This window comes from Actinoplanes xinjiangensis, from assembly GCF_003148685.1.
Lineage (GTDB): Bacteria > Actinomycetota > Actinomycetes > Mycobacteriales > Micromonosporaceae > Actinoplanes > Actinoplanes xinjiangensis.
Genome location: NZ_QGGR01000021.1, coordinates 57,672 through 165,418, shown reverse-complemented (window position 1 = coordinate 165,418; position 107,747 = coordinate 57,672). Strand labels below are relative to the sequence as shown.

The following is a 107,747-nucleotide window of genomic DNA, read 5'->3' as shown; positions in this document are numbered from 1 at the left end:
GCCTGCGCACCCCGCGTGAGACCCGTGTCTGCTACCGTCCAGCCATCGCCCTCGCGGCATAAAACCCTGGTGTCCGATCCCGGGGTGGAACCTCAGGGAGTATCACCGCGGCCGATGTCGAAGCGGAACGCCTGCTGGGCTATCAGCCGGGTGAGCTGGTCGGCGAGCCCGTCGGTGTACTGGTCGCCGACGATACCGGGTTGTCCGGCCCGGTCGATGTCCAAGCCGTCTGCACCGCGTTCCGGGCCGGGACCGGCGTGCGTTGCCGACGCAAGGACGGCACCCGGTTCATGGCCACCGCCACGATCTCCACGCTAACGGCCGCGGACGGCGGCGGAATCCGCATGACGATCCACCCCCTGATTGACAAGGACTGGGACCGGGACCATCAGCTGCTCGAGGCATTGTTCGACTCCGCGGACGAGGCGATCGCCGTGGCCGACCGGGATGGCACGATCCTGCTGTGGAACCGGGCGACCGAACGCATGCTCGGCCACCACGCCGCCCAGGTGGTGGGCTTCGACCGGTCTTCGGCCGCCACCGACCTGGATTGCAGGCTGGCCGACGAGTTGTTCGAGCGGGTGTTGAGCGGCGAACATCTGACCCTGGATGCCCACCGCTGGCGTGCAGCGGACGGCCGCATCGTCAGTTACGACACCCGTGTCTGGCCGTTGCGCAGCAGCACCGGCGAGATCACTGGCGTGGTCTGGTTCCGGCGTGACATCAGTGATGGGCACCGCACGGCGGCGATCATCAAGGCGATGGTCCAGGGAATGAGTATCCCGGTGCTCGCGGTCGACGAGGCCGGCACCATCCAGGTACTCAATCCGGCAGCAGAACGCCTGTTCGGTTACGCTGCCGCTGAACTGCTCGGCCGGCCCGTGGAGGTCCTGGTCCCGGTGGCGCTGCGGGCGACACATGAGGGTCACGTGCGGGGTTTCATGCGACAGCCACATCCTCGTGACATGGGCGAGGGCCGGTCGCTGCGCGGGCTCCGTAAAGACGGAACCTCGTTCCCCGTGGACATCTCGTTGTCGCCTTTCACCACCGATGACGGCCTGCTGGTCACCGCCGCGGTCGCCGACATCACCGAACGGCTCCGCATGGAGGAACACCGAACCCGGTGGACCCACGAGATGCAGGTGACGCGCCGGATGGAAAGCCTGGGCCAACTGGCCGGCGGCGTCGCGCACAACTTCAACAACCTGCTCGGTGTCATCATCGGCAACATCTGCTTCCTTGAAGAGGAACTCACCGCCCTCAACGAGAGGGACGCCAGCCGGCCGCTGGCAGGCCCGCTGCTCGACGTCCAGCAGATCAAGAACGCCGCCGAACGGGCCGCCCGCCAGACTCAGCAATTGCTCGCCTTCGGGCGCCGCGACACCGTCCAACCACGTCCGGTCGATCTCAACGATGTCGTCACCGCCATGCACGCCCTGCTGGACGCCACCCTCGGCCCACAAATCCGGATGATCACCGTGCGGGGTCAAGATCTGCGTCAGGTCATGGCCGACCCCGGGGAGCTCGAACAGGTGCTGATGAACCTGGCCATCAATGCCCGTGACGCCATGTCCGGCGACGGAACCCTGCGGCTGGAGACGGACAATCTCACCGTCGACGAGTTGTACGCCGACAGCCGCGGCATCTCCACAGGGCAGTACGTGCGCCTACGGGTCAGCGACACCGGCGTGGGCATGACGCCCGACGTCGCCGAACGCGCCTTCGAGCCGTTCTACACCACGCGGAGCCTCAGCGAGGCACAGGGCCTTGGGCTGACCACTGTCTATGCCATCGTCACCAACGCCGGCGGTCATGTCGCCATCCACAGCGAACCCGGTCACGGAACCACCGTCACCGTCCTGTTGCCCGCCCTCGACAAGACTCAGGCGCCCGCTGCCACCGAAGCGGCGCCACCGATCGATCCGGCCGGCTCGACCCTGCTGGTCGTCGATGACGAAGCCGCCATCCGCGACATCGCCGCCCGCATGCTGACCCAGGCCGGCTACACCGTCCTGCTCGCCGAACACGGCCCCGCCGCCCTCGCCCTCGCAGCCGGACATCCCACACCCATCGACCTTCTGCTGACCGACGTCGTCATGCCGGACATGAACGGCAAGGAAGTCGCTCAACAACTGCAACACGTACGCCCGGAAACGGCCGTCGTCTTCATGTCGGGGTACCCCCAACCCATCCTCACCGCCTCGGGCGACCTCGACACCGACGCCGTCGTTCTGCAGAAACCGTTCACCAAGAACGGCATCCTCACCGCCGTTGCCAACGCCCTCACCCGCGCCCGTGGCCAGTAGACACAACAGCCTGGATGTCGGGCCAACGCGGTGCACCCCGGCGGGCTCCACATCGACGGAGGTGCCGTACCCGGACCGGTCGATGGGGTTCGGGCCCAACCGGTCGGGTACGGCGTCCATCGTCACGAGCGGTGCTCACCTACCGGCCTCGGACCAACGGTGCCTTAGCCATGACCGCCGCCATCCTCAACTCTGCGCGGGCGTCTGGTGGACGACGGCGATGGGACAGGCGGAGTAACGCAGTAGGTGCTGGCTTACCGAGCCGAGCAGCATGCCGCGGATTGCGCCGCGTCCCCGGCTGCCGACCACCAGCAGTTGCGCCGTGGCGCTGGCCAGCGCCAGTTCGGCCGCTGGATGCCCGACCGTCGCCTCTGCCTCGATCAAGAGTTCAGGGAACGTGGCGCGGATCTCGGTGACCAGAGTGTCGAAGGGTTCCTGCTCCTCGGTTGTCACCGTGCCGGAGGCCATGGGCGTCTCCGCCCACAGGCCGGTCACCGGCGCCCAGGCCCGGATCACTCGCAACGCTACGTTGCGGGCCGTCGCCTGCTGGGCAGCGAAGCCCAGTACACCAAACTCGCTGCCGGCTCCCAGATCGGCCACTGGTCCGCGTAGACGATCTCCGCCGGCGCGAGTGTCCGGGCTGCCTCGTCTAGGGCCCAGGTCAGGGCGGTGCGGGCGTCGGGTGATCCGTCGTATCCGATGATGATGGTGTTGTTCACGGTGCGGCGCTCCCTTCCGATCCGTGCGGCGCACGGGAGGTACGTCGCGCGGGCCGACCGCTCTCCCCTCCATTCGATCGCAATCGATGTCTAGGTGGACAGGGCATCCGGGCCCGGTGGGACGGGTCGGACGGACCTGGTCGTGTGGCGTCGGTCGGCGAGGCGCAGTGCAAGGCCCGGGATGACTGCGATGCCACAGCACACCAGGATGGTGGCGGCGGTGAGCGGCTCGGTACCCAGTAGATCCTGCAACGGTCCGGCCAGCACGCCGGCCAGCTGCAGGATCACACACACCACGACCGCGCCGATCAGCGACCAGTTGCGGCTCGTTTCAGCGGTGGGCCTCGCACGGACGGCGAGGGCGACGCCGAGCTGGGCCAAGCCGAGGACCAGGAACATCACCGACTGCCACGGCAGTTCCATGGCATCGGCGGTGACTCCGGCGATGAGAGTGACGGCGGCCACGACGGTTCCGCCGACGAGGATGTCGCGCAGCAGTCCGGCGCCGAGCACCGACTCCTGCGGCGAACGCGGCGGCCGGCGTAGCACGTCGGCGTCGGCCGGTTCGGCGCCGAGTGCGACACCGGGCACACCGTGGGTGAGCAGGTTGATCCACAACAGTTGGGCGGGCAGTAGTGCCAGCGGCATACCGAGCAGCGGCCCGGCCAGCATGACGATGAGCTCGGCGACGCCACCGGACATGGCATAGCGCAGGAATCGACGGATGTTGTCGTAGATCCGGCGGCCCTCGCCGATCGCCTTTGCGACGGTGGCCAGATTGTCGTCGAGCAGCACCAGCTCGGCGGCCTGCCGGGCGACTTCGGTGCCGCTGCCCATGGCGACGCCGATGTCGGCGCGGCGCAGTGCCGGAGCGTCATTGACGCCGTCGCCGGTCATCGCCACGACCTCGCCGCGTGCCTGGAGGGCGGCGATGATGTCGAGTTTCTGTTCCGGTTGGGTGCGGGCGTACACCCGGGCGTCTGCGATCTGCTCGCCGGTCAGCGGGCCGGTGTCGCCCCGCGCAACAGCGTCGCCCGGGCCGAGAAGGCCGAGTTGGGTGCCGATGGCGGCCGCGGTTCCCGGGTGGTCACCGGTGATCAGCAGCAGGCGAACGCCGGAACGTGCGAACTCCTCCGCGGTCTCGCGTGCCGTGGCGCGCAGCGGGTCGCCGATACCGACCAGACCGGCCGCATACAGCGCGGGAGGGTCCTCCGGATCGGGAGGGTCTGCGCTGACCGCAGTGGCGATGGCGAGCACCCGCAACCCGTCGGCCGCCAGGTCCCCGGCAGCGGTGAGCAGACCCGTGTCCGTTCCGGCGTCGAGCACGGACTCCGGGGCGCCCTTGACGACGGTCAGGAAACCACCGGAGGCGAGGTGGTGGACCGTGGTCATCCGGCGGCGCGTCTGGTCGAAGGGGTGTTCCGCTACGCGCGGGGCGGCGGCAGGGTCGGCGGCCTGGTCCAGGCCGCACCGGCCGGCGAAGGCGAGCAGGGCAGCCTCCATCGGGTCGCCCACCGCGGTCCACCGCGTACGCTCACCGACCGGCGGCAGCAGGCCGGCGTCGTTGCACAGCAGCCCACCACGGGCCAGGTCCCGCAAATCCGCGGGTACGATCGCCACGACACCGTCCGGCCCCGTGATCTCGCCGGTGGGGTCGTAGCCGATCCCGGCGACGGTGTAACGGCTGCCGTCGGCCGTGACAGCCTGCTGTACGGTCATCCGGTTCTCGGTGAGCGTTCCGGTCTTGTCGGAGGCGATCACGGTGACCGAGCCCAGGGTTTCCACCGCGTGCAGCCGGCGCGGGATGGCGCGGGTGCCGGCCATCCGCCGGGCGCCCAGGGCCAGGGCCAGGGTCACCACGGCCGGCAGGCTCTCCGGCACTGCCGCGACGACCAGGCTCACCGCGGTGATCGCCATCCGCACCAGCGGCTGACCGGCCAGCAGTCCGAGGGCGAACACCACCCCCGACACCGCGACAGCCGTCAGGCCGAGAATCCGGCCGAGCGCGGCGATACGCCGCTGCAACGGCGTCGGACCCGGCCGGGTCCGTGCCACCAGCTCGGCGACTCGGCCGAGTGCGCTCGCCGCCCCGGTCCGCACCACCGTCCCAGCAGCGCGGCCACTGGTCAGGACGACGCCCGCACCGGCCGTCTCGGCCACGCCTCGATGAACCGGGACCGACTCCCCGGTCAGCGAGGACTCGTCGAACGTGGCACGCTGCGCCTCGGTGAGTTCCAGATCGGCGGGGACGACATCACCGGCTTCCAAGCGCACATGGTCGCCGCGAACCAGGTCGGCGGCCGGCACGATCTGATCGTGCCCGTCGCGGACCACCCGTGTGTTCGGTGCGGCGAGCTGGTCCAGTGCGGCGATCGCGGCGTCCGCCCGTACCTCCTGGAAGACACCGATGACGGTGTTCACCGTGACCACCAGAACGATGATGACGGTGTCCGGAAGATCCCGTAGGAACGCGGTCACGGCCCCGGCGATCAGCAGCAGAGCGACGAGCGGGTCGGCCAGTTGCCGCGCGACCCGGGCAAGGACGCCCCGGCGTGGGGGAGCGGCGACGATGTTGGGCCCGTCCGCGGCGAGGCGCTCGGCGGCCTCACCGTTGGACAGGCCGGGCGCGGTGTGAACGACCACTCGGGTCCGGCTCGTCATCGTCAACCTTCCCGCTGCGGCAGCCGGGGTGTCGGCCGCCGCACCTTCAGCTTGTGCGGGTGGTGTCCGGGTCGAGTAGGGCCAACGGCCCTGAATACGACCGCGATAACAATCACGCTGACGGGCGCGAGGGATGGCAGGGCCGCTCATGCGGATGGGTGCGGCGTTCACCTGACCGATGCCGTGCCCGGCGCCGGCCGGTGCCCGTTTTGACCATGGGGGTCTGGTGGCTCGACGGCCACGCTGTCATCTCGCCCGGCCGAAGTGGGAATCGGGTTCGGCCTGGTGGATGCCTGAGGACAAGCCTGGTGCGACTTCGCACCCCTGAACAGGGTCACAAGTCCTGACCGCTTCACAAGATCAGTGCCGCGGGGCCAACGGACTGCCGGGTACGGCCTGTCGGCAGTGATGTGGTGGACCCGGGGCGGTTTAGCGTTCGACTATGAACAGCATCGTGCCGGTTCAGGAGAAGCTGCCCGTGGTGGTGGGCGTCGACGGCACGTCCGCCGCACTGCAAGCCGTCGATCTTGCCGCCGCCGAAGCCGCGCACCGCTGTGTGCCGCTGGTGGTCGCGCACGCCTGGCCGGGCCGGCACTTCGAGGCCCCGAAGTCTCGGGTGACCGTACCGGACCTGGCCGAGAGCGTTCGCCTTCTCGACCTCGCCACCCGCCGGGCACGGCAGACGGAACCGAACCTGACGGTCGTGCCCGCGCTGATGGACGAGGGCGCGGCTGAAGCGCTGCTGAGATGGTCCGCTCGTGCATGCCTGCTGGTGGTCGGACACCGCGACGATACGTCGGTCCACCACGGATGGGGGTCCACCGCTGCCTATCTGGCGCACCACAGCGTCTGCCCCCTGCTCGTCAGCCGGGGGCGGGTTCCCTCCCGGGGACCCGTGATCGTCGCTGTGTCCGGTGGACCCGTCACAACCCTGGTACAGGCCTATCAAGCGGCGGCGTATGCGGGTGGAACGCTGACTGCGGTTCACGTATGGACCCCGGGGCGTGGTGCCGCCAGCCGCGACGTCGACCGGGCCGCGGCCGAAAGCCGACTGGACGCGGCGCTGAACGCGTGCGGCTCCGCACGGCCGCGTGTCCCGGTCACTCGACTGCTCATCAGTGAGGCCGAGATCGCCTACACCGTGGAGCAGGCAGCCTGGCGTGGCCGCCTGCTCGTGGCCGGAATGGGGCACAAAGGCTGGGCGGTCGAGGCCATTTACCGGTCCAGTGGCGTCGTGTCCACCGGCCGTCGGCTCTGCCCGGTCCTTCTCGTCCCGGCCGTTCCGCGATCCCGGACGCTGCCCCGCGAACGCAGCGACCCGCTTTGCAGCGCTCCGTTGCCGGCGGCCCGGGGCGGTGATCCTGAGATGGCGCCTTGAACACCGGCTGTTGCCGGCTGAGCGAGGCCTTTCGCGCCCAGCGCCCACACTGCGTCGAACTGGACCTGCGTGATGTCGGCTTCTGCGATCCCGCGGGTCTTCGGGACTACTCGTACTACGGCGCCGAACTGAACAGTAGGACCCCGAGGCGGTGATGGCGGTAAGCGACGCGATTCGGCGCGTGGCGCATCTGCTCGGGGAGTCTCCAGAACGGCGATGGCCGTCGCCGAGGACTGTGCCGCAACGCCCAGCCCACCGGCCGGCGGGAGAGAACCGGGACCGCGCATGCATCGAGGCGTACGCGCGGATCGGTGTTGACGACACCGAGACTGTTCGGGCCGACCAGCCGGATGCCGTGGGATCGGGCCAGTCGTGGCACGGCGGCGAGCCGCTGCCGGCCGGCGGCGCCTGCTTCGCCGAGGCCCGAGCTCAGCAGGATCGCCGCCCAGGCCCAGGCCCCGGCGGCCGCGCCGTCGGCGAGCACGTCGGCGACCTGGTCAGAGGGTATGGCGATGACCAGTAGATCCACCGGTTCCGGTAGATCGCGCAGGCTACGAGAGGTGCCCTGGCCATCGAGGGGGGCGCCCGCCCGGCTGATCGGATAGAGGCGACCGGTGAACCCGCACGTTAGCAGTGCGTGCAAGGCCTGACGGCCGGGGCTGTGGTCGGCGCCGACGACGAGCTCGGTGATTCCCAGGCGGTGCGCCCGGGCGGTGAGGTGTTCCAGCAGCAGGGTGCCAATGCCGCGCCCGTGGTCGCGGTCGGCGATGAAGACGGCGAACTCCGCGCGCGGCAGGTCACCGAGCCTTTCGCAGGACGCGACCCCGACCAGGCGGTCGTCCTCGTAGGCCAGCAGTGCCAGGAACCCGTCCGACTCCGGGCGGCACAGCCGATCGCTCTCGGCGGCCAGGGTGGCGGAGCCGGGGAGGGCTAAGAACCGTAAGCGCAGGTTCTCCGGTGACGCATCGGCATACAGCCTGGTGATGGCCCGGCGGTCGCGCGAGGTGATCGGACGGATCGAGACGATCCCACCGTCCACGGTCAGAGCGTCCACGGTCGCGGGAACCGCCGGGGGATCCTGGAAGGTCACCGATGTTCCTTGCGCGGACGGTCCACGTAGACGGGGCAGTCAGCGTGGTGCAGTAGTTGCAGCCCGGTCGAGCCGAGCATGGAACCGACGATCACGCCGTGGCCGCGGCTGCCGACCACGACCAACTGCGTGCCGTGCGAGATGCCGACCAGCACACCGGCCGCACTGTCGTGCGACACCACAGTTTCGACAGAGACGTCCGGGTACTTGACCCGCCACGGGGCGAGCTGCTCCTCCAGGCGGGCGCGTTCGGCGGTGTCCTGCTCCGGGGTGGCGATCGTGGCTGCTGGAACGGCATAGCCGTAGTACAGCGGCACGGCCGGTAGATAGGTGCGGACCGCGACCAGGCCGGTGCCGCGGCCTGCCGCGGCGGCGAACGCTGTGGAGAGTACGTGTTCGGTGATGTCGGAGTCGTCGACGCCGACGGCTATCGGTCCTTCGGTGGCGTCGGCGCGTCCTCGCACGACGATCACCGGGCATGGGGCGTGGGTGGCGAGCCGCTGACTGACCCCGCCGAGTAGCAGCCCGGCGAAGCCGCCGTGTCCTCGGCTGCCGAAAACGAGCAACTCCGCCGTTTCGGCCGCGTCGAGCAGCCGTGCGGCCGGATTGCCGATCAGGGTCACCTCCGTGACCTCGACCAGCGGCGCCACCGCACGGGCGATCGCTGCTGCCGCCGCCGTCACCTTTTCGGCGAGGCTGCGGGCCATCTCGAAGCTGCCGCCGTCGAACTCATAGCGGGCGGTGTTCCAGTCCCAGTCCAGGACATGCACGACACGAAGATTCATGTCCAGGCGTGCGGCCTCGCGGGCCGCCCACCGTACTGTTGCCGCACCTGTTGCGGCGCCGTCGGTGGCGACGACGATGGTGGGAGTTCGCATGGCTCCTCCTTCTCCATCTCTCCCTTCATCGTGGTTTGTATCGATATCAATCGGCAGAGCAACAGGTCATGCCCGGTGATGCCGAAGGTCCTGGTCCAAGCCGGTGTACCTCAGGCTCGACGTCCCCATCCCAGATACAGCACCGGTCCGAGCGGCTGTACGAACAGGGCGGGCCACCACACTGCTTTCGGGCCGCGGATCTGCCCGGCCGGGCGGCGTGACAGGTCGACCGCGGCGACGACGGTCAAGGCCACCTCCACCGGCGCCAGCACCAGCGTCGTCACTCGTTGCCAGCGCGGCAGGCCTCGCCAGGTTGTATGCGTCATGTTTCCTGTCTCCTTCACTGATGCGGGTTGTCCAGGGTCATGCCGCCCTGGTGGGGATCGACGCCGGAAACCGGCCCATCACAACGGGCCAGTCTGGTGCTGCTGCTCCGGAACGACGGCGACCGGGCACGACGCCTCAATCGCCACCGCCAGCGGTACGTCTCCGGTACGGGCACGGCCGATCACGCCGCGGCGTTTGTCGCCGACCACAAGAAGCCGGGCGCCCACGCCGGCCCGGGTAAGGGCTTCGACGACCGGACCGTGCATAACGGCGCGCCTGATCGGTATCGCCGGGCATTTCACAGCCCACGGCTCTGTCGCGTCGGCCAGTAGTTCCAGAGCGGCCGGCTCGGTGGTGAAGTGCGTGGACAGCGTGACGTCGTCGTAGAAGTAGTCTTCAGAGCTCGCCGCGGAGACGTGGACGGCGGCCAACGGCAGGCGATGTTCGGCGGCGTACCGGACCGCGAACTCCATCGCGGTCTGGCTCGCCGAGCTGCCGTCCACTCCGATCACCACGTGTCCGCCGAACAGGGCCCTGGGCGCCGGCGGCGGTGCGGCACGGGCCACCACTACCGGACAGTGCGCTTGCCGGAGCACCCGCCGTACCGTCCGGCCGCCTGCACCGGCGCCTATCACCAGGAGCCGGACGCCCGCTGACGCATCGACCAGCCGGTCCGACGGATCGCCGCCGAAGATCCGCAGGGAGACACGTCGCCCACCGACACGTGCTCGGGTCTTCGCGTACGCGCGGGCGAGAGGTGGATCGATGAGTTCCAACTCCGCCGGTGCGGGTACGCCGGTGAGGTGCTCCAGCGGCGAGCCGGGCGTACAAACATGCACGAGCACGAGAGGCGTATTGGTCCACTCGGCCTGTTCGACGGCCCACGCCAACGCCGGCGACCCACCGGACCCGCCGATGCCGACGCCGATCGAGTAGCCCATGACGGATCACCTGCCCCCTTGACAGTGACGGCGCGGCCGCATCCTGGCAGCCGTCTATGTCATCAGGCCTGCGCCGATGGCATCACGACAGGTGCCGGGCCTGCCGCCCCTGGTCCATCGTGCGGGCCGGTGCCGCCGGCCTGGCAGGGCCGGAAGTCCTCTTCTATCCGCCGGTGGGAACCCGCCAGGTCAGCCGGGTGCCAGTGCCTTGTCGGCGATGAGGCCGACGGGGATCCGGCGACCGCTGGGGTACGGGAAGGCGTGGTGACCCTCACTGGCCGGGTCGGCCACCGATCGACAGCCGACCGATCGGTGCGATTCGTCCGCCAGGTCCCCGGCGTGGTGGGGGTCGTCGACTCGCTCCGGTTCGACAACGACGATCGCGAGATCCTCAGCGCCGGCACCATCTTCGGCGTCGCCTGACCCCGCAATGGAACCCGGAACCGTACAGAAGGCGACTCTGAGGAATGATCACATGACGTCTATGAGTGTCTTCGACCAGCTCGCCATGCACGTTTTCATCGCCGACTTCCCGGCCGTATGGCTGCGGCGGATGGCAATGGCGGGACGGCCGGTCCACCTACCGGCCGGGCGGCGGCTGTTCCGCGAGGATGCCGCCGCCGACCGGTTCTGGTTGCTGTGCGGCGGCGTGGTGGCGGTCGACCTTCACGTTCCCGGGCGCGGCGACATCGTCGTCGAACGGATCGGTCCCGAGACGGTTCTCGGCTGGTCCTGGTCGCGGCCGCCGTATCGCTGGCGGTTCGGCGCCGTCGTGGCCGAGGATGCCCGCGCTGTGGAGTTCGACGCCACACGGGTGCGCGCTCTGATGGCCGACGATGCGGTACTCGGCCGCGAGCTCGACGCCCGGCTCCTGGATGTCGCGGCCGAACGCCTGCAAGCAGCCCGCCACCGGCTGGTCGAGTTCTACGCCTTCCCGGCGTGACGTCGTGAGAGCCGGTGCACGCTTCCGGGGCTGAATGTATGCCGGCGGCCGACTCAACCGCCTGGCTCGCCTTCTCAATCGCCACTCCGCCGTGCAGTTCGCATCCGGTCGCCTGGGCCCGAGCACGTGGGTCACCCTGGAGGCCATCAGCCGCGCAGTGGACAACCCGTCACGCGCCCGCTGTTCGTCACCGTCCACCAGGGTGAGCGATATCTGGTGGCGATCTCGGCAGGCAGGCGAAGCGGGTCGCCAATGTCCGCGCCGCCCACGGAGCCGCCGTGTTGACGCACGGCACCCGCGAACTGGTTCACCTGACCGAGGTCGAGGTGGTTGAGCGCTCGCCGATCCTGCGGCGGTTCGTGGCGGCTGCCCGGGGTGCCCGGGCCCCATGTCCCGGTCGCCCCGCACACGCCGTTGGTGGATTTCGAGGCGATCGCCGCCGACTATCCGGTGTTCCAGATCAGCCGCCGGTCCGGCGCCTCTTGAAGTCCAAGTCCGTGCGGCCCGCGCCGGTCAGGAGGTGGGTCGCTGTGCGCGGACCAGCACCACGGCGGCGGCCGCCACGGTCCAGGCAGCGATGACGCCCAGGTGGGGCCACACCGTCGCCAAGGCTGCGGTGTCCGGTTCGGTGGCGGCCAGCACGACCGTCAGCAGATGCCGCAGCGGGAAGACGTCGGCGATCGCCGCGAGCCAGGACGGCATGGTCGCCTGACCGGCGACGAAGACTTCGGAGACGAAGCACAGCGGCAGCAGCGTCCCGAGCGTGACGGCGACGACGGACCGGGCCAAGGGCAGGACCGCGACCAGGGCCAGGCCGAGCGCCGCGAAACAGCAACCTCCGGCTACCACCGCGACCGCCAGCATCAGCACCGAGGGCGGGCGGAGCCGTACTCCGAACATCGCGGCCGCCAGGACACTCAACAGCAGGGTTGATGCCACTGCGGTGATCAGAGCGGAGAGCACTCGCCCGGCGACGTGGTAGGCGTAGGGAAGCGGGGTCCCGCGCAGCCGTTTCAGAATCCCGGCGGCCCGGGCGCCCGCCATGCTCTCCGGCAAATTGACCCAACCGGCGACGGCGACCGCGTACGTGATCATCCCGGCCAGCAGGTAGCGGCCGACCGGAACGCCGTGCACCGAGGTATCACCGAACACCGACGGGAAGAGAACGAGCAGAACGGCGGGAAACACCACGGTGAAGAACACCGACAGCAGGTCACGGCGCAGGCCGAGCAGCGCGTAGTGAACCTGCCCGGCGAGCAGCGCAAGGCCGCTGACCGGGCCGGTCAGCCGCGGCTCCGAAAGGGTTGCCACCGGCGCCGGCGCGATTGTCCCGGTTGAGGAGGGCGGCCCGGTGGTCCCGCGTGGGCTCCAGCCGAACCACCGGACGGCGACCACCGTTCCCACGACCGTCCACACCGCCAGGACGGCGAGATGGCCGAAGGAGAAACCTGCACCGGGACCGGGCTGGAACGTTTCGGCCGCGGCCCGGGCGAAGTGTTTGAGCGGTAGCAGTGAACCGGTCACGGCGAGCGGATCGGGCAGCCGGGCGCCGACGATGAAAACCTCGGAGATGAAGGCGAGCGGGATCAGGATGCCCTGGGCCAGGGTTTGTGCACCGAGCACGGTACGGGTCAGCGACGTCAACGCCAATCCGAGAGCCGCCAGACAGGCGATCCCGAGAATCAGGGTGGCCACCAGCGCGGGCACCTTGTGCCAGACGATGTCGACGCCGTAGAAAGCGGTCCCGGCGGCGGTCAGCAGTAGTACCGCGGCCAGCGAGGCGACCGCCGCCGCGGTGATGCGGGCGGCGATCACCGTCGATGCGGAGACGGGCGTGCCGCGCAGCCGCATCAACACACCGCTCTCGCGCAGGGCCGCCGTGTCCACGGCCAGCATGGTGAAACTCGCCTGGGCCACGCCGAAGACCGCGAACGGCGCGATGAGCATCTGGGCGACCGGTGCGCCGGTCTCCGTCCGTTGGTCGCCGACCAGCGCCGCGACGATGACCAGAAACGTCAGCGGAAAGACGAGAGTGAAGAAGGCCGCCATCGGGTTACGGAGAAAAGCCGCAATGGCGTGCCCGGACAGGGCTGACCAGTGACGCGACCGGGTCCAGGCCGGCGGTGTGATGGTGTGTTCGTCAACGGTCATGTCCGGCCTCCCCGGTGAGTTCCAGATAGGCCTCTTCCAGGGTCGGCGGCGACACGGTGAGGTCATCGAGGCCGTGCCCGGCCTCGACTGCCCAGCTGGTCAGTGCCTGCAGATCCACAACGCCTGCGTGGGTGCGTACCCGGGCGGTGTGACCTCCGGTGTGGATCTCCCCGGACAGTGACGGCAGGTCGCCGGGGTCGACGCCGACCGGCAGGGTGAAGCTGATCGTGGCCGGCGCACCACCATCGCCGCGCAGCTCGTCGGGGCTGCCGATCGCGACGAGTCGGCCGGACCGCAGCACGGCCACCCGGTCCGCCAGTTCCTGCGCCTCCTCCAGATAGTGGGTGGTGAGCAGAACCGTCGTACCGAGATCACGCAGCCGGCCGATCAGCGCCCAGGCGCGGTGACGGGCGGCGGGGTCAAAGCCGGTGGTGGGTTCATCCAGAAACAGCAGCTCCGGCGCGCCGACCAGGCCCAGGGCCAGGTCGAGGCGGCGCCGTTGTCCTCCGGAGAGCGCTTTGACGCGGGTGTTGCGTTTGTCGACCAGTTCCACCAGGCCGATGAGTTCGTCGGGATCGTGCCGGCGTGGATAGAGGGTGGCCTGCAGACGCAACAGCTCGCGAACGGTGAACTCTTCCTCGAAACCCGCCGACTGCAGGACGATACCGATCCGCTCGCGGAAGCCGCGGCCACCGGTCACCGGGTCCTGGCCGAGCACACGGACTTCACCGGAATCCCGGGTACGGAAGCCCTCGAGAATTTCGACGGTCGTCGTCTTCCCTGCCCCGTTCGGGCCCAGCAGAGCGAATATCTCGCCGTGGCCGACAGTGAAGCTGACGCCGTCGACGGCTCGGACCGTCCCGTAGCTACGGACAAGATTGGTGACTGTGATGGCGTCCATCGCTGACCCTCCCAGCGGCATGCAAAGCCACTGTCGAGTGTCCGCTCGTCACCCGGCGCGGGTCAGTGCCCAACGGCCCCTTGACCACCGGGGAGAAGTCGGGCTGAGGGGCCGTTGGGCCCTGGCCGGTGTCAGTCCGTCGGGGCGAGGCTGACGGTGACGAAAGGCTGGAGGAAACGATGACTTACCGTGTTGCCATCAACGGGTTCGGCCGGATCGGCCGGAACTTCCTGCGCCGCCTGGTGTCCGAGGATCCGGCCGGCCAGCAACTTCAGGTGGTCGCGATCAACGACCTGTACGACACCGCGACTCTTGCTCACCTGCTGGAATACGACTCCACGTTCGGCCGCCTCGACGCCGAGGTCGGCCACAACGACGATGTGCTGGCCGTCGGCCGGCACAGCATCCCGGTCTACTCCCGCCGGACACCGGAAAGCCTTCCGTGGGGAGACCTCGGCGTCGACCTGGTGATCGAGGCGACCGGCAAACTCCGGACCCGTGACGACGCCGCATTGCACCTGAAGGCAGGCGCCTCCCGCGTGCTGATCTCCGCGCCAGGCAAGGGCGTCGATGCGACCCTGGTTCCGGGGGTCAACGCCGACACCTACGACCCGGTCCGGCATCAGATCGTGTCCGCGGCCTCCTGCACTACCAACTGTGTGGCGCCGCTGCTCGCCGTCCTGCATCGTGCGTTCGGTGTCGAGCAGGGTTACCTGACCACCGTGCATGCCTACACCAATGACCAGAACATCCTGGATGCTCCGCACAAGGACCCGCGCCGTGCCCGCGCCGCCGCGGTCAACATCATTCCGACCAGCACCGGCGCGGCCAAAGCGGTCGGTCTGGTGCTTCCCGAACTGGCCGGGCGGCTCGACGGTGTCGCCTTGCGGGTTCCCGTCGTCGACGGCTCGATCAGCGACCTGACTCTGGTGTTCGCCACCGACACGACCACGGAACAGATCAACGATGCCGTCGCGGACGCGTCGGCTCCGGGCCGGGCGATGCACGGCATCATCCGCTACACCGAGGCGCCGATCGTGTCGGCCGACATCATCGGCGATCCGGCCTCCTGCGTCTTCGATTCACGTCTCACTCAGGCACAGGGCCGGCTGGCGAAGGTGTTCGGCTGGTACGACAACGAGTGGGGTTACACGAGCCGGCTCGTCGACCTGACCCGTCAGTTCGCCAGCCACAACTGACCGGGACGACTCCCGCAACCGATCGGCCCCTACCCGCCCTTGCGGGACAGGGGCCGATGCCGTTGGCCGAGACGGAGGAATTGCTCAACCCCGTACCGGATCGGCGATCCCGGGCAGGAGCGGCGACGCCGAGCTGAGCTGTCGGACGTATGCGGCGAAGTCCTGCAGGAACTGCGGACCCACCTGCAGCCCGTGCGATACGGCCGGCCGGCCGGGGCGGGCGGCCGGCCGGAGGTCCACCGCCGACAAGGCCACCGCGACACGCCGGGCATCCCGGCCGATCGCGCCCAAGGCATTGTCGTCGAGTTGACGATCACGCATCAGCCTGCACGACAGCGCGGCGATGGGATCATGGGAGCCTTCCGGTCCGCCGTTCACCAACTGCAACAGCTGCGGTACGTGCACGCGGGCCAGGTGCGCGGCGTGGCGGGCGGCCACCAGCACCGCCTCGACGTCCCCACCGTCCACGGTTATTCCGGCGACGTCCTGAACCTCGGGCACCGTGGAACCTTGCAGGCGAGAGAAGAGCGCCGACAGACTCTGACCCGTGTCCTGGGTGGCCCGATCGTCCAGCCATATGGTCAGCGGTGCGGCCCGGGAGTCCGTCCTAGGACCGGAGAGTCGCCATGCTGGCGGTCCCGCTGATACCGCCAACGTGTCGAGCGGACCGAGCGCTGCGACGATGCCGACGACAGCGGCTTCGGTGTCGCGTTCCACGATCGACGGCAGACGGCAGTCACCAAGCCGGGCAGCCCTTCGACATTCCCCGGTGAGCTCCCGGATGATCATCATGCGATGAAGCAACGACGTCCGCACGACCACGGACAGCCCACTGGCCGTGGTCACCGCTCGGCGACCAGGCGGTGTGCCCGCAGGGCGTGCGCCCACCACGGCCGTGGCTGCGACCGCCCCGCCCGCAATGGTGGGCAGGAGCCGCGTTTGACGCTGACCCACCCACCGGGGCCCATGGTGACAGCGCCGACGGCCGGTTGCCGGCGCACGGCGACCGCGACGGCCACTGCCGTCGCGGTCAGAGTGGCGGTCGCCAACGTGGCGAGCACGATGGCGGTGACATCGACGGCAGGCACGAATGTGGTCCGGTCGGTGCCGACGGCGTACACCCCGATCTCCCGCCGCCCGGCGCGCACGGTGACCAGATCGGATCGCCGGTCGAGGATGGTGGTCATGGGGGTTTCCTATCTGCTGTCCGAGGCGGCGGCCGCGGTGGTGGCGGCCCGTCCGGCTTCGAGGCGGGCGATCGGGACGCGGAACGGGGAGCATGAGACGTAGTCGAGGCCGGCGTGATGGAAGAAGTGGATCGAGGCGGGGTCGCCGCCGTGTTCTCCGCAGACGCCGGTGATCAGGCCCGGGTGGGCGGCCCGGCCGCGTTCCACGGCGGTGCGGACGAGTTCGCCGACGCCGCCGGTGTCGAGGGTCTCGAACGGTGAGGTGGCGAAGATGCCGAGTTCCAGATAGCGGCCGAAGAACGCGCCTTCGACGTCGTCGCGGGAGAATCCCCACGTCATCTGGGTGAGGTCGTTGGTGCCGAAGGAGAAGAAGTCGGCGTGTTCGGCGATCTCGCCGGCGGTCAGGGCAGCGCGCGGGACCTCGATCATGGTGCCGATCCGGATCGGCGGCGTACCGGTCACCGTGGCCAGCACGGACTCGGCTTCCGCCCGTACCGTCTCGAGTTCCTGAACCGCACCGACCAGCGGGATCATGATCTCCGGGCGCGGGTCGCCGCCGGCGGCGACCCGCGCCGCGGCGGCCTCCGCGATGGCGCGGACCTGCATGGCGAAGAGGCCGGGGACGACCAGGCCGAGACGTACGCCGCGCAGTCCGAGCATCGGGTTGGCCTCGTGCATGCGGCGGACGGCCGTCAGCAGGGCGCTGTCGCGGCCAGGGTCCTCACCGAGGGCCTCGGCGCGGGCGACGCGGGCGGTCAGTTCCTCCAGCGGGGGCAGGAACTCGTGCAACGGCGGGTCGATCAGCCTGATCGTCACCGGCAGGCCGTCCATCGCGGTGAACAGTTCAACGAAGTCGGCCCGCTGCAACGGCAGCAGCGCCGCCAGGGCGGCATCGCGCTCGGCGTCGTCGGTGGCGAGGATCAGCCGTTCGACAAGTACGCGGCGGTCGCCGAGGAACATGTGCTCGGTACGGCAGAGGCCCACCCCGGTCGCGCCGAACCGGCGTGCCCGTTCGGCGTCGAGCCCGGTGTCGGCGTTGGCGTGCACGCCGAGACGCGCGGTGTGATCGGCGTGGGCCATGAGCCGCTGAACGGCGGAGAGTAGCGGGTCGCCCATGGGGGACAGCTCGCCCTCGAAGTACCGCACGACGGGGGAGGGCCGCACCGGCACGGACCCGGCGAAGATGTGGCCGGTGGTGCCGTCGACGGAGATGACGTCGCCGGCATGGATCACCTGCCCGCGTACGGTGAAGGAGTCCGCACCTATCTCGAGGCCCTCGGCGCCGCAGACGCAGGTCCTGCCCATGCCGCGGGCGACCACCGCGGCATGGGAGGTCTTCCCGCCGCGGCTGGTCAGGATGCCCTGCGCGGCGATCATGCCGGGCAGGTCGTCGGGGTTGGTCTCGCGGCGCACCAGGATGACCGGCCCGGTCGCGGCGGCCGCCGCAGCGGAGTCGAAGACGACCGCGCCCACCGCCGCACCCGGTGAAGCCGGAACTCCCGTGGCCAGCGGCGCCGGCGCGGCCGCAGTGTCGAAGCTCGGGAACATCAGGTGGGCGAGCTGCTCACCGGTGACCCGTTGCAGCGCCTCGTCGAGCGTGATGGTTCCCTCGTCGACGAGTTGCCCGGCGATCACGAATGCGGCGGCCGGGGTCCGTTTGCCGACCCGGGTCTGCAGCATCCACAGCTTCCCGTTCTCGATCGTGAACTCGATGTCACACAGGTCGCGATAGCGTTCCTCCAGCTTTGCCATGATCGACAACAGGTGGCGGTGGGCTTCCGGGTCGATCGTGGCCAGGTCGTCCAGGCTCATCGTGTTGCGGATCCCGGCCACGACATCCTCACCCTGCGCGTTGCGCAGGTAATCGCCGTAGACGCCACGCCTCCCGGTCGCCGGGTCACGGGTGAACGCCACCCCGGTCCCGGAATCCTCACCGCGATTGCCGAACACCATCGCCATCACGTTCACCGCCGTGCCCAGATCCTGCGGAATCCGCTCCTGCCGCCGGTAGAGCACGGCCCGCTCGGCGTTCCAGGATTCGAAGACCGATGCGATGGCCAGGATCAACTGCTCGTGCGCCGCCTGCGGAAACTCGCGGCCGGTGTGGGCGTGGAAGACCTTCTTGTACGCGCCGACCACGTCCTGCAACTGTGCGGCGGTCAGGTCGGCGTCCGACCGCACACCCGCGGCTTCGCGAGCCGCCGCCAATTCCGTCTCGAACTCGTCGCCGGGAACGTCGAAGACGGTCTTGCCGAACATCTGGATCAGCCGCCGGTACGAGTCCCACGCGAACCGCTCGTCGCCACTGTGCCGGGCGAGCGCGGCGACATTCGCGTCCCGCAGCCCGATGTCGAGGATCGTCTCCATCATGCCGGGCATGGAGAACTTCCCACCGGAGCGCACCGACAAGAGCAGCGGATCGTGCGTGTCCCCGAGTGGCTTTCCCATCTTCTCCTCGACCATCCGCAGATGCTGCGTGACCTCGTCGAGCAGGCCCGCCGGCATCGAGCCGGTGCGCAGATACTCACGGCACGCCTTGGTGCTGATGGTGAAGCCGGGCGGAACCGGCAGACCCATCCGGGTCATCTCGGCCAGGTTGGCGCCCTTCCCGCCGAGCAGATCCTTGAGGTCCTTGTTGCCCTCGATGAAGTCGTACACATACCTGGACATCCGATCCTCGCCCTCGTTGGCTCGTGGTCAGTCCTCTCTCTCGTTGGTAGACCTGCGACCGGCTCGTCCAGTAGGGCCGAACGCCCCTGCTGGAGCGGTGGCGGCCGGAACAGTGTGGAACCGGAGTCGACTACGGCGGGAGGAACGCCATGAAAGGACAGGACCGACCCGGCGACACCGCCGTGCGGGTCGCAGCCGGCCGGATCGGGCTCGTCACAGTCGTCACCGCACAGCTCCACTCGGCACACACCGTCGTGCTCGGCGTCGATGTGATCTCGAAAGAGTTCGGCGCGCCGCAAACCCGCGGACCGTGCCCCACGCTTGTGCCCGCCGGCGGGCACCTGGCCGACATCGGAGCGCTGAAGGTGGTGCTGTCGTTATGAGATTCCCGTGGATCATCGCCGCCTGCGTGGCCGTCGCGGCGTACTCGCCGCCCGCCCGCCGGTGGTATCTCACCTGGGGCGCCACGCTCGAAGAAGCGGCCGCCCCTCTACCCGGCGACGAACTACTCACCGAACCGGACCTGCAGTCCACCCGCGCCGTAATTATCGACGCCCCGCCGGCAGCGGTGTGGCCGTGGTTGGTGCAGATGGGCAGTGGCCGTGGCGGTGCTTATACCTACGATTGGATCGAGAACCTCTTCGGTCTCGGTATGCATAGCGCCGACGAGATCCTCCCACAGTTCCAGCACTTGGCAGTCGGCGAAGTACTGCCATTGGGGCCGGACGGGCCCGGCATGCGCGTCGAGATCTTCGAACCCGAACAGACCCTCAGCTTCTGCTCCGAGGACGGCAACTGGGTCTGGACTTTTCACCTTCGCCCGGATAGCCCAGGAAAGACACGCCTTCTCAGCCGCAACCGCATCGCGGCTCCCGCGGCCTCGTGGGCCAGCCGACTGGTCACTCGGTTCGTGATGGAACCGGGGAGCCTGATCATGGAGCGGCGGATGCTTCTCGGGATCAAAGAACGTACCGAACGCACCACGTCACGCATCAGGCCCCGCGTCCCGCCAGGTCCAGATACTCCCGGCAGCGGATTGTCGACGCAGCCGTCGTCGTCGTTCCAAGCCGGGACGCCCGCTCATCATGGTGGCGGCTGAACAATCAGCTGATTCGACAGGTCGGCAACACCGGGTGTCTTCCAGACGATTTGGCCGGCCAGGTGAAAGAACTGTGCCGAGGGAGCCTCGCCTCGCAAGATTACAATCCGGTTCTGCACCTCCACCACAATGCGGCGGCCTCGGTTCGGCAACTGGTTTTCCAGTTGCTCTGCCACCCGCACAGCGAGCCGAATATCGTCCGGCGAAGAAACGGCATCAGGGAATTCGATATAGTAGATGGCCATCGCATATTCCTCAGCGCGTCACGGGGCGTTTCACGCAGCGAACGGGCGTGGCTGGCGGTTCTGCCCGGGTGCTCGTCTCAGGCAGCGGGGCCGAGGGCGGCCTGACCGGTTGACGTCGAGACCAGATGTTTCACCGTGACAGTGGGAAAGGCGGTCAGCGGCTTGCCGATACGCAGACGGCGCATTGCCTGGTTGGTCGGCCGGGCAGTGGTGAAGGAGCGAAACAGGCATGACGAACTCTCGGGTAGGCGCGGCTGTGGAACCGCCGACCAGACTTCCCGGCACACCTACCGCTCAGGGTAAGGCAACGGCGAGGAACTGCACGGTAGAACGCCGCTGAAGCAGAGGTGCAGCAAGATGGTGCGCGATCAGACCGATGAAGGCGTTGTTCCACTGCCGGAGGATCTGTTGTGCTTCACCGCGAGCCGGCGGTGGATCCCGCGGCCGGTCGGCAGCGGTCGTTCATCCGTGCGATCGTTCTCGGTTGGAAGTCGTGTCAAGGAAGGCTGCCAAGTCATCGGTGACGGCGAGGACGTTGCTTGCTGCGGTCGTCAGGTTGCGGGTGATCTCCTGATTGGTGGCGGTCTGTTCCTCCACCGCGGCGGCGACCGAGCTCTGATTCGCCCGGACCGCGTCCACAATCGCAGCGATCTTGGCGATCTCGTTACCGGCGACGCCGCTCAGCGTTTGTGCGTTGACGATGAGATGGCCGATGCGTTCGGTTGCCGCCTGTGTGGCACTGGACAGGTCTTTGACCTCACCTGCGACGACCGCGAACCCTTTACCGGCGATGCCGGCCCGGGCGGCTTCGATCGTCGCGTTCAGTGCCAGGAGGTTCGTTTGCCGTGCGATCTGGGAAATGGTGCTGACCACCTCGTCGATTCTTCCCGACGCGTCGGTAAGCCGTGTCATCGTGCTGGTCGCGGCATCGATGGCGGTGACCGCTTCGGCTACCACCTCGGACGCCCGGCTCTCGCTGCGGGCGATCTCGGAAACCGTCGATGACAATTGTTCCATGGCGCTTGCCACCGAGTGCAGCGACGTGCTGGCGTCCCCGATCGTCGTCAGGGTCTGCCCGAGCTGCCCGGTTAACGCCCGGGTGCGTTCTTCGGCTTCTCTGAGGGCGGTCACGTCCTCCCATGCCACCACGTAGCCGACCACCGTGCCTTGCTCGTCCTTCACCTGGTTGATGTGCGTGTCGAGGGTGATGGACCCGAACGTGAAGGCCGCGTCACGGGGTTCGAAGGCCGGGTCGGTGAGAATCCGGTCGATGCGGCCGGGGTCCTTGTGAAAGCGGTGGATGCTGCCGTGCAGAACATCAGATATCCGTACTCCGAAGACCCTTTCGATCTCGGGGCCGATTAGTTCCAGGGTCCGCATCGCTTTGGGGTTGGCATAGATGATGGCGAGGGAGAGGTCTGCGACGAAGATGTTCGCCTGGACGGAGTCGAGGATGTGGCGGGCACCGGTGGTGGTGATGCTCTCCTTCGCGATCTTCTCCAGCAGTGATGCGGCGTATCCATCTTTGCGGCCTTGTTTCGGATTATTGAAATGCGATGTGAAGAACATCTGCAACCCCCTCGTTCTCGTGGCGAAAAGGTGAGGCGTCATGCGCTAGGTCCGACGAGAGAACGGATCAATGATTTATGTCATCAGTCGCCTATACCCTAGGAATTTATTACCAAAGGGTCATATCGGGTAGGGTCGAAGGTCCCGTGAGGCGGAGGCGAGGGGCTGGGTTCGCGAATCGTCGGTGCGGTGGCGGCCGTAACGGCCTCGGCTTCGGCGGCACGCCCCCACGCCACCGTGGCGCAGCAACGGTGGGAGCGGGCAGACAGGTATGGCCAAGGCTTTGCGGCAGCTGCTGTCGGACGGTATGAACAACCCATGATTCGCGTGTATCTGCTTGACGACCACGAGGTGGTCCGTCGCGGCCTGGTGGACCTGTTGCAGGCCGGCGGCGACATCGAAGTGGTCGGCGAGTCCGGATCGGCCCAGGAGGCGACCCGCCGCATCCCCGCCCTGCGGCCCGATGTCGCCGTCCTGGACGGCCGGTTGCCCGACGGCAGTGGCATCGACGTGTGCCGCGACGTTCGAGCGGTCGACGCATCGATCAAAGGCCTGATCCTGACCTCCTACGAAGACGACGAAGCGCTCTTCGCCGCGATCATGGCCGGGGCATCCGGCTACGTCCTCAAGCAGATCCGAGGCAACGACCTGGTCGACGCGGTCCGCCGGGTCGCCGCGGGGCAGTCACTGCTGGACCCGGCGGTCACTCAGCGCGTGCTCGAACGCATTCGTAACGGTGTCGAGCAACCTCGCGAGCTGGCCGGGCTGACCGATCAGGAACGCAAGATCCTCGAACTGGTCGCGGAAGGCCTCACCAACCGGGAGATCGCCGCCCGGATGTTCCTGGCCGAGAAGACGATCAAGAACTACGTCTCCAGCCTCCTGGCGAAGTTGGGCCTCGAACGCCGTACCCAGGCGGCCGTGCTCGCCACCCGCCTGCTGGGCGAGCACCCGCACTGACCGCCGAAGCGGTTCCACGGCGCCGGCGATCAGTCCTCGATGAAGATCACGTCCGCGGGTGAACGACGGGGTGTCGGCGGAACCTCCTCGGGTGCCTCGACGTAGCCGAGCCGCACGATCAGATAGGGCTCGCCGATCCCCGAGAGCAGTCGGCTCAGTAAACGCCGGGGCCACGCCACTTCGACGGCCTCACTGATCGGCGCCGTGGCCAGGCCCTCAAGGGTTGCTCGCAACAGCAGTGCCGACATGGCTTCGCCGCCGCGCAGCAGATCGACCGGATGGTCGCTGGTGCCGAAGATGATGACGAAGGCGGCTCCCTCATCATGATCGGCGCCAGGAAGCAGACCGGACGAACCGTCGGGCAGGAAGTTCCGGACGGGCACACGCCGCAGGCCCGGCTGGACCGTGGTAGCGGGCGGCACACCGTCGCCGGTCCAAGCCGGCCGGTGCGTCCAGTGGCTGAGCTCCCCGCGGTGGGCGGGGTCGAAGTAGTTGGCATCGGCCGCCTCATCGACGGAGATCGCCAGTTCCGGCACCCGCTCATCGGGCACGACGTGCAGATAGGCCCCCCGCGCCTCGACGAGCCGACGCAGGTGGGTGAGGGTCTCTTCGGACACCCGGCGGTCGCCGAACGGACGACGGTCCGTGCGGCGTCGGCTGATGGCAGCGGCCAGTTGTTCAGCCTCGACATCCGGTTCGGTAGGCCCGGTCACCCGCACCCGGGCGAGCAGATCCGGGCGCTCTGGATCCGGGAGTCGCTGTACGTCGACGAGCCAGCCGCCGGCTGCCAGCGACACCTGTGCATGATGCAGCGCGCCACCACAGCTGAGCAGAAGCAGACGCCCCTCAGCGTCGGTCACTCCCAGCCGGCGAGCCGGGTCGGACGACAGCTCCAGCACATCGCCGGCGAGACGCCACCGCCAAGGCTGAGTGTTGAAAACCGACGGAGCGCGCAGCGATGCCCGAGCGGCCGCCTCCAGTGCGGTACGCGCCCCGGCGCCGGTCACATAGTCGTCTGACATGGTCATGGCAGAACCTCCGGACTCGTGGCGTCACCACGGTGCACACCGTGGCCGTGATCCCGCCCGAACGCTTCATCGCAGCGTGTAGGCGGTCTTCTCCGTCTCGTGGCATCGGCGGCACCGGTGGATCTGCGGCGCCCCGAATTCCGTGTTCGCATACCGCCATGGACCCCATGCATGCCAGGTCCGGGACTGCGTCGTCGCGCACCGCTCGCAGCGGCGAACCTGTCCACAGCGGCCCGCATCGACGTAGACGAACCCACCCCAGGTGTGGCGGACAATCTTGTCCGTCTTCCCGCATGCGGTGCAGACTCGCACGCTTTCGCATCGGCCGTCGGAAAGCAACCACGGCCCTGAATGCAGACCGGCCACGCACAGCAACCTTCTGAAGACGATCATCTCGGCTCCCGGGTGACTAGAACGGCCATGGCCCCAAAGCTGACGCTATGTCGACGACCAGAACGCCGTCAGGGCCTAACGGCCCGAAACGGCAGGGCTTACCGAAGCCGGGCCTGCACCCCCCTTCGCCCCCTCATCCCCGGTAGGACACCGGACAGATCGCCGGCTGCCCGAGGCGACGGGACCATGGACCCTGCTGGGACCGTGATCTCTGGACGATGCTCACGGCATGGAGATCGAAAGGCCCGGGACAATGCGGCCTACCATGACCGACGCCCGCGCCGCCGCAGTGGAGTTCGGCATGACCACCGTGTTCATGGCCACCGTTTTCACCCTCGTCCACTGGGGGATCGGCAGCACGCCGCCGGACGCTTCAGCGAACGAGATGCGTCTCAGAGTCGCCGCTGTGTCGATTCTTGTCGGCCTGATCATCGTCGGGTTCGCCACCTCCCCGCCGGGACGCTTCAGCGGTGCGCACATGAATCCGGCGATCACCCTGGGTATGTTCGCGGCCGGCCACCTATCGGCCCGGCGGGTCCTGCCCTACCTCGTTGCCCAGGCAGCGGGTTCGATCGCCGCGGCGGCCCTCCTCAGAGTCGCCTGGGGTCCCTCGGTGTCCGAGGGGCCAGCCCGGTGGGCGGTGGTGCAGCCGGGCCAGGGTTGGACCGGCGCGTACGTTGCAGCCGTCGAAGCGATGACCCTGCTGGTCATAGTGGGGCTGATGTGCTGGATGACGGCCTCCCGACCGCGGTGGCGGGCGGCCTGGGTCGTCGGGGGTCTGTTCGGGCTTCAAGGAGCGTTGTTAGGCACAGCCACCGGGGGCTCCGCCAACCCGGTACGGCAGTTGGGGCCGGCCTTGTTCTCCGGCGAACTCCGTCTGCTTGCCGTCTACCTGGTCGCACCGGTAGCCGGCGGCATGCTCGCCGGCTGGGCCGCTCATCGGCTCCGGCACGCCCGCAACGTGCGACCCCCGGCGCCGAGGATCGTTACCCCACGGCCTCGGATCGACGTGATCTACGACCGAGGCCGTGGGACGGCGATACGCCGGGAAGCGGATGACCGCGACACGCCACTGAGGCATCGCCCGTACGATGATGAATTGATTGAGTTCGTCTCCGAGGGCGTCTGATTCACGTTATTTGCGGGCTATGCCGTTTAAGGTGCCTCGCCAGGTTGGGGTGGTTTCGGCAGTGAGGCGTCCGCCTGATCAGTCCGCTGCGGTGGTCAACAGGTCACGGAGTTGAGCCGCGGTAGGGATTCGCCCGGCGAGTACGACGCGGTCGTCGACGACGAGGGCCGGTGTGGTCATGACGCCGTAGGCGACGATGGTGGGATAGTCGGTCACGCTGCTGATCTCGGCTGTCAGGTGCAGGTCGGCGAGCGCGTCGCGGGTGAGTTGCTCGAGGGTGTGGCAGTTGACGCAGCCAGGCCCGAGAATCTTGATGAACATCATGGTCTGCCTTTCAGAGGATGGCGTTGAACAGGTAACCGGTGGCCACGATGCCGGTGGCGACCACGCCGACGAAGGCAGCCAGCAGCGGTGGTTTGAGGACGCGGCGGAGCAGGATCAGCTCTGGCAGCGAGAGCGCGACGACGCTCATCATGAACGCCAGGACGGTGCCGATCGCCATACCTTTGGCGTACAGGACCTCCACCAGGGGCAGGATGCCAGCGGCATTGGAGTACAGCGGCACCCCGATCGCCACGGCGACCAACGGGCCGAAGGGGTTGTCCGGGCCGGCGACCGCGGTGAAGAAGTCCGCCGGAGCCCAGCCGTGGATCACCGCGCCCAGCCCGATTCCCACGATCAGATACGGCCACACCTTCCGCAGGATCGTGGCCACTTCCTCACGGCCCATGATGACGCGGTCAGACCAGGTCAGCTGTTGCCCAGGCATAACGGCTGCGCCACGTAGCGTGGTCCGGTAGACGAAGTCCTCCACCCAACGCGACGGGCTGACCCGGCCGAGGATGTATCCGGCGACGGTGGCGATCACCAGTCCGGAGGCCACATAGAGGACGGCGATGCGGGCGCCGAACATGCCGTAGAGCAGCACCACGGCGACCTCGTTGATGAGCGGACTGGCGATCAGGAACGACAGGGTGACGCCGAGGGGGACACCGGCGGCGACGAAGCCGATGAACGCCGGCACCGCCGAGCAGGAACAGAACGGGGTGGCCACGCCCAATCCCGCGGCGGCCAGATTCGCCACTCCTTCACGGCGCCCGCCCAGCAGGGAACGGGTGCGTTCCAGGCTCAGGTACGAGCGGGCGATCGTGACCACGAAGATGATGCCGGTGAGGAGCAGGAGAATCTTGACGCTGTCGTAGAGGAAGAAGTGCACGCCCGAGCCGAGTCGCGAGCCTTCGTCCAGCCCCAGCCAGTCGTAGACGACCAGGTCCCACCACGGCCGGTTCAACTGATAGGCGAACAGCCACAACCAGGCCACGGCCGTCAGCGTGAAACCCTGTGTCACAGGACGACGCCAACCGCCCACGGCCGCCGAGGGTATCGATCTGCTGGTCATCGCGGCCTCCCTGGGAAGGTGGGAAGTGCGGCCGCAAGCCGGTCGGCCGCATTGTCGGCGATGGCGTAGTCAATCCACCGGCCCCGCCGGCGGGCGCTCACCAGTCCTGCTTCACGTAGCACCTTGAGGTGGTACGACAGCAGATTCGGCGCCACCGCCGCGACCGGCTGCAGATCACAGACGCATCGAGTCCGGCCGTCGGCCAGGTGGGTGACCAACCGCCACCGCACCGGGTCGGCGACCACAGCCAGCAGCCCCGCCGATTCCACCGCGGTTGCTGCAATCGCCGTTGAAGTGTTCACCACCTCAGCGTCCAGTGGACTCGCATAGCCCGCACAGGGCCGGTCGACGTGTGGGAAGGGACCGATGGACCGGCAGCCGCTGTTCACGGGGCCGCGCCCGAGGGCTGGACGACTGCGCATCATGTAGCCCTCGTCGCGAGCTTGATCTGATCCTTCAAGAGCCGCCGTGTCCACGCCACGAGCCCGGCGGCTGTCGGATCGGACAGACGTTCCGTGTCGGCGGCGTTCTGCTGAGCGGGACCAACGGCTCTGGTTCGGCAGTCCTCGTTCGGGGTCTGGTGGTACGAACAACGGCCACACTCGGCCGGTGACCGGAGGGAGCCGTGATGAGCGTGTCGTTCGTCCCGCCGTCGCGGGCGATCCTGACCGACTGTGTGCGCTCGGCCATTACCGCGCCGTCGCTGCACAACAGCCAGCCATGGAGGTTCCGCATCGAGCCGCCGGCGATACGGGTGTATGCCGATCCTGACCGGCGTCTGCCGGTGATCGACCCCGATTGCCGGGAACAATTGGTCAGCGTGGGTGCCGCGATATTCACGTTGCGCCTCGCGGTGCGGCACACCGGATACGAAGTGGGATGCGAGCTTCTACCGGATTCCGGCGATCCTTCGCTGGCCGCCATCGTGACCGCGGGTCGTCCGCTCATTGCCGACGAGACCATCGAGGCGCTCGCTGCGGCGGTCCCGTATCGGCACACCAATCGCTGGCCGTTCGCGCGGGTCGCTGTTCCGGCCGACGTCATCGACGGGCTGCGGGCCGCCGCCCGTCACGAAGGCGCTGACTTGACGGTCGCGGATCCCATCGCCCGGGACGCCGTTCTCGGCCTGGCCCGGGCAGCTGATCGCTGGCTCCGGGAACGTCCTCACTATGCGGAGGAGATCAGCCGCTGGAGTGGGCAGGATCTACGCCATCAAGGAGTCCCGGTGTGGGCGGCGGGTCCGTGGGATGCCCTCGATGTGATGCCGGTCCGGGACTTCGCCGGCCTGACGCCTCTGCTCCGACCGCGTGAGCAGTTCGAGCAGCATTCCACGGTGATGATTCTGACCACCGACGGCGACGCCCGAAGTGATTGGCTGACGGCCGGGCAGGCACTGCAACGTGTTCTGCTGGCAGCGACCTGGCTTGGTCTGGCCACCACGCCGATCAGCCAGCCGGTTGAAGCTCCAGAGATCCGCAAACGGCTCACCCGCCGACCGGCGCAGATGGTGCTGCGAGTCGGCTACGGCAAGACGACCCGGCGAACGCCGCGACGGCCGCTCAACGAAGTGCTACTCCCCTCCGACGGCCGTCGGAGGACGGACAACGGCGGTCGTGCGGCTGACCAGGGTTTTCGCTGAGCTGAGCAGGAACCGCTGCTTCACTTACCGAACCGTCCGTCCTCACCATCGGTGATACGGCCGATACAGCTCCGGGCGGGTAGGTGAGCCCACCCCGGCGGGATGTTCGACCCTGACGGGCCGATCAAGGTCATCACTAGCTTTGAGGTGGAGGTAATGCGATGAAGACATGGCATGTCAACGACGTCATGACCCCTGATGTCGTCTCCGCCGGGCCGGACACCCCCTACCGGGACGTGGTCGACCTGCTCATCGGTCGGCGCATCAACGCCGTACCCATCATCGACGAAGATCGCCGCGTCATCGGGATGGTGTCCGAGTCGGACCTGCTCCGCAAGATCGAGTTCGTGGGTGAGGATGAACCCCGCTGGTTCGAACGCCGCCGCCGCCGCGAACGCCACCACAAGGCCGCCGCGCGAACCGCGGGCGAATTGATGACGGCTCCAGCGGTCACCATCACACCGAGGGCAGCCCTCCGGACGGCCGCCCGTGTCCTCGACGAATCCGGCGTCAAGCAGCTGCCGGTGGTCGATTTCCACGGTGGCCTGGTCGGCATCGTCACCCGCAGCGACCTTCTCAAAGGGCACCTGCGTCCGGACGCCGACATCAACGCCGACGTGCGTTCGGCCATCCACGAGACCGTGACGACCGAGAACTCCGCGTCCATGCGGACCACGGTGCGACGGGGCGTCGTCACCCTGTACGGCCAGGTCGACCGCTGGTCGACGAAAGTTCTGCTTGCCCGCACAGTCGCACTGATTCCCGGCGTGGTCGAGGTCGTCGACGATGTCAACTTCGCTTTCGACGACCACAAGCTGGTCGAGCCCCGCCCCGCGATCTCCGGCGCCTGAACAACGGCGTGACCGACGCGCCTGGAGGGGCATGGGACATGGGGAAAGGCTCTCCCTGCCGTCGCCAACTCCTGCCGGAGGGTCCATCAACTTCACGGTGACGTGTACGCCGCCGCACGCCATCGACCCGGTACGCATCCGGCTCCGGCAGGACATGGACAGCGTCGAGGAGTTCGTCAGGCGGTCGGAGCGGCCGCCCTCGGCCGGCTACACCGGCCGGATCCGATCCGGCGCTCGTGATTGCGGGCAGGCTGTTCCCGCTGATGGCCGAGCAATCGCCGCCGCATTTCCACGCGACCCGAACGTTCCTTGATCAGCGAATGACTGAGCGGGCCCTTGGACTCTGACGCCGGGCGGCCGCCGGGAGGCATCGTGGTGGCAAGCCAGAATCCGGGAGGTGAATGATGGCACGGTTTCGAGGAAGGAAACCCCTCCGGCGTACGTGTCGGTGACATCGTGGTCGGTGTTGACGGGTCTCCGTCGGCCAAGGCCGCACTGCAATGGGCGGTGCGGCAGGCCAGGCTCACCGGGGGGCGTCTGCACGCGGTGACTGCCTGGGAGATGCCGTCCTACTACGGCTGGGCACCCATGCTGCCGTACGAGGAGGATCTGGCCGCGACCGCCGGGAAGGTTCTCACCGCCGCAGTACACAGCGTGCTCGGCGACGATCAATCGGATCTCGACCTCGTCGAGAGGGTTGTCCCGGGGCATCCCGCCCAGGTGCTGATCGACCTGTCGGCCCACGGTGGGCTGCTGGTGATCGGAAGCCGAGGTCATGGGGCCTTCACCGGGACGCTGCTCGGCTCAGTCGGTCAGCAGTGCGTCCAGCACGCGCGCTGCCCGGTAGTGGTGGTGCGCGGCGCCTGAGTAGGCAGCTGGCCCGCGCACCTGACCGGTGGGGGTGAGTACCGAAGGAGCAAGGTGGGCCGCCGGTTGGCCGGCATCCCACCTTGTCCCTTCAGAGCTGATCGATGGGGTCGTGAACCACGGCGACGGGGCAGGAGGCGTGACGCAGCATTTTCTGGCTGATCGAGCCCAGGAACAGTCCGCGGAAGGCGCCAAGGCCGCGAGTGCCGACCACCAGGAGTTGTGCCTTGGCGCTGGCGGCGATCAGCGCAGCGGCCGGACGGTCAACCAGGGCATCGGCTTCGATCTGCAGGTCTGGGTAAGCATCCCGGACCAGGGAGACCATGTCGTCGAATGGCTGCCGCTTTGATCCGGTCACCACACCCGTGACGGTGGGTGTTCCTTCCCGCAGCCCGGCCATTGGGGCCCAGGCGTGGATGATCCGGAGGGGGGCCTTGAGCACCGTGGCTCGCTGCGCCGCGAAAGCGAGGACGCCTGGGGCGGCGGCCGAATCGTCCACGCCGGCGACCACGACAGCATCCGCGGGACGATACGCGCTTTCATGATGATCCTTCCGTGTTCTCGGTTGCGTACGACCTGAACCGGGCAGTGCACCCGATGAAGGACGTGCATAGCGTCCGACCGGCACGTCGGGGACTTGCGCCCGCCACGGCGTGAGCCGGGCCGTCAGGAACTCACCTCCGGCGGTGGCCCGCTGTGGCTCCATGACACCGCTGGCCGGTACCTCGATGGTCGTAGCGGCTTACCGACCAGTCCGAGCCGATCCGGGATGGCAATCGCCGGAGACTCGGTCTCGGTGCCATCGGCGACGGCCGGCGTCTGCATGGTCCCTCCCCTCGCGTGGTCTCAGCGGGAGATCCGGGCAGCGCGTTTCCGCACTCACTCCTACTCTCATGACCGGGGGAGTTGAGTGACAGGGCCGTTGAGCCCTCCTGCGGGGTTGTGTCGGTGTGGGCGAGCGTGCCGCCGCTGACCATGCAGCTCAGCCCGCCTGACGAGACTTGCGGTGGACGCCCAGTCGATCGGCCCCATCATCGCGGTCGGAGTCACCGCCGCGAGCGTCACCGCCAACACGATCGGGCACCAGACTTCTGGACGGAGTCGCCGCACACACTCTCATGAACGGGTCTTCGACACCATGAATCGAGCAGGCGCCCCTGACCCGTCGCCGGACGGGGGCTGTCCGGCAGGCCACGTGGCACCTCGATGTGGGACCTTGGTCCCTGCCGCACCGTCGCCCACCGGACCGACGATGCGAAGGACGGAGGTGGTGAAAGTGCTCGCGCTGATCATCATTACTCTGCTTCTGCTCGTGGCGGCCACCGCGGTTCTCTTGCCCATGCCTGACGCCGCCGCGGAGGACGAGGTGGGCGCCGAGGACGACGCCGTGGGGCGGGATTCTGCGCCGACCACATTGGAGGGAGCATTGACGGCACAACTACTCCGCGGTGAGATCAACCAGCGGCAGTATGGCCGGGCACTGGGCCGCCTCGCGGCTCGTGACGACGAGCGCAACCCGATGGCGGTGCCCGGCACCGACCGCCCTGACGCCACCGCGTGACGGGGGCTTGCGCCGTTCGACCACCTTCTGCGTATCGGCGGAGCCGGCGCATACCGAACCGTTGGTCCCCATCGCCAGCGATCGACTCACGAGGTCCCGGTGATGCGGGCTCCCGATCGCGGCGAAGGACCCGCAGAGCCGGGATGTTCGGCACTGACGGTGCGGGACCGGCCCCGTCTAGCGTGGGGAACGGAGGTAAAAGCGATGAAGACATGGCATGTCAGCGACGTCATGACCCCTGATGTCGTCTCCGCCGGGCCGGACACCCCCTACCGGGACGTGGTCGACCTGCTCATCGGTCGGCGCATCAACGCCGTACCCATCATCGACCAGGATCGCCGCGTCATCGGGATGGTGTCCGAGTCGGACCTGCTCCGCAAGATCGAATTTGCGGGTGAGGACGAACCCCGCTGGTTCGAGCGGCGCCGCCGCGATCAACACCACAAGGCCGTTGCACGTACGGCCGGCGAGCTGATGACCTCGCCGGCGATCACCCTGACATCGGGAGCCGGCGTGCGGACCGCGGCGCGCATCCTGGACGAGTCCGGTGTCAAGCAACTACCGATCGTGGACACGTCCGGCCGGTTGGCCGGTATCGTGACCCGTAGCGACCTCCTCAAGGAGCACCTGCGCACCGACGACGCGGTCCACGCCGACGTGCGGGCCGCCGTCCACGAGGTCGTGATCACTGAGAACTTCTCGGCTGTGCGGACCGCGGTCGAACGCGGTGTCGTCACCCTGGCCGGTCAGGTCGACCGCTGGTCGACGAAGGTACTTCTCGCCCGTCTCGTGGCCCTGGTACCAGGCGTGGTGGAGGTCGTCGACGAGGTCCACTTCGACTTCGACGACCAGAAACTCGTCGAACCCGGCCCGTCGATCTTCGTCGCCTGAGCGGTGAGGGCGACCATTCGTCCTCCCCGGCGGCGATTGGTCAGCAGATGCCACGGCCCTGCCGTTCTCCTGGGGCGGCCTCTGCCGCAGCGCGCAGGTTCTATCCTCACCGGAGGACGTTCCGGCGCCGCAGGCCGTCTGTTGTGGACCGGCGATGTCACCATGGATGCTTCCTCAGCCGGACGTCCATGAGGTGCATCTTGATCGATCACCACCCCTCAGGACGTCCCTCGGCCGGGACCTCCGCCGGGGCGGAATCGGGGACCGGTCGGTCCTGATCGGGTCGGCGCCGAACGCCTGACGTGCAAGCAGGGGGAAGCAGTGTTGCGATGGCCACGGCGACCATCCGGCCTACCGCCACCGCCTATCCGACGGTCTCCACGAGAACGGGGTCCTACGGCTTCTGCTTGTCGTGAGGCGCAGGTGGAGTCTGAGGCGGCGGCGCCGGGGTGGCGTGCAGGGCGTGGAGGAGGTCGGCCTGTTCGGTGAGGACGCCGGACAGGATGAGCCGTGCTACGGCCAGCAGGTCGGCGACGTGTGGGCTGCTGAGGGTGTAGTAGACGGTGGAGCCTTCTCTGCGGGTGGTGACGAGGTTCGCGCGTCGTAGCACCGCGAGTTGTTGAGACAGGTGGGCTGGCTCTATACCGACCTCGGGGAGCATCTCGGTGACGGAGTGCTCGCGTTCACTGAGCAGTTCCAGAACCCGGATGCGGGCCGGGTGGCCGAGCGTTTTGAAGAATTCTGCCTTCAACTGGTAGATCGGTTTGCTCACCAGTGCCCCCTTGCTCATCGGTCCTCCTGTCTGTCAGCGGTGGGGTGATGCGCTACTCCGCGTCCTGAGGGCTCCACCGCGGCGACGGCTGCGGCCACCGTTTCCTCGACCCACGGGTCGAGGATGTCGGCAGCATTCGGTGCGCGCCGAGAAGATTGTCCCCGACGAGGCCGGTGAGCACGTCGGCGGCGGCAAGGCGCATAGCGGTGGTGACGTGGGGTGTGCAGGAGGTAAGCGCTCCGTGGTCCAGCCCGTCTGGGTCCCGGTGGGTGAGTCGCCTATCAGGGCGAGGGTTCCGGCTGTCCATGGCCGGATACCTCCTGCTCTTGCGGCGCTGGCCAGGCCGTCACCGTCCACGGTCGGACGACACCGACGACCGACGCGAATTACGACTTGCCAATCTTAGCAATTAAAAACTAGCTTATTTGCGTTGGCGGTGGGCTCCCTGCGGCGACGTTGCCCACCCGCCCGTCCCCGCGGCCCGAAGGGGCAGTTGTGGATTCGGTCCAGCCGCATGAACTTTCTGCCGACCCGGACCTACGGCAGCCATCCCTGCGGGCGCAGGTGTCCCGCCGTGATCCGATCCGAGGGAGCGCGTCATGTGGTGCAGGCAGTTGCCGTCACGGATCCGTGAAGTCCGTGCTGTACTGGTCGATTTCTGCGGCACACTGAGTGTGTCGTCGTGGCGTGATCCCGGCTGCGAGCGGCCGGGCGTGGCGGGCCCTGTGATCGCCGCGGGTCGCGAAACGACACCCGCCGGGGGGCGGCTGCGCCAGGACGCGGTCACCATCCTAACCGCGTTACGGTATCGGGGATTCGCCACCGGGGTGATCGCCGGCTGGGACCCGGATCTGGCCGCGGTGTTCGAGGCGCCGCCGATCGCCGCGCCCGTAGACGTCGTCGTGTTCGCCGAACCGGCGACGAGCCCCCTGGACGCGGCGTATCTGGCCGGGTGCCGGGCGCTGGAGCTGCGGCCGGAGCACTGCCTCTGGGTCAGGTGCGGCGATGGCGGCGTGTCGGCGTGGGCCGGGCTCGGCCAGGATCCGGTTGCCGTCCACGACCTCGTCGACGTCCTGGCACTCCTGCCGCCTTCGCCAGGCCCCGTCCGGATCCGCGGCGAGAACACCAGCGGCCGCCACGTGCCCTACCGCAATGACGTCCCGGCGGCGCGATGGCTGACCGCCACCTGATCGCTGCGTCAGGGCGTCAACCGGCGCTGAGGCCGCCGCCATTCTGACGCGCTGAGTCCGCCTGCTTCGGCGTTTCTCGGCGCGGGCAGCCCCTGATGCACCGCGTGACTCATGTCGCCATTCACACCGTCCGTCAAACTTGTTAGTTGCTAATATTTGCAAGTAACATACTCGGCAACGGATGGAATGCTGAGGGAGGCGAACGGTGTGTCGTTGCCGGTGCATCAGGTGAAGGCCGAGCTGTTTCGCACGCTGGGCCATCCGGTGCGGATCCGGGTACTCGAACTGCTGCAGGACGGCCCCAAACCGGTCCGTGACCTGCTCGCCATGATCGAGGTGGAGCCGTCCAGCCTGTCGCAGCAGTTGGCGGTGCTGCGCCGCGCGGGCCTGGTGGCCTCCACCAGGGAAGGCTCAATGGTGGTCTACTCGCTGAGTACGCCGGATGTCGCGGATCTACTCGGTGCCGCCCGCCGGATCCTCGGTACGGTGCTGTCCGACCGCGACGGGTTGCTCGCGCAGTTGCGTACCGGCCAGCGGTCGTGACGACGGCACAAGCGATACGGTCACCCGGTTCCCGATTCACCGGCCTACTGCCGCAGCGTTCGGACTGGACGGCGGTACGGCGCTCGCCGCGGCGTGACCTGCTGGCCGGACTCACCGTGGCGGTGGTTGCCCTGCCGCTGGCGTTGGCGTTCGGGGTCACCTCCGGCCTCGGCGCACAGGCCGGCCTGGTCACCGCGGTCATCGCCGGCGCTGTCGCCGCGACCTTCGGCGGATCGAACCTGCAGGTGTCCGGGCCCACCGGTGCGATGACCGTAGTACTGGTCCCGGTCGTGCAGCGTTTCGGTGCCCGGGGCGTACTCATGGTCGGCGCCATGGCCGGTGTGGTCCTGATCGCCCTAGCCGTAGCCCGGCTCGGCCGGTACGTCCGTTACCTGCCCACCCCGGTGATCGAGGGATTCACCGCCGGCATCGCGGTGGTCATCGCCCTACAGCAGCTTCCGGCCGCGCTCGGCATCACCGACGCGCACGGCGACAAGGTCTGGGCCGTGGCCGCCGACGCGCTCGCCGGCTTCGCCCGTATTCCGCATCCCGCATCCCTCGCGGTCGCCCTCGGCGTCGCCGCCCTGATGCTCTTCGGTGCCCGCCGGCGCCCCGGACTGCCGTTCTCGCTGTTCGGGGTGGCCATCGCCACGATCTTGGCCGAAGCCACACCGATGGGACTGACCCGCATCGGCACCCTGCCCGCAGGCATCCCGGCTCCGTCGCTGAGTTTCCTCGACTTCGGCGCCGTGCAGGCGCTGCTCCCGGCGGCGTTGGCCGTCGCCGCGCTGGCCGCGCTCGAGAGCCTGCTGTGCGCGACCGTCGCCGACGCGATGAGCGTCAACGAGCGCCACGACCCCGACCGGGAACTGTTCGGCCAAGGGCTGGCCAACCTCGCCGTTCCCGTGTTCGGCGGGATCCCCGCGACCGCCGCGATCGCGCGAACCGCCGTCAACGTCCGCGCCGGCGCCACCTCGAAACTGGCATCGCTGGCCCATGCCGTGGCGCTGGCCGTCATCGTGCTCGCCGCCGCACCACTGGTCGGCCGCATCCCCCTGGCGGCACTGGCCGGAGTCCTGCTGGCCACCACCGTGCGCATGGTCGAGGCCGCCTCCCTGATCGCCCTGGCCCGATCCACCCGCGGCGACGCCGTCGTGCTGATCCTCACCTTCACCGTGACCGTCGTGTTCGACCTGGTCACCGCCGTCGCCGTCGGGATCGGCGTCGCGATCGTGCTGGCCCTGCGCGCGGTCGCCCGCACCGCCCGACTGCAGCAGGTCCCACTGGAGCCCGGCGACCACAGCGCCGAAGAACACGCCCTGCTCGCCGAACACATCGTCGCGTACCGCCTCGACGGCCCCCTGTTCTTCGCCGCCGCCCACACCTTCCTGCTACAGCTGTCCGAGATCACCGACGTACGGGTCGTCATCCTGCGCATGTCACGGGTCACCACCATCGACGCCACCGGCGCACACGTCCTCGCCGACGCGATCAACCGGCTGCAACGCCGCGGCATCGTCGTCCTGCTCTCCGGCATCACTCCCGACCACGAACAGATCCTGGCCACTCTCGGGCTCGCCGGGCAACTTCGCGGTGACGGTCACGTGTTCCCCGACACCCCGGCCGCCATCACGCACGCCCGCGCTCACGTCCTGCACCACGACGCCGCCGACCTGGCACCAGCACCCGCCGCGGCCGACACTGAATTCACCGGCAACGGAGGCGGTCGCAACCGCCAGGACGGCGCCGCATCCACCCTGCACCAGCCGCAGACCGCCCCCTTCGAACCCGTACTCCCCGGAGCGTCTCCATGCGACTACTGCTGATCGGGCCGCCCGGCTCCGGCAAGGGAACCCAGGCCGTGCACCTCGCCCAGCATTACGGCATCACCCACATCTCGAGCGGCGACCTGCTGCGCCGACACATCACCGAGAACACCACCATCGGCCGCTCCGTCGCCGCGTACATCCACCGCGGCGACCTCGTTCCCGACAGCATCGTCATGGACATGCTCCGCGAGCCGGTCGAAGCAGCCACCCGGCGCGGTGGTTACATCCTCGACGGGTTCCCCCGCACCGTCGACCAGGCCGAAACCGCCGACCGGGTCGCCGAACCGCTCGGGACCGAAGTCCGCATCGCCGTGCACCTCACCGCCGAACGACCCGAACTGATCCGCCGACTACTCGCCCGCGGTGCGCAGACCGGCCGCACCGACGACACCGCATCTGTCATCGCCCACCGCCTCGACGTCTTCGACGACGCCGCCAACCCACTGCTCGACTACTACCGCCGGCGCCGAACCCTGATCACCGTCAACGGCGACCGGCCGGTATCCGAAGTCACCCGGACTGCGATCGCCTACCTTGACCAGGCCCGCCACGACCTCAGCCTGCCCGAACACTGCCACACCCCGCTACCAGCCGCAGATCACGACACCAAACTGACAGCGGTCCTCGCGACACCCCGTCACCGGACCCCACATCCCGGCCGGGGCCGGTGCTGTACCGGCCCCGGCCGCAAGTAACCGCCCATTCCGGCCAGATTGCGGCCGATCCTGATCGACCACGACCACCTCGATCCCGGGGTGGGCCGACAACGCCGTCGAAAGCACCGCCGGGCCTATCGTCCGGGCCTCGTTGAATTCCCAGCACGATGATCGACTCAGGATCGGTCGCTGGTGGTCTCCAGCACCAGCGCGACGGCCGCGCCCGCCACCGACAACAGCAACACGGTACGAGCAGGGTGAGCAGGGTGACGATCAGCAGTCCGCGCTGGAGCGTCCGCCGGCGGCGCAGCGCCGGGTTCTGTCCGGTGATCGGTGTCGGAGCGGTCGTCCGTTGCCGGTGGTAGACGGTCATGTCGGGTCTCGTCCCGCCATCGGTCCTGACAGTCCGACGGACGGGCCGAGGCCGAGCTCGCTGAGCCTGAAGCCGAGCAGCAGCAGGGACCAGCAGCAGACCGAGTGCATGAGACCAGCGGCGCAATCGGCGGGGACGGCCCGGCGGTGGTGTCGGAGAAGACCGTTCTGGCGGCCTGACGGAGCGGCGCTACCCCGGTCGGGGCCCGTTCGAGCGGCCTGAGGGCCCGGTCGCGACGCGTCCTACCGCGGGGCGCCGCTCGCCGTCGAGCCATGAATCGGAGCTATGCGGTTCGCCGCGCCCAACATGTGCCCAAGGTCCTGAATCGTCGGACAGGGCGGGACCAACGGCCCTGGCTATCAGTGTCCATCGATATGGATGGTGAACGGAAGCGACCGAAGGAGACGGACATGTGCGAGCGGAGAGCTGAAGCGGCCACACCGGCGTGGTGTGACGCCGAAAATCGTGGCCCGCCGGCCCCTCCAGTTGGTCGGGCTACGGGCCACTGTCGGGCTGGCCGAGCTGCGCAGATTTCCCGAAAGAGCGCTGCCGGTCGTCCGGCAAGCCGTGCACCGTGCCGGTGTGCGAGCTGTGGGCCCGGCTATGTCGTTACTGCGGTCGAACGGCGGACGGTTCGAGGTCACGGTGGCCGTCCCGGTCGCCGGTCGAGTCCGGCCCAAATCACCGCTCATCGTGGCCAAACTCTCCGGCGGGCTCGTCGCACAGGTAATGCACCAGGGCCCGTGGGACACGCTCCTGACCGCCTACGACCGACTCAGTGAGTGGCTCACCGCGCGCCGTGTAGCAATCGTGCCGTTGATGTGGGAGGAGTACCTGATCGGTCCGGATCAAGCCGAGGATCCGAGCCGCTGGCGTACCCGCATCACGGTTCCGTTGCCCTTGAGCACCCCGGTCCGGAGCGGCCGCTGACCGAATTCGGCCGAATCAGGGCTTGCAGGTCCGAGGGGGCTGGCTGTCTGTCTTACCGTTGAGTTTCAGGATCAGCGGTACCTCGCCGGCATGGTCCCAGTAGAACTTCTCAGCCAGTCCGGCCTGGATGGCGATGCCGTTGAAGCCCTCTTCGAGGGCCGGCTTGATGGTGTATTGCGGATCGGCCGCGACGGGGTCCGGGAAGGAATCTCGTGGGCCGTGCTCCAGATCCCGGTCGTAGGGCAGGAACAGCCGCCGTGCCGTTGCCCAGTCCGTGCTGGTAGAGGCTGCGATGCAGCCGAGCACGTTTGCCGGCGCTCAGCCCGCACCGCGACAGCGGCGGTCGGGTCGTCATTGCTGTTCTCCCGCCGCGTCTTCGTACGATGGGTCCGTTGCGCGGCCGGTCAGGCGACGACCGGCCGCGCAACGGGGATAGCTCACGATCCGGTGGCGACCGGCGGTTTGATGCGCGGCGGCGGATCGACCGGGGGATCTGCGGGCGTCGGCCCACTGTGACGGCGGCCGAGTCCGGTGCCGCCCGCGACGATCAGGCCGACGGCGAGCAGGCCGATCAGGATGCCGGCGGCCAACAGTCCACTTCCCAGGCCGGTAAGGTCAGGCACCCGGGCGGCCCCGCGGACGTCGACCGAGACCCCGGAAGCGCCGGTGACGTTCGCGACGACCACGGCGTATTCGCCGTCCGTCGCTGTCCACTGCAGGGTCGTCGAGTCCGAGCCGCTGGCCTGGGCGATCCAGAACGGCTGAGAGGCCGGCGTGGAGGCCGGCCGGATCCGCGCACCGGCCCGGTCGTACCGGGCAGCGCCGGAGCCGAACCCGGTCACTTCGTCGTGTGCGGTCCCGGCGAGCCAAGTGTCCACGGCCGACTGCGGCGCGACACCGACGAAGATCGGCTGGCCGGCCGTTGTGGTCACATCGAGCCGCAGGTCACCGAGGTCGGTGGTCTCACGAGTCCACACCCCGGCGCCAGAGACCGTCACGTGCTCGGCGGTGATCGCCGCCGTCGACGTCTCCAGCTGTTGGACCGGGCTGGTCACGTAACCGGCGCTGTCACGAGCGGCGTCCACCGCCAGCAGCACTGCGCCGCCGGTGCTGAGGCCGACGGCAGGCAGGAGCAGAAGCACGCCGGCGACCAGGGCGACCACCGACCCGGTGACCGACGGCTGTGGGGCAGGCCGGGGCGCAGGCATCGCGACCGGGCCGGCTGGCGCCGGGTCGGGCTCGAATCCGCCCTGGTCCAGCCGGAACGGTGGGTAACTCGGCACGAGCAGCACGATGTAGGCGGTCACGCGCAAGGTCCAGCGGGCCACCCCCACGAGCAGATCATGCAGGCCACCCGGGTACCGGCCGGTGAACAGCAACGCGAACGCGGCGATGAGCAGCAGGAGGGCGGTGACCCCGAGCGGGGTGGGCGGCTCGGTGCTGCGACTGCCGGTGGCGTGCAGCGCGCCGAGCAGGGTCAGATGCGGGATCGCGAACAACCAGGCGACCAGCGGCAGCCACCGGCGCGGCGGATCATGCGGCTCCAAGTGCAGTCGGGCCGGATACTGCGGGTCGTCGGCCAGCGTGAACGGCGGATAGGCGTCGGTTCCCAGCGCCTGGTAGCCGTAGTAGCCGACGCGCCAGGTCCACCGCAGCACGCCCACGTTGTACGCACGGATCGGCTCGGGGTATCGGCCGGTGAAGAGCACCGCCAGGTACGCGACCACGGTGAGCACGACCAGGCCGGTCCAGAGCACCGCCAGCGCCAGATAGTGCGGGAGCAGCAACAGCCATTTGACGAGCCAGAGCCAGCGGCTCAGTGATTCGTTGCAGCGTGCCTCCATCCGTAGCGGATAGAGGTCCATGACACCTCCCTGAATCATCTTCAGGACAGCGTCTGCGGGCCGAACATGGCGGGGCCTTAGGTCATGGATCGCGGCGGCTCGGTGGTGGACGTGCCTGCGGCGAGGTTCTCGACCGCGGCGGTCACGCTGTCGCGGTCCAGGGCGACGGCGGCCTCGGCGAATCCTTCCCGGATCGACGTTCGGTCGCGTGGACCGACCAGATCGAGCAGTGCGGTCACCGGCCGGTTGTCGGCGAGATAGTAGGCACTGAACGCGTGGATCCCGCGGTCAAGCGCGGCTTCGGCGAGTACCTCGACCAGCGCCGTGGCCAGACTCGCACGCCGCCATGCCGGTGTCACCGCGACCGCCACCTCGGCAGTGCCCTTTCCGGTCGCCTCGTACCGGGCGACTGCTATTCCGTCACCGGTTGCCGGGTCGAGGGCCACCAGGGCAAACCGGTGCCGGTAGTCGACCGTGCAGAGATGGGTAAGTAGCTGCGGGGTGATCCGTGGCGGCGATCCGAGGAAACGGCGGTACACGGTCTCCGGATCAGCAGTGCGGATCGCGTGGGCCAGCGGCCAGCGGCCCGCGGTCGGCGGGGATGATCGGGCGCACGAACACCAGACGGCCATCACGCAGGCGCAGGTCACGCTCGTACCCCGCCGGGTAGCCCGGGGGAGCGGCGGTCGGTCGCCTGATCAGGGCCGGCTTCACGGATCAATGATTGACGATGATTCCCGTTGGAGAGATCGGACGATCGGCCGACCCGGCGACCAGGTCCGTCAGCGCCGCGGCGTGCGTCTCCAGTACCCGACCGTCTCTGGCAAGGTCATGGCATGCTGCTGGGTCGGTCCGTTGTGATCCATCAGGATGCTGTGGACGCGGTGGCCGGTGGTAGCACGATGGCGAGTGGACAGGCGGTCCGGCCGATCAGCGAGGCCACCGTGTCGCCCAGCAGACGGGAATCGGTCACATCCGTTGCGGACGACACCACGAGCAGCCCACTTTCGTGGCTGAGCGCGCGCAGCGCGCGTCCGGTGTCGGGATCGTGCAGAATCGCTCGCTCGGCAGCTGCCGCCTCATGCGGCTCGAGACAGTCGAACAACACCGATGTCAGCAGCAGGTCGGTCACCGCCGCGGATCGTCGGTGCCAGACATGCGTTACGCGCAGCCGCAGGCCGAGGTCTCGTGCCCGGTGATTCGCATACCTGACGACCGCGCCGGAGCCGGCATCGTCGGAGATGGCGGCGACCACCACCGTCCCGGCCGGCCGGGACGGCGTGGTCACCTCCACCACGCCGTACTCCGGATACCTGCGGACTCGGTCCGCCCGGTCGCTGCCCAGCCGTTCGCGTACCGCGGCGGCGAGCCGGTCGACGGCGATGCCGTTCAGCTTCGTGTCCATGGTTCACCTTCCTTGATCCCAGGTCCGGGACGGGCACAAGCGGGGACGCCGTAACGCATCATGCCGCCGGGTTCCTTTCCCGCCGCGGACCTCAGGCTCGTGTGCGAACCCGGCGAGGTGGGCGGCGGACAGCCGTACCGTGCTCATCGCCGCCCCCATTCGCCGGATCGCGCGGCTGTCTCAGGTCCTCGGGTGGACCACCGCGACCGGGCACGCCGAGTGCCGCAGCAGATGCTGGCTGACCGATCCGAGCAGAAGGCCGCTGACCGCGCGCTCACCGAGCCGAGCAGCCCGGTGACCGCGCTGTGCCCGGTGCCGGCGAGGACGATCAAATGCGCCTTTCGCGACAGGTCGATCAACGCCGTCGCGGGGTGCGCGCGTACCGTTCGCGCGGTGACATCGATGAGTGGCTGAGTCTTCTTCGCTTTGGCAACGGCACGTTCGAGCGTGCTGTTGACGACCTCGGTGAGGTAGCTGTCCGGCAACGGCACCGGGGCCCGGATCAGCCGGGCGGCCGGGACGAGCACCGGGGATCCGTCGACATAGACGAGCTCGACGGAGGCGCCGGTGCGGGCTGCTTCGTCCAGTGCCCACATCAGGGCGGTCTGGGCGTGTGGTGAGCCGTCGTAACCGACGATGATCTCTTTTTGCATGGTACGGACCTCCTTCCGGTTGCCGTCCGCCGCACGGAGAGTGCGGCGCCGGGTCCGACCGCTGCCTCCTCTATGGCAACCCTTATCCGTCCGTACCGGGCAGGATCTCAAGTCCTGTCACCGTGTGTCGCGAGACCCGTACCGCCGCTGTCTGGGGCGGCGACGACCGAAGGACTGCGACGCCCATCGCCGGGGCCGTGCTCGCCGGAGCCGGCGCCGTCTTGACGACGGTGGGTCTGGTGGCACGACGGCCATCCGTTTCGGTGTGCCGCGATCCGGTGTTCGCGGTCCGGCGGTGGGCGCCTGGCTGAAGTCTCGCGCACCGCCGAGGTAGCGCCCAGGGTCGTTGGTCCTGATCAGCGGGACGGGCACAAGGACCCTCCGGCGATGCCGGTCAGCCGTGCCGCCACGCGAGGAAAGTGCTTAGCGTACGAGTATGCACAGTGTCGTGTCGGTTGAAGAAAGGCTGCCCGTCGTGGTCGGCGTCGACGACGTGCCCGACGGGCTACAGATTGTCGATGTCGCTGCCGCCGAGGCAGCGTACCGGGGGACGCGCCTGAGAATCGTGCACGCCTGGCCTGGACGTCACGGTGGGATGCCCCGGCATAGAGCCCTGCGACCGGACCCCGCCGACGGCCGGCACCTACTGGACCTTGCCGCTCTGCGGGCCCGAAACATCGTTCCCGGCCTCCTGGTGGAGACCGAGCTGGCCGACGACAGCGCCGCCGAAGCGCTGATCCGGCATTCGGGCCACGCCGGCCTGCTGTTGCTGCGACATCGGGACGAGGCGACACTCGGCCACGGGTGGGGTTCGACCGCGGCATATGTGGCTCACCACAGTCTCTGCCCGTTACTGGTCCTGCGCGGTTCGACCGGTGGCCGAGGGCCCGTCGTGGTGGCGACCTCCGGCCGGTCCACGCCCACCGTGGGATCGGCGTTCGAGGCGGCCTCGCGTGCCGGCTGCCCTCTCGTCGCAGTTCATGTGTCCACTCCGGGAACCGAGATCGTTCGTGACGAACGTCGACTGGCCGAGGAGCGGATGAGCGGGGTGCTCGCCGGCTGGGCCGGCACGTCGCCGGACGTGATCGTGCACCGGTTGCTGATCAGCGACGCCGACGTGCCCTACACCGTGGATCGGGCCTCGCGCCGTGGGCGGCTGGTGGTGGCAGGGCGGGGCCACAAAGGCTGGCTTCTCGAGTTGCTCTATCACATGAGCCGTTCCTCACCGAGCCAGCGCCGGTTGTGCCCGGTTCTGCTCGTCCCACCGGGATGGTCGGGGGCGGGGCTTCCTCGTACGGAGGCGGCCGACACGTCGAGGTCCTGACGGCCGGCAGATCGTTGACGATGGCCGAGTCGACCGATCGTGACGATGAGATGTGCCTGTCCCGGTGCAGCCGCCCCGTGCGAGTTTCCGGTCCTTCGGCCCTTACCGAGGACTCCGGCGGAGGCGCATCCTTCGGGACGTAGCAGTTCCTTCAACGGCGAAGGAGAGGAACGATGAAAGGACTCGTGTACGGCGGAGCAGGGCAACGAACGTGGATGGAGATTCCGGATGCGCACGTCCGCGACCCACGCGACGCGGTGATCCGGATCGATGCAGTAACCATCTGTGGAACAGACCTGCACATCTTGGCCGGCGACGTGCCCCAAGTGACACCGGGTCGCGTGCTCGGCCACGAGGCGGTCGGCACCGTGGTCGAGACCGGGCCGGCGCTGAACGGACTGGGGGTCGGTGACCGCGTGGTCGCCTCCTGCATCTCAGCGTGTGGAAGCTGCCGGTTCTGCAGGGAGGCCGTCTACGGCCAGTGCCAGCGCGGCAGCGGCTGGATCCTCGGCCACACCATCGACGGCGTGCAGGCGGAGTACGCCCGCATCCCCTTCGCTGATCTGTCCACCTACCGGCTTCCCTCCCAGGTCAGCAGCGAGACTGCGGTGATGCTGGCTGACATCCTGCCCACCTCCTACGAGGTCGGAGTGCTCAACGGCCGGGTCCGTCCCGGCGACACCGTGGTCGTGGTCGGGGCCGGGCCGATCGGGCTCGCCGCGATCATCACCGCCAAGCTGTTCTCGCCCGCCCACATCGTGGCGATCGACAGGGCCGAGAGCCGCCTGCAGGCCGCCAAGATTCTCGGAGCCGACGTCACCCTCACCCCGGAGCGTGTCGCGCTCGGCACCATTCGTGCACTCACCGACGGACTGGGCGCCCACGTCGTCATGGAGGCGGTCGGCACTCCGGAGACCTTCGAACTGTGCACCACGCTGGTACGCCCCGGCGGAACCGTCGCGAACATCGGTGTACACGGCAAACCCGCAACCCTGCACCTGGAAGACCTGTGGACCCGCAACCTCACCATCACCACAGGGCTGGTGGACACCTACTCGACACCGAAATTACTGGCCATGCTGGCCGCCGGCCAGATCGACGTCACGCAACTGGTCACCCACCGGTTCGCTCTCGAGGAGATCGAAGAGGCGTACGACGTCTTCGCACGGCCCGCCCAAACCGGTGCACTGAAGGTGCTGCTCACCCGATGACAGCTCGCCGGCGACTTCGGCGCACCCGGGTGGAGACCGTGGCCGAGGTCGCCGGATTCACCGCGCATGTTGTCGCCGGCGCTCTCCGGCCGGAGCTGACCTGGTCAACTACCTGCCCATGAATGGGTGGGTTTGTGGATCTCTGCTCCCGCTGGCTGCGAGGTCAGGCCACGTACGGACGGTTGACTGCGCCCCCACCGGCAGCACCACGTACGGCGATGTTGACGGCAGCGTTGACGTCGGCGTGGGCAACGACTCCACACGAACGGCAGATGAACGTGGCCTGGTCGGGTCGGTTCCTCTTGTCCCGGTGACCACACTTCGAGCACGTCTGCGACGTGTATCGGGGGTCGACTTGGACCAGGGGGATACCGGCCCGGCGGGCCTTGTAGATCAGGAACTCTCCCAGTTGGGCGAAGCTCCACGAGTGCAGTGTGGCCCGTTGGGGCTTGTTACGGAGCCGGACCCTGGTGCGGATACCCGTCAGTTCTTCGACGGCGATTGCGCGTGAGGTGCGTTCAGCCTCGGCCACAATGCTTTTCGAGATGACATGGTTGACGTTCGCGGCGTGCCGCGACTCGCGCCGGGATCGTTTGGTGAGCAGGCGGCGGGCGGACTCGGTCTTGGTGGCCTGCAACGTCGCGCGCAGCCGGACCTGCCGGCGCCGGTACCGGTTGAGCTGCTCACCCGTATACGTTCGCCCGTCGGAGTCGGTGGCGATCTGTACGACGCCCATGTCGACACCAAGGAATCCCTGCGGCTCGACCAGCCTGGCCTCGGCGACGTCGACGCTGGCGTAGAGAAACCACATGCCGTCACGGTGGACCAGGTCGGACTCGCCTACGGGCAACTCGGCGACGGCTTTGAGCTGGTCCGGGGAGCCGGTGTACGCCACGTTCTTCATCCGGCCGGTCACGGTCCAGATCGACACGGTGCCGGCGTCGTGCTGCCACGTCAGCATCCGTGCGTCGTACGGCTGGGCGGCCTGCCACCGAAACGTGACCGGCTCGGACGCCACCCGCCGGTAGCGTTTCGACTCCGGCGCTCCGTAGTTCCCGGCCCGCAGGTTCGACGCGAGAGTCTTGTACGCGTCACAGACCTTCTTGATCACGTGCTGAGCAGCCTGCGCGCCCAACCCGTGATCGGTTTTGATGCCCGCGTAGACGTGCTTGCGCAACGCGTAGTCGCGGTACACCCGCGCGGTGCGGGCCGTCGCAGCGACCTCGGTCGCGGCGGTGTTGCAGGCGCGCAGGGTTGCTTCCAAAGCCGACGCCTGTTCAGCAGTCGGCAGCAGCTTCACCTGGACCACCAGCTTCACACCGCCACGATGGCATTTGGTCTATGTCACCAAGATGGACCCCGGACCCGGACGTACGCAGAGGCCGCAGCGTCGTCTACGACATGCACGTCCATCTGGTCTTCACCACGAAGTACAGGCATGGAGCGCTCACCGATGCGATCCTCACCCGCTGCGAACAGATCATGCGCAACGTGTGCGTCGACTTCGGTGCCGAGTTACGCGAGTTCAACGGCGAGGACGACCATGTCCACCTGCTCGTGCACTACCCACCGAGCGTCGCGGTGTCGAAGCTGGTCAACAGCCTCAAAGGCGTCTCGTCGCGCTACCTGCGGCAAGAACACGGCACCCACCTGCGCCACTACCTGTGGGATGACCACCTGTGGTCCCCGTCGTACTTCGCCGGATCCTGCGGCGGCGCACCACTGGCGGCCATCAAGGAATACATCGAAAACCAGAAACGTCCCCCCGGGTGAACGGACTTCCTCCCGGCTGCCACCCCGCGCTCGACACCTGATCGCCTTGTCGGCGAACAGGCCTTCCCTGTCCTGCTTCGCAGGCGATCCGCTTGCTCCCAGCCGTGAACGGCCGGAGTTCCACGGAGTATCCGGTTGAACTCGATCGCCGTTGCTTCGGCGGTCTGATCAGACGCCTTGCGCCGTCATTCAGTTGTCGCCTACGCGTCCAGGAGGCATACGTGAACGCCCTGCACGTCCGTCACGGCGTCACTGCTCGCGACGACACCAGCGCCGCAGCAGCCCGTCTGATCGATACCTATGCCCGAACCCCGTCCGAAGACCCGAGGCGATCAGGCATACGTGCCGACGCCATCCTCGCCTGGACACCCATGGCCAACAGGCTGGCCCGCATGTATTCGGCCGACTACAACATCCGGGAAGACCTGCGGCAGACGGCCGCAGTCGGGCTCATCAAAGCCGTCGACGGCTTCGACCCGGTCCGGGGCGACGACTTCGTCGCGTACGCCGTACCCACGATCCGTGGTGAACTCAAGCGATACCTCCGAGACCACAGTGGACCCCTCCGGGCACCGCGCCGCCTGCACGACCTGCACATGCGCATCGAGGACGCCAGTAGACACATCAGCCAGCCGCTCGCCCGCCTGCCGACGCCGACCGATATGCCGCTCACCTGGAAGTCCCCGTCGAGCACGTCCTGGAGGCGCTGCAATGCGCTCACGCCCGCCGAGTGGCCTCGCTGTCGGAGCCCTCCGCGCTCCAGACCGACATCGATCTGGCAGAGACGATCGGTGAGGAAGATCCTGGATACCGGACGGTCGACCAACACCTCGACATCTGCCACGCCTTCCTCGACCTCGACGAGCGGGAACAGCGAATCGTGGCGCTCTACTACTACGGCAACCTGACACAGGCCGAGATCGGCCGGCAGCTCGGTGTCTCCCAGATGCACATCTCCCGGTTGTTACAGTAAGCAGGGCGCTGAAAAAGCTGCGTGGCTGCCTGGGCGGCCACCACGACGATCCCTCAAATCCGGTGGCCGCGGGCCACCGCGACGAAATCCCGCACATCGGCACGAAAGAGGGCGTCGTCCGAACCGGCCCGCCTGATCAGATCCTGCATGCCGCCGATGGTGTCACTGGCACCGGTTTGGGGTCGGTCGACCCTGTCTGAAGTCGGGTACGGCGTGCAGGGTAGAGGTGTGCCGGGTGCAGTGCTGATCGTTGAAGACGATCGCGAGCTGAGGGAGTTGGTCCGCCGCTATCTGCAGCGGGCCGGCCATGCGGTGCAGAGCACCGGCTCCGGCGCCGAGGCGATCGCTCTGATGACCGGCGGTGGTGTGGGCCTGGTGGTGCTCGATCTCGGTCTGCCCGATATCGACGGCCGCGAGGTACTGGCAGCCGCCCGAGCGGACGGCCGAGGGATTCCGGTGGTGGTGTTGACCGCCCGCAGTTGCGTCGACGACCGCATCGACGGGCTGCGCCGCGGCGCCGACGACTACGTGACGAAGCCGTTCTCGCCGACAGAGTTGGTACTTCGTGTCGAGGCGGTGCTGCAGCGCACGCACGGCGGCACCGGCGGTGGCGAGGGGGTGATGTCGTTCGGTGGCGGGCGGCTGCGGCTCGATGAGGTCCGTCACGAAGCACACCTGGATGGCGGCCGGCTGGAGTTGACGCCGACCGAGTGGGGTCTGCTGACCGCGCTGGCTGCCACGCCGGGGCGGGTGTATTCGCGCTACGAGCTGATCAATCAGGTGCGGGGATACGAGTTCCCCGGCTATGAGCGCACCGTCGATTCGCACGTGAAGAACCTGCGGCACAAGCTCGGACCGGCAGCCGGACAGATCGTGGAGACTGTGCTGGGCGTCGGCTACCGATTGGGGTGGTCGCGTGATCGGTGACCGCTCGGCGATGACCGGTCCGCTGGGCCGGCGGCTGCTGGCCGCATTCCTGCTCGTGGCGTTGTCATCAGTGGTCGTCCTCACGGTGGCCGCACTGGTCGCCACGGACCGAGGGCTGGCCAGCGCCGCGCAGCAGGACCGGCAACGGGTCGCGGTTCGAGTCGCGGCAGCGGCCGCGGACGCCTACACACGATCGGATGGCTGGGGCGACACCGACCTGACTGCCGCGTCGGCCGTCGCCGAGGCTGCCGATGCCCGGCTGGTGGTCCGGGACACCGGCGGCAGCATGGTGTGGCCGGGCCGCGGGATGGGCCCCGTCACGGGCGGCATGCACAGCGCTGATACCGCCGGGCCGATCACCGAGGCCGCCGTTACGGTCGGCGGTCGGCGGGTGGGTACCGTCCGGCTGGCGTTCCCGGCGGGTACGTCCGGTGGTCGCACGGTTGCGTGGTCGTGGGTCGCCGGGGCGGCCGGCGTGGCTCTGGTAGCAGCGCTGGCGGCCAGCGGGTACGTCTCGGCCCGGCTGGCCCGGCCGTTGGCGGTGGTCGCCGCGACGGCGCGCCGGTTCGCCGCCGGCGAGCGCAGCGCCCGCGCGGGCCTGCGCGCCCCTGGCGAGCTAGGTGAGGTTGCGCGCGCCTTCGACACCATGGCCGACGAGGTCGTGCGGGCCGAGACCGTACGGCGCCGGTTGTCCGCTGACATCGCCCACGAGCTGCGCACCCCGCTCGCCGGGCTACAGGCGGGCCTGGAGGAGTTGCGGGACGGTCTGCAATCCCCGGACACCGCGCGTCTGGCCGCCCTGCACGACCAGTCCCTGCGACTGGGGCGGATCGTGCAGGACCTCGCCGACCTGTCCGCTGCCGAGTCTGCCGCGCTGTCACTGCACCCGGCCGACACCGATCTGGCCGGAATCGCCGCGACGGCGCTGGCGGGGCAGCGGCCGCGGCTGGACGCGGCCGGGCTGACCGTGACCAGCGATCTCGATCGGCGGGTGCCGGTACGGGGGGACCCGGACCGGTTGCATCAGGCGGTGGACAATCTGCTCGCCAACGCGGCCCGCTACTGCCGTTCTGGTGACAGGGTGCACTTGCGGGTGTGCGTCGAGGATGGGCAGGCCGTTCTGCAGGTCGCCGATACGGGGCCGGGCATTGCTCCCGACGAACTGTCGCACGCGTTCGAGCGGCTGTGGCGCGGGCGCGACACGGCTGGTACGGCGGGCTCCGGGATCGGTCTGGCGGTCGTGCGTGAGCTGGTCACCGCCCACGGTGGTGCGGTCGGCATCGACTCGCAGGCCTCCGGTGGTGTGACCGTGACCATCGTGCTGCCGCTGGCGGTCGAGCCGAGACCGGTTGCCGGGTAGCCGGCGTCTGCGCCGTCGGGAACCTCGCCGAGGCGGATGGGCAAGTCCTGAAGCTGGTTGTGCACGGCACCGTCGATGCGGGCTTCGGCGGCCTCGAGGTTGCGGCGGGTGTCGAGGATGACGACGAGCCGGTGGCGGCGCACCTGGATGCGATGGACATGAGATGTTCCCGATGGTCGGACGCCGCGCTTCTTGCGAGGTGGGCGGGGTGGATGGCCGCCCCCGCCCACCTCGGGTTCTACCGGTTCGCCCAGCGGGTGAAGACGGTGAGGTGCCGCTCGGATGCCGCGAGCAGACTGGTGTACACCTGTTTGACGTCCGGGGCGGTCAGGCCGTTGAGGGCCGCTTTCAGATCGGCGATGTCGGTGCGTTCGACCTGCTGTCCGACGGCCAGTGCGGCGGACAGGTTCTGCCTGCCCTGTGCGAGCAGCTTGTCGTAGGTGGATTGGACGGCCGGGTCGGTGAACGTGCCGGCCGGCTGGTTCGCGGTGGGATCGGTAGCGCCGTAGCGCTGCAGCAGCGCACGCACCGCGGTCAGATGCCTGCTCTCCGCGACGGCGATGTGGTCGAAGACCGCCGCGTCGTAGTGGACGGCGAACACCGTATAGAGGTCGTGGGCGAGCTTCTCCTCCTGCACCACGGACGCCAGCGTGGTCCTCTGGGCGTCGGTCAGGGTGCCCTGCTCGGCGGTGACGCCCAGCCCCATGCAGGTGCCACCGCCGAAGCCCATGCCATAGCCGGAGCCCATACCGTACCCGGAACCCTTACCAGGGGCTGACGGATCGGCGGTGGTGGTGGTAGCTGACGGTCCGGGGCCGAACGGGCCGACGCCGGCCAGGGCCGGTGCCGCGACCGCGAGTCCGCCCAGGCCGAGCGCGCCGGCTGTCACCAGGGTGGCTGTTCGACGGGTGATGGCCTTCATGGCTTTCTCCTTCCTCGTTTCTTACACCTCTCACGGTTGCTCCCCGGCATGGTGATGGCGTGCAGCCGATGTGCAGACCACGTGGAGAAGGATCGAAGCGGCGGCGACCGGCCGGTTGTCGCGATGGGCATGGGGCTCCCTTCCATCGGCCGCGGTGCGGTTCTGCCGGGTCGGATGAATCCCGGTTCGTGATGTTGATGTCGCCATTGCGCCCCGGGAACGGCCAGCACCCCGAGAAGTGCCGGCGCGCCGGCGGCCAGGCAAACCTGCCATGCGATGTCCCACCGGTTGTTCCCGTCCGTCGAGCAGGCGTGGCCCGTCCCGTCGGCCACTGTCGCCCGCGGGCCCGCATACATTCGCCGACCGGGGTCTCCGGTCGTGGATTTCGCGACTTGACCGGGGCAGGCGATGTCCTTCACGCCGGTGCCCGGTTGCGACGGCAAGGGTGAGGTGGACGCAGATCTGGGACCGACGACCTGCCGGCTCCCGCCCAATGACCGCAGCGCACTCCAGCCCACGCGCCCATGCTGAAAGTCGATCCACGGTCAGTCGGAAGGGTTGGATGTCATGACCAACGGCAAAGCGGTACGCGACGAGCTCCGAGGACCCACCCGCGCTCTACGGCAAGCGATTCCGGAGGTGTATCGCGGCTACAAGGAACTACACGATGCCGCGCTCGCCGCGGGCGCGCTCGACGTCAAGTCCAAGGAACTGATCGCGCTGGCGATCGCGGTGAGCAAGGAATGCGACGGCTGCATCGCCGCCCACGCCCACGCCGCTGTGCGACACGGCGCCACTCCGGCGGAAGCCGCTGAGACGATCGGAGTCACCTTCCTGATGAACGGCGGTCCGGCTACCGTCTACGGAGCGCGAGCCTACGACGCCTTCCTCGAATTCCACGAGCAGTTCGAGCACGGCAAGGCCACGTGAAAGATGTTCTCGATGAACCTGAGCAACCGAGTCTGGGCCGGCCGGGTCAGCGCTCGTCCGGGCCGGGCGGCGGCCGGGCATCAGGCGGACCTGCCGCCACCGTCACTGCTTTCGAAGCCGGCGCGACAGCGTCGCGGCACAGGGCCGAGAGCTTTCGGGCCGTCGCCGGCCCCGGGTGTGGCGAAGACGGCAACTCTGCGGTGGCGGGTTCTCGCAGGCGACTTACACCGGATTCTGGAGGTCTGGCCGGTTCGGCCGGACGCCGCTTCCGGGCGGGGAGGGCGCAGCGCGTCGCCTCGTCCGGATGGCGCTCGGTTACCTGTACGGCGGGCCGGCGCTGGTCCGCACGGCAGTGGGTAGGGAGACCGTGATGAGATCGCAGGCGGAGCTCAGCGCCGAGGACGTGCTCAACCTGACCGTCGAGACGGCCGGCACACCCGTCAACGTGGCCGCGGTAGCGGTGCTCGACGGCGATACGCTGCTCGACGGTGCCGGGCGGCTCCGTACGGCTGAAATTCGTTCCTTTGTCGCTTCCCGCCTTCCTGCCGTGCCGCGCCTGCGTCAGACGCCTGTCCTGCCCGGTCTGTTCGGCGGACCGCCGCGATGGCGGAACGTGACGCGATTTCGTATCGAGGATCATGTCCAGGTCGCCGAGCTCACCGAGACCGGTGGCGAGGACGCACTGCTGATCCTGGCCGCCCGGCTGATCGCCCGGCCCTTCGAGCGTTCTCAGCCGCTGTGGCGACTGTGGCTGGTGCCTGGTCTGCCCGAACGGCGGGTCGGCGTGGTGTTCCTGCTGCACCATGTCGTCGCTGACGGGATGGCTTCGATCCAGATGATCACCTCGCTGCTCGGCGCCACACCACAGCCGATGGCGGCACCGCCGTTCCGGCCGCTGACACCGCCGCCCGGTGATCGCCGGGGGCATGCGGCCGACGGTCTCCTGATCCTCGCGCGGTCCTGGTGGGCCCCGCGAAGTTCGCTGAACGCACTGGTGGGGACACGTCGCCGAGTGGTGTGTCTGCATCTCGATCTCGCCGCTGCAAAGGCTATCGCTCACCGGCACGGCGGTACGGTCAACGATGTCGTGCTCGCACTCGCCGCCGGCGGCGTCCGCGCGCTGCTGCACGGTCGGGGTGATCCGTTGGCCGCACTGCACGTCACCACCTCGGTCGCGGTCTCCCTGCGGACGCCCGGAATGGCGCCCGAGACCGGTAACCGGACGGGCGGATTCCTGGTCCGGTTACCGATCGCGGAACCCGGCCCTGCGGAGCGGCTGCGCCACCTCGCGGTATCGACCGCTGAGGCCAAGCGCAGTCAGTCTGTGACCGCGGGAAACCGAATCCTGGTCGCCCTGGCCCGGCTGGGCGTGGTCCGCTGGTTGAGTCGGCATCAGCGGGCGACCCAGGTCATGGAGAGCAACATGGTCGGTCCACCGGCAACCGTGACGATGCTCGGCGCTCCAGTGCTGGACGTCGTGGCGGTCGGCAGCCTCGTCGGCAACGTGGCGCTATCGGTCGTCACTCTTTCCTATGCCGGGCGGCTCAACATCACCGTCCATGCGGACGCCGCCGCCTTCCCGGATCTGCCGGTTCTGCTCGCCGGCATCCGTCACGACTGGGCGGTCCTCGCCGCCGACATATCGAGCTGACCCTCGACAGGAAACCTGGTCGCCTTGCCGCCAGTCGCCATCGCCATCGGGGGTGCCGGCGCTGCTCCGAAAGTTCTAGTCGTGGTCATCACCGGCCCGCTGGGGGCTGGTGGACGGTGGCGGGTCCCCCGGCCGGTACCTGAATCCGGCCATGTACGGCCGGGATTGCTGAAGCTATGGCAAGCCGCCATGCAGCGAATCCTGGTGGTTGAGGCGCGCGGTGTCGGGCGAAACAGGGTGATGTGGATGACGGGTCAGCCGCGCGGCGTCGCGGTCCCGGTCGAGGCTGCCGGCCGTCCGACTCCGAGGCAGTGGTGTCGGCGTCGGTGAGTTCGGTGGGAAGGCCGCGGGTGCTGCGTAGGCTCCACACGATCGACACGGCGATCGTCACCACGATCACCCCGAGGGTGACCGGGATCGGAAGTTTGCCGACCGGGGTCTCGGACAGGATCAGCTTGATGCCGGCGAACGCGAGCAGCACGGCGAGGCCGTAGTGCAGGTGCACGAAGCGGCGCAGCAGTCCGGCGAGGCAGAAGTAGAGGCTGCGCAGGCCGAGGATGGCGAACGCGTTCGCGGTCCAGACGATGAACGTGCTGGTGGTGATGGCCAGGATCGCCGCCACACTATCGATGGCGAAGATCAGGTCGGTGGCCTCGACCGCGATGAGCACGACGAAGAGCAGGGTGGCGACGCGCTTGCCGCTGATCCGGGTGAAGAACCTGTCACCGTGGTTGTTGGCGTCGGTCGGGACGATCTTGCGGACCAGGCGCACGACAGGGTTGCGCGCCGAACACGTATGCGGTCCAGAAGAAGGTCTCGAGCAGTTCGGCGCCGACGAAGATGAACGCCAGCCGGAACGCCAGGGCGCCGATGACGCCCCAGAACAGGACCTTGTGCTGTACGGAGGCGGGTACGGCGAAGTAGGAGAAGATCAGCGCGAAGACGAAAACGTTGTCGATCGACAACGCCTTCTCGATCAGATAGCCGGCGTAGTAGGTGCCGGCCTCGTCGCCGCCCTGCCACGCCCACAGGATGACATCGGACAACAGACCGGCTGGGATCCGGATACCGGACCACACGGCGGCCTCGCGGAAACCGATCACGTGATTGTCGCGGTGGAGGAACAGATCCACCGCGAGTATCGCCGCGATGGCCAGCATCAGCACCGCCCAGACCCGCCAAAACATGGACACGGTGGTAGGCCTTTCGTCCCACGCCGGACCCATGGGGATAGGGGGGCGGCGTCGCTGGACGAAGGCCTCCCCGGGGCACCGAGACGGTGGCTGCAACACCGGGACCCGGATGTCCATGTCCGTGTTGACGTCGGTGTGCGGATCGCCGGGCACTCCCCTCGAACGCGTTCCACTATTCACGAAGCATCCTTCGTATGTGAATGTCTGCCGACTTGTAGACCGCGATACTGTTTTCATGACTTGATATGCGTACATTGGGGTGGCGGGAGGCACCCGCCTGACTGTACGGATGGAGATCGTGTGTCTCTGGCAGCTCAGGGTCGGCCGTCGCACGCCGTGAAGCAGTGGACGTTTCTGACCAACCACGCCCACGTGCTGCTGGCCATCGCCAGGGAACCGACGGTCCGGCTGCGGGATGTCGCCGATGCCGTGGGAATCACCGAACGCGCCGCCCAAGCCATCGTCGCCGACCTCGAAACCGGCGGCTACCTGCACCGCGAACGCGTCGGCCGGCGCAACCAGTACACCGTCAACCCGACCGGCCGATTCCGGCATCCCGCCGAGGCCGACCACAGTATCGGCGACCTGCTCAACCTTTTCACCGGCACCTCGCAGACCTGAGTCGCGGCGACGCCACCGCTCACGGCGTCCCGCCCGGTGAATGGTTTACGATCGACGTCCAGACATTGCGCCACCGCGTCCGGTAGTGACACGGAATGGCGTACCGGCTCCGGCCTGCGGTCAACGACCGAGTCAGTGCCCGGCAGGCCGCCAGGCATTCGCCATCGCAATTGTTGATCGCGTGACGGTGCCACGGATTGAGGTCCAGAGCCTCCGTACGGGGCAGGTCCGACTCGTCGGCGGTGACCGCGTATCAGTGCAGCGGTGCTCAAACGTGAGAAGCCGCTCCGGATCCGTCACGCCCCAAAGGATGCCGGACCACCCAACGGTCGGATCCCACGGCGTCGTCACCTCGGCAGGTGGATCACGAGTATCAACCTCTATACACGCCACTTCTACGGGCCGGGGCACTTCGAGAGTCGTACGCGCATCGGGCTTGTCGTTCTCGGGGTCGTGCTGACCGTCAGCTTCCTGCTCGTCGGCCTGTTCGGCGACCTCGAGCCCAGCCCGCCCGACGGTGAACTGGTCACCGCCATCGCCGATACCGTGGTGCCGGACTCTCTTGGCCATCTGTACTACGTGTCGGTCCGGGCGGCCACCTCGCAGGGCCGGGTGACCTGCAGCATGGGCAAGAGCGCATTTTCCGACGGCGTTCTGCCCCCGCTCGACGCGCAGATCCCGATCGATTGGACGCCGGAGTCCTGCAGCTGGGGCGAACCCGCCGAACAGCTTCCACGGTGGTTCTTCTTCCTGGTGGCGGGTATCGCCGGGACGCTCACCGGCGGGTGGCTGTTCCGGTCGCCGAGCCGCTCGGACTCGTGACGTGACCGGCACGCCCGTTGCGACACCCGGGCCGCGCGGCGGGCCCGATCCGGCAACGCCTGAGCTGCGGATCTGATCCTTCTCGAGTGGTGGAGTGTCCGGTGGCACCGACCCGCCCGGATTGGCATCGGATCCGGGCGGTCGGCAAGGATGGGCGGGTGAACACGGGGAATGATCTGTACCGGACCAGGATGTCGTTGATGGAAGCGGACCGCTGGGCGGAGCTTCTCGCCCTGGCCGCCCACGGCAGCGGCGACGATGACGAGGCCGCGGTGGACGAGCGGCGCGCAGCCGCGCACGCCGTAGCCTTGAAAGCGCCGCCCGCCCTGGCCGTCGCTGCGGCCGAGCTCCACCCCGACGACGACCACGGCTTCTCCGGCCCGCTGTGGGAGGTGGTCGCCCACCGGCCGTGGCGTGAGCTCGCTGCGCACCTGACCCACCCGCGTGTGCGCGAGCTGGTCGCCCAGACCAGGGTCCTGCACGGTGAGGACCTCCGTGGGGTCGTGGAGTCGGAGATCCCGCTGCGGCTGGAGCCGTGGGAGTCCGCCCACTGGGATCCCGAGTGGGACATCCCCGAATACGATGTGACCGGCGGCAGGTCGGGCTGCCACGTGTGGTGCTTCCCCTGCTGGCTGATCGACGACCTGCCCGGCGGCGTCCCGCTGCGGGCGGCCACCGTGGAACAGGTGGAGCATCCCGCGGTCCCGGTCCTCAACGGATTGAACGACCCGCACAAGCCGATCAAGGCGTACGCCGTCCAAGGAACCGCCTGGGAGGCCGCAGCGTCGGTGGCCGCCGACCGGGAGACGTGCCGGGCCGCCGAGGTGCCGTTCGCCCGGGCGTACCCGCATCTGGTGCACCTGGCCACCGGGACCGGGCCCTACGCCATGCCGCACGACACCGGGCAGGCTATGGGGCGGCTCGCCGTATGGCGGGTGCTGCGGATGATGGCGGGGGAGGACCCGGTGCCCGCCTTCGTCGAACGGCTGCGGTGCGTCACCTGGCGAAGGCCTGCGGAGTACAGCAACTTCCTGCACCTGGCGATGGAGGACCCCGCCCGTGGGATCACCTGGGCTGTCACCGCCGAGGCCACCGACTGATCACCCGGCTACCGTGCGCCGGCCGGGGTCGATGCGCTACCGGCGCGTGGCGGCGGCCCGCTGGCGTGCCGATTCGTACAGCACCACAGCTGCGGCGGTCGCCGCGTTCAGGGAGCTGGCGGACCCGGACATCGGGATCCGGACGAGCTGGTCACATGCCTCGTGCCAGCCGGAGCTGAGGCCGGTGGTCTCGTTGCCGATCAACGTCAGGGTGGGTTGCGTGAAGTCGTACTCGGCGATGTCCAGGCTGCCGTGCTCATCGGTTCCCATGATTCCCATGCCGACGCCGGTGGCGCGGACGTCAGCCACCCAGGACAGGACCGCCTGCGGGGAGGGCACCCGGACCACCGGCAGAGCGAACAGCGAGCCGGTGCTCGCCCGGACCGCCTTCGGGTCGTACACGTCGGCGGCGTGGCCGGTGACGATGACGCCGGAGGCGCCGAAGGCGTCGGCCGACCGCACCAGGGTCCCGATGTTTCCGGGGCTGGTGGGCCGATCGAACACGACGGTGAGCATGGTGGACCCCACGGGGATACGGCGCAGATCGTCCTCCGGCATGGCGACCACGGCCAGCAACTCGGGAACCGTGGACGCCTTACCGCCCAGTTCATGCATCAGTTCCCGGGCGACGGCGATCTTCTCGGCCCGGACCGTGGCCAGCGCCCCGCGGGCCCAGCCGGACAACTGAGCGCCGGTGTCGTAGAGCAGCTCCCGGACCTGCCAACCGTGTTCGACGGCCATGGTGATCGAGCGCACGCCCTGCACCAGGAACTCACCGCGTCGCCGGCGCTTGGACCGATTGCCGAGGAGCGCCTCCCACTGCTGGAACCGCGCATTGCGGCCCGTCACCCGCAGAACCACTGCGCTCCCTCTGCTCTGCCCGCACACTCCGCAGGCGACGTCACCGGTGCTGAGCCCCGTCCGGCACGGGGGTGTCCTGTCCGAGACCTCGACGGATCGCGATCTCCACGGGGGAGTACCTGCCGTCCGGGCGCTCCAGTTCGTACGGTGCGGCCGGCATCAGCGGCGGCTGGGCCATGAAGCGCGGCCGTGCCCCGTGGTGCGGCTGCGCCGCGTGGACCAGGAACGGGTGGCACAGGAAGACGTCGCCCGGAGATCCCGTGGCGAGGGCGAGAGACCGGTGCTCGGACGCCGCCACCAGGTCCGGTGCGAGGGTCAGTCCGCTGGCGCCGTCCTCCCCGTACCTCTCCAGCACTTTGGGCACATCGAGGTGTGAGCCCACCCGGATCCGGGTCGGTGCGTCCTCCGGACCGACCTCACTGAACAGGAACAGCATCAGCAGTGCCCGGTCCCGGGAGCGGACATTGGTGAAGTACCAGCTCTCGCCCTCCGGAAGATAGCTGCCCTCGATGTGCCAGCCCGCGTCGTCCGGCTCCTCCGGATGCGGGAAGCGCAGCGGGAACGAGCCCAGCGAATAGCGCGGCTCCCACCGTCCCGCGCCGACGAGCAGGTCGTACGCATGATGCAGGAACGGTGAGTTGGGAGCGGCGGCGAACGGCCCGTCGGCCCGGCCGGCCACCCAGTGCACGGGCTGTGTCCACGTCGCTGGATCGTTCGCGTCGCAGCCGGTCTCTCGCCACAGCAGCCGCGCGCAGTCCGCTGCCACGCGCGGTGCGACGGCGCCCTCCAGCTTCACGAAGCCGTCGCGAACAAAGCGGGAAACCAGGGTCGTGTCATCCATGCCCCCATCGTGCGGCGGCGCGGATCCTGATCGCCCGACACTTTCCGCGCCGCTTCTGTCGGGTACCCACCGATGCACAGCGACCTGTGAACTCTGGCTGCCCGTCGAACCGGCGTGACGACCACGATCGTCGTTCGCTTGGTCACCGGACCTCCCTGACAGGGCCGCGCTTCCGAGGCCTGATTCATTACGATGTCGGGCGTGACTGATGATCTCTCCCTGTCCCCGTTCCGCATCTCTGTGCGTGAGGACGGCCAGCAGGAGCTGGTGCTCTTCGACGGCGACATGGAGGAGGTCGAGGACGTCTTCGACGCTCTCGATGCCGAGAGCAACGGACACGGGTGGGAGAGTTTCGCCCGGTGGCTGATCGACACCGAGATGCCCGACGTCGCGGACACGATCTGGTTCAGCTCCGAAAGCGGCACCTTCGTGGCGGGAAGTGCCGACCCGGCGGCGCTGCGCCGAATGGCTGAGCGTCTGCACGCGGCGTTCCACGATCGCTCTCTGCTCACGCGCCTGCTCACCGACGCCGACCTCGACTGACGCGCGAGAGGTGAGGGACCTGCTGATCCGCCGCTACGAAGTCGCTGACGCCGCCGACACCTGGCGGGTCTTCCACGCGGCGGTGCATGGTACGGCGAGCCGGGACTACACCCCCGAGCAGATTTTGGCGTGGGCGCCTCCCAGCGTCGACGAGGCCCGGTGGCAAGCGCGTCGTTCGGCGGCACACACCTACGTCGCCTGCCTGGACGAAACGGTCGTCGGGTTCAGCGACTTCACCGACGACGGCCTGTTGGACATGCTTTTCGTCCACCCCGACGCCGGTGGCCGCGGGGTGGCCCGCGCGCTGGTCACCCGCATCATCCACGAGGCCTCGGCCGCCGGTCACCAGCGGCTGCGGGTGCACGCCAGTCTCACCGCGAGGCCCGCCTTCGAACGTTTCGGGTTCACCGTCGACGCGACCCGCCTGGTCGAGGTCCGGGGCCAGCGGTTGCGGAACTTCGCCATGAGCATCGCTGTGAAGCCGACCGGCGGCCCCCCGCGGATGCCGTAGGGCCAAGCCTCACCGCGCCGCCACCGAACGCGGCTGTACGTCCGATGATCTTGACTTCCCTCGTGAGTTACCGTGTGCGCCGTGCCTGACCTGGTTGATCAAGTCGAGAAGGCAGCGCGGCTGCAGTGGCGGGCGCTGGTCTTGAGCTATCGGGGGATACTCCGCCTGACCGGTCAGGGCATGGCCTTCGTGGTGACGCGGGTTCTCGTGCCGCTCCTGCGGATCTACCATCGCTGGTTCCTCGTGCCGATGTTCTGGCTGATCCGGTGGACTTTGCGAGTGCTCTGGTGGCTCTGCCTGGCCTACTACTACGTGCTGATCCGGCCGCTCGCGATCGTGTGGCGGTACACGGTGGTCCCGGTCCGTACCTTCATTCGGCGCCTTTGATCGATGCCGCGGTGATGAACACGAGCTGACCCGCGCCGGCCGATCCCACCGGCTCATCCACCTGCCGCGCCGGTTCGACCGCGGGAGGAGGGGCGGTCCCGGCCGGCGTCTGCGGTGACAGAGGTGACAATCGGACGATGATCGAGCTTCGCACCGAGCGCCTCCTGCTACGACAGTGGCGAGATGACGACCTTGACGACCTGGCGCCGATGTACGCCGATCCCGAGGTGATGCGATACATCCGGGACGGGACCGTGCAGAGCCGGGAGGACACCGCCGCCCATCTGGACCGGATGCGGCAGCACTGGGATGAGCACGGCTTCGGGCTGTTCGCGGCCGAGCTGGTGGAGACGGGGAAGTTGACCGGCTGGGTCGGGCTGGCGGTGCCGTACTTTCTGCCCGAGGTCATGCCCGCCGTGGAGATCGGGTGGCGGTTGGGGCGCTCGTTCTGGGGTGCCGGTCTGGCGACCGAGGGTGCGCGGGCGGCGCTGCGTTTCGGGCTGGTCGATCGGGGGCTGGAGCGTCTGGTCAGCATCCGGCAGGTGGAGAACGTGCGCTCGGCCCGGGTGATGGCGAAGATCGGCCTGACCTTCGACCGGCGCACCACCGTGCCGGGCAACGGCCGGCTCGTCGACGTGTACGCGATCAGCCGCGAGCAATATCGGGAGTAGGGAGCCGCCGGTCTCAGCGGCACAACGCCCGGCCGGTATCCCGGTGGTGAAGCACGTTCGGTTGTACTTCGGTTGGTATTTCCCCGACAGTTCAGCGCCGGCCGGCGTGTCCCGATGTAGCGGTCAGACGTGGCCGCATTTCTGCAGGCCGCCATTCCGGGAGCAGGTTGTCATGGAGTCGAGGCCGCGGGACGAGCTCGCACGTGGGCGTGGGGCGACGGGGTGGCTGGCGGACCGGCCGGTCGGTACGAAGATCCTCTCGGCCGTGCTCGTCGTCGCCACCATCGGTGTCGGGGTGTCGTCGTATGCCGTGGCGAACATGGCGGAGATCAACCGGGGCACCGATGAGGTGTACGCCGGCACTCTCCAGTTGGAGACGATCGCCGAGATGCGCAACGCCTTCAACCGGGTCCGCATCGACTCGCTCAACCACTTCCTCACCGACGATCCCGACGTCAAGGCCGAGGCGGAGAAGGCGATCAAGACCGATCGCAAGGCGCTCGCCGACGCCGAGAACCGGTACAAGGCGTACGAGCTGGGCCCGGAGCGGACCGCCGCGCTCGCCGAGTTCGGTGAAGCGTGGTCGGAATACGTCACGCTTCTCGACGACACGCTGCTGCCGCTGAGCCGGGAGGGGCGGGACGGGCAGGTCGCAAAGGTCCGCAAGGAGCAGGTCGATCCGCTGGTCGCCACGGCGCGCCACGACATGGACGTGCTGTCGCAACAGACGATCGCCCATGCCCGAGAGGTGCAGCAGACGGAGAAGGCCGCCTACTCCACCGCCCGTTCGCTGGTCATCTCCCTGATCGTCGCCGGTCTGGTGCTCGGGGTGCTCGCCGCGCTGGGCATCGCCCGGCTCATCACCCGGCCGCTCGCGCGGTGTGTGAAGGTGCTGACCGCGGTCCACGACGGGGACCTGACCATGCGTACCGGCCTGACCGGTAGGGACGAGGTCGGCGTGCTGGCCCGGGTTCTGGACGAGTCCACCGAGTCGATGGCCCGTATGGTGCGCCAGGTGGCCGACAACGCCCACCACGTCGCCGCCGCCTCCGAGGAACTGTCCGCGGTGTCGATGCAGATGTCGTCGGCCGCCGAGGAGACCTCCGCACAGGCGGGCACGGTGTCGGCGGCCGCGAGCATCGTCTCGCAGAACGTCCAGACCGTCGCCGCCGGCGCCGGAGAGATGGGCGAGGCGATCCGGGAGATCGCGACCAGCGCCACCCAGGCGGCGGCCGTGTCGACCCAGGCGGCGGAGACCGCCGAACGCACCAACGGCATCGTCGCCAAGCTGGGCAAGGCCTCCGCGGAGATCAGCAGCGTGGTCCAGACGATCACCGGCATCGCCGAGCAGACCAACCTGCTCGCTCTGAACGCCACCATCGAGGCGGCCCGCGCCGGTGAGATGGGCAAGGGTTTCGCCGTCGTCGCCTCCGAGGTCAAGGACCTCGCCCAGGAGACCTCGCGGGCCACCGACGACATCACCCACCGCATCGGGGCCATCCAGAAGGAGACCGACCAGGCGGTGCTCGCGATCGGCGACATCACCGAGGTCATCGCCCGGATCAACGACTACGCCGCGACCATCGCGGCCGCCGTCGAGGAACAGACGGCCACCACCAACGAGATGACCCGCAATGTCTCCGAGGCGTCGGCCAGCGCCGAGGACATCGCCGACACCATCGCCGGAGTCGCCGACGCCGCCGGTGCCGCGGCGAGCGGTGCGACCGAGACCCAGTCGACGGCGCAGGAGCTGGCCCGGATGGCCGAGGAGATGCATCAGGCGATCGCCGTCTACAAGGTGTGACCGACGACGGTGAGGCCGGGCCATCGGGCCCGGCCTCACCGTTTTTGCGCGATCGGGTACGGCCCACACGTCACCCGGCGGCGCCGGGAAGTGGTCGCCGTGCAGCGGGCGTCGCAGGAGGGTCAGCCCAGTGTGGGCATCGAGGCCTTGCCCTTGTCGGCGAGCACGAACGGGGTGTCGATGTCGGGGGTACCCTCGCCGATGGACACCGCGGCCACACCGGTGCCGGTGTCGGCGATCTCCCCGGTGGGGTCCTGGACGATGAACGTGTCCTTGCCGGTATAGATGGTGTAGGTGGGTTTGCCGTTCGACTCGCCCGTCTTGCGGAACCGGAACAGCTGGTCGGCCGCCGACGCGTTGCAGAGCGTGGTCCGCACGATGCCGGGCGCACCGCCCGATCCGAGCTTGGCCGACAGGCAGAGAGCCTCGCCGCCCTTGCGCAGCTTGGCCGTGCGGATCCAGTACTGGTCGCCGCCGGGCTTCACCGCGGTCAGCACGAACAGTTCCGCATCGCCGAACCTCTCGGAAAGCCCGATCTTGCCGTCCTGGACCACGCCGAGCGTCGCCTCGCTGTTCTTGGGCAGCAGGTAGACCTGCCGGGTGCCGCTGAAGACCCCCTCGACGCTGCCTGTGCCTGTGCCGGTACCGCTGCCGGTGCCGCTCCCGGAGGTCGACGAGGTGGTCGCGGACGGCTTGGGTGCGGCCGGAGACGAAGCCGGCGGGGCCGACGGGGTCGCGCTGGTCGGAGCGCTGGAAACCGTGGTGCCGGCCGCGCCCGGGGTGCCGCCGTCGGTGGCGCAGGCCGAGGTCAGCAACAGCCCGGAGAGAACGGCCGCGGCGGCCGGGACACGAGAGGGGGTACGCACGGGTTGTCTCCTCAGACGGTTCAGCGATGTCGATCGGGTGCTTGCCTGGTGAGTACCTTCGCGGAGATCCCCGGCGGATCCGGTCCGGTACGGGTTCCTGGCAGTAACAGGGGAGACGGGCCATTCGTCGTCGCTCACCGCACCCACCGCAGGAACCGATCGAACAACTCCGCCGGATGCTGATCGGCGAGCGAGCCCGCGGCCCGCTCCAACTCGTCCCACATCCGCATCGAGAGCTGAACTCGGTCCGGCGTTGTAGCGATCAGATAGTCCCGCGCCGGCGTACACGGCCACGGCAGCGTGCACTCACCACAGGCGTACGTCGCCGGATCCGGCTGATGCCTCGCCCCGAAGCTCACGTCGGCCGTCATGCCGGCCGCCGCCTCGGGCCGCGGCCACCGGCCCGGTACTCCTGGGCGGGGGTGAGCCGCCCGGCCCGGCCCACCTGCGGAAACACCTCAGTCGGGTCGGCCCACCCCGGCAGCGCGGGTCGAGGCCGGGAACGGATCCTTTCAAGCCGCAACTCCAGGCACGGCCACGGCAGCCCGCAGATACAACGAGTACGGCGAAACCAGATCTGTCGGGCTTTGCGGTGTATCACGGCTTCCTCCTCTCGCTGGGAGCCCGGCACGGCCCACGGTCGAGCAACAGGTCGGCGATTCCCAGGACAGCGATCAGCGCGATCAGGACCTCCGGGCCAGGCGCAGCGTTGAACAGTCGGGACAGGCCCGACGGGCCATGACCATCTCGTCGCTACGGATCACCCGGCGTGGTGACGCCGGCCGCCCGCCTCGGCGCTCTCAACCACGACACTCCTCAGAGAAGTGCTCGTTGACCTGATCGCTCGTCATGCGTACAGACTCGATGGAATGACCCCTCACGCCCATCGCGGCGAGGTATCCCTTGATGGGATGGGCTATGGGTAGGCCACGATGGATCTTTATGCGACATTGCCGCAGTTCGGGGGGAAACTTCGTTGAGGTCCGAGATTCCCGGCTCCTTATGGAACCGACCCGAGATGATCACCGCTTTGCGGTCTCGCGCCATGGGTCGCGTCCTGCAACTCGTCCGCCAGTACGCCGGCCTCTCGCAGACCGCGATCGGCAGCCGGATCGGCATGAGTCAAGGCAAGGTCAGCAGCATCATGGCCGGCAGCCACCACGTCACAACCCTCGAGGTGTACGAACGGATCGCCGACGGCCTCCAGTTTCCCGACTCCGCCCGCACCGCCCTCGGACTCGCGCCCCGCCACATCTCAGCCGGGGATGGGTCCCCCTCTGGATCACCGGGCACGCTCCGTCCCGCGCGTAGCGTGGAGAGAGATCCGCGACCGGGGGAGGACAGCGCCGTGCGACGTCGCGAGTTCGTAGGCCTGACCGGGTCCGGCCTCTTCGGCGCCATCCTGGCCACCGCCGGCACCGCCCCCACGCCCATGGCCGGCAGCGCCCTCAACGACCTGGCCACCGTCCTGACCGAACCCCCGGCAGCACCTGCCGGGCCGGCCGACCTGACCCGCCTATCGGCTGCGGTCGTCGCCGCCAAGCGCGACTATCAGGCATGCAGGTACGGCGATGTGCTCACCATGCTCCCGCCGCTGCTGCGGTCACTGCGCGCCGCCACCGCCTCCGCAGAAGGCGCTCACCAGCGGGAGGCGCACATCCTGTCGGCTGAGGCGCACCACGTCGCCGCGTCCATCCTGATCAAGCACGGTGACAAGGGCCTGGCCTGGCTCGCTGCCGACCGCAGTGTCCACGCCGCTCATCAGACCGAGATCCCCCTGATGATCGGCTCCAGTGCCCGGATCATCACCCACGCACTCATGGACAGCGGCCACCACCGAGCTGCGGCCACCAACGCCGGCATCGCGGCCCGACGCATGAACGCCGCCCTCATCCAGCCCACCGACGACGACCTGTCGGTCTACGGCTCCCTACTGTTGCGGGGCGCCATCGCAGCAGCCGAAGACGAGGACCGGCACACCACCACCGAGCTGCTCGACGAAGCGGAACAAGCCGGCCGCCGTCTCGGCCATGAAGGCAACCACATGTGGACCGCGTTCGGCCCCAACAACGTGCTCTGTCACCGAGTCAACGCCGCGATCCGACTCGGCGACGCCGGAACCGCCATCGATTTCGCACGCCGCGTAGATCTCGATGCGCTGCCCATCAACGAACGCAAGGCCACGCTGCTGCTCGACGCCACCCGAGCATTTCTGATGTGGAGCAGGCACGAGCGGGCCCTGCACATGATCCGGGCAGCCGAACAGATCGCCCCCGAGGAGATCACCGGCCGCCCCAGCACCCGTCGCCTTGTCGGTGACCTGGTCACCACTGGCCCGATCACCGTCCGCCGGGAGGCCCGCGAATTCGCCGACAACCTCGGGATCGCCGTATGACGACCGACCCCAGAGTCCTCTGCATCATCGTCTGCGCAGCCGGCCCCGCGAGCGAGGTCGGCACCCTCGTCGAACTCGCCCAGGACGACGGCTGGACCGTTCAACTCGTCGCCACCCCGTCAGCTCTCGACTTCATCGACGTGCCCGCTCTGGAGCAGCAGACCGGCCGGCCCGTCCGCAGCCGGTATCGCAAGCCGGATGAACCCCGAAGCCCGCGAGCCGACGCCATCATCGTCGCCCCTGCCACGTACAACACCATCAACAAATTCGCCCAGGGTATATCCGACACCTACGCACTCGGCCTGCTTGCCGAAGCGCCCGGACTCGGTATTCCCGTCGTCATCCTGCCCTTCGTCAACAGCGCTCTGGCCTTGCGTGCACCCTTTCGTCGCAGCATTCAGCAGCTGAGCGAGGAGCGGGGGATTTTCGTCCTCTACGGACCCGAGGAGTTCAAACCCCATGCTCCCGGGACCGGGGGCGACTCTCTGGAGCGCTATCCCTGGCAGCTTGCGCTACAACAGGCGAAAAAATCCACCAGTTCGGCGGCGGAGCACCCCACGCCTACACCTCGTTGAGCCCTGGGCCGGTCGGGGTGAAGTGCAGGACGAACCTTGGGCGGCCGGCCATCGCTTGACCGCCGGGGTTTGTGCGTGGAGGCGTTGTCCGGCACCACAGGCACGTCCATGCCGACGAAAACCTGCTGGTCGAGGGTGACCAGGAGATTCTTGACCCGATCACTCGGGTCCGATCCGGGATCTCGCCGCGACTGCCTGGGCTGACGACGACCGGCTGGACCAGGTGACCACCTGGTCAAGCTCGTCGCCGGTGAGCGCGATGCGAATGCCGACGGCGGTCCAATGTGGCTGATCGTTGCGCTTGTGTGACGTCCTCCGTACGATTGTGTTACCCGCAGGGTGAAACGTTTCACTACTTCTCACCACCAGCCCGGCACGCCCACCCGTGCCGCGCTTCGGCATGCCCGATCCGTGGCCGCTGTGCCATGAAGACCTGATCGGAAGGGTGCACATGAACCGACGAACGAGACTCCACCACTCCGCCCGCCGGGCGGGCCGGTATCTGCTCGCGATCGCGATCTGCGTCGCGGGCACCCTCACCACGGTCATCGCCGCGCCGGGCCCGGCCGTCGCCGCCGGTCCGGCGCCGACCGCCACCGGCCTCACCGTCGAGGGCGTCACCGACGCACTCGGCATCGACACACCGGCGCCACGGCTCGGGTGGCTGGTCGGCTCCTCGCAGCGCGGTGTCACGCAGTCCGCCTACCAGGTCCGGGTGGCCACCACGGCGGCCCGGCTGACGACGGGCCGGGCCGACGTCTGGGACAGCGGACGAACGGCCGGAGCCGACTCGACCCAGGTCCCGTACGGCGGCCCGGCGCTCACCTCGGCCACCCGCTACCACTGGCAGGTACGCGTCTGGGACGCCGCCGGCCGGGTGTCGGCCTGGAGCGCACCGTCGTGGTGGGAGACCGGTCTGCTGGCAGCCGCCGACTGGCAGGCGCAGTGGATCGGCCGGGAGCGCCCGAGCACCTCCTGGGCGGACTACACGGTCGACGTACGGCTGACGGTGACCCGCGACGCGGCGGGCGTCTTCTTCCGGGCCCGGGGTGTCAACGACGCGTACATGTGGCAGCTGGCCGACTTCGGCAACGCTCCGGTGCTGCGCCCGCACGTCCGCGCCGGTGGCGCCTGGCAGCTGCTGAAGGAGGTGCCGATCGCCCACGTCGTCGCCCCGGCGGACTTCGGCAAACCGCACGACCTGCGGATCGAGGCCTCCGGCAGCACCGTCCGGACCTTCGTCGACGGCACCCTGGTCGACACCACCGTGGACAGCCGGCGGCCGAGCGGGACCATCGGGCTGCGCACCGCGAACGCCGAGTCGGCGGTCGTCCACTCGGTGAAGCTCACCGTCGGCGGCCGGACCGAGGTCGACGCCGATCTGACCGGCGGGGCCAACCCGTTCACCGCCGGCACGCCGACGCCGCAGGGACTGGCCGTCTCCGGCTCGACGGAGACCCTGCTGGCCGACCCGGCGGGAAAGCCGCTGCTGCGCCGCGAGTTCACCGTCGACCGTACGATCAGCCGGGCGCGGATCTACGCGACCGCCCTCGGTGTCTACGAGCTGTCGCTCAACGGCTCCCGGGTCGGCGACCGCCAGCTCGCCCCGGGCTGGACCGACTACGCCAAGCGGATCCAGTACCAGACCTTCGACGTCACCGGACAGCTCGTCGTGGGTGACAACACCATCGGGGCGATGCTCGGTGACGGCTGGTACTCCGGCTCCATCGCCTGGCTCGGCGACAAGCTCTACGGCGAGCGGCCGGAACTGCTCGCGCAGCTGCGCATCGACTACACCGACGGCACCTCGCAGATCATCGGCAGCGACGGAACCTGGCGGTCCGCCGACGGCCCGGTGCTGCGGGGCGACAACATCCACGGCGAGACGTACGACGCGCGGCTCGACCCGCCGGGCTGGCGCCGGTCCGCCTTCGACGACACCGCCTGGTCCCCGGCCACCGTGCGCGCCACCGGCGCCGACGACCCGACGCAACGCCTGGTCGCCCAGGTCGACCCGCCGGTCAAGGTGACCGGGGAGCTCGCCGCGAAGACCGTCACCCAGGTCAAGCCCGGCGTGTGGGTCTTCGACCTCGGCCAGAACATGGTCGGCTCCACCCGGCTCACGGTCACCGGCGACGCCGGGCGGACCGTGCGGATCCGGCACGCCGAGGTCCTCAACCCCGACGGCACGGTCTACACCGCCAACCTGCGTACGGCCCAGGCCACCGACCACTACACCCTGGCCGGCACGGGCACCGAGGTGTACGAGCCGCGGTTCACCTTCCACGGCTTCCGGTACGTGGAGTTGACCGGATACCCCGGGACGCCCGCGCTGTCGGCGGTGACCGGCCGGGTCATCGGCACGGCGGCGCCCGTCACCGGGGAGCTGACCACCTCCGACCCGATGGTCAACCAGTTGCAGAGCAACATCGTGTGGGGCCAGCGCGGCAACTTCCTGTCGGTGCCGACCGACACCCCGGCCCGCGACGAGCGGCTCGGGTGGACCGGTGACATCAACGTGTTCGCCGAGACCGCGACGTTCAACATGGATTCGCTGAGCTTCCTCACCAAGTGGCTGGCCGACCTGCGCGACGCCCAGTCCGCCAACGGCGCCTATCCCGACGTGGCACCGCGGAGCTGCTGCGGTGACGGGGCCTCCGGCTGGGCGGACGCCGGGATCACCGTGCCGTACACGCTGTGGAAGCGGTACGGCGACACGAAGGAGCTGGCCGACCACTACGACTCGATGCGCCGCTACGTCGACTACGTGCAGGCCACCAGCAGGGGACTGCTGCGGCCGGACGCCGGCCCGTACCTCGACTGGCTGAACCTGGACGACCCGACTCCCGCCGGCGTGGTCGGGACGGCCTACTCCGCGTACAGCACCAGGCTCTTCGCCGAGATGGCCGCGGCCCTGGGCCGCACCGCCGACGCCGAGAGGTACGGCGATCGCGCCACCGCCGTCGCCGGAGCGTTCGCCGAGAACTACATCGCCGCCGACGGACGGATCCAGGGCGACAGCCAGACCGCGTACGTCCTGGCCCTGAGCATGAACCTGGTGCCGGCCGACCGGCGCGCGGCCGCGGGCAGGCGGCTGGGGGAGCGGGTCGCGTCGCGCGGCCACCACCTCTCCACCGGCTTCCTCGGCACCCCCGACCTGCTGCCGGCGCTCACCGACACCGGCAACCTGGACATCGCCTACCGGCTGCTGCTGAACCGGGACTACCCCTCCTGGGGCTACGAGATCGCGCGCGGCGCCACCACGATCTGGGAACGCTGGGACTCGATCAAACCCGACGGCAGCTTCGGCGACGTCGGCATGAACTCCTTCAACCATTACGCGTACGGCGCGGTCGGCGACTGGATGTACCGCACCATCGGCGGGATCCGGCCGGACGACGCGGCACCCGGATACCGGCACGTCACCATCGCGCCGCAGCCGGGCGGCGGCATCACCTCGGCCCGGGCCACGTACCGCTCCCGGTACGGCCGGTTCGTGAGCGACTGGAGACTGGACGCGGCCGGGCAGATGTCGCTCGACGTCACCGTGCCCGGCAACACCACCGCCACGGTGGAGATCCCGGCGGCCAGCCGATGGTCGGTGACCGAGGGCGGCAGGCCCGCCGCCGGCGCCGACGGAGTCCGGTTCGTCAAGATGGCCGGGCCGAACGCGGTGTTCACGGTGGGCGCCGGCAGCTACCGGTTCGCCGTCGACGCCGTCCGCGGTGATCTCGGCGAGGCCCGGACAGCGGCCGTGGACCTGGCCGGCCTGATCGACGACCGGGCCGCCGCAGACCGGCGACCGGCCGGCAGCGGGGATCAGAACCGCTGCTCGTGGCCGGTGGCCACGGTGCTCGCCCGGGCACTGGTGTCCACGACCGGGGCCGCGGACCGCGGCTACCGCACGGTGTCCCCGGCCACCACCGCCACGACCGTGCACCTCGCGCTGGCCGCGGCCGCCGACCTCGATCGGTGGATCGGCACCGAACTGGCCCGCGAACGCCTCACCGAGCAGGTCGCCGCCGAACTGCGGGCCGTCCTGACCGGCGTACGCACGCGCCTGTCGCGGGTCTCGGCCGCACTGGTGGGCGCGGTCGCCGCGCTGAAGATCCCGGCCGGGGACCCGGTTCCCGGCGACGTCGTCCGGGTCGAGGCGACCCTGGAGAACAGGGGCGGCACCGCACTGACCGGCGTCCGGATCGGCCTGCCGGCTCCGGCGGGCTGGACCTCGACACCGGTGGGGCCGGCTCCGGCGACCTCGGTGCGGCCCGGCGGCACGGTGACCGCGCTCTTCGACGTACGCGTCGGCGCGGATCAGCGGCCCGGTACGGCCGACCTGACCGGCACCGTCGGCTACCGGCGCCACACCGGCATCGCCACCCTGCCGATCGGGGCCGCGATCACGGTGGCACCGGCGGTCGAGATCTCCTCCGTCACCGCCGGCCCGGACACGGTGGCCCCGGGCGGCACGACGAGCGTCAGCGTGGCTCTGCGCAACCGCTCGACGATCCGCGCCCAGGGCACCGTGACCGTCACCGGGCCGGCCGGCTGGTCCATCGGGCCGGGACAGCGCTACGACCTGGCCGCCGGCCGGGAACACACGGTGGCCCTGCCGGTGACCGCACCGTCGACCGTGACCGAGGGCACCGCCACGCTGACGGCCGCCACCGGCGCCGGCGCGGCGGAGCAGGCCACCACCGGCGTACGGGTCGTCCTCGAGGTGCCGCCCTCCGGCGCCGTCGACCACGCCGACCTGGGGGACGGCGCGTCGGAACAGGCGCACCACCTGACGGCTTCGGCCGCGTCGGGCATCAACACGGAGGCCGGCCGGACGCGGCGGTACACCCAGCAGGGGGTGGCGGGCGGCTACTTCGAGTTCGATCTCGCGGTCACGCCGGACCGCCCGTTCGTGCTGCGCGCCGTCGAGACCTACAACCAGGCGCAGATCAAGGACTACGACATCCTGGTCGACGGGGTGCTCGTCCACTCCCGTGCCCATCAGCGCACCTCGGCTGGGGAGGGCACCGTCAGCTACCAGGTCCTGGTGGACCGGGCCGACCTGACGACGGACGGCACGGTACGGGTCCGGTTCCAGGAGGACGCCGAGGGCCGCAACTACGATCCGTCGATCGCTGACGTGTGGACACTGCCGGTGACTGCCGGCTGAGCCGTCCATCGGCAGGCCGTGGGCGGTAGCCGCGCTGCCGCCCACGGCCGGTACGAACAGGAAAGGCGTGGAACCGGCTGTTTCCGCACCTCTTTCGAACATTGTGGTATGCGTTTCCCGGGTCTTCCGGTCCCTTCCCCTGTTGCTACTTGGCCCGGCAATGTCATCGGTCATCCGACTGCACCGAATCTGCTCCGTCCGCGTCTTCATGCAGGAACGCCGGAAACGAGAGAACGGGCGGCAATGACGACCATCTGGCACCAGCGGATCGACGAGGTCCTGTGGGACGAACGGGTTTTCAAGCGGGACGGACACTTCCTGCAAAGCTCGCACTGGGCGGCCTTCCAGCGCGCGAACGGGCGGGAGGTGCGTTTCGGTGAGGGGGGCGACTGGCAGTGCATGACCGTCGTGGAGCGGGCCGGTGACGCCTGCCGGCTCTACTGTCCGTACGGGCCGGTCGCCGATGACCGGGCGGGCCTGGCCGCCGCCACAGAGGCGCTGCGCGACCTGGGGCGCGAGGTCGGCGCGGGTTTCATCCGGGCCGAACCGTGGGTGCCGGTCGAGCGGGAGGTGCTGGCGGGGCACGGTTACGAACCGGCACGACGGAGCATGCAACCGGACCTGACCTGGGTGCGGGACCTGGCGGGCCGGACCCGGGAGCAGCTGATCGGCGAGTTCTCGGCGAACAACCGCAACCGTTTCCGCAACGCCCACAAGAAGAACCTCACGGTCACCGCCGGCCGTGATCCCGGGGACGTGGAGATCCTGCTCGGGATGCTGCATGACGTGGCCGACAACACCGGCATCCGTCAGCACGCCGACGACTACTACCGCAGGCAGGCGGCCACTCTGCTGTCCCGCGACGCCGCCACCCTCTACGTCGTGCGCCACGAGGGCGACCCGGTCGGTGCGGCCCTGGTGTACGACAGCCCGACCACCCGCTACTACGCACACAGCGGCACCCTCGCCGCCGCCCGCAGGCTGCACCCCGGGGCGGTTCTGCTGGCCACGATGATCCTCGACGCCCGTGACGGCGGTCAGGACCTGTTCGACTTCGTCGGTGCCGCCCCGGCCGGCGACCCCGATCACCCGTGGGCCGGTTTCACCCAGTTCAAACAGTCCTTCGGAGGCCGTTACCGGAAATACCTGGGCACATGGGAATTCCGGCTGTGAGATTGTTGTGAAGAATCGTCAAAGAATACGAGCGAATATGGTTGCCGGAATTCCAGGAAAGGGTGAGGAAGTGCCGCTTGTGCGATTCTCTTGAAATTTCAGAAAAGGGTGCACGCCCGAGTCCGCGGCGGCGTCTTGGATGGCATGACGACGAACTCACCTCTCGATCGCATACTCGCGGACGTGCCTGATGCCGTACTGACGCAGGGCGATGCGAATCGGTCGATTCTCGGTATCACGCACGACTCGCGCCGGGTGAGGCCCGGTGACCTGTTCGTGGCCGTCCCGGGCGCCCGGCACGACGCCCGTACCTTCATCGATCAGGCCCTGGCCCGGGGCGCCGCCGGCATCGTGGCCGAGGGCCCGGTCGACGTCGCGCACGACGTCGCGGTGGTGCGGGTCCCGTCGGCCCGGGCCGCTCTCGCCGACCTGGCCGCCTCGCTGTACGGCCATCCCGGCCGGGCCATGCGCATGGTCGGCGTGACCGGGACCGACGGCAAGACCACGACCACCCACCTCATCCACGCCGCGCTGGAGCAGGCGGGCCGGCGTACCGGGAGGCTCAGCACGCTCGGGATGACCACCGGCGCGGGACGGCCGCCGGCCCACTTCGGCTTCACCACCCCGGAGTCCGGCGACCTGCAACGCATGCTGGCCGGGATGGTCGGCGCCCGCTGCGCCGACGCCGTCATCGAGGTGAGTTCCCACGCCCTGCACCTGGACCGGGTGCGCGGCGTTCCGTTCACCGCCGCCGTCTTCACCAACCTCAGTCCCGAGCACCTCGACCTGCACCGCACCATGGAGGAGTACGCGGCGGCGAAGGCCCGCCTGTTCGCCATGACCGCCGCGACGGGCCCGGGCGCCTTCGGGGTCGTCAACGCCGACGACCCGGCCTCGGACCTGATCGCCCGGCACGGCCCGGAACGGATCCTCCGGTACGCCGTGCACGCCCCCGCCGACGTCACCGCCCGCGACATCCGGCTCAACGGCGACCACAGCACGTTCACCCTGGTCACCCCCTGGGGCACCCGGGCGATCCGGTCGGCGATGCCCGGCACGATGAACGTGTCGAACTGGCTGGCCGCCGCCACCACCGTCCTCGCCCTGGGCGCCCCCCTCGACGCCGTCGCGCGTGCCGCCGAACAGACCACGGTCACCGGCCGCCTGCAGAAGGTCGAGGGCGGCCAGCCGTTCGACGTGTTCGTCGACTTCGCGCACACACCGCGGGCACTCGGCACGACGCTGCGTACGCTGCGGGCCCAGACCCGGGGCCGGCTGCTCCTGCTCTTCGGGCACGCCGGCGGCCGCGACGCCGGCAACCGGCGACCGCTCGGCTCCGTCGCGGCCGAGTTCGCCGACGTCATCGTCGTCACCAGCGACAACCCCGGGTGCGAGGACCCGGCCGCCATCGCCGCCGAGCTCGTCGCCGGCATCCACGAGAACCGGGATGCCGCCGTCGACGTTCAGGTGTGCCTTGACCGCCGGGACGCGCTCAGCAAACTCCTCGCGGAAGCGCAGCCGGGTGACACCGTGCTGCTGGCCGGCAAGGGACACGAGAACTACCAGGACCTTCCGGACGGGCGCATCGCCTGGAACGACCACGTCGAGGCCCGCCGCGTCCTCACCGGGATCGGCTGGTCCTAGGTGGGCGGGTTCTCCGGTGACGGGCCGACCGGGCTAAGAACTCCTGACTCTTCGAGTGGCAGATCAGGGCGCAGCCGAGTTTGAGGAGGGCTTCGTGGATGTCGTCGCGGATTAGCCGTACGGACGGGACTACCGGCTCAGACCCAGCGAGAGCCTCACCATCGTCACCGCCGGATAGGCAGAAGGCCCGCCCTCGGCCGGCGAGCCTACTGCTCGGCGGTAGCGCGCTGGCTGCTGCCGGCGACGAGGAGCAGGCGACGAACGGCGCGAACACGGCGAGATGCACGATCCATTCCGTGCCGTCGTTGAACATGGTGACGCTCGTCGACGACGGCCGGGCCGCCGGTGTTGCGGTAGGGCGAGGCGCTAGGACTCCGCCGAGCGGTTCTCGACGGTGACCGGCCCGTCCATCGCGTACCGGCGGACCGCGATGCCGAGCAGCCGGTCATGTGTCACGGGTAGCTCGCGGAAGCCCATGTCCGCACACGCTCGGCGAGATCGGCCGGTCCGGCCAGCTTGCCGGTGGCCTATTGGATGGTGATCTCCCACAGGCTGACCGGGGGCAGGAAGGTGTCCGGATCACGCGCAGCCGATCGAGGAAGTCGTCTGCCAACGTCACGTCACCCGGGCGGCAGGCAGCTCTGATCGAGCACCGCCGCGGCGTCCGTCCGGGAAACCAGCTGCTCGATCATCTCCACGCCGACTCCTTCCTGTCGTCACCACCAACTGCGGCACGTGGAGCTCAACGGCCTGGACAAGTTGCGGGCCTTTGTGAGCTCTGCTGGCAGCGGACGGCGATCAGTGAACAGCTGAGGGTGCAACCCTGGAGTCTGCACGACTTCGAGCTCACCGCCCTCGACGTTCAACTACCTGGGGACCACGCCCGGCAACTCCGCTGCTCAAGAACACTGATCGATCTGAAGTACACGCATCGCGGCTGAATCAGTGCCACCGTGCGGCCGAGTCCAGCCGCGGGACGGGTGGCGCGTATGGTCGGGCGGTGAATCCCGCTGACCTGCAGGGCCTTCGCTCGGGAGACCTCGAGACCCGCGAAGCACATGTGTACCACCTGCTCGACCGGGCCAGGACGCATGATGATGAATCAGCCATCGCGGCGCTGCACGCGCTCGTCCGCGACTACCAAGATTTCCACAGGTCGTTGTATTCGCGGGCGATGAACCAGGCGGCCGTCTTCGCGGACGCCGGACTGCAGGAGCCGTTGCTGGCCGCGCTCGCCGACACCCGATACAACTGTCAGGCATGGGCCGCGATGGGTTGCGCGGCAATGGACATCCGGGCCGCCGTGCCGCAGCTCATCACGCTCCTCGACCACCCGCAGTGGATCGTTCGGGGCGAAACCGTGACCGCGCTTGGCCGGCTCGGCGACGCCTCGGCCGTACCTTCGCTGCGACCGTTGCTCGGCGATCAGGCCGACTGGCTTCGCCAGCGAACCGCCGACGCCCTGGCCCGCATCGGCGGCGACGCGGCGCTGGAGGCCCTTTGGCACGAGTTCGAGCATCGGCGGTTCCCCCGGATCGGCTATCTCGCCAGCACGCTGGCACTGTTCACGCCGGAGGTGGTACCCCGGCTGCTGGCCGCGTCCGACAGCACGGATCCGGATCAGCGGTACTGGGCTGCTGTCGCACTCGGATCGACAGGTGATGACCGGGCGGTGCCGACGCTGGAGCGGCTGATGGCCGGTGATCGTGGCGTGACGGTGTTCGACGGTGAGGTTCGCACTGCGGCGAAGAAGGCTCTGCGCACGCTGCGTCGCATCCAAACTGCCATCGCCGAACGAGAGAGCGCCGGAGCACGGACCAGGACTCGCTGACGAATGCCCCTTGCTGGTATACCGCGCGTTGCTGCACCCGCCGGCCACGCCATCAAGGGCGGCTACCGAAACTGACGTGCTGACACGCGCCCGGCGCGGACCGGCGAGCTCGCGGTTCAGTCGTTGGTGGGCTGACGGCAACGCCGATGGTCACCCACGCGAGCATCCCCTGCTGCTGACCGGCGGCAACCGCAACGACGTCACCCAACTCATCCCGCTGCTACAAGCAATCCCGCCGATCCGCGGCAAACGGACGACCCCGCAGCAGAGCACCCAAGGTCTACCCCGACCGCGGCTACGACCACGACAAGTACCGGGCCCCGGTCCGCGAACTCGGCATCACCCCGGTCATCGCCCGCCGCGGCACTGAGCACGGCTCGGGGCTCGGCAAGCCGCGCCGGGTCGTCGAGCAGAGCTTCGCGTTGCTGCACTGGTTCCGGCGGCTACGCATCCGCTGGGAAATCCGCGACGACATCCACGAAACCCTACTCAATCTCGGCTGCGCCCTGATCTGCCACTCGAAGAGTCAGGAGTTCCAAGGCGTGCGGAGCCCTGGCATCGGGCCGGGTGGGCGCGCTGGTGAACACTACGGGGATGGAGTTCCTGTGCTACCACCGCGACCGGCCCGGCTCCGTGGCGTTGCGTCACGAACTCATCGAGGAGCACTGGTCCTACATGGACCGCTACGAGGCGGAGTTGATCGCCCGTGGCCCGACCTTCGATGCCGCCGGTGAGGTTCCCACCGGCAGCCTGCACATCGTCGACCTGCCCGATCCGGCCGCGGCCCGCGCGTTCGCCTTCGAGGAACCCAATTACCAGGCCGGGGTGTACCGCGACGTGCTGGTGCGCCGGTGGAGCAACCTGCTGGGGCGCACCATGTGGGACTTTCCCGGCGGGCGCAGCGGTGGAAGTCGCTACCTGGTGATGGGATTCGGCACGGGCGTGGCCGTCGACCTGGACGTGCCGGCCGACCGGGATGAGCTGATCGCGTACGGGCCGCTGCTGTCCGACGACGGCGCCCGGTGGCTGGGCACGGCGCTGCTGGTGCGGGCGCCGGATGCGGATGCGGCGCGCGCTGTTCTGACCCGAGGCCGCTACGCCGATGTCGAGGTGCACGACTGGGCCTTCGGCGGGCGGCGATAGCTCACCGGGGCGGTCGTGGTGAGCCGGTGCCGTCACCGGGAGCGGGTGCGGCGTCGAGGTATCCGCGGTAGGTGTCCAGGACCGTGTCGGCGAGCAGTGATCGTGGCCGGAACACGCCGGTGGCCAGGCCCAGCAGGGTGTGTTCCTCCATCGCCGGCGCGGCCATCGAGTGGGCGGCGTCGAAGCGCCGGACGGTCACCCGCTCGCCCAGGATCTGCCGGTAGGTGTTCTCGGTCTCGACGGTGTCGACGTTGCGGTCGTGGTCGCCCAGCATGAGCAGCACCGGCACCCGGACGGCCCGCAGGTCGGCGGTGGCGTCGGCGGTGTGGTTGCGCTGCACGAAACCCCACCGCGCCTCGTCCATCGGCTGGTCGTCGTCGGTGGTGTTCCGGTAGGTGGCGAAGTCGCACCGCTGCTCGAGCAGCCGCCGGGTCTGGTCGCTGACGGCGACGGCCCGTTCGCGCTCGCGCGCACCGGCGCCGGCGTGGTCCAACTCGGCCAGCAGGTGGAACCGGCCCTGGCGCAGCCAGTTGACGGCGGGGCTGACCGCGACGATCGCGGTGATGTCGGCGCGCTCGGCGGCGATCCTGGGCACGACCCATCCGGCCTGGCTGGCTCCCCACAGGATCACGGTCCCGGTCGGGACGTCCGGGCGGGTGCGGGCCCAGTCGATGACCGTCGAGGCCTCCACGGCCCGGTCCGCCATGCTCTGCCGCAGCCAGTCGCCGGTGGAGGCGCCGACGCCGGGCTTGCTCCAGGACAGCGTGGCGAAGCCCGCGTCGGCGGCGGCCTCGAACCACGGCCGGTACAGCCCGTCGTGGGTGGCCTCGACCGGGCCGTCGCCGTGGACCATCACGACCAGGCCGTGCGCCGGGCCGTCCTCGGGCAGGACCAGCACCGCGTCGAGGCTTCCGGCGGCCGTGGGAATGGTCACCCGTCGCTCGGTGATGCGGAAGTCGTGGCCGGCCAGGACCGCGGCCACACCGGCGGTGAGCAGCACCATCACCAATAGAGCTATCTTTCTCTTCACGAACGTAGCGTACGCGATAGAAGCAGGGCATGGATGACCCAGTGATCGACCACGGATTCACCGAGGCCGAGCGTCCCCGCGTGGGTGCGCTCTACTGGTCGGCGTTCGGGAGCAAGCTGCGCACCGCCTTCCGCGACGACACGACCGGCCGGTCCCAGGTCACGGCCGGGCTGCGTGCCGACCGGACGCTGGTGGCCCGCGACCACGGCGCAGTGATCGCGGTGTGCGGGTACCACCGGGACGGCCACGGCGCGGCGGACCTGTCCTGGCGGCGACTGCGGGAGAGCCTGGGGGTGACCGCGGCACTCCGGGCGTCGGTCGTGCTCGCCCCGCTCGACCGGCAGGAGCGCAGCGGTGTGCTGGTCCTCGACGGCGTCTGCGTCAGCGCCGAACGCCGAGGGCGGGGCATCGGATCCGCGCTCCTGGACGCGGTCACGGTCTACGGGGCCGGGCTCGGGCACCGGTGGGTGCAGCTGTCGGTGATCGACACGAACCCGCGCGCGGAGGCCCTCTACCGGCGTTGCGGTTTCGACGTCGTCGGGGAGGGCTCGGTCGGCGCGCTCCGCCACCTGTACGGTTTCGAGCGGTACAAGACGATGCGGAAGAGGACCGGCCGATGGTGAACCTCCCGGCTCCCGCACCGCGCACGGTGATCGAGGCCTTCCTGCCCGCACAGGGCGAGGCTCCGCTCGATCTGGTCTACGACACCGCCAACGCGGCAGGTCTCGACGATCAGCCCGTGCGGCTGACCATCCGCCGGATGCACGCGGCCGGCGAGATCACCCAGACCGGTCGCGGCCGGCGGGGCACGATCGGCCTCACCGACGCCGGCCGCGAGCGCCTGGACCGTGACCGGCTCGGTCTGCGGCTCGCGATCGCCCAGGACCATGGACGAGCGCCGTGGGACGGCACCTGGCGTCTGCTGGCGGTCAGCGTCCCCGAGGCCGACCGTGCCCTGCGGGACGCGTTGCGCCGTACCCTTGTCGAGGCGGGGGCCGCCGCGGTCTCCACCGGCCTGTACGTCAGCCCCCACGACCTGACCGGGATGCTCGGCCCGGCAGCGCGCGGCAGCCTGGTCCGGGCCACCGCGACCAGCCTCGACGTGCGCGGGCTCACCGATCCCCGGGCCGTCGCCGCATCACTCTGGCCGGCCGCTCCGATCATCGACGGTTACGCCGCCCTGGAGCGTGCCGTCGCCGAGACCGATCCGGCACCCGGCGACGGGGTCATGCCGCTGCTGGTCCGGCAGATCCGGCTGGCCGATGCGCTGGAGCGCGCGATGCGTGACGATCCACTCGTCCCCCTCGAACTGCGCGACGTGCCCTGGCCGCCCAGCCCGATCCGCCGGGCATGGTACGACCGGTGGAACACCCTCGCCGGGCGGCTCCCCGAAGAGATCCTGTACCGCGGATGGCTGTGAACCCACAGCGTGCGGACCGTCCCCCACTCAGGTGGAGAAACCGGGGACGGCAGCCGGTGCCCGTACCGCCGTGATGGTGTCGGGCCGTGCTGATGAGAACCGGACTGACGGTGGCGATGCTGGCGACGCTCACGGGGCCGATGCCGTCGCCGGCGCCGGCCGTTGCGGTGGTGTCGGCCGGGGCCCGGCACACCTGCATGCTCGACGGTGACGGCCGAGCCTGGTGCTGGGGCGACAACGAGTACGGGCAACTGGGCGACGGCACCCAGCAGGACCAGGCGAAACCGGTGCCGGTGGCCGCTCCCGCCGGGGTGTCCTTCACCCGGCTCACCGTCGGCGGCGGGCACACCTGCGGGCTCGGCAGCGACGCCACGGCGTACTGCTGGGGTGATGGTACGGCGGGCCAGGTGGGCAACGTCCAGAGCGGCTGGTTCGTCGATCCCATGGCGGTGAAGGCCCCGGCCGGGGTGACCTTCGGGCAACTCGCCGCCGGAGGAGCGCACACCTGTGGCATCGGCAGCGACGACCGGACCTACTGCTGGGGTGACGGTGCGCACGGCCAGCGGGGCAACGACAGCACGGTGCTCCATGCGGGCATCGCCGTCGTGGAGACCCCGGCCGGTGTGACCCTCATCCGGATCGCCGCGGGGGAGCGGCACACCTGTGGCATCGGCAGCGACGGCAAGACCTACTGCTGGGGCGACGGCCGGACCACACCGGCCGTCGTGGACACCCCGCCGGGTGTGACGCTCACCCGGCTCCATGCCGGCGCCGGGCGCACCTGCGGTACCGGCAGCGACACCCGAACCTACTGCTGGACCTCCGGCCGGCCGCAACCGGCCGCGGTGCAGGCCCCGGCCGGGGTGACCTTCACCCAGGTCGACGCGGGCGGTGATCGGACGTGCGCCATCGGCAGCGACACCACGACGTACTGCTGGAACGACGGCCGGCCGCAACCGGCCGCCGTGGACACCCCGGACGGGGTGACCTTCACGCAGGTCGACGTCGGCGGCGAGCACACGTGCGCGGTCACCGGCGACGGCAGAACCTACTGCTGGGGTGTCGGCCGCGACGGCCGGCTCGGCAACGGCGACCTCGTGGACCAGCCGCGTCCGGTCAGGGTGACCCCGTCGCCGGTGCCCACCGCCCCGGCCCCGGCGCGACCGACGGTCGAACTGGTGGCCGGGCTCGCCCACACCTGCCTGCGCGACGACCGCGGTACGGCCTACTGCTGGGGCCGCAACGACGAAGGCGCGCTCGGCAACGGGAGCACCACGGACCGGGCCCGGCCGGCGGCGGTGAGCGCCCCCGCCGGAGTGACGTTCAGGCAGCTCGCCCCCGGCGGCTTCCACACCTGCGGCATCGGCAGCGACACGAGAACCTACTGCTGGGGTGCCGGCGATCACGGGCAACTGGGCAACGGCGGCACCATGCACCGGACCCGCCCGACGGCGGTCGACACACCCGGCGACGTGACCTTCACCGGGCTCGCCTCCGGCAAGGACCACACCTGCGCGATCGGCAGCGACACGAAGACCTACTGCTGGGGGACCGATTTCTTCGGCAACCTCGGCAACGGTGCAGCGCCGGAGCAGACCAGGCCGGCACCGGTGAAGGCGCCCGCGGGAGTGACGTTCACCCAGCTCACCGCTGGTGAATTTCACACGTGCGGGATCGGCCGGGACACGAAGACCTACTGCTGGGGCTCAGCCGGCGCGGTCGGCGACGGCGGTACGGAGCACCGGGAGGAGCCGGTGGCGGTCCGTGTGCCGCCCGCCGTGGCCTTCACTCAGATCGATGCGGGCTTCCATCACACCTGTGGACTCGGCGACGACTCCAGAATCTACTGCTGGGGCGACAACAGCTCCAGCAACCTCGGCGACGGCACCGACATCGATCGATCACGGCCGGTGCCGGTGAAAGCGCCCGCGGGATTCCGATTCATCCAGGTCAGCGCCGGCGGCTGGCACACCTGCGGGCTCACCGGCGACAACCGGGCATACTGCTGGGGCGCGGGCCTCTACGGCGTGCTCGGCAACGGCGGCGACGACAACGAACCATTGCCGGTGGCGGTGCTCGCCCCCTCGGGGGTGGCCTTCACCCGGCTGGCGGCAGGCGACTTCCACACCTGTGGGCTCGGCGACGACGGCAGAACCTACTGCTGGGGACCCGGCAGCAACGGTGAGCTGGGCAACAGTGACCACCTGCCCCAGTCGCGCCCGGTGCCGGTGAGCGCTCCGGCCCTGCCACCTGGGCGCGACTGACCGGTCACCCGGGCGGGCTATTCCACCAGACCGGCCCGGAACGCGGCGATGGCCAGCTGGACCCGGTTGGTGGCCGCGAGCTTCTCGAACAGCCGGGTGATGTGGCTCTTCACCGTGGCTTCGCTCATGTGCAGGGCAGCGGCGATGACGGCATTGGCATGACCGAGCCCGATCTGTACGAGCACCTCGCGCTCCCGCCCGGTCAGGGGGCGCAGCCTGTCGAGTGCCTCGGCCCGGACCCGCGACCGGTCCTCCGCGGTGAAACGGTGGATCACCTGACGGGTCACGCTCGGTGAGAGCATCGCGTCACCGGCGGCCGCGAGGCGGACGGCTCGCAGCAGATCGGCCGGTGGCGTGTCCTTCAGCAGGAATCCGGTGGCACCGGATTCCAGCGCCCGGAACACATCGTGATCGGTGTTGAACGTCGTCAGCACGATGACCGCGGGCGGTTGTGGCCTGGCCCGGATGGCCGCCGTCGCCTGAAGCCCATCGAGGCGGGGCATCCGGATGTCCATCAGCACGACGTCGGGCCGGTGCCGCTGCACGGCGTCCACCGCGGCCTGACCGTCACCGGCCTCGTCGACGACGGTCAGGTCGTCGGTCGTCTCCAGGATCATCCGCAGACCGGCCCGGACCAGTGCCTCGTCGTCGGCGAGCAGTACTGAGATCACGAGAGCTCCGATCGCGGGTCCAGCCAGGGTACGACGGCGGACAGCTGCCAGCCCGTCCCGGCCACCGGCCCGCTGTGCAGTGCGCCGCCGACCAACCGGATCCGCTCCGCCAGGCCCACCAGCCCGGTGCCGGAGCCGGGCAGGTCCATCGGCGTGGCACCCGCCCCGTTGTGGACGGACACGGCGACGCTCCCGTCCCCGGTACGGCCCACCGACACGGTCGTCAGCGCCCCGGGAGCGTGTTTGTGGGCATTGGTCAGGCCCTCCTGGACGATGCGGTACACGACCCGGGCGGTGGCCGCCGGCAGGTCGCCGGCCTCGTCGTGCAGCTCGACCGGGTGCCCCGCCCGGCGCGACGCCCCGACCAGTGCGCCCAGATCCGGGAACTGCCCGCCGGTGGCGGCGTCCGGTGCCGGTGCCACGTCGGTACGCAGAACGCCCAGCACCTCGCGGAGGTCCACCAGCGCCTCCCGGGCCGTGGTGCGGATCAGGACCGTGCCGTCCCGCAGTTTCGGGTCATCGGTGGCACGCAGCTCCAGCGCACCGGCGTACAGGGCGATGAGCGACACCTTATGGGCCAGGACGTCGTGCATCTCCCGGGCGATGCGGGTGCGTTCGGCGGCGCGCGCCCGATCGTCGCGGAGCAGCCGCTCGGCCTCGGCCCGCCGAGCCTGCTCCTGCAGCGACACCAGCAGCGCGTCGCGGGTGGCGAGGTTGATCCCGGCCAGCACCACCAGGCCGATCCCCAGGGGCGGGAAGAGGACGTCGTCCACGGTCACCCGCCCGGAGTCGAACCAGGACCACCCCACGTAACCGGCCCACACGGCGAGCCCGGACAGCCAGCCGCCGCGGCGTGGCGCATACCGGGCACCGGTGTAGAGCCCGATCAACAGCGGACCCGGGTTACCGGCCAGCGCGAACGTGCCCGCGCCGGCCACCGCCCCGGCCACCGGCCAGCGGCGGCGGAACCACATGGCCGCGCTGCCCAGTGCCCCGGCCACCGCCACGACCGGCCACGGCAGCGGCGACCAGGGTGTCTTGACCGCCAGCAGACTCAAGGCGAGACACACCAGCACCAGCGCGGCGTCGGTCAGCCCGGGGGCGGCGGCGAGCGTGCACCGTCGTCGCGCCGGAGGTGGTGTCTGCATGTCGGCAGCTTAGGCAACGCCGCCGACGCCGCGACTACGACTTTCGTCGACGATCCGGACCCGCCGGTTGCGTCTTTCGTGGGGCTCCGGAGCCGACCGCGCGGCGATGTGCCGGCGCACCGGTCCGCGGAAGGCTGGGCATCGTCCGCCAGCGATGAGATCCGAGGAGCACCACGATGAGAGCCCTGACCCGCCGGACACTGCTCAGTCTGCTCGTCGGCTGCGCGGCGGTACCGGCCGCCGCGCCCGCGCAGCCCGCCGGCGCCGCGCCGGCGGGCTGCCCGCCGGCCACGCAGGCCGCGGTGGCCGCGTTCTTCGACGGTGCCCTGCCCGGCCGGTTGACCGCCGACCGGGTGCCCGGGGCCGTGGTGTCGGTCGCCGCCGGTGGTGCCACGGCCTTCGCCAAGGGGTACGGGATGGCCGACACCGAACGCGCCGTGCCCTTCGACGCGTCACGTTCCCTGGTACGGATCGCCTCGATCTCCAAACTGTTCACGTGGACGGCGGTCATGCAGCAGGTGGAGGCCGGCCGGCTCGACCTGGACGCCGACGTGAACCGCTATCTCACCGGCTTTCGGGTGCCGGACACCTACGACCGGCCGGTGACGCTGCGGCACCTGATGAGCCACACCGCGGGCTTCGAGGACTTCATCACCGGCACCGGCGCGCGGGAGGCCGCGGACGTACCGCCGCTGGGCCGGTACCTGGCCGATCACATGCCCGCCCGGATCCGGCCACCCGGTGAGATCTCCGCCTACTCCAACTTCGGCGCCGCCCTGGCCGGCCACATCGTCAGCGAAGTCAGCGGTGAACCCTACGACCGGTACCTCCAACGGCACCTGCTCGACCCGCTCGGCATGACACACAGCACCGCCGCGGAACCGGTGCCGGCGGCCATGGCCGCCGATCTGGCCCGCAGCTACGACACCGATCTCACCCCGCCGAAGGTGTACCCGTTCACGTTCGACCGGATGCCGCCGGACGGCTCGGTGACCACCACCGCCGCGGACATGGCCCACTTCATGAACGCGCACCTGCACGAGGGCCGCCTCGGTGCCGGGCGGATCCTCACCCCGCAGACCACCGCGCGGATGCATCAGCGTTCGTTCACCGCCGACCCGCGTGTCGACGGCTACGCCCACGGCTTCAAGCAGCGCACCGTCAACGGGCACCGGGTCCTGATGCACGACGGCGGCTGGGAGGGCTTCACCAGCATCATGATGCTCGTGCCGGCCTGCGACCTCGGGTTGTTCATCTCGATGAACAGCCTCACCGGCGGCAGCCCGGACATGCAGGGACTCCTCGACTCCTTCTTCGACCGGTTCGCGCCGGAGCACGCCGTCGCCGATGGCCAGGAGCCGGCCGCCGACCGCGCCACCGTCGGTACCGCCCGGCCGGCGGAACCGCTGGCCGGGTTCTACAAGCCGGCCCGGCACAACGCGACCTCCTTCGAGAAGATCACCACGCTGCTCTCGCCGTCCCGCCTGGCCATCGACGATTCCGGCGCCGTCACCTTCCGGCAGAAGACGTGGACGCCGCAGAGTGACGGGCGGTATCAGGCCGCCGACGGCGACCGGCTGGTGTTCCTCGCCGGTACGGACGGCCGGCGTTACGTGGCCACCGACGGATCGGCGGCCGAGGCGATGTCGCGTGCCGAGACCCTTCCGGTCAACCTGGCGGTGCTCCTGATCTTCATCCTGCCGGTCCTCGGCGCGCCGGCACTGCCGATCGTCCGGCTCGTACGCCGGATCCGGCACCGGCCGGCCAAGACCACCCCCGCCTGGCGGCTGGCGCGCAGGCTGGCGGTCACTGCGGCGGTGCTCGGTGTGGTGTTCCTGGCCGGGCTGGTCATCATTCTGCTGACCCGGTCCGGCGAGTTCCTCTTCCACGTACCGCTGAGCTTCCGGCTGCTGCTGGGCGTGCCGGTCCTGGCGCTGACCGCGGCCGTCGCCGCGACGGGCCTGACCGTCACAGGCTGGCGCGGCAGCGGCGCCGGCGTGGCCGCCCGCGTCCACCAGGTGACCCTGCTGGCGGGGATGGTGGCGCTGACCTGGTTCCTGTGGCAGTGGAACCTGCTCGGCTGGCAGGGAATGTAGACCCTGCGCAACCAAGGAGCCCGGCCGAGGCGCCGTCGCCGGCGGGCCGCTCAGATCAGGGTCGCGGTGACCACGATCGCGGCGGCGACGCCGACGGCGACGAGCATCAGGGCCGCGGCGCCGGCGCCGGCCGCGAGACGGCCGGCGATGGTTCGGGCATCGATTCGGGCCGGCATTGCCGGGGAGTGCTGGACGGTGACGGCGTCCGAGTCGTCAAAGAAGATCACGCTGCGTAGGTTACGACACGGAAACCCTTTCGTAAAAACCCAGTTCAAGTGATGTCCAGCACCGCAATGCGGGCTGTCACCGAGTAGGAACAATACGTTCTGTCACCACTGTGGACGGCCCGGAGCCGGCGGTCGCTCTCCGGTCTCCGGCGTCGAGCAGAAGACTGCGCGGCCACTGCTCCCACCGTGCGCCGAGGACGTCGCGGGGCGGCCGTCCGGTACGGACGAACGTGGCGATGCTGTCGATCATCACCCCGGACAGCTGGAGCCGGCCCGGGGCGTTGCGGCGGCTGAACGCGAACGTGAACACTCCGCGGTCGAAGGTGCCGAACACGAACGGCAGATCCATGGCGTGGCTGGCGCCGTAGACGACGTCGAACGGCGCCGGCTCCTGGTTCCAGCCGAACCGGTAGTGGTACAGGTTTCTGTTCCCGGCGGCTCGCATCGAGTTCATCGAGTCGTTGGCGATGCCGGTGAAGATGGCGTCGGTCAGCTGTCGTGCCGTCTCGTTCCAGCCGCCGGGTGCGTCGACGGGCAGGTACCGGTCGTTGAGGAAGTCGCTCACCCCGTACGGCGAAGGTCTGTCGGGATCGAAGAGGTATTGGCGGGTGAAGCGTTCGTAGTCGCTCGGCCGGTAGGCGCCGACCAGGGCCCCGAACAGCTTGCCCTCCTCGAGGGTGTTACCGGCCAGGACCGGGATCCCGGCGAACCGTCCGGTCCGGATGGCGGCGTGGTAGTCGGTGGGCAGGACCGTGCCGTCGGCGATCACCGCGGGCGGGTCGCCGACGGCGGCGCCGCGGATCACCTGGGCGCGGATGACGTCGGCGGCGGGCAGTCGCCGCAGGCGGCGCACGTCCTCGTCGGGGTTGCCCGAGTCGCCGACGGCCGCGGTCACGAGGGCGTCGGCGTAGGTGCGGGCGCGTTCTCCGGTGGCGAACGACAGGCCGCCGCTGAGCGGGATCACCTTGTCGATCAGGCCTCTGGCCAGGGGCGACACCATCAGCGCCCAGACGTTGACGGCGCCCGCGGACTCACCCATGGCGGTCACGTTCGACGCGTCGCCGCCGAAGACCGCGGCGTTGCGGTGCACGAACCGCAGGGCCTCGATCTGGTCGAGCGTGCCGAAGTTGCCCGAGTCGTTGACCGGATCGCCGGTCTTGAGCTGGGGCAGGTCGAGCCACCCGAGGGAACCGAGCCGGTAGTTGACGGTGACGACCACGGCGTTGGCACGGCGGGCCAGGGCGTTGCCGTCGTACATCGGGTCGGCCGAGTAGCCGACCACGTTGCTGCCGCCGTGGATGAACACGATGATCGGCAGCTTCTTCTGCCCGGTCGCGGGACGGTAGACGTTGAGGGTCAGGCAGTCCTCGGCTCCGACGGGCCGGCCCAGGCCGTCGCGGATGTCGAGGCCGTAGTGCGGGCCGCTGGGGGCCGGGCTGAACAGACGACCCTGCTGGATGCAGCCGTCGCCGTACGCGGTGCTGTCGCGCACGCCCGTCCACCGCCGGTGGGTGAGCGGTGCGTGCCAGCGCAGGTCACCGACGGGCGGCTGCGCGTAGGGGATGCCCAGCCATGAATACGTTCCGGTGGACCGGCTGCGGTCGTTGCCGGTGATCGTGCCGAGGTCGGTGTGCCGGACCACGGCGCTGTCGTGCCGACCGGCCTGCGCCGGCGCGATCGGGGCGACCGCGAGTGCCAGGCCGAGCAGCCCGGAGAGGACGCGTCGGCCCGTCATCGGGCTTGCTCCAGGATCGGGCCGGCGGTGAGCTTGCGGTCCTCGGTGCGGATCGCGTAGGCCAGCAGCGGGAGCAGCAGCGTGCCGAGGACGGCGGCGCCCAGGAGCACGGCGTGACCGCCCGCCTCGCTGCCCAGGCCTTCGGCGTAGCCGTACAGATAGGGCCCGGTGAAGCCGCCGAGGAGACCGACCGTGTTGATGAACGCCAGTCCGGCGGCGGCCATCAGGCCGGTCATCCGTGCCATGGCCACCGACCAGTACAGCGGCAGGACGCCGATGAGCAGCATCATCGCGGCGTCGATGAGCAGGATGCGGGCGACGGCGCCGTCGGTGACGGTGTAGATCGCGGCCACCACGACGGTGGCGACCGTGACGCCGGTGAGGACGGTGAGCTCTCCGGCGGCCCGGCGGTGCAGCCAGGGGATCACCAGCACGCCGATGAGAGCGCCGATGCCGATGCTGCCGCTGACCACGCCGATGGTGAACGATCCCTCGACGCCGAGGCTCTGGACGATCGAGGGGAAGTTGTACTGGATCGCCACGCTGTTGATCTGGTTGGCGAAGTAGATCACCGCGAGCGCGAGGATGAAGGGCCGGCCGAACGCCACCATGAGGTTGCCCTTCAGGGAGGTGTGCGCCGGGGCGTCGCCGGCCGCGGCTCGTTCGTTGAGCACCGCGGCCTCCTGCTCCGACAGCCACGACGCGTCCGAGGGCCGGTCGGGTACCGTGCGCCAGAAGATGCCGGCGACCACGAGCGTGATCAGGCCTTCGATGAGGAACATCCACTGCCAGCCGTACATCCCGCCGGCGCCGTTCAGTTCCATGATCGCGCCGCCCAGCGGGGCGCCGAGCCCGAGGCCGGCGCAGACGGCCAGGTACAGGACCCCGACGACGCTGACCCGCTGCTTCTGGGAGAACCAGAGGGTGACCACGTACATCAGGGCCGGATACAGCCCGGCCTCGGCCGCGCCGAGCAGGAACCGCAGGATGTAGAAGGAGATCTCGCCCTGCACGAACATCATGCAGGCGCAGATCGTGCCCCAGGTGAGCGCGATGCGGGTGATCCAGCGGCGCGGCCCGACCCGGTACATGATCAGGTTGCTGGGCACCTCCAGCAGTGCGTAGCTCAGGAAGAAGATGCCGGCGCCGGCGCCGAAGGCCGCAGCGCTGATGCCGACGTCCGCGCCGAGCGCGGTCTTGGCGAGGCCGACGTTGGTACGGTCGACGAAGGCCATGAAGTAGACCAGGCACAGGATCGGCAGGAGTCGGAACGCCGCTCTACGGCTGGCACGCGCGTGTATCCGGTCGGGGTCTTCCCTCACGTCTACTCCTCTGTCAAGCGTTCTCCCCTATGTGGTCGCCATCACTGTAGGGAGCGGCTCACGCGCTTCAGAGGTGAGATTCATCCGCACTTGTCGGCGCTTCGGTGGAAGGAAGAACCACCGTCACCGAAGGACGGCGCGGCGTAGGCATTCCAGTCGGATCGCCAGCCGCAGCGGAAGGTCGTCGGTGGCCCGCCAGTCGTGCCCCAGCACGTCGGCGACCCGGTCGAGCCGCTTGAGCAGCGTGTTCAGGTGCACCCGGAGGGCGCCCGCGGTCCTGCGCAGGTTGCCGTCGTTGCCGAAGTAGGCGTCCAGGGTGGCCACCAGATCGGTCGACCGCCGGGCGTCGTAGTCCAGCAGCGGGCCGATCGCGTCGGCGAGGAAACGGTCGAGCTCGTCGCGGCGGTCGGCGTCGAAGGCCAGCGCGTACAGCGCGAACCGGTCGGTCGTGGTGCCCAGGTCCCGTGCCCCCAGATGCCGGACCACGGCGGTACAGCCGGTGGCCCGCGAGACCGCCCGGGCCCAGTCGTGCCCGGCGACGCGTTCGCAGACGACCGTGACGGGCCGGCCGCAGTCGGCGCGCAGACGCTGGTGGACGTTCTGCGCGAACACGCCCGCGTCCGCGGCCGGGGCGATCAGCACCGCGTGGCCGAGGTGTTCGCCCGCGAGGCCCGCCTCCTGCCGCGCGATCGCGTGCAGGTGCCGGACCAGGCGGGCCGCGGAGACACCGTCGGCACCGGCGACGGCCACCACGTTCAGCGCGTCGAGATCCACACCGCGGGACCGGGCGCGGGTACGCTGCGTCGCGCTCACCGGGGGACCGGCGACGATGAGTTCGGTGAGCAGCTCCCCGTTGAGCCGCTCGGCCGCGTCGGCCACCGCGTTGTCCTTGAGGATCAGCAACCCGACGACGTGGGTCGCCAGTTCCAGGCCACGCACGTCCACGTCCGACGGCTCCTGGCTGTGGCTCCACACCACCGTGCCCAGCAGGCTGTCACCGGCCCGGACCGTCGCCGCGCTGTGCCACCGGCCGTCGCGTCCCGGCGCCGTGACCGCCCGTCCCGTGACGCGGGCCTGCTCGACGACCCCTGCCACCTCGTCGCCGTCCGGCTGCCCGTGCGGCGGCGGTGCGGCCCCGCCGCGGGCCAGCGGGGCCCCACCGCCGTCGAGGATCTCGACCCGGCCGCCCATCTGGCCGGCGAGTTCGTCGGCCACCACCACCGGGCCGCCGCCGGCCAGGACGACACCGGTCAGCGCCTCGTGTACGGCCTGGGCCCGCCGCATCACCGCCATCTGCTCTTCGATGGTCCGGTAGGCCGACTGCAGCTCGGCCAGCGCGCTGCGGCTCTGCTCGTACAGCCGCGCGTTGTCCAGGGCGATCGCGGCGTGGTCGGCGAACGCACTGAGCAGGGCGATCTCGTCGGTGCGGAACCGGCGCCGGCTGCGGTGGGCGGCGAACAGGGCGCCGATCACCCGGTCGCGTACCAGCAGCGGCACCCCGAGCAGCGCGACCAGTCCCTCGCTGCCGACCACCGCGTCGAAATCGGGATCGTGGCGCAGGCGCCCGCCCTCGAAGTAGTGCTCGACCCAGTGCGCGGCCCGTGAATCGACGACCCTGCCGCCCAGTCCGGTGTGCGGCGGGATGCGCGCCGACCGGAACGCCGCCGAGATGGTGCCCTCGCTGGCCGTGATGCTCAACGTGCCGTCGTCGCCGAGCAGGGACAGGTAGGTGAAGTCCGTGCCGATCAGGTCGTGGGCGTGCCGCACGACGGATCCCAGCACGTCCTCGACATCGCCCAGCGCGGTCAGGGCCCGTGCCGTGGCGTACAGCGAGGCCAGCTCGCGTTCGCGTCCGGGCCGGGATCCGGCGTCCGTCGGTTCCAGCATGGGTAGATGTTTCCTCCACCTTCGACGCCGCAGATGGGGGTGCAGCGTACCTCCCTGCGTGCCTTTCCGGGCTTCTACGGTGGGCCGACCACGTGAGGGTCGAGGAGAGGGCTGGACATGGACGGGCTCATGCAGCCGCGGCCGTTGACGATCGCGCACCTGTTCGAGCGGGCCGAGACGCTGTTCGCCGACAAGCACGTCATCGACGCCGACGGGACCCCGACCTCCTACGGCGCGTGGGCGCACCGGGCACGCCGCCTGACGTCCGCGCTGACGGCGCTGGACGTCGCGCCCGGCGCCCGGGTCGCCACCCTGGCGGCCAACCACCGGCGGCACCTGGAGGTGTACGCCGCGGTCCCGATCAGCAAACGCGTCCTGCACACCCTCAACGTCCGGTTGCCGGCCGAGCACCTCGTCCACATCATCGAGCACGCCGGTGACGACGTCGTCTTCCTCGACCGGCGGCACCTGCCACTGATCGCGACGTGCCTGGACCGGCTGCCCGGCGTACGGCACTGGGTGGTCTTCCCCGACGGCACCGACCACGCCCTGCCGGACGCGCGGTTCCACCACTACGAGGATCTGATCACCGCGGCGCGGGCGTTCGAGGGCTCGTTCGAGGCGACCTTCAGCGGCCCGGAGGAGAACCTGGCGGCAGGCCTCTGCTACACCTCGGGGACGACCGGGCGTCCCAAGGGCGTGCTGTACAGCCATCGGTCGACGGTCCTGCACTGCCTGGGGACGATGGCGGCCGGGCTGATCGGCATCAGCGAACGTGACGTGGTGCTGCCGGTGGTGCCGATGTTCCATGCCAACGCGTGGGGGCTGCCCTACGGTGCCCTCATGGCGGGCGCGGATCTCGTACTGCCCGGCCCGTCGGCCGACCGCGTACACCTGGCGGACCTGATCGCCCGGCACCGGGTCACGGTGGCGGCCGCCGTGCCCACCGTCTGGACCGACCTGCTGCCCGCACTGGAGAACCGGGACTGCTCCTCGTTGCGTCTGCTGCTCGGCGGCGGGTCGGCGGTCACGCCGCAGCTGTCGGCGGCCTACGAGGCCGCCGTCGGCGTTCCCATCACCCACTCGTGGGGAATGACGGAGGTCAGCCCCGTCGGCGCGATCGGCGGTCTGCGCAGCCGGCACGACGACCTCGACGACGACGCCCGGCGGCATGTCGCGGCCGCGCAGGGCCGGCCCGCGCCGCTGGTGAACGTGCGCATCATGGACGTCGAGACCGGAGAGCGCCTGCCACACGACGGGCGCTCGGTCGGTGAGCTGCAGGTCGCCGGACCGTGGGTGGCCGGCGGCTACTTCGCGGGCGAGGGCGCCGACGGCTTCACCGCCGACGGCTGGCTGCACACCGGCGACCTCGCCACCGTCGACGAGCACGGCTACCTGCGGCTCGTCGACCGGATCAAGGACCTGATCAAGTCCGGCGGCGAATGGATCTCCTCGGTCGAGCTGGAGGCCGCCATCGCCACCCACCCGGACGTCGAACAGGTCGCCGTCGTGGCCCGCGACCATCCCCGCTGGGTGGAGCGCCCGGTCGCCTTCGTCGTCCTGCGCGCGGACTCGGACACGGCGGTGGAGCAGTTGCGGGAACACCTGTCCCGCCGGATCGCCTCGTGGTGGATGCCGGACGACTTCATCGTGCTCGACACCATTCCGCTGACGGGCACCGGCAAGCTGTTCAAACAGGCTCTCCGCGAGTCGCTGCGCCCGGCGTGACCGCGCGGCGCCCGGATTCCATCCGGACGCCGCGCGGCCCCCGTGCTGTCAGCCGATCGGTTCGATCCGGATGTTGCGGTAGCGGACGTTCGCGCCCGCGTCGTTGTGGTCCTGGAGGCGCAGCGGACCCGGCGCGGCGCTCTCGGCCGCACCTCCGCCGGTGGGCCCGTCGACGGCCACGTTGTTGTGGACGGTGACGCCGTTCCAGACGACGGTGACGCGGGCGTTCTCGGTCTTCGTGCCCGCGCTGTTGAAGCGGGCCGCCCGGAACGTGATGTCGTAGGTCTGCCAGGTCTCCGGTGCCCGGGCGGCGTTGCTGTCGGGCGCCTTCTTGAGGTAGATGCTGCCGGCCTCGTCGTTGCCGAGGGTGGTGTCGCCGTAGGAGTCCAGGACCTGGAGCTCGTAGCGGTCCTGGAGGTAGATGCCGCTGTTGCCGCGCTGCTGGCCGGTCACGTCCGGCGGCAGGGTGGGCTCCCACCACTCGACGTGCAGTTTGAAGTCGGTGAAGGTCTGCCGGGTACGGATGTCACCGCCGAGGACCTCCATCGACCCGCCGGACAGCGGCCAGCTCGCCGCGGTGCCGTCGGTCTTCTGCCAGGAGTCCAGGTCGTCGCCGTCGAACAGCACGACCGCCCCGGACCCGCCGCCCAGGGTCCAGTGCTGGCTGGCGGCGCCGACGTACTCCCAGATGTGTGCCTGGGTGCCGTCGGCGGAGCTGCCGTTGAGGGCGTCCAGCACCTTGCCGGACTGTGGGTTGAGGATCGAGCCGTTGGCCTGGGGCTGCCAGACCTGTGCCGCGGAGTTGTTGCAGGTCCACAGTCGTACCTTGGTGCCGTTGGCGGTGCCGCCGTTGTCGATGTCCAGGCACTTGCCGAGGGACCGGAAGCTGGTGCCGACGCGGCTCCAGCTCTGGGCACTGCTGTTGTTGCACGTCCAGAGCTGGATCTTGGTGCCGTCGGCGGTCCCGGCGTTGTCGACGTCCAGGCACTTGCCGGCGATACCGATGATCGGTCCGGCGCCGCCGCTGACGGTGATGGCGTCCAGGTTGACGTGGCCGTCGTCGCCGGTGTCGTACCGGTAGGCGATGGTGTTCGCGCCGGCGTTGAGCGGGATGCTCTCGGTCTTGGTGGTCCAGGTCGCCCAGGCGCCGGTGTCGGCCAGGCTGGTCTGCCCGACCTTGGTGCCGTTGGCGTACACGCTGATCTTCTTGGTGCCGGTGAACGGGTTGGGCCCGTTGGCGTAGCGCAGGGCGACGTCGTAGGTCCCGGCCGTGGCGACGTTGACGGTGAACGTCGTGGTCGCGCCGGCGGTGCCGTAACCGGCCACGAACCCGGAGCCGGTGTATCCGGCGTGTTCGGTGGCCACACCGGCGCCACCGGACAGGCCGGCGTTCTCCGCCTGGTAGGTGTTGCCGGTCGGCGGCGGGCCGCTGGTCAGCGAGTTGAGGGTGTACCAGGCCTCGGTGCTCCAGAGTGACTCGCCGGTTGCGGCCGAGAAGGGGCGCGGCGACCGTACGTGCACCACATGCCCGGCCTTGAGGCCGTCGATGGCGAGGGTGACCTTCTTGCGGTCCGTGGACAGGGTGGCCGAGGTGACGTTCAGCGCCTGTTCGTCGATCTTGGGACCGCCGTAGGCGGCGGTGGGCTGGTAGCGCCATTGCTTGGCCTGGTAGCGCGCCGCCAGGGCGTTGGCCGTCTCGGTGGACAGCGGTTTGGTGTACTCGAGTTCGAAGCCGCCGTTCTTGGCGCGCATGGCCAGGATGTCGAACGTGCTCGTGCCCTTGGGGCTCAGTTTCTGCAGGCCGTAGCTGAGTTTGCCGGCCTGTCCCCAGTTGCCGCCGGCGCCGAGGCCACCGGCGTAGATCGCCCCGTCGGGTCCGATGCTGAGCTCCGACACGCCCGCCTCGAGGCCCTGGGTGAGCCGGAACAGGGCACCCTGGTACTCGCCGTTGACCTTCTCCAGGTAGGCGCGCTGGATGCCGCCGTAGGTGACGTCACCGATCAGCAGTTGCCCGGCGAACACGCCGTCCTTGACCATCACCGGAGTGCTGGGGGAGTTGGCGATCTCGTTCTGCGGCAACCACAGTACGGGTGCGGTCACCGGCTTGGCGTCGAACGGGCCGGGCGGGGTCATGTAGTGGTTGAAGAAGCGGTCCTGCTTGATGTGCAGCAGTTTGGAGGAGGGCAGCCAGCCGCCCTGGTTGTCGGTGACGAACAGGCCGTTCTCCGGTCCCCAGCCGATGCCGTGCGGGGTGCGCAGGCCGCCGGCGACGTAGGAGACCGCGCCGGTGTCCTTGTTGACCTTGACGGTGGTGCCGCGGTTGGCGGCGGGCTGCGGGTTGGTGGTGTTGCCGCCGAGGTTGATCGACACCGACAGGTTGAGGTAGAAGTTCGGCGCGTCGTAGAGCAGGCCGAACGCGAATTCGTGGAAGTTCCCGCCGTACGGCCAGGTCGCGACGGTCTGGTACTGGTCGGTGACGCCGTCGCCGGTGGTGTCGACGAGCCGGGTGAGCCGTGCCTTCTCCGACACGTAGATCACGCCGTCGACGATCTTGAGGCCCATCGGTTCCTTGAGCCCGCCGGCGACCTTCTTGAGGGTCACGTTGCCGGGGCTCGTGGTGCCGGTCGTGTTGCCGAGGATGTGGACCTCGCCGGCCGAGGACGTGCCGGAGTCGTCGGCGCCACCCCAGGTGAGGAGCGCGAGACGTCCGTCGGGGAACCAGTCCATGCCGGTGACCTTGGGCTGGAAGGTGCCGGGACGCAGGTTGGTCAGGGTGTAGTCGGGATGCACCCCGGTCAGCGGCAGGCCGTCACCGGGGGAGTCGCCGGCGCTCTCGCACTCCTTGCGGCCGGGCGCGGTCACCCGGACGACACCGGCGTCGGTGCTCAGCGCCGAGTTGGGTATCAGGGTGAAGGCGGAGGCGCCCGGAGCACGCCATTCCAGGGTGAGCGCCTGCCCGCCGCCGCGTTCGAAGTAGTCGATGCGTAGCGGGTGGATGCCGGCGGCCAGGGTGATCGTGCCTTCCTTGGACGTCACCCCGTGCAGACCGTCGTGGTTGACCACCAGGGTGTCGGCGACGCTCAGGCGGGAGCCGTCGTCGCTGGTGAGGCGGAACGTGTAGGCGCCTGCCGCCGGGACGGTGACGTTGCCGAGGACCTGCGCGACGAAGTTGTCCTCGATGCCGAAGTCGCCGCCGGACCAGTTGACGGTCGGCATCAGCTTGTCGATGTTCGGGGTCTGGGCGGGCTTGAGGGTGCAGAGCCGGTCCAGGGCGGTCTGGACGTCGAAGATCCGCAGGGTCACGCCGGGCTCCTGCGGGGGCGGTGCGGCGTGGGCGGGCAGGGCGGTCAGCGCGCCCGCCGTGGCGGCGAGACCGAGGGTCAGGAGCAGGGAGAGGATTTTCGGGTACGGCCGGATGGGCATCCGTTCTCCTCGGGGGATGGAGGCGTACGGGGTGACGGAGGTGGATCCGTGGAACCCCGGTACGGCGTTACATGCCCGTAACGCGAAGGTGTGGTGCGCGTCACCGTAGGACTCCTTTCGTGCACTGGTCCAGATCTTCGAGGTGCGTGAACGGAACTTTCATCGACACATGCGAAAGTTGGTGGTTCTGAAACGAATTCACGATTCGCGCGCTTGACAACGCGCCGAAGAGTGTCGACTGTGAACGTTCTTTCCGGATCCCGAGGGGCATCGACACCGCCTGCCGGTGTATCAGGCCCGGCCCGGTCTCCTCCTCGGTTCGGTGCGCTGCCCGGGGTAACGGAAGCAAAGGGGACCAAGACTATGAACGAGCTCTTCCGAGATCGCCGCGGTCGAGCGCCCCGAGAATACGACGGCCGCGGCATCAAGGGCCAGCAGGACGCCAGGCAGATCCTGGGGCGCCGGCCGCTCGACGGTGTACGTATCGGTGAGGTCGACCCGCTGCCGCGGGATGCAGCGGGTGCTGCTGAGCCGGACCGGCTGCTACGGCGAGGCCCTGCACTTCTTCGGCGCCGCGATTCCACTGCTGGGCGCGGACCGGCACGTCACGGTGCCCGGCGCGCTGGCCGCGTTCGACGGTGCGGACCAGCCGTACCGGCGGCACGCTCCGGGATTCCTGCCGGTGCCGCACGCCGCCCGGGCGCGCGTCCTGCTCACCGCCGTGCCGTTCAGCTTGTCGGTCAACCGGAGCGGCGGGGATCGGTGCCCTTCTCGTCCGATCGAAAGCGGACCCTCCGAGTGCACGGATCTGCCGGTGACTGCTCGAGTCGCGGCACTGCGCCGAGGGCCCGCCACCCCTTACGGCTGGTCGCTGATGTCGTCGACCCATGCCGGTAGCGGCTCGCATGAGCTCAGCCAGTCGGCGGGTACGCCGGTCAGCCCCGTACGGGCGCCGATGATCCCGCCCACGATGGCGCAGGTGGTGTCGATGTCGCCGCCGGCCAGGGCGGTCGCCCACAGTGCCTCGGTGAGATCGTCGAGGTGGGCAGCGGCACACCAGATCGCGTACGGCACCGTGTCGACGGCCGAGATCTGCTTGCCGCAGCCGAGCATCCCGGCAACATGACGAGGATCGGACGATGACGCGATCCGGTCGGCGCGACGCAGCCGCGAGGCGACCTCGCTGTCCGGCACGCGATCGACGACCGCCGCGATGAACTCGTCGCCCGGGACGCCCCGCACGCTCAACGCCGCCGCTACCGCGACCGCCACGGCTCCCGCGGTGGCCTCGGGATGGGCGTGGGTGACTACCGCCGACCGGACCGCCTCGGACACCACCGTGTCGAGGTCGTCAGCGAACCACGCCCCGAGCGGAGCCACCCGCATCGCCGCACCGTTGCCCCACGACCCCATCCCGTCGAACTGGCGCCGGGTCACGGCCTCCCAGTCCTCGCCCTGGCCGATCGCCAGCAGGACGTCATGCATGGATGCCCCGTAACAGCGATACGGGTCGGCGGCGTAGGCGGCGGCGAACGCCGCGGCCAGAGCGTCCTGATCGACGCGGTCATGCCGGTCCAGGATCTGCAGCAGTGACAGCGCCATGGCGGTGTCGTCGGTCCAGAGCCACTCGCCGTCCTTGACCCAACGCTCAACCAGTGCCGTCTCCAGAACCTCGGCGGGACGGAAGAACCACGTCTCACCGAACGCGTCGCCCAATGCGAGACCCCGCATCGCCGACACCGCCGCTGTCCGATTCACCATCGGATGATGATCGCCCAATAGCTCCCGCGGTTCCACCGGGATTCGACCGGCGCGTGCCCGCTCGTGCCGCAAACAGCTTGTCGCCACCCGAACCGGCCCGATCGCCGGCGCCTGATCGCGCTGAGCCCGATGGGTTAAACATTGCCGACGTTCGATGTATCGTGGGAGCGCTCCCGCATCGCGTCCGCCCTCTGCTCAAGGAGCTGAACATGTCGCGACGGCGTCGTCGCCCGGCCTCCATGCCGGCCGGCCTGCTCGTTCTGGTCCTGTCCGCGCTGCTGTTGACCTCCGTGCCGACGGCCGGCACCGCCGCGGCCGGCACCACCGCCGGTGCACCCGGCAGCCGGGCGGTGCCGCTCACCGAGCTCACCGTGGCGACCGAGCAGGTGGCCTCCGGTCTTCAGCGCCCGATCGCGATCACCGGGCTGCCGGACGGCCGGATGCTGATCGCGGAGAAGGCCGGCACCGTCCGCGCCTACCACCCCGACACCGGGCTGGCGGCCGAGCCGGTGCTCGACCTGAGCGCCCGCATCGACTCGTCGGACAACGAGCGGGGCCTGCTCGGCATCACGCCCGCGCCGAACTTCGCACGGACCGGGATGCTCTACGTCGCCTACACGAGCCTGCCGGCCGGTGCGCTGACCCTGGCGCGGCTGCCCATCGGCGCCCCGCAGCGGCTGCAGGTACTGCTCACCCAGGAGCACGCCGAGTACGGCAACCACAACGGCGGGCAGGTCGCGTTCGGCCGCGACGGTTACCTCTACTGGTCCACCGGCGACGGCGGCCACGCGAACGACCCGTACAAGGCGGGTCAGGACCTCGGCACCCTGCTCGGCAAGATCGTGCGGATCGACGTCAACCGCGCCTGCGGGGCGAAGCCCTATTGCGTACCCTCCTCGAATCCGTTCGTCCGGACGCCGGGCGCGCGGCCGGAGATCTGGCTCTACGGGCTGCGCAATCCGTGGCGGTTCTCCGTCGACCCGGTCGACAACTCACTGTGGATCGGTGACGTCGGTCAGGGTCTGATCGAGGAGATCAACCACATCCGCCCGTGGCAGGGCGGGGCGAACCTCGGCTGGTCCTGCAAGGAGGGCACTCCGGTGTTCGACCCGGAGCAGTGCCGGCCGGGCGTGCGCTACGTCGATCCGGTCTTCGAGTACGAGCACTTCCTCACCGAGAGCTGCTCGGTGATCGGCGGCGTGGTGTACCGGGGGTCCCGGACCCCCGAGGCGCGGGGGACCTACGTCGCGAGCGACTACTGCGCGCCCCGCGTGTTCGCCGTGCGGCCCCAGCGTGACGGCACCTACGAGACTGCCACGATCGGCAACTTCCCCACGCAGCCGACCGCGATCGGGGCCGACGTGCACGGCGAGCTGTATGTGCTCAGCGACTACCCGGGATGGCTGAGCCGGGTGCGGTTCGAGCGCGTCCCGCCCGCCTCCGCGGGTCCGGCGACGCGCTGAGCGACCGCACGGCGGGAGGCGGCAGGCCGCGCGGACTGCGGGTCGTCCGGGGGAGTTCGCGCCCCGGACGGCCGCCGGCTCCCGGCGACCTCGTCGCCTTTCAGACGGCGGCGGGGTCGATGGTGAGCAGGCCGGCGAGTTGGCGCAGGATGGCGGGCCGGGCCCGGTAGTACACCCAGCTGCCGCGGCGTTCCGCGTCGACCAGGCCCGCTTCGCGCAGCGTCTTCAGGTGATGCGAGATGGTCGGCCCGGACAGGTCGAACGCCGGCGTCAGATCGCACACGCACACCTCGCCGCCCGCCGCGGACGCGATCATCGACATCAGCTGGAGCCGGACCGGATCTCCGAGCGCCTTGAACGCGGGCGCCAGCACCGTGGCGGTCTCCGCCGGGATGCGGCTCTGCGCCAGGGGCGGGCAGCACGGCGTGTCCGCGGTGAGATCGGTGAGCGCGGGCGACACGGCTGATTTCGACATACGTCTAGGTTGACACTCATCTAAACCGCGTGCAACCCTTGGTTTCGACAAACATCGAATTCGACAGGTGTCGAGACGAGTCCCGAGGGCTTCATCCGCCTTCGACGAAGGAGCGCGACGATGAGCGAGACCACCAGCACGACCCGCACCACGGGCGGCTTCAGCGGCGACCCGGCCGCCGCCCTCACCGCCGTCGGCACCGGCGGCTGCTGCGGCAGCCCCGCCCAGGCCACCCTCACCCTGCCCGAACCGGCCACCGCGGCGAGCGGCCCGTGTTGCGGGACGACCGCCGAAGCCGAGCAGGCCGGTTCCTGCTGTGGCGCCGCCGCCAAGCGGCAGGCCGTCGACGCCGGACAAGGGTGCTGCGGATGACCGGCGCACCGGCCGCATCGACCACCCTCGCCGGACTGGACGTGCTGCTCGACCAGACGTCGGGGGAGCGGCTGGCCGCCACGGTCACCATGCTGGCCGGCACCACGTTCACCGGCCGCCGGGTCGGCAGCCCCGGCGGCACCGCCGCCGGCACGTGGCTGGCGGACCTGCTGGCCACGACCGGCGCGACCGTCGCCCGCGACACGTTCACCGTCGGCCGGGTTCCCCAGGTGTACGCGCCGCCCGCCGTGTCATGGCAGCGCGGTCACCAGGTGGTGCGGCTGGAGTTCGGCCGTGACGTCGCCGTGCACCTGGCCTCCGCCGACCGGGCGCACGCGCTGCGGGCACCGCTCGGGGCTGCCGGTTACGGTGACCCGGCCGGCCGGTGGCTGCTCGTCCCGCCGGGGATGGGCCTGTTCGACGCCTACGGTCATGCCGACGGTGCGGCCGGACTCCTCCTGGCCCGCGGTGTGGACGCCGACGGCTGGCACTACACGATGCTCGCCGGGCCGGACCCGGGGCCGGTGCCGGTGCTGTCGATCGAGACCGGCCTGCACCAGCGGATGACCGATGCCGTCCGCCGCGCCGACCACGACACGACGCTGACGGCGGCCACGCCGATCCGCCGCAGCAAGGTCACCGGGACCAACCTGTACGCCCGCTACCGGACGGTCGCGGCCGGAGGGCTCGACCTGTTGCTCACCGCCCATTACGACGGTGTCGGCGATCATCCCGGTCTGCGCCAGCCGGCGGCGGCCGACAACGGCAGCGGTGTCGCGGTCGTCTGTGAAGCCGCCCGCCTGCTCGCCGGCACCCTGCCCGACGGGATCGGGTTGCAGGTGGCGCTGCTGGACGCCGAGGAGACCGGCGCGCTCGGCTCGGCCCACCACGCCCGCCGCCTCACCGACGGCGGCGAGCGCCCGGCGGTGATCAACGTCGACGGCGCCGGTCACCTGAACACGGCTGCCGCCGTCGAAGCCGGCGGGCCCGCCCACAGGCTGCTCGCCGTCCTGGACCGGGCCGCCCGCCACACCGGTCTTCCCCTGGTGGCCGGCCCGGTGGCCTCCGACAACCGCCGGTACGCGGCCGCCGGGCTCGCCGCCGTCGGCATCGGCGCGGGGATGGCCGGCTATCACAGCCCGGCCGACACCCCGGACCGCGTCCAGACCGCCACCATGGTGGCCCTGTGTCGCCTGATCGTGGCAACCGCCTGGCTCGCCGCCGTCGCAAAGGCTAGCCTTTCATCGTTGATCGGCGATCGACGATGAGGGGCGTGCGGGCGGATGGCGGAACTGCTGGACCGGGCGATCGCGGAGGAGTACGCGTCGTGGTTCCGGGCGCTCGCCGATCCGTCGCGGGTGCAGATCGTGGAGTACCTGGCTCGCCAGGACCGCCCGATGCCGGTCGGGGAGATCGCCACCGCAGTCGGGCTGGCCCAGTCGACGGTCTCCCAGCATTTGAAGATCCTTACCGAGGTGCGGTTCGTGCTGGTGGAACCGGTCGGCAACGCCCGCCACTACCGGATCAACACCCGCTGCATCGCCTGCTTCCCGTCCGCCGCCGACGTCGTGATGGGCAAGCCGGCACCGCGGGCGACCGGGGGCTGCACGTGACCGGCGCCGGCACGGTCCTGGGGCCGGGTCGCCGTCGCGCCGGTCCGGCGAACGCCGTGGCGCACCTTTCTCCCTGAACCTTTCTCCCATCCGGGCGTGACCGGATTCCGCACGGATACTTCGACATTCATCAAGACAGGGGTCGTCTCATGACCAGCACCTTTCCGGAACTGCCCGTCGTGGTCATCGGCGCCGGCCCGGTCGGGCTCGCCGCCGCCGCGCACCTGAGCGAACGGGGTCTGCCCTTCCTCGTCCTGGAGTCCGGCGACGGTCCCGCCGCGGCGGTCCGTGACTGGGGGCACGTGCGGCTGTTCTCGCCGTGGCGGTTCAACATCGACCCGGCCGCCGCCCGGCTGCTCGACGACGCGGGCTGGGTCCGCCCGGACGACGACGAGCTGCCCACCGGCGCCCGCCTCGCCGCCGACTACCTGGAGCCGCTCGCCGCCCTGCCCGCCCTCGAACCGAAGGTGCGGTACGGGGCGCGGGTCGCCGCGGTCACCCGGCTCCGCCTCGACCGGGTGCGCAGCCTCGGCCGCGACGCCACCCCCTACCTGATCCGCCTCGCCGACGGTGAAGACATCCTGGCCCGGGCCGTCATCGACGCCTCGGGCACCTGGACGACCCCGAACGTGCTCGGTGCCTCCGGCATCCCCGCGCACGGCGAGAGCGACGCGGCCGGATTCGTGGAATCCGCCCTGCCGGACGTGCTCGGCCGCGACCGGGACCGGTTCGCCGGCCGCCACACACTGGTCGTCGGTGCCGGGCATTCCGCCGCCAACACCCTGCTCGCCCTCGCCGAACTGGCCGGGCGGGCACCGGGCACCGGCGTGACCTGGGCGATCCGGGCGACCAGCCCGGCGCGCACCTACGGCGGTGAGTCCGCCGACGCGCTGCCCGCCCGCGGAGCGCTCGGTTCCCGGCTGCGCGAACACGTCGAGAACGGCAAGATCACGCTGCTCACCGGCTTCTCCGTGGACCGGGTCACCGCCGCCGGTGACCAGGTGGAGGTGTCGGACGGCGAACGGTCGATCACCGTCGACCGGATCGTGTCCGCGACCGGTTTCCGGCCCGACCACACCATCACCGGTGAACTGCGCCTGGACCTCGACCCGATCATGGGGGCGCCCCGCGCGCTGGCGCCGCTGATCGACCCGAACGAGCACTCCTGCGGCACCGTCCCGCCGCACGGCGTCGACGAACTGACCCATCCCGAACCGGGCTACTTCGCCGTCGGCGTCAAGAGCTACGGCCGGGCACCGACGTTCCTGCTCGCCACCGGCTACGAGCAGGTCCGTTCGGTGGTCGCGGCGCTCGACGGTGACTGGCAGGCGGCCCGCGACGTTCAGCTCGACCTGCCGGAGACCGGGGTCTGCAACAGCAACCCGGTCGCGGGCGACGAGGCCGTCGCCGCCGGTGGCGGCTGCGGCACCCCGGCCGCCGTCGAGCAGCCGGCCGGACGGGGACTGGCCACCGGCATCGCCGGTGGGCTGCTCACCGCCCCGCTCACCCTGATCACTCTGGGCGGCGAGCCCGCCGAAGGCCAGACCGGCTCCTGCTGCTGAGCGGCGTGACCACCACGAACCCGCCGGCCGTCAGCGGCCGGCGGGTGTTCCACGGCTGGTGGATCGTCACCACCTTCGCGATCACCCAGACCATCGGGTACGGCAGCCTCTACTACGCCTTCGCGGTCGTGCTGCACCCCGTCGCCGCCGACCTGCACACCTCGCCGGCGGTGGTGACCGGGGCGTTCACCACCGCGATCCTCGCCCAGGCCGCCGCCGCCGTTCCCGTCGGCAGACGGCTCGACCGGCACGGCGGCCGCGCGCTGATGACCACCGGCACCGTCCTCGGCGCCGGCATGCTGGTCGCCTGGTCCCAGGTCCGTACGATCGGCCAGTTGTATCTGGTCTTCATCGGGCTGGGCGTCGCGATGGCGATGGCCCTCTACGAGGCCGCCACCCCGGTCCTGGTCTCCTGGTTCGACGCCGCCCGACGCCCGAAGGCGATCCTCGGCATGATCGTCGTCGCCGGATTCGCCAGCACCGTCTTCATGCCGCTCACCGGCTGGCTCACCGATCGACACGGCTGGCGCACCACCCTGCTGATCCTCGCGGCCCTCTACGGCAGCGTCGCCGTCCCGCTGCACCTGCTCGTCGTCCGCCGCCCGCCGTCCGCCACCGGCGCGTCGCGGCACGGCGCCTCCGCGTACCGCCGGACCCTGATCCGGGCCGCGGTCCGCGACAGCCGATTCTGGTGGCTGGCCGTCGCGTTCGTCGCGCACGCCGCCGCGATGACCACGATGACCGTTCACCTCGTCGGCTACCTGGTGAGCCGGGACCATCCGGCCACCTTCGCCGCCACGATCGCCGGCCTGCTCGGTGTCCTGTCGGTCACCGGCCGGCTGCTGCTGACCGCCGTCGGCCGCCGGCTCCGCCTGCACCGGGTGGTCGCCGTCGTCTTCGCGGTACAGGCGGCCGGCGCGCTCAGCCTGTCCCTGCTCGGCGGCACCCGCCTCGGAGCGGTCCTCGCCGTCACGGCCTTCGGGCTCGGGTTCGGCATCTCCAGCCTGGCCACCCCGCAACTGCTCGCCGACCGGTACGGCACCATCGCCTACGGCAGCATCGCCGGCACCCTCGCCGCGTGCGTCACCCTCGCCAAGGCAGGCGCACCGCTCGCCGCCGCCGGCCTGCTCAGCGACTCCGGTGGATACCTGATCGCCCTGGTGGCCATCGGTGGTGCCTGCCTGGTCGCCGCGGGCGGCATCCTGATCCGTGCGACAGCACCGGGACCCGCGCCGAGCGAACCCGTGCCGTCCCCTGCCGGGCCCGGTTGACCGGCTCGGCGTCAGACCGCCGGTACCGGCTTCGTACGAGCCAGAGCCCATGCCACCGGAACACAGATCCCGTACATGATCAGCCCGTACGCCAGGACGGCGAGCACCACGGTCGGCGACGCGGCGGCCGCGAAGAACAGCGCCAGGGTCAGGTTCCGCACCCCGGTCGTCATCGCCACCGCCCGCCGTTGCGACACCGATCCCAGCCGGGACAGCCCCACCGGCGTCACGCTCACCACCACCAGCACCGTGATCACGGCGACGCCCGGCCAGCCCACCTGCGGCAGCCGGCCCACCCCGGTGACCAGGAAATACAGGACGACAGCGGCCAGCAGTACGTCCGCCGCCCGCCGTGCCATCCGGTGCACCCGCTGCGCCCACCGCGGCCGGTATCGGCGAAGTGTCATCCCCACCGCCAGTGGCACCACCTGACCGAGCAGCCCACCGCCGACGAGTAGCAGCCCCGCCCCGCCGGCGGGAATCACACCGTGTCCCGCGACCGCCGCCCACGCCGGCACCGACACCAGCCCGAGCGGGGCGAGCAGGACCTGCAACGCCGCGCTGACCGCGAGGTCGCCGCGCGCGTGCAGCGTCAGCAGGGCGCCGGTGCCGCCCCCGGGAGCGGCCGCTGCCAGCACCAGTCCGAGGGTCACCTCCGGACCGAGGTCGACTGCCGTGACCAGGGCGACCGCCAGCCCCGGCAGCACGATCACGTTGGCCGCGACCGCGACGAGCACCAGCCCCGGTCGCCGGGCCAGAGCACCGAAGTCGTCGATGCCGGCGGCCGTGCCGACCGCCAGCATCGACGCGATCAGCAGAACCGCGACGGCGGCCGTGCTCACCGCGCCGCCGCGACGTGACGGCCGGCCCGGCGCAGCAGCCGGTCCAGCACGAACGCGGCGTCCCGGCCGACACCGCGCAGCGTCGCCGAGGCAAAGCTGCGCTGCCGTTCCAGGCCCACGAACCCGAGCCCGGGCAGCACCGTGGACACCCCGGCGTCATGCGGCGGGACACCGTGGGCGTCGACGGCGCCGGTGCCGGTCAGGTACGGCAGGTCAGGGCGATAGCCGGTGGCCAGCAGCACCACGTCGACCCGCTCGGACGTGCCGTCGGCCCACACGACCCGGTCGCCGTCGAACCGCTGCGGCAGTGGCCGGTGGTCCGGCCGGCCGGCACTGAGGGCCGCCCGGTACCGGCCGTCGTCGATCACCGGCACGGTCCCCGCCACCAGCCGTGGCCCCCACCGTGACGTGTCCAGCCTGGTGCGGGTCAGCCACCAGTGGAAGTCACGGCCCAGGATCCGCTGCCGCTGGAACCGCAACGGTCCCCGCGTCGTGATGGTCACCGACGCCACCCGCGCGAGTTCGGCCGCGATCTGGACCGCCGAGTTCCCGCCGCCGACCACCACCGCCCGGGCCCCTGCCAGTCCGCCGGGGCTGCGGTACTCGCCGGCGTGCAGCACCCGGCCGGTGAACGACGTCAAGCCGGGCAGTGCCGGCCGGAACGGCCTGCCGAAACCGCCGCTCGCCGCGATCACCACCGGCGCCCGTACGATCCCGCCGCTCGCCGTGGTGATCACGAAGCCGCCGCCGCCGTCGTCGGCGGTGACCCGCTCGGCGCGGGTGCCGAACCGGATGTCGGCGTCGAGGGCGGCGGTGTACGCGGTGAGGTAGTCGACGACCTCGTCACGTACCGGATAGTGGTCCGGGTCTGCGGGGAACGGCATCCTGGGCAGGCCGGAGAACCGGGCGGGGGAGAACAGGGTCAGGCTGTCGTAGTAGGACGGCCACGAACCACCCGGCCCGGTGGAGGCGTCCAGGACGAGAGGACGGAGCCCGCGCCGCGCAGCGAGGTGGGCGGCGGCGAGACCGGACTGGCCCCCA

At 69.7% G+C, this 107,747-nt stretch carries 99 protein-coding genes and 5 pseudogenes (1 of these 104 only partly in view); 57 read left to right on the top strand and 47 right to left on the bottom strand.

Translation table 11 applies throughout. From position 1 onward, the window contains the following. Positions 1-92: 92 nt before the first annotated feature. A complete protein-coding gene (locus BC793_RS52490; RefSeq protein ID WP_282959004.1) occupies positions 93-224 on the bottom strand; it encodes a hypothetical protein in 132 nt (43 codons plus the stop codon). Between BC793_RS52490 and BC793_RS52930 the strand changes: the two are divergent. After that, positions 180-281, top strand: a pseudogene (locus BC793_RS52930) (hypothetical protein); the annotation flags it as partial. The gene BC793_RS52490 and the pseudogene BC793_RS52930 sit on opposite strands and share 45 nt — an antisense overlap. 9 nt (positions 282-290) lie before the next feature. Continuing rightward, a complete protein-coding gene (locus BC793_RS35355; protein ID WP_146246595.1) occupies positions 291-2,306 on the top strand; it encodes a hybrid sensor histidine kinase/response regulator in 2,016 nt (671 codons plus the stop codon). A 186-nt stretch (positions 2,307-2,492) separates the two neighbouring features. Here the strand turns inward: BC793_RS35355 and BC793_RS35350 are convergent, their stop codons facing one another. The 3 genes from BC793_RS35350 to BC793_RS35345 all read right to left on the bottom strand — a co-directional run bounded on the left by BC793_RS35350 (position 2,493) and on the right by BC793_RS35345 (position 5,686). Further along, positions 2,493-2,906, bottom strand: coding sequence for a universal stress protein (locus BC793_RS35350; protein WP_239170479.1), 414 nt, complete (start codon positions 2,904-2,906; stop codon positions 2,493-2,495). Then, a complete protein-coding gene (locus BC793_RS51835; RefSeq protein WP_239170478.1) occupies positions 2,831-3,025 on the bottom strand; it encodes a universal stress protein in 195 nt (64 codons plus the stop codon). The genes BC793_RS35350 and BC793_RS51835 overlap by 76 nt, the downstream gene beginning before the upstream one ends. 90 nt (positions 3,026-3,115) lie before the next feature. After that, positions 3,116-5,686: a cation-translocating P-type ATPase gene (locus tag BC793_RS35345; protein ID WP_109600528.1), complete on the bottom strand. Its 2,571-nt coding sequence runs from the start codon at positions 5,684-5,686 to the stop codon at positions 3,116-3,118. A 478-nt stretch (positions 5,687-6,164) separates the two neighbouring features. Between BC793_RS35345 and BC793_RS35340 the strand changes: the two genes are divergently transcribed. Beyond that, positions 6,165-7,064 carry a universal stress protein gene (locus tag BC793_RS35340; protein ID WP_158319466.1) on the top strand — a complete coding sequence of 300 codons (900 nt, stop codon included), beginning with the start codon at positions 6,165-6,167 and terminating at the stop codon, positions 7,062-7,064. A 115-nt stretch (positions 7,065-7,179) separates the two neighbouring features. Here the strand turns inward: BC793_RS35340 and BC793_RS35335 are convergent, their stop codons facing one another. From BC793_RS35335 to BC793_RS35320, 4 genes are all read right to left on the bottom strand, one after another. After that, positions 7,180-8,154 (bottom strand): GNAT family N-acetyltransferase, encoded by a 975-nt coding sequence (locus tag BC793_RS35335; protein WP_158319465.1) that lies wholly within the window; start codon positions 8,152-8,154, stop codon positions 7,180-7,182. Further along, the gene (locus tag BC793_RS35330) at positions 8,151-9,032 is read right to left on the bottom strand and encodes a universal stress protein (protein ID WP_109600523.1); all 882 of its coding nucleotides are present in this window, start codon (positions 9,030-9,032) and stop codon (positions 8,151-8,153) included. The genes BC793_RS35335 and BC793_RS35330 overlap by 4 nt, the downstream gene beginning before the upstream one ends. Before the next feature lie 110 nt (positions 9,033-9,142). Then, positions 9,143-9,358, bottom strand: coding sequence for a PLDc N-terminal domain-containing protein (locus BC793_RS35325; protein WP_109600521.1), 216 nt, complete (start codon positions 9,356-9,358; stop codon positions 9,143-9,145). A 78-nt stretch (positions 9,359-9,436) separates the two neighbouring features. Continuing rightward, on the bottom strand, positions 9,437-10,300 hold the full coding sequence (locus BC793_RS35320) for a universal stress protein (protein ID WP_109600519.1): 864 nt from the start codon (positions 10,298-10,300) through the stop codon (positions 9,437-9,439). Between BC793_RS35320 and BC793_RS52485 the strand changes: the two genes are divergently transcribed. The 3 genes from BC793_RS52485 to BC793_RS51830 all read left to right on the top strand — a co-directional run bounded on the left by BC793_RS52485 (position 10,193) and on the right by BC793_RS51830 (position 11,729). Further along, the gene (locus tag BC793_RS52485; protein WP_109600517.1) at positions 10,193-10,723 is read left to right on the top strand and encodes a BON domain-containing protein; all 531 of its coding nucleotides are present in this window, start codon (positions 10,193-10,195) and stop codon (positions 10,721-10,723) included. The genes BC793_RS35320 and BC793_RS52485 overlap by 108 nt on opposite strands. A 52-nt stretch (positions 10,724-10,775) precedes the next feature. Next, positions 10,776-11,243, top strand: coding sequence for a Crp/Fnr family transcriptional regulator (locus BC793_RS35310; RefSeq protein ID WP_239170477.1), 468 nt, complete (start codon positions 10,776-10,778; stop codon positions 11,241-11,243). A 330-nt stretch (positions 11,244-11,573) separates the two neighbouring features. Beyond that, on the top strand, positions 11,574-11,729 hold the full coding sequence (locus BC793_RS51830; RefSeq protein ID WP_239170476.1) for a hypothetical protein: 156 nt from the start codon (positions 11,574-11,576) through the stop codon (positions 11,727-11,729). A gap of 27 nt (positions 11,730-11,756) precedes the next feature. Here BC793_RS51830 and BC793_RS35300 read toward each other — a convergent pair whose 3' ends face one another. Both BC793_RS35300 and BC793_RS35295 read right to left on the bottom strand, forming a co-directional pair. Beyond that, positions 11,757-13,394: an ABC transporter permease gene (locus tag BC793_RS35300; RefSeq protein WP_158319463.1), complete on the bottom strand. Its 1,638-nt coding sequence runs from the start codon at positions 13,392-13,394 to the stop codon at positions 11,757-11,759. Then, positions 13,384-14,295 carry an ABC transporter ATP-binding protein gene (locus BC793_RS35295; protein WP_109600511.1) on the bottom strand — a complete coding sequence of 304 codons (912 nt, stop codon included), beginning with the start codon at positions 14,293-14,295 and terminating at the stop codon, positions 13,384-13,386. Before BC793_RS35295 ends, BC793_RS35300 begins: the two co-directional genes overlap by 11 nt. Before the next feature lie 179 nt (positions 14,296-14,474). Between BC793_RS35295 and gap the strand changes: the two genes are divergently transcribed. Then, complete coding sequence (gene gap / locus BC793_RS35290) at positions 14,475-15,494, top strand: type I glyceraldehyde-3-phosphate dehydrogenase (protein WP_109600509.1); 1,020 nt, start codon at positions 14,475-14,477, stop codon at positions 15,492-15,494. An 84-nt stretch (positions 15,495-15,578) separates the two neighbouring features. On the opposite strand, the gene BC793_RS49135 is transcribed toward gap, so the two are convergent. The 3 genes from BC793_RS49135 to ppdK are packed head-to-tail and all read right to left on the bottom strand — an operon-like array spanning position 15,579 to position 19,351. Beyond that, on the bottom strand, positions 15,579-16,286 hold the full coding sequence (locus tag BC793_RS49135) for a hypothetical protein (RefSeq protein WP_146246594.1): 708 nt from the start codon (positions 16,284-16,286) through the stop codon (positions 15,579-15,581). Between the two features lie 50 nt (positions 16,287-16,336). After that, the gene (locus BC793_RS35280) at positions 16,337-16,681 is read right to left on the bottom strand and encodes a hypothetical protein (protein ID WP_109600505.1); all 345 of its coding nucleotides are present in this window, start codon (positions 16,679-16,681) and stop codon (positions 16,337-16,339) included. Between the two features lie 9 nt (positions 16,682-16,690). Then, on the bottom strand, positions 16,691-19,351 hold the full coding sequence (ppdK, locus tag BC793_RS35275; RefSeq protein WP_109600503.1) for a pyruvate, phosphate dikinase: 2,661 nt from the start codon (positions 19,349-19,351) through the stop codon (positions 16,691-16,693). 182 nt (positions 19,352-19,533) lie between these two features. Here ppdK and BC793_RS35270 point away from each other — a divergent pair, with 182 nt between their 5' ends. Next, on the top strand, positions 19,534-19,734 hold the full coding sequence (locus tag BC793_RS35270) for a hypothetical protein (RefSeq protein ID WP_146246593.1): 201 nt from the start codon (positions 19,534-19,536) through the stop codon (positions 19,732-19,734). Beyond that, positions 19,731-20,450: an SRPBCC family protein gene (locus BC793_RS35265; RefSeq protein ID WP_203896489.1), complete on the top strand. Its 720-nt coding sequence runs from the start codon at positions 19,731-19,733 to the stop codon at positions 20,448-20,450. Before BC793_RS35270 ends, BC793_RS35265 begins: the two co-directional genes overlap by 4 nt. Here BC793_RS35265 and BC793_RS35260 read toward each other — a convergent pair. Together BC793_RS35260 and BC793_RS53035 are read right to left on the bottom strand one after the other, a co-directional pair. Continuing rightward, positions 20,435-20,695: a BON domain-containing protein gene (locus BC793_RS35260; RefSeq protein ID WP_109600499.1), complete on the bottom strand. Its 261-nt coding sequence runs from the start codon at positions 20,693-20,695 to the stop codon at positions 20,435-20,437. The genes BC793_RS35265 and BC793_RS35260 overlap by 16 nt on opposite strands. A 462-nt stretch (positions 20,696-21,157) precedes the next feature. Further along, on the bottom strand, positions 21,158-22,264 hold the full coding sequence (locus BC793_RS53035; protein ID WP_158319462.1) for a methyl-accepting chemotaxis protein: 1,107 nt from the start codon (positions 22,262-22,264) through the stop codon (positions 21,158-21,160). 318 nt (positions 22,265-22,582) lie between these two features. Between BC793_RS53035 and BC793_RS35250 the strand changes: the two genes are divergently transcribed. Continuing rightward, positions 22,583-23,224 (top strand): response regulator, encoded by a 642-nt coding sequence (locus BC793_RS35250; protein WP_109600495.1) that lies wholly within the window; start codon positions 22,583-22,585, stop codon positions 23,222-23,224. A gap of 29 nt (positions 23,225-23,253) precedes the next feature. Here the strand turns inward: BC793_RS35250 and BC793_RS35245 are convergent, their stop codons facing one another. Next, positions 23,254-24,231: an Acg family FMN-binding oxidoreductase gene (locus BC793_RS35245; RefSeq protein ID WP_239170475.1), complete on the bottom strand. Its 978-nt coding sequence runs from the start codon at positions 24,229-24,231 to the stop codon at positions 23,254-23,256. Positions 24,232-24,910: 679 nt separating this feature from the next. Here BC793_RS35245 and BC793_RS35240 point away from each other — a divergent pair. Further along, positions 24,911-25,774, top strand: a complete 864-nt coding sequence (locus BC793_RS35240; RefSeq protein WP_158319461.1) for an aquaporin — start codon at positions 24,911-24,913, stop codon at positions 25,772-25,774. Positions 25,775-25,852: 78 nt separating this feature from the next. Here the strand turns inward: BC793_RS35240 and BC793_RS35235 are convergent, their stop codons facing one another. The 3 genes from BC793_RS35235 to BC793_RS35225 form a co-directional block, all read right to left on the bottom strand. Further along, a complete protein-coding gene (locus BC793_RS35235; RefSeq protein ID WP_109600557.1) occupies positions 25,853-26,095 on the bottom strand; it encodes a thioredoxin family protein in 243 nt (80 codons plus the stop codon). Positions 26,096-26,108: 13 nt separating this feature from the next. Continuing rightward, positions 26,109-27,095, bottom strand: a complete 987-nt coding sequence (locus tag BC793_RS35230; protein WP_203896488.1) for a permease — start codon at positions 27,093-27,095, stop codon at positions 26,109-26,111. Positions 27,096-27,169: 74 nt separating this feature from the next. Further along, positions 27,170-27,598 carry an ArsR/SmtB family transcription factor gene (locus BC793_RS35225; protein ID WP_203896487.1) on the bottom strand — a complete coding sequence of 143 codons (429 nt, stop codon included), beginning with the start codon at positions 27,596-27,598 and terminating at the stop codon, positions 27,170-27,172. Between the two features lie 203 nt (positions 27,599-27,801). Between BC793_RS35225 and BC793_RS35220 the strand changes: the two genes are divergently transcribed. From BC793_RS35220 to BC793_RS35210, 3 genes are all read left to right on the top strand, one after another. Continuing rightward, complete coding sequence (locus BC793_RS35220; RefSeq protein WP_109600489.1) at positions 27,802-28,812, top strand: Acg family FMN-binding oxidoreductase; 1,011 nt, start codon at positions 27,802-27,804, stop codon at positions 28,810-28,812. Positions 28,813-28,973: 161 nt separating this feature from the next. Further along, complete coding sequence (locus BC793_RS35215; RefSeq protein WP_109600488.1) at positions 28,974-29,663, top strand: CBS domain-containing protein; 690 nt, start codon at positions 28,974-28,976, stop codon at positions 29,661-29,663. 456 nt (positions 29,664-30,119) lie between these two features. Next, a complete protein-coding gene (locus BC793_RS35210; RefSeq protein WP_239170474.1) occupies positions 30,120-30,530 on the top strand; it encodes a universal stress protein in 411 nt (136 codons plus the stop codon). A 91-nt stretch (positions 30,531-30,621) separates the two neighbouring features. Here BC793_RS35210 and BC793_RS35205 read toward each other — a convergent pair whose 3' ends face one another. Next, positions 30,622-31,041 carry a universal stress protein gene (locus BC793_RS35205; protein WP_158319460.1) on the bottom strand — a complete coding sequence of 140 codons (420 nt, stop codon included), beginning with the start codon at positions 31,039-31,041 and terminating at the stop codon, positions 30,622-30,624. Between the two features lie 765 nt (positions 31,042-31,806). On the opposite strand from BC793_RS35205, the gene BC793_RS35200 reads away from it, so the two are divergent. Then, a complete protein-coding gene (locus BC793_RS35200; RefSeq protein ID WP_146246592.1) occupies positions 31,807-32,091 on the top strand; it encodes a hypothetical protein in 285 nt (94 codons plus the stop codon). Between the two features lie 204 nt (positions 32,092-32,295). After that, on the top strand, positions 32,296-32,982 hold the full coding sequence (locus BC793_RS35195; protein WP_249037402.1) for a CBS domain-containing protein: 687 nt from the start codon (positions 32,296-32,298) through the stop codon (positions 32,980-32,982). A gap of 394 nt (positions 32,983-33,376) precedes the next feature. On the opposite strand, the gene BC793_RS35190 is transcribed toward BC793_RS35195, so the two are convergent. Further along, entirely contained in the window at positions 33,377-33,772 is a 396-nt protein-coding gene (locus tag BC793_RS35190) for an ArsR/SmtB family transcription factor (protein WP_239170472.1), read from the bottom strand. Between the two features lie 695 nt (positions 33,773-34,467). Here BC793_RS35190 and BC793_RS35180 point away from each other — a divergent pair. The 5 genes from BC793_RS35180 to BC793_RS35160 all read left to right on the top strand — a co-directional run bounded on the left by BC793_RS35180 (position 34,468) and on the right by BC793_RS35160 (position 39,275). Next, complete coding sequence (locus BC793_RS35180) at positions 34,468-34,944, top strand: hypothetical protein (RefSeq protein WP_146246591.1); 477 nt, start codon at positions 34,468-34,470, stop codon at positions 34,942-34,944. Positions 34,945-35,151: 207 nt separating this feature from the next. Further along, positions 35,152-35,487 carry an ArsR/SmtB family transcription factor gene (locus BC793_RS35175; RefSeq protein ID WP_109600552.1) on the top strand — a complete coding sequence of 112 codons (336 nt, stop codon included), beginning with the start codon at positions 35,152-35,154 and terminating at the stop codon, positions 35,485-35,487. Then, complete coding sequence (locus BC793_RS35170; RefSeq protein ID WP_109600474.1) at positions 35,484-37,313, top strand: SulP family inorganic anion transporter; 1,830 nt, start codon at positions 35,484-35,486, stop codon at positions 37,311-37,313. The genes BC793_RS35175 and BC793_RS35170 overlap by 4 nt, the downstream gene beginning before the upstream one ends. Then, on the top strand, positions 37,298-38,011 hold the full coding sequence (locus BC793_RS35165; RefSeq protein ID WP_109600472.1) for an adenylate kinase: 714 nt from the start codon (positions 37,298-37,300) through the stop codon (positions 38,009-38,011). Before BC793_RS35170 ends, BC793_RS35165 begins: the two co-directional genes overlap by 16 nt. 937 nt (positions 38,012-38,948) lie before the next feature. Further along, positions 38,949-39,275, top strand: a complete 327-nt coding sequence (locus tag BC793_RS35160) for a GyrI-like domain-containing protein (RefSeq protein ID WP_239170471.1) — start codon at positions 38,949-38,951, stop codon at positions 39,273-39,275. A 15-nt stretch (positions 39,276-39,290) separates the two neighbouring features. On the opposite strand, the gene BC793_RS51825 is transcribed toward BC793_RS35160, so the two are convergent. The 7 genes and pseudogenes from BC793_RS51825 to BC793_RS52910 form a co-directional block, all read right to left on the bottom strand. After that, positions 39,291-39,581, bottom strand: coding sequence for a beta/alpha barrel domain-containing protein (locus BC793_RS51825; protein ID WP_239170470.1), 291 nt, complete (start codon positions 39,579-39,581; stop codon positions 39,291-39,293). Positions 39,582-39,712: 131 nt separating this feature from the next. Then, the gene (locus BC793_RS35150; protein WP_158319458.1) at positions 39,713-41,140 is read right to left on the bottom strand and encodes a DUF4389 domain-containing protein; all 1,428 of its coding nucleotides are present in this window, start codon (positions 41,138-41,140) and stop codon (positions 39,713-39,715) included. A 56-nt stretch (positions 41,141-41,196) separates the two neighbouring features. Continuing rightward, positions 41,197-41,658 (bottom strand): GNAT family N-acetyltransferase, encoded by a 462-nt coding sequence (locus tag BC793_RS35145; protein WP_203896486.1) that lies wholly within the window; start codon positions 41,656-41,658, stop codon positions 41,197-41,199. A gap of 10 nt (positions 41,659-41,668) precedes the next feature. After that, positions 41,669-41,833: a hypothetical protein gene (locus tag BC793_RS50760; protein ID WP_203896485.1), complete on the bottom strand. Its 165-nt coding sequence runs from the start codon at positions 41,831-41,833 to the stop codon at positions 41,669-41,671. A gap of 151 nt (positions 41,834-41,984) precedes the next feature. Continuing rightward, complete coding sequence (locus BC793_RS35140; RefSeq protein WP_109600464.1) at positions 41,985-42,524, bottom strand: hypothetical protein; 540 nt, start codon at positions 42,522-42,524, stop codon at positions 41,985-41,987. 180 nt (positions 42,525-42,704) lie between these two features. Beyond that, positions 42,705-42,779 (bottom strand): universal stress protein, encoded by a 75-nt coding sequence (locus BC793_RS52915; protein WP_373871280.1) that lies wholly within the window; start codon positions 42,777-42,779, stop codon positions 42,705-42,707. Positions 42,780-42,850: 71 nt separating this feature from the next. After that, positions 42,851-43,177 (bottom strand): annotated as a pseudogene (locus BC793_RS52910) (universal stress protein); the annotation flags it as partial. 436 nt (positions 43,178-43,613) lie between these two features. Here BC793_RS52910 and BC793_RS35130 point away from each other — a divergent pair. Continuing rightward, complete coding sequence (locus BC793_RS35130) at positions 43,614-44,501, top strand: universal stress protein (protein WP_109600461.1); 888 nt, start codon at positions 43,614-43,616, stop codon at positions 44,499-44,501. Positions 44,502-44,716: 215 nt separating this feature from the next. Next, complete coding sequence (locus BC793_RS35125) at positions 44,717-45,712, top strand: alcohol dehydrogenase catalytic domain-containing protein (RefSeq protein ID WP_239170469.1); 996 nt, start codon at positions 44,717-44,719, stop codon at positions 45,710-45,712. A 163-nt stretch (positions 45,713-45,875) separates the two neighbouring features. On the opposite strand, the gene BC793_RS35120 is transcribed toward BC793_RS35125, so the two are convergent. After that, positions 45,876-47,030: an RNA-guided endonuclease InsQ/TnpB family protein gene (locus tag BC793_RS35120; protein WP_109600457.1), complete on the bottom strand. Its 1,155-nt coding sequence runs from the start codon at positions 47,028-47,030 to the stop codon at positions 45,876-45,878. A 23-nt stretch (positions 47,031-47,053) separates the two neighbouring features. Here BC793_RS35120 and tnpA point away from each other — a divergent pair, with 23 nt between their 5' ends. From tnpA to BC793_RS35100, 5 genes and pseudogenes are all read left to right on the top strand, one after another. Continuing rightward, entirely contained in the window at positions 47,054-47,485 is a 432-nt protein-coding gene (gene tnpA / locus BC793_RS35115; RefSeq protein ID WP_109600455.1) for an IS200/IS605 family transposase, read from the top strand. Positions 47,486-47,856: 371 nt separating this feature from the next. Next, positions 47,857-47,982 (top strand): annotated as a pseudogene (locus BC793_RS52905) (sigma factor); the annotation flags it as partial. 233 nt (positions 47,983-48,215) lie between these two features. Then, positions 48,216-48,458, top strand: coding sequence for a sigma-70 family RNA polymerase sigma factor (locus BC793_RS51820; protein ID WP_158319457.1), 243 nt, complete (start codon positions 48,216-48,218; stop codon positions 48,456-48,458). A gap of 240 nt (positions 48,459-48,698) precedes the next feature. Then, a complete protein-coding gene (locus BC793_RS35105; RefSeq protein ID WP_109600451.1) occupies positions 48,699-49,385 on the top strand; it encodes a response regulator transcription factor in 687 nt (228 codons plus the stop codon). Then, a complete protein-coding gene (locus BC793_RS35100) occupies positions 49,375-50,745 on the top strand; it encodes a HAMP domain-containing sensor histidine kinase (RefSeq protein WP_203896484.1) in 1,371 nt (456 codons plus the stop codon). Before BC793_RS35105 ends, BC793_RS35100 begins: the two co-directional genes overlap by 11 nt. A 238-nt stretch (positions 50,746-50,983) precedes the next feature. On the opposite strand, the gene BC793_RS35095 is transcribed toward BC793_RS35100, so the two are convergent. Further along, positions 50,984-51,667, bottom strand: a complete 684-nt coding sequence (locus BC793_RS35095; protein WP_109600449.1) for a ferritin-like domain-containing protein — start codon at positions 51,665-51,667, stop codon at positions 50,984-50,986. A gap of 567 nt (positions 51,668-52,234) precedes the next feature. On the opposite strand from BC793_RS35095, the gene BC793_RS35090 reads away from it, so the two are divergent. Together BC793_RS35090 and BC793_RS35085 are read left to right on the top strand one after the other, a co-directional pair. Further along, complete coding sequence (locus BC793_RS35090) at positions 52,235-52,597, top strand: carboxymuconolactone decarboxylase family protein (RefSeq protein WP_109600447.1); 363 nt, start codon at positions 52,235-52,237, stop codon at positions 52,595-52,597. 304 nt (positions 52,598-52,901) lie between these two features. Beyond that, complete coding sequence (locus BC793_RS35085; protein WP_109600445.1) at positions 52,902-54,248, top strand: wax ester/triacylglycerol synthase domain-containing protein; 1,347 nt, start codon at positions 52,902-52,904, stop codon at positions 54,246-54,248. A 283-nt stretch (positions 54,249-54,531) separates the two neighbouring features. On the opposite strand, the pseudogene BC793_RS35080 reads toward BC793_RS35085, so the two are convergent. Next, positions 54,532-55,441: pseudogene (locus tag BC793_RS35080) on the bottom strand (TerC family protein); the annotation flags it as partial. 300 nt (positions 55,442-55,741) lie between these two features. Between BC793_RS35080 and BC793_RS35075 the strand changes: the two are divergent. From BC793_RS35075 to BC793_RS35065, 3 genes are all read left to right on the top strand, one after another. After that, positions 55,742-56,062, top strand: a complete 321-nt coding sequence (locus BC793_RS35075; RefSeq protein ID WP_109600443.1) for a helix-turn-helix transcriptional regulator — start codon at positions 55,742-55,744, stop codon at positions 56,060-56,062. A 453-nt stretch (positions 56,063-56,515) separates the two neighbouring features. Continuing rightward, positions 56,516-56,884 carry a hypothetical protein gene (locus BC793_RS35070; RefSeq protein WP_109600441.1) on the top strand — a complete coding sequence of 123 codons (369 nt, stop codon included), beginning with the start codon at positions 56,516-56,518 and terminating at the stop codon, positions 56,882-56,884. Between the two features lie 200 nt (positions 56,885-57,084). Beyond that, positions 57,085-57,984: a hypothetical protein gene (locus BC793_RS35065; protein ID WP_146246588.1), complete on the top strand. Its 900-nt coding sequence runs from the start codon at positions 57,085-57,087 to the stop codon at positions 57,982-57,984. A 36-nt stretch (positions 57,985-58,020) separates the two neighbouring features. On the opposite strand, the gene BC793_RS35060 is transcribed toward BC793_RS35065, so the two are convergent. Then, positions 58,021-58,833, bottom strand: coding sequence for an RNA methyltransferase (locus tag BC793_RS35060; RefSeq protein WP_373871279.1), 813 nt, complete (start codon positions 58,831-58,833; stop codon positions 58,021-58,023). Between the two features lie 52 nt (positions 58,834-58,885). Next, positions 58,886-59,686, bottom strand: a complete 801-nt coding sequence (locus BC793_RS35055; RefSeq protein WP_109600436.1) for a phytanoyl-CoA dioxygenase family protein — start codon at positions 59,684-59,686, stop codon at positions 58,886-58,888. Positions 59,687-59,887: 201 nt separating this feature from the next. Here BC793_RS35055 and BC793_RS35050 point away from each other — a divergent pair, with 201 nt between their 5' ends. From BC793_RS35050 to BC793_RS35030, 5 genes are all read left to right on the top strand, one after another. Next, positions 59,888-60,229: an Imm51 family immunity protein gene (locus BC793_RS35050; RefSeq protein ID WP_158319454.1), complete on the top strand. Its 342-nt coding sequence runs from the start codon at positions 59,888-59,890 to the stop codon at positions 60,227-60,229. Between the two features lie 10 nt (positions 60,230-60,239). After that, the gene (locus BC793_RS35045) at positions 60,240-60,740 is read left to right on the top strand and encodes a GNAT family N-acetyltransferase (protein ID WP_158319453.1); all 501 of its coding nucleotides are present in this window, start codon (positions 60,240-60,242) and stop codon (positions 60,738-60,740) included. 81 nt (positions 60,741-60,821) lie between these two features. Further along, positions 60,822-61,127: a hypothetical protein gene (locus BC793_RS35040; protein ID WP_146246587.1), complete on the top strand. Its 306-nt coding sequence runs from the start codon at positions 60,822-60,824 to the stop codon at positions 61,125-61,127. Positions 61,128-61,264: 137 nt separating this feature from the next. Next, entirely contained in the window at positions 61,265-61,798 is a 534-nt protein-coding gene (locus tag BC793_RS35035) for a GNAT family N-acetyltransferase (RefSeq protein ID WP_109600429.1), read from the top strand. Between the two features lie 172 nt (positions 61,799-61,970). Continuing rightward, positions 61,971-63,602: a methyl-accepting chemotaxis protein gene (locus BC793_RS35030; RefSeq protein ID WP_109600427.1), complete on the top strand. Its 1,632-nt coding sequence runs from the start codon at positions 61,971-61,973 to the stop codon at positions 63,600-63,602. 122 nt (positions 63,603-63,724) lie between these two features. On the opposite strand, the gene BC793_RS35025 is transcribed toward BC793_RS35030, so the two are convergent. Both BC793_RS35025 and BC793_RS35020 read right to left on the bottom strand, forming a co-directional pair. Beyond that, on the bottom strand, positions 63,725-64,468 hold the full coding sequence (locus BC793_RS35025; RefSeq protein WP_109600426.1) for a hypothetical protein: 744 nt from the start codon (positions 64,466-64,468) through the stop codon (positions 63,725-63,727). A 134-nt stretch (positions 64,469-64,602) separates the two neighbouring features. Continuing rightward, the gene (locus BC793_RS35020) at positions 64,603-64,839 is read right to left on the bottom strand and encodes a hypothetical protein (RefSeq protein ID WP_109600424.1); all 237 of its coding nucleotides are present in this window, start codon (positions 64,837-64,839) and stop codon (positions 64,603-64,605) included. A 605-nt stretch (positions 64,840-65,444) separates the two neighbouring features. Between BC793_RS35020 and BC793_RS35015 the strand changes: the two genes are divergently transcribed. The 8 genes and pseudogenes from BC793_RS35015 to BC793_RS34980 all read left to right on the top strand — a co-directional run bounded on the left by BC793_RS35015 (position 65,445) and on the right by BC793_RS34980 (position 78,396). Further along, on the top strand, positions 65,445-66,863 hold the full coding sequence (locus BC793_RS35015) for a helix-turn-helix domain-containing protein (protein ID WP_146246586.1): 1,419 nt from the start codon (positions 65,445-65,447) through the stop codon (positions 66,861-66,863). Beyond that, the gene (locus tag BC793_RS35010; protein WP_109600420.1) at positions 66,860-67,438 is read left to right on the top strand and encodes a flavoprotein; all 579 of its coding nucleotides are present in this window, start codon (positions 66,860-66,862) and stop codon (positions 67,436-67,438) included. The genes BC793_RS35015 and BC793_RS35010 overlap by 4 nt, the downstream gene beginning before the upstream one ends. Positions 67,439-67,889: 451 nt before the next feature. Beyond that, positions 67,890-72,605, top strand: a complete 4,716-nt coding sequence (locus BC793_RS35005; RefSeq protein WP_109600418.1) for a family 78 glycoside hydrolase catalytic domain — start codon at positions 67,890-67,892, stop codon at positions 72,603-72,605. 243 nt (positions 72,606-72,848) lie between these two features. Continuing rightward, positions 72,849-73,778, top strand: coding sequence for a lipid II:glycine glycyltransferase FemX (locus BC793_RS35000; RefSeq protein ID WP_158319452.1), 930 nt, complete (start codon positions 72,849-72,851; stop codon positions 73,776-73,778). 183 nt (positions 73,779-73,961) lie between these two features. Further along, positions 73,962-75,422 carry a UDP-N-acetylmuramoyl-L-alanyl-D-glutamate--2,6-diaminopimelate ligase gene (locus tag BC793_RS34995; protein WP_158319451.1) on the top strand — a complete coding sequence of 487 codons (1,461 nt, stop codon included), beginning with the start codon at positions 73,962-73,964 and terminating at the stop codon, positions 75,420-75,422. A gap of 1,000 nt (positions 75,423-76,422) precedes the next feature. Next, entirely contained in the window at positions 76,423-77,253 is an 831-nt protein-coding gene (locus tag BC793_RS34990; RefSeq protein WP_146246585.1) for a HEAT repeat domain-containing protein, read from the top strand. Positions 77,254-77,425: 172 nt separating this feature from the next. Beyond that, a pseudogene (locus BC793_RS51815) lies at positions 77,426-77,768 on the top strand (transposase); the annotation flags it as partial. 79 nt (positions 77,769-77,847) lie between these two features. After that, positions 77,848-78,396 (top strand): YciI family protein, encoded by a 549-nt coding sequence (locus tag BC793_RS34980; RefSeq protein ID WP_109600410.1) that lies wholly within the window; start codon positions 77,848-77,850, stop codon positions 78,394-78,396. Position 78,397: 1 nt separating this feature from the next. Here BC793_RS34980 and BC793_RS34975 read toward each other — a convergent pair whose 3' ends face one another. Next, the gene (locus BC793_RS34975) at positions 78,398-79,426 is read right to left on the bottom strand and encodes an alpha/beta hydrolase family protein (protein ID WP_239170467.1); all 1,029 of its coding nucleotides are present in this window, start codon (positions 79,424-79,426) and stop codon (positions 78,398-78,400) included. Positions 79,427-79,455: 29 nt separating this feature from the next. Between BC793_RS34975 and BC793_RS34970 the strand changes: the two genes are divergently transcribed. From BC793_RS34970 to BC793_RS34960, 3 genes are all read left to right on the top strand, one after another. Further along, complete coding sequence (locus tag BC793_RS34970; protein ID WP_109600406.1) at positions 79,456-80,049, top strand: GNAT family N-acetyltransferase; 594 nt, start codon at positions 79,456-79,458, stop codon at positions 80,047-80,049. Then, positions 80,043-80,846 (top strand): PaaX family transcriptional regulator, encoded by an 804-nt coding sequence (locus BC793_RS34965; protein WP_109600404.1) that lies wholly within the window; start codon positions 80,043-80,045, stop codon positions 80,844-80,846. Before BC793_RS34970 ends, BC793_RS34965 begins: the two co-directional genes overlap by 7 nt. Before the next feature lie 92 nt (positions 80,847-80,938). Further along, the gene (locus tag BC793_RS34960) at positions 80,939-83,110 is read left to right on the top strand and encodes an RCC1 domain-containing protein (RefSeq protein ID WP_146246584.1); all 2,172 of its coding nucleotides are present in this window, start codon (positions 80,939-80,941) and stop codon (positions 83,108-83,110) included. 17 nt (positions 83,111-83,127) lie between these two features. Here the strand turns inward: BC793_RS34960 and BC793_RS34955 are convergent, their stop codons facing one another. Together BC793_RS34955 and BC793_RS34950 are read right to left on the bottom strand one after the other, a co-directional pair. Further along, positions 83,128-83,781: a response regulator transcription factor gene (locus tag BC793_RS34955; RefSeq protein ID WP_109600400.1), complete on the bottom strand. Its 654-nt coding sequence runs from the start codon at positions 83,779-83,781 to the stop codon at positions 83,128-83,130. Further along, the gene (locus BC793_RS34950; RefSeq protein ID WP_109600398.1) at positions 83,778-84,929 is read right to left on the bottom strand and encodes a sensor histidine kinase; all 1,152 of its coding nucleotides are present in this window, start codon (positions 84,927-84,929) and stop codon (positions 83,778-83,780) included. The genes BC793_RS34955 and BC793_RS34950 overlap by 4 nt, the downstream gene beginning before the upstream one ends. Before the next feature lie 176 nt (positions 84,930-85,105). On the opposite strand from BC793_RS34950, the gene BC793_RS34945 reads away from it, so the two are divergent. Further along, positions 85,106-87,025: a serine hydrolase domain-containing protein gene (locus BC793_RS34945; RefSeq protein ID WP_109600397.1), complete on the top strand. Its 1,920-nt coding sequence runs from the start codon at positions 85,106-85,108 to the stop codon at positions 87,023-87,025. A 50-nt stretch (positions 87,026-87,075) separates the two neighbouring features. On the opposite strand, the gene BC793_RS49875 is transcribed toward BC793_RS34945, so the two are convergent. From BC793_RS49875 to BC793_RS34930, 4 genes are all read right to left on the bottom strand, one after another. After that, entirely contained in the window at positions 87,076-87,252 is a 177-nt protein-coding gene (locus BC793_RS49875) for a hypothetical protein (protein WP_158319450.1), read from the bottom strand. Positions 87,253-87,328: 76 nt separating this feature from the next. After that, positions 87,329-88,987 (bottom strand): carboxylesterase/lipase family protein, encoded by a 1,659-nt coding sequence (locus BC793_RS34940; protein ID WP_109600395.1) that lies wholly within the window; start codon positions 88,985-88,987, stop codon positions 87,329-87,331. After that, positions 88,984-90,309, bottom strand: a complete 1,326-nt coding sequence (locus BC793_RS34935; protein ID WP_109600393.1) for an MFS transporter — start codon at positions 90,307-90,309, stop codon at positions 88,984-88,986. The genes BC793_RS34940 and BC793_RS34935 overlap by 4 nt, the downstream gene beginning before the upstream one ends. 123 nt (positions 90,310-90,432) lie before the next feature. Continuing rightward, positions 90,433-92,196, bottom strand: coding sequence for a helix-turn-helix domain-containing protein (locus BC793_RS34930; protein WP_109600391.1), 1,764 nt, complete (start codon positions 92,194-92,196; stop codon positions 90,433-90,435). 117 nt (positions 92,197-92,313) lie between these two features. Here BC793_RS34930 and BC793_RS34925 point away from each other — a divergent pair, with 117 nt between their 5' ends. Next, positions 92,314-93,924, top strand: a complete 1,611-nt coding sequence (locus BC793_RS34925) for a long-chain fatty acid--CoA ligase (RefSeq protein WP_109600389.1) — start codon at positions 92,314-92,316, stop codon at positions 93,922-93,924. 48 nt (positions 93,925-93,972) lie between these two features. Here BC793_RS34925 and BC793_RS34920 read toward each other — a convergent pair whose 3' ends face one another. Together BC793_RS34920 and BC793_RS34915 are read right to left on the bottom strand one after the other, a co-directional pair. Next, a complete protein-coding gene (locus tag BC793_RS34920; RefSeq protein WP_109600387.1) occupies positions 93,973-97,347 on the bottom strand; it encodes a 3-keto-alpha-glucoside-1,2-lyase-like domain-containing protein in 3,375 nt (1,124 codons plus the stop codon). Between the two features lie 858 nt (positions 97,348-98,205). Beyond that, complete coding sequence (locus tag BC793_RS34915; protein ID WP_109600549.1) at positions 98,206-99,108, bottom strand: ADP-ribosylglycohydrolase family protein; 903 nt, start codon at positions 99,106-99,108, stop codon at positions 98,206-98,208. A gap of 209 nt (positions 99,109-99,317) precedes the next feature. On the opposite strand from BC793_RS34915, the gene BC793_RS34910 reads away from it, so the two are divergent. Further along, positions 99,318-100,571: a PQQ-dependent sugar dehydrogenase gene (locus BC793_RS34910; protein ID WP_109600547.1), complete on the top strand. Its 1,254-nt coding sequence runs from the start codon at positions 99,318-99,320 to the stop codon at positions 100,569-100,571. Between the two features lie 100 nt (positions 100,572-100,671). Here the strand turns inward: BC793_RS34910 and BC793_RS34905 are convergent, their stop codons facing one another. Then, a complete protein-coding gene (locus BC793_RS34905) occupies positions 100,672-101,046 on the bottom strand; it encodes an ArsR/SmtB family transcription factor (RefSeq protein ID WP_109600385.1) in 375 nt (124 codons plus the stop codon). 120 nt (positions 101,047-101,166) lie between these two features. Here BC793_RS34905 and BC793_RS34900 point away from each other — a divergent pair, with 120 nt between their 5' ends. The 5 genes from BC793_RS34900 to BC793_RS34880 all read left to right on the top strand — a co-directional run bounded on the left by BC793_RS34900 (position 101,167) and on the right by BC793_RS34880 (position 105,864). After that, positions 101,167-101,418 (top strand): hypothetical protein, encoded by a 252-nt coding sequence (locus BC793_RS34900; protein ID WP_109600383.1) that lies wholly within the window; start codon positions 101,167-101,169, stop codon positions 101,416-101,418. Continuing rightward, positions 101,415-102,686: a M28 family peptidase gene (locus BC793_RS34895; protein ID WP_203896482.1), complete on the top strand. Its 1,272-nt coding sequence runs from the start codon at positions 101,415-101,417 to the stop codon at positions 102,684-102,686. The genes BC793_RS34900 and BC793_RS34895 overlap by 4 nt, the downstream gene beginning before the upstream one ends. A gap of 15 nt (positions 102,687-102,701) precedes the next feature. Continuing rightward, complete coding sequence (locus tag BC793_RS34890) at positions 102,702-103,031, top strand: ArsR/SmtB family transcription factor (protein WP_109600381.1); 330 nt, start codon at positions 102,702-102,704, stop codon at positions 103,029-103,031. A 149-nt stretch (positions 103,032-103,180) separates the two neighbouring features. Beyond that, positions 103,181-104,593, top strand: a complete 1,413-nt coding sequence (locus BC793_RS34885; protein WP_109600379.1) for an FAD-dependent oxidoreductase — start codon at positions 103,181-103,183, stop codon at positions 104,591-104,593. A gap of 5 nt (positions 104,594-104,598) precedes the next feature. After that, a complete protein-coding gene (locus tag BC793_RS34880) occupies positions 104,599-105,864 on the top strand; it encodes an MFS transporter (RefSeq protein WP_239170466.1) in 1,266 nt (421 codons plus the stop codon). Positions 105,865-105,875: 11 nt separating this feature from the next. Here BC793_RS34880 and BC793_RS34875 read toward each other — a convergent pair whose 3' ends face one another. Then, positions 105,876-106,706: a bile acid:sodium symporter family protein gene (locus BC793_RS34875; RefSeq protein ID WP_109600377.1), complete on the bottom strand. Its 831-nt coding sequence runs from the start codon at positions 106,704-106,706 to the stop codon at positions 105,876-105,878. Beyond that, on the bottom strand, positions 106,703-107,747 hold the 3' portion of the coding sequence (locus BC793_RS34870; protein WP_109600375.1) for a flavin-containing monooxygenase. It continues 29 nt past the right edge of the window; only the last 1,045 of its 1,074 coding nucleotides appear in the window; the start codon falls outside the window, past its right edge; it ends in the stop codon at positions 106,703-106,705. Before BC793_RS34870 ends, BC793_RS34875 begins: the two co-directional genes overlap by 4 nt.

Excerpts from the sequence above, each read along its gene's own strand:
- BC793_RS35225 (WP_203896487.1), bottom strand. The coding sequence starts at position 27,598 with ATGATGCGCAGTCGTCCAGCCCTCGGGCGCGGCCCCGTGAACAGCGGC.
- BC793_RS35085 (WP_109600445.1), top strand. The coding sequence starts at position 52,902 with ATGGCGCTCGGTTACCTGTACGGCGGGCCGGCGCTGGTCCGCACGGCA.
- BC793_RS34945 (WP_109600397.1), top strand. The coding sequence starts at position 85,106 with ATGAGAGCCCTGACCCGCCGGACACTGCTCAGTCTGCTCGTCGGCTGC.
- BC793_RS53035 (WP_158319462.1), bottom strand. The coding sequence starts at position 22,264 with ATGTTCTTCACATCGCATTTCAATAATCCGAAACAAGGCCGCAAAGAT.
- BC793_RS35300 (WP_158319463.1), bottom strand. The coding sequence starts at position 13,394 with ATGACCGTTGACGAACACACCATCACACCGCCGGCCTGGACCCGGTCG.
- gap (WP_109600509.1), top strand. The coding sequence starts at position 14,475 with ATGACTTACCGTGTTGCCATCAACGGGTTCGGCCGGATCGGCCGGAAC.
- BC793_RS35160 (WP_239170471.1), top strand. The coding sequence starts at position 38,949 with ATGTCGTTACTGCGGTCGAACGGCGGACGGTTCGAGGTCACGGTGGCC.
- BC793_RS34885 (WP_109600379.1), top strand. The coding sequence starts at position 103,181 with ATGACCAGCACCTTTCCGGAACTGCCCGTCGTGGTCATCGGCGCCGGC.
- BC793_RS35005 (WP_109600418.1), top strand. The coding sequence starts at position 67,890 with ATGAACCGACGAACGAGACTCCACCACTCCGCCCGCCGGGCGGGCCGG.
- BC793_RS35010 (WP_109600420.1), top strand. The coding sequence starts at position 66,860 with ATGACGACCGACCCCAGAGTCCTCTGCATCATCGTCTGCGCAGCCGGC.
- BC793_RS35035 (WP_109600429.1), top strand. The coding sequence starts at position 61,265 with ATGATCGAGCTTCGCACCGAGCGCCTCCTGCTACGACAGTGGCGAGAT.
- BC793_RS34920 (WP_109600387.1), bottom strand. The coding sequence starts at position 97,347 with ATGCCCATCCGGCCGTACCCGAAAATCCTCTCCCTGCTCCTGACCCTC.
- BC793_RS35030 (WP_109600427.1), top strand. The coding sequence starts at position 61,971 with ATGGAGTCGAGGCCGCGGGACGAGCTCGCACGTGGGCGTGGGGCGACG.
- BC793_RS35195 (WP_249037402.1), top strand. The coding sequence starts at position 32,296 with ATGAAGACATGGCATGTCAGCGACGTCATGACCCCTGATGTCGTCTCC.
- BC793_RS34970 (WP_109600406.1), top strand. The coding sequence starts at position 79,456 with ATGGATGACCCAGTGATCGACCACGGATTCACCGAGGCCGAGCGTCCC.
- BC793_RS35125 (WP_239170469.1), top strand. The coding sequence starts at position 44,717 with ATGGAGATTCCGGATGCGCACGTCCGCGACCCACGCGACGCGGTGATC.
- BC793_RS35000 (WP_158319452.1), top strand. The coding sequence starts at position 72,849 with ATGACGACCATCTGGCACCAGCGGATCGACGAGGTCCTGTGGGACGAA.
- tnpA (WP_109600455.1), top strand. The coding sequence starts at position 47,054 with ATGTCACCAAGATGGACCCCGGACCCGGACGTACGCAGAGGCCGCAGC.
- BC793_RS34980 (WP_109600410.1), top strand. The coding sequence starts at position 77,848 with ATGGAGTTCCTGTGCTACCACCGCGACCGGCCCGGCTCCGTGGCGTTG.
- BC793_RS35320 (WP_109600519.1), bottom strand. The coding sequence starts at position 10,300 with ATGGGCTACTCGATCGGCGTCGGCATCGGCGGGTCCGGTGGGTCGCCG.
- ppdK (WP_109600503.1), bottom strand. The coding sequence starts at position 19,351 with ATGTCCAGGTATGTGTACGACTTCATCGAGGGCAACAAGGACCTCAAG.
- BC793_RS35310 (WP_239170477.1), top strand. The coding sequence starts at position 10,776 with ATGACGTCTATGAGTGTCTTCGACCAGCTCGCCATGCACGTTTTCATC.
- BC793_RS34960 (WP_146246584.1), top strand. The coding sequence starts at position 80,939 with ATGAGAACCGGACTGACGGTGGCGATGCTGGCGACGCTCACGGGGCCG.
- BC793_RS34890 (WP_109600381.1), top strand. The coding sequence starts at position 102,702 with ATGGCGGAACTGCTGGACCGGGCGATCGCGGAGGAGTACGCGTCGTGG.
- BC793_RS34950 (WP_109600398.1), bottom strand. The coding sequence starts at position 84,929 with ATGCAGACACCACCTCCGGCGCGACGACGGTGCACGCTCGCCGCCGCC.
- BC793_RS35020 (WP_109600424.1), bottom strand. The coding sequence starts at position 64,839 with ATGACGGCCGACGTGAGCTTCGGGGCGAGGCATCAGCCGGATCCGGCG.
- BC793_RS35260 (WP_109600499.1), bottom strand. The coding sequence starts at position 20,695 with ATGGCCATCTACTATATCGAATTCCCTGATGCCGTTTCTTCGCCGGAC.
- BC793_RS52485 (WP_109600517.1), top strand. The coding sequence starts at position 10,193 with ATGCACGAGCACGAGAGGCGTATTGGTCCACTCGGCCTGTTCGACGGC.
- BC793_RS35140 (WP_109600464.1), bottom strand. The coding sequence starts at position 42,524 with ATGGACACGAAGCTGAACGGCATCGCCGTCGACCGGCTCGCCGCCGCG.
- BC793_RS34905 (WP_109600385.1), bottom strand. The coding sequence starts at position 101,046 with ATGTCGAAATCAGCCGTGTCGCCCGCGCTCACCGATCTCACCGCGGAC.
- BC793_RS35295 (WP_109600511.1), bottom strand. The coding sequence starts at position 14,295 with ATGGACGCCATCACAGTCACCAATCTTGTCCGTAGCTACGGGACGGTC.
- BC793_RS35090 (WP_109600447.1), top strand. The coding sequence starts at position 52,235 with ATGACCAACGGCAAAGCGGTACGCGACGAGCTCCGAGGACCCACCCGC.
- BC793_RS34895 (WP_203896482.1), top strand. The coding sequence starts at position 101,415 with ATGACCGGCGCACCGGCCGCATCGACCACCCTCGCCGGACTGGACGTG.
- BC793_RS35130 (WP_109600461.1), top strand. The coding sequence starts at position 43,614 with ATGCACAGTGTCGTGTCGGTTGAAGAAAGGCTGCCCGTCGTGGTCGGC.
- BC793_RS49135 (WP_146246594.1), bottom strand. The coding sequence starts at position 16,286 with ATGATGATCATCCGGGAGCTCACCGGGGAATGTCGAAGGGCTGCCCGG.
- BC793_RS35055 (WP_109600436.1), bottom strand. The coding sequence starts at position 59,686 with ATGGATGACACGACCCTGGTTTCCCGCTTTGTTCGCGACGGCTTCGTG.
- BC793_RS34965 (WP_109600404.1), top strand. The coding sequence starts at position 80,043 with ATGGTGAACCTCCCGGCTCCCGCACCGCGCACGGTGATCGAGGCCTTC.
- BC793_RS35330 (WP_109600523.1), bottom strand. The coding sequence starts at position 9,032 with ATGCGAACTCCCACCATCGTCGTCGCCACCGACGGCGCCGCAACAGGT.
- BC793_RS35095 (WP_109600449.1), bottom strand. The coding sequence starts at position 51,667 with ATGAAGGCCATCACCCGTCGAACAGCCACCCTGGTGACAGCCGGCGCG.
- BC793_RS35250 (WP_109600495.1), top strand. The coding sequence starts at position 22,583 with ATGATTCGCGTGTATCTGCTTGACGACCACGAGGTGGTCCGTCGCGGC.
- BC793_RS34940 (WP_109600395.1), bottom strand. The coding sequence starts at position 88,987 with ATGACGGGCCGACGCGTCCTCTCCGGGCTGCTCGGCCTGGCACTCGCG.
- BC793_RS35190 (WP_239170472.1), bottom strand. The coding sequence starts at position 33,772 with ATGAGCAAGGGGGCACTGGTGAGCAAACCGATCTACCAGTTGAAGGCA.
- BC793_RS35165 (WP_109600472.1), top strand. The coding sequence starts at position 37,298 with ATGCGACTACTGCTGATCGGGCCGCCCGGCTCCGGCAAGGGAACCCAG.
- BC793_RS35265 (WP_203896489.1), top strand. The coding sequence starts at position 19,731 with ATGAGATTCCCGTGGATCATCGCCGCCTGCGTGGCCGTCGCGGCGTAC.
- BC793_RS35065 (WP_146246588.1), top strand. The coding sequence starts at position 57,085 with ATGGAAGCGGACCGCTGGGCGGAGCTTCTCGCCCTGGCCGCCCACGGC.
- BC793_RS34900 (WP_109600383.1), top strand. The coding sequence starts at position 101,167 with ATGAGCGAGACCACCAGCACGACCCGCACCACGGGCGGCTTCAGCGGC.
- BC793_RS35240 (WP_158319461.1), top strand. The coding sequence starts at position 24,911 with ATGACCGACGCCCGCGCCGCCGCAGTGGAGTTCGGCATGACCACCGTG.
- BC793_RS35235 (WP_109600557.1), bottom strand. The coding sequence starts at position 26,095 with ATGTTCATCAAGATTCTCGGGCCTGGCTGCGTCAACTGCCACACCCTC.
- BC793_RS35150 (WP_158319458.1), bottom strand. The coding sequence starts at position 41,140 with ATGGACCTCTATCCGCTACGGATGGAGGCACGCTGCAACGAATCACTG.
- BC793_RS34910 (WP_109600547.1), top strand. The coding sequence starts at position 99,318 with ATGTCGCGACGGCGTCGTCGCCCGGCCTCCATGCCGGCCGGCCTGCTC.
- BC793_RS34930 (WP_109600391.1), bottom strand. The coding sequence starts at position 92,196 with ATGCTGGAACCGACGGACGCCGGATCCCGGCCCGGACGCGAACGCGAG.
- BC793_RS35215 (WP_109600488.1), top strand. The coding sequence starts at position 28,974 with ATGAAGACATGGCATGTCAACGACGTCATGACCCCTGATGTCGTCTCC.
- BC793_RS35280 (WP_109600505.1), bottom strand. The coding sequence starts at position 16,681 with ATGACCACCATCCTCGACCGGCGATCCGATCTGGTCACCGTGCGCGCC.
- BC793_RS34915 (WP_109600549.1), bottom strand. The coding sequence starts at position 99,108 with ATGGTGAATCGGACAGCGGCGGTGTCGGCGATGCGGGGTCTCGCATTG.
- BC793_RS35355 (WP_146246595.1), top strand. The coding sequence starts at position 291 with ATGGCCACCGCCACGATCTCCACGCTAACGGCCGCGGACGGCGGCGGA.
- BC793_RS35325 (WP_109600521.1), bottom strand. The coding sequence starts at position 9,358 with ATGACGCATACAACCTGGCGAGGCCTGCCGCGCTGGCAACGAGTGACG.
- BC793_RS34925 (WP_109600389.1), top strand. The coding sequence starts at position 92,314 with ATGGACGGGCTCATGCAGCCGCGGCCGTTGACGATCGCGCACCTGTTC.
- BC793_RS35220 (WP_109600489.1), top strand. The coding sequence starts at position 27,802 with ATGAGCGTGTCGTTCGTCCCGCCGTCGCGGGCGATCCTGACCGACTGT.
- BC793_RS35345 (WP_109600528.1), bottom strand. The coding sequence starts at position 5,686 with ATGACGAGCCGGACCCGAGTGGTCGTTCACACCGCGCCCGGCCTGTCC.